This is a genomic window from Leisingera sp. M527, assembly GCF_025141525.1.
Lineage (GTDB): Bacteria > Pseudomonadota > Alphaproteobacteria > Rhodobacterales > Rhodobacteraceae > Leisingera.
The window spans coordinates 1,442,706-1,552,747 of sequence record NZ_CP081037.1; the positions used below are offsets into that span (position 1 = coordinate 1,442,706).

The following is a 110,042-nucleotide window of genomic DNA, read 5'->3' on the forward strand; positions in this document are numbered from 1 at the left end:
CGGAGGCGGTGGTATCGACGCAGACGTGGCGTTCAGCCAGGACGCGGGCGCGGTCGGGCTTGCCGGGGATCAGCGGGATGATCGGACCGTCGCGCTTGGCCAGCCACTGCTCTATCTCGCGGCCTGTCGCCTCGTCGCCCCACCACAGCACGCCCGCAATGCCCTGGATCGCCTCCAGCCGGTGCAGGTCGAACATGCCATGCGCCTCAATCGCGGTGCCGCCGAGGCTGATCACTTCCTTGGCCTGTTCCGCCGCAGCCTCGGGGCCCGGTCCCATGCACAACAGCGGCGGGCGGGCCGAGACGGTCAGGCGGTTCGATTCCCCGGTCGGGCCGGGCAGGGAGGTGGTCACGGCGCGCGCAGGCACGCCGCTTTCCCCGGGCAGTTCGGCAAAGGTGGTCTCCCACACTGCGTTGCTTTGCTGACGGTCCGGCGCGCAGAAACGGCTGAGGTAATAGGGGCCGCCGGCCTTGGGGCCGGTGCCCGACAGACCCTCGCCACCGAATGGCTGGCTGCCGACAATGGCGCCGATCTGGTTGCGGTTCACATAGATGTTGCCCGCATGGACCCGGTCGCAGACATGCTGCACCCTGTCGTCGATCCGGGTGTGCAGCCCGAAGGTCAGCCCGTAACCGGTTGCATTGATGTCGGAAATCACCTGATCCAACTGCTGGGATTTAAACCGCACAACATGCAGAACGGGGCCAAAGATCTCTTCTTCCAGCGCGCTGATGCCGGGGATTGCGATCATTGTGGGGGCCACAAAGGTGCCGCCTTGCGGCGCGCGCATTTCCTTCAGGACGCGGCCCTCAGCGCGGGCCTTGGCGACATGGGCCAGGATGCCTGCGCGGGCGCCTTCGTCAATCACCGGTCCGCTGTCAGTCGACAGATGCCAGGGATCATCCAGATGCAGGCAATCCATCGCGCCTTTCAGCATTTTCAGCACGGTGTCGGCGATGTCCTCCTGCAGGTATAGGCAGCGCAGCGCCGAGCAGCGCTGGCCGGCCGACTGAAAGGCGCTTTCGATCACAGCCTGCACGGTCTGTTCCGGCAGCGCGGTGGAGTCGACGATCATCGCGTTCAGACCGCCGGTTTCCGCAATCAGCGGCGCGCCGGGCTGCAGGTTGTCGGCCATCGCCTTGCGGATACGCATCGCTGTTGCGGTAGAGCCGGTGAAGGCGACGCCATTGACCCGCGGGTCCGATGTGATGGCGGCACCAACCACGCTGCCGCGGCCCGGCACCAGCTGCATGGCTGCGCGCGGCACGCCTGCCTCATGCATCAGCTGTACGGCGCGGTGGGCGATCAGCGGGGTCTGGTCGGCGGGTTTGGCCAATACGGCGTTGCCTGCGGCAAGTGCTGCCGCAACCTGTCCGGTGAAGATCGCCAGCGGGAAGTTCCAGGGCGAGATGCAGGTGAAAATGCCCGCAGGCGGCGCGTCAGAAATGCGGGACGCATAATAGCGCAGAAAATCCACCGCCTCGCGCAGTTCGGCCACAGCATCGGGGATGGTTTTGCCGGCTTCGCGGGCGAGGATGGCAAACAGCTCGCCGAAGTTTTCCTCATAGAGGTCGGCAGCCTTGTTCAGGATCGCGGTGCGTTCCGCAGCCGGAGCATCCCAAGGGTCGGCCAGCGCCAGCGCCAGCTCGACATCCTCGGGGCTGCATTGGCTGACGGTGCCGGTTACGCTCAGGTCGGCGGGGTTGGTCACATCCTTGGCAGTCTCGGGGCGGGCATCGCCTGCCAGCAGCGGCCCGGCCTGCCACCGGTGCGTGCGCCAGGGCGCGCGGGCTTCTTCAATAGCGGCCAGCGTCGGCGCGTGGCCCAGGTCGAAGCCTTTGGAATTCGGGCGCTCGGGCGCGTAGAGCTCAGGCCCGGTCGGGATCTTGCGGCTGATATCGGCAACTGCCGCGAAGGGGTCCGCAGCGACAATATCCGGCGAGACATTCTCGTCCACGATCTGGTTCACAAATGAGCTGTTGGCGCCGTTTTCCAGCAGGCGGCGCACCAGATAGGCCAGCAAATCGCGGTGGGCGCCAACCGGCGCATAAATCCGGCAGTTGGTCTTGTTCTGCTCCAGCACCATCTGGTGCAGGGTTTCACCCATGCCGTGCAGGCGCTGGAATTCGTATGTTGCGCTGTCCTTGTCCGCAGCCATATGCAGGATCGCCGAGACAGTATGCGCATTATGGGTGGCGAACTGCGGGTAAATCCGGTCCGTCATCCCCAGCAGTTTGCGCGCGTTGGAGATATAAGAGACATCGGTCAGCGCCTTGTTGGTGAACACCGGGAACCCATCGACGCCTTCGACTTGCGCCAGTTTGATCTCGGTATCCCAATAAGCGCCTTTGACCAGCCGCACCATAAAGCGGCGGTCGTAAGTCTCAGCCATTTCATGCAGCGCGTCGATGGCCAGCCCGGTGCGCGGGCCATAGGCCTGCACCACCACGCCAAACCCGTCCCAGCCGGCCAAAGAGGGGTCCGAGACCACGGCGCCGATTACCTCCAGCGACAGCGACAGACGGTCGGCCTCCTCGGCGTCGATGTTAAGGCCCATTTTCGCCGCCTTAGCCAGCAGTGCCAGCGCCTTCAGCCGCGGCACCAGATGCTCCATCACGCTGCTTTCCTGCGCCAGCTCGTAGCGCGGGTGCAGAGCAGAGAGTTTCACCGAAATGCCGGGGTTCTTGCGGATGTCGTCGCTGTTGCAGGCAGCGGCAATGGCCGAGATCGCCTTGGAATAGGACAGGTGATAGCGAGCTGCGTCAGCCTCGGTCCGGGCGGCCTCGCCCAGCATGTCGTAGGAGTAAGTGTAACCTTTGGCTTCCATCCCAGCTGCCCGGTCCATCGCGCTTTCGATGGTTTCACCCAGCACGAACTGGCGGCCCATCTCCTTCATCGCACGGCTGACGGCGGTGCGGATCACCGGCTCGCCCAGACGCTTGATGGCGCCGCGCAGGGCACCGATGGGGCTGCGTTCCTCGTCCAGCACCTTGCCGGTCAGCATCAAGGCCCAGGTCGAGGCATTGACCAGCGAAGAGGTGGACTTGCCCAGATGCTTGCCCCAGTCGGAGGGCGCAATCTTGTCCTCGATCAGCGCATCAATGGTGTCGGCATCCGGCACCCGCAGCAGCGCCTCAGCGAGGCACATCAGCGCGACCCCTTCATCGGTCGACAGCCCGTATTCGGCAAGGAACACCTCCATAAGGCCCGGCGCCGAATGGCCGCGGATATCGCGCACGAGGGCAGCAGCACTGGAACAGATCCGGGCGCGGTCGGTGTCAGACAGGGCCGCCTGGACAATCAGCTGGTCACGCACCGCGGTTTGGTCGGCATAGGTGCCGGCATCGATCCGGTGGCGCAGTTTTGGTTGGGTGGTCATGCGGGGAACTCCACAAAAGGGTGTGCAGGGCTTTTGCTTAGGATACACCCTTTCTTGCGGGACAATCGCCTGAAAATGGGGGATACACAGGCGAAAGCGGGAAAAATACGAAAGGTAGAAGTGCAAATGAACTTTCCTGACCTGGATCGGTTCGACCGGGCGATTCTGAATGTGCTGAGTGAGGACGGCCGGATCTCCATTGCCGATCTGGCCCGCAAAATCGGTCTGTCGAAAACACCCACCCAGACCCGGCTCAGGCGGCTGGAGGCGGAGGGGATCATTACCGGCTACCGCGCCCTGGTGGATCCGATCCGGCTGGGTCTGGATCACGTCGCCTTTGTCGAGGTAAAACTGGACGACACCCGCGAGGCGGCGCTGGTCAAGTTCAACGCGGCGGTGGCGAAACTGCCGGAGATCGAACAGGCCTATATGATGGCGTCGCATTTCGACTACCTGCTGAAGGTGCGGACCCGTTCGATGACCGATTACCGGGCGGTGCTGGGTGAAAAGATTTCCTCGCTGCCGCATGTCGCCTCAACCTCGACCTATGTGGCGATGGAAGCGATAAAGGAAGACGGCGCACTGGCGCCTTTGTGAGGCAGAAGGAATACGCGCACGCGCAGTTGACTTGATTGAATGCCGAAATATGCCAGCATAGGCTCATGCTCTATGTATTGTTTCGCACACCGCCACGCTTTACTGGATTTGCTGCCGTCTTCGCCGCATTAACTATGGCCGCGCCTGTGCAGGCGTCCGATTGCCCGGCGGCGCCAGACCACAGCGCCCGGCTGGACGGCTTGCTGTTCGAGGTGCAGAAGGCCGCCACCGAAGATCAGGCGCGTGAAATTGCCAACCGGATGTGGGAGTTCTGGGCCGATGCGCCGGATGCGCAGGCCCAGGCGATGCTTGACCGCGGGATGACAAGGCGCACGTCCTTTGATTTTCTGGGGGCTTTGGAGGATCTCGATCAGCTGATCGCCTACTGCCCGGACTATGCCGAGGGCTACAACCAGCGCGCCTTTGTGCACTACCTGCGCCGGGATTTTGCCGCCGCCCTTCGTGATCTGGACCGGGCGCTGCATCTGTCGCCCCGCCATATTGCCGCGATGAGCGGACGGGCGCTGTCGCTTTACGGCCTGTCGCGCCTGGAGGAGGCGCGGGCAGCTTTGGCCGAGGCGCTGGCGTTGAACCCCTGGCTGCCAGAGCGTTATCTGGCTGACCCGGGCGGGCCATTGGCACCTGCAGGAGCGGGGGATACGGAATTGTAGCGGCGCCCGCACCGCGGGAAAAATTCCAGCAAAACGCTGAAAACCGATTGTCCGCATGAATTCAGAAGGCTAGACCTGCTGCAAAGGCGCCGCTTGGCAGCGCCTTGTGCGGACGTGGTGGAATGGTAGACACCGGAGACTTAAAATCTCCTGGCCTTATGGCCGTGCGGGTTCGAGTCCCGCCGTCCGCACCATTTTACATTCAGACGTAAAAAATCCCAAAAAATCAAATATTACAGACGCTTGCGGAGTTCGAAAACCGTTTTGGCGGTCGTAGGCCATGGGTGCTTTGAATGCGGTTTTGAGGATGGTTTTCTTCACTGCTAGTGGCCCGTTATCGTACATATTCCAAGGGACTGACAGGAAGTTACGCAATAGTTCGAAAATGCGCACCCGGACGCCTGCTGCTCATTGCTCTGCGAAACATCGCAAACATTCTGGCAGACAGCGCCAAGTTCAGGATCGGCAGAGGATCGCACGGTCATGCTCCCGATACACAAGCCGGGCAGGTGACGGCACTGCAAAATACGCAATGTCCCAAGCAGGGCCGGGGTGCTTGCAGCACAGCCCGGCATCCCCTGTTAACAAGATACTCTTTACAACGAAACGGCCCCGGGAACCGGAGCATGACCGTGTATTAACGATATCTTTACTTGGACTGTTTATCCATTCAGGTTTTCCTGACCTTAGGTAAACCTGTGCCGGGCAGCGGCAATTCGGCCATTGACGCGCCGCTGCGGCGGGAACAGTCTCGGCGCATGACCACAGCCCTGAATATCTCCCGCATTCCCCGCCCCTTTGATCCCGGCCTTGGCGCCGAGGCGCGCAGCCTGGTGCCGGAACTGTCCGGCGCGTTTGCTGAACTGGTGGCAGGCGCCTGCGGCTCCAGCCCGTATCTTAAGGAGCTGACCGCGCGCGAGGCGGCCTGGCTGCCGCAGGCGCTGCAGGATCCTGACGCCGCGCTGGCAGCGGTCTTTGCAGACTGCCGGGCGCTAGAGGCGGCACAGCTGAAACCGGGCCTGCGCCAGGCCAAACGGCGGCTGGCACTGCTGACGGCGCTTTGCGACCTCAGCGGCGGCTGGAGCCTGGAACAGGTGACCGGGGCGCTGACGGACTTCGGGGCGCTTTGTGCGGATGTGGCTATCAAGGCGGAAATCGCCAATCTGATCCGCCGCAAGAAACTGCCGGGCCTGACAGAGGATGATGTGGAAACCGCAGGCGGGCTTACCATTCTGGCGATGGGTAAAATGGGCGCGCATGAGCTGAACTACAGCTCCGATATCGACCTGATTTGCCTGTTCGATGAAACCCGGTTCGACCCGGATGACTTCTTTGAGGCGCGCCAGGGCATGGTGCGCGCAACCAAGAACATGTGCGCCGCCCTCAGCGACCGCACCGGCGACGGCTATGTGTTCCGCACCGACCTGCGGCTGCGCCCGGATCCGGCGGTCACCCCTGTCTGCCTGGCGATGGAAGCGGCCGAGCGCTACTATGAAAGCCTGGGCCGCACCTGGGAGCGCGCCGCCTACATCAAGGCACGCCCCTGTGCGGGCGACATTGCGGCGGGAGAGCGGTTCCTGACCACCCTGCGCCCCTTTATCTGGCGCCGTCACCTGGATTTCGCCGCCATCCAGGACGCCCATGACATCCGCCTGCGCATCCGCGAGAACAAGGGTACCGGCGGCGCCCTGCATGTGCCGGGCCACGACATGAAACTGGGCCGCGGCGGTATCCGCGAGATCGAGTTTTTCACCCAGACCCGCCAGCTGATCGCTGGCGGGCGCGACGAGAGCCTGCGCCTGCGCGGCACCGTCGAGGGGCTGGCCGCCCTTGCAGACAAGGGCTGGGTGCCGCCGGGCACCGCGGAAACCCTGTCGGCCCATTACTGCGCCCACCGCGAGGTTGAGCACCGCATTCAGATGGTGCATGACGCGCAGACCCACCAGATGCCCAAATCCGAGGACGGCATTGCCCGTATCGCCTGCCTGATGGACCGCGATCCGGCGGAGCTGACGGCACAAATCAGGGACCGGCTGACCGAAGTGCATGAGCTGACCGAGGGGTTCTTCTCGCCCGGCGGCACGCCAGCCGCAGCTGGCACCGCAGAGGACACCGCCAAGCTGGACGGCGCCATCATCGCCCGCTGGCCGACCTATCCGGCGCTGCGTTCTTCCCGCGGGGCGCGGATATTTGAGCGGCTGAAACCGGAGCTGCTGTCGCGCGTTGCCAAAACCGCCAAACCGGCCGAGACCCTGGTGGCGCTGGACGGTTTCCTGTCCGGGCTGCCGGCCGGGGTGCAGCTGTTCTCGCTGTTCGGCGCCAACCCGCAGCTGATCGATCTGCTGGTGGATATCGCCGGCACTTCGCGCGAGCTGGCCAGTTTCCTGTCCCGCAATTCCGGGGTGTTTGATGCGGTGATCGGCGGCTCCTTCTTTGATCCCTGGCCGGGGGCAGAGCAGCTGCGGGCGGAACTGAAAAAACGGCTGGCGCAGGAAGGCGACTATGAGGCCCGGCTGGATGCCACCCGCCGCTGGTGTAAGGAATGGCATTTCCGCATCGGCGTGCACCACTTGCGCGGGCTGACAGACGGCCATCAGGCGGGTGTCCAATACGCCGAACTGGCCGAGGTGGTGATTGCCGGCCTCGCTCCGGAAGTGGTGGCGCAGTTTTCCCGCAAACACGGCCCGCCGCCAGGGCGCGGCGCGGCGGTTCTGGCGATGGGGTCGCTGGGGGCAGGGCAGATCAATTCGCAATCCGACCTCGACATGATCGTGATCTATGACCCGGGCGATGCGGAGATGTCCGAAGGCAAGCGCCCGCTGGCCACGCGGCCCTATTTCGCCCGGCTGACCCAGGCCTTTGTCACTGCGCTTTCAGCCCCGATGGCGCAGGGCAAGCTTTACGAGGTCGACATGCGCCTGCGGCCTTCGGGCAACCAGGGGCCGGTGGCGGTCAGCCTGGCCGGTTTTACCAATTACCAGCAGAACGAGGCCTGGGTGTGGGAGCATCTGGCGCTGACCCGGGCGCGGGTGGTTGCGGGCGAGGCCGTCCTTGCCGCCGAAATCGAAACCTTCCGCGCGGCTTTCCTGGCCCAGCCGCGGAACCTGGCCAAGGTGCTGCAGGAGGTCTCGGAAATGCGCGTGCGGCTGGCCGCCGCCAAGGCGCCGTCAGGCCTGTGGGACGCCAAAAACGGCGCCGGCCGGATGATGGATATCGAGCTTTTGTCTCAAGCCGGCGCGCTTACTTCCGACTCGGTGGCGCGCGATGTGGCTTCCGGCCTGCTGGGGGCTGTCGCTGCCGGATGGCTGAATGACGCGGATGCAGAATACCTGACCGCCAGTTACCGGCTATTCTGGTCGGTGCAAAGTGCCGCGCGGCTGCTTTCCGGCAAAGCCATCGAGGCGGAGACGATCGGGGAGGGCGGTGCGCAGTTCCTCTGCCGCACCACCGGTTATGCCCGGCTGGATGCGCTGGAGCAGGAGCTGCAGACCCGTTACAAACGCTGTGCGGCGCTGATTGCAGAGGCCTTGGAAAGGGATGGGGCGGATGAAGGGCAGCACTGAACAGGACCCGCGCGGTCTGATCTATGAATCCTACCGGATCGACGGCATTACCAGCGCGCAATGCCGCAGCATTTTCTTTGACTGGGCGTTGGGCATGGACGCGGCCCGCGACAGCCGGGAAGACATCGGCGCATTGCTGGAGATGTACGGCAGCGCAGATCCGGACCATCCGATGACCGCAGTGCTGCGCGACGGGCTGGAAGGCAGCGCCACACCGCGCCGCCGCGGCGGCTGGCGATCGCGGGAACGCTGACGGCAGCATCCGGACGGGCCGGGGCAAAAGTTACCGGCCCGTCAGTGTTATTGGTCCGTCAACATTCGTTAATTTTTCGCTAAATTGGACGTAAATTGTCCCAATTCTGCCCCGATTGACCCGCATCTTGCTGTTGAACCCGCCAACCGGACCCTGACCTGGCGGCTGAAAAACGGTAAGGAGCAGAGCCATGAACATCTTCCGCAGCCTCGCATTCGTCTCCCTCGGGCTGATGGTGTCCGCCTGCGCCTCGGTGGACGTGCCGTCGCGCAACCTGCCGTTCGAGCCGGTGCCCGACGCGGCGGTGAACGTGCCCGACGGCTATGAATCCTTGCCGCAGGTGGATCCGGTGCCAGCCTTGCGGGTCAGCCGCGTTACCGTCGATGTGCCGCGCAGCCTCTCCGTTTCCGAGGCCAACAGCTATTTGCCCAAAGGCGATATTGTCTGGCGCGAGGATCCTTACGGCGACCGCCACGCCCAGGTGCAAAAAATCGTGCAGCGCGCCATGGAGGCCGGCAGCACCGGCATGGGCGGCGCAATCAAGGCCGACTTGCATATCGAACTGCAGCGCTTTCACGCCCTGACCCAAAAGGCCCGCTACACCACCGGCGGCATTCACGCCATCACCTTCAAGATGCGGCTCACCGATCCGGCCACGGGTGCCCTGCTGCGCCCGGAAAAAACCATCGAGGCCGATCTCAAGGCCTTTGGCGGCGCCCGCGCCCTGGAAGCCATGTCGCGCGGCCAGACTCAGAAAGTGCGCATCACCGGCCACTTAGCCAATGTGGTCCGCCAGGAGCTGACCAAACCCGGCAGCTACCGGAACCCGCGTCTGGGGCTGCTGCAGGCGCTGCAATAAAGCCAAGGCGCAGCGGCAAAGTTCTGCGGGAAGGGGCCATGCGGCCCCTTTTCCTGTTCCGGGCTTACGGCTATGAGGGACCCATGACAGCCTCCTCAGATGCGCATCAGCGCCCCCGCGTGAAAATGAAACCCAAATCCAACGCCCGCGCCATCCGGCACGGGTTTCCTTGGGTTTATGCCAACGAACTGGTGACCGACCGCCGCACCCGCAAACTGGCGCCCGGCACCTTGGCGGTGCTGGAGGATGAGGCGCAGAACCCGCTGGGGCTGGTGTCGGTGAACCCGGACAGCAAGATCATTGCCCGGATGCTCGACCGCGATCCGGAAGCGCAGATTGATCAGGCCTGGTTCGCTGCCCGCCTGTCCCGCGCACTGGAGATGCGCGAACGCTTGTACGGCGCGCCCTTCTACCGGTTGGTCCATGCCGAATCCGACGGGCTGCCCGGCGTGGTCATCGACCGGTTCGGCGCCGTTTGCGTGGTCCAGCCCAACGCCGCCTGGGCCGAGATGCATTTGGACATGCTCACCGCAGCGCTGGCGGATGTGACCGGCGCAGAAGTGATCCTGAAAAACGCCGCTGGCCGCACCCGTACCCTGGAAGGGCTGGACGATCAGAACCAGACCCTGCTGGGCGAAACGCCCGCCGCACCTGTGCCGGTGCAGATGAACGGCGCCACCTATATGGCCGACCTCACCGGCGGCCAGAAAACCGGGCTGTTCTTCGATCAGCGCGAAAACCACGCTTTTGCCGCCCGCCTCACCGGGCAGGGCGCCAAGGTACTGGATGTGTTCTCCCACGTCGGCGGCTTTGGCCTGGCGATGCTGGCAGGGGGGGCCGCGCACGCCACCTGCGTCGACGGCTCTGCCGCCGCACTTGAGCTGGCGGCCCGGGGCGCCGAAGCCAGCGGCCACAAGGACAGGTTCACCGCCCGCCAGGGCGATGCGTTCGACGTGCTGGACGCGCTGCAGAAGGAAGGCGAAAGCTTCGACGCCGTTATCTGCGACCCGCCTGCCTTTGCGCCATCGAAACAGGCACTGGAGGCGGGCTTGCGGGCCTATGAACGCATTGCCAAACTGGCCGCCCCGCTGGTCAAACCCGGTGGTTATCTCGGCCTGTGCTCCTGCTCGCACGCGGCGGATCTCGCCAAATTCCGCAACGCCTCTGCCCGCGGCATCGGCAGATCCGGCCGCCGCAGCACGCTGATCCACACCGGCTATGCCGGCCCCGACCACCCGCAGCTGCCGCAGCTGGCCGAAAGCGGCTACCTTAAGGCTGTCTTTTTCCGGCTGGACTGACGGGGATGAAGCTGCTCCTGGACACTTGCGTGCTTTACCCGACGGTGATGCGGGAGATGCTGCTGGGCGCGGCCAGGCTGGGGCATTTCACCCCGCTCTGGTCTGCGCGCATTCTGGGAGAGTGGGAGCGCGCCGCGCTGAAACTCGGCTCTGAAGGCGCAGCGCAGGCCAAGGCCGAGACTGCTCTGGCCCGCGCCAACTGGCCCAGGGCCGAAGTGCCCGCATCTCCGGGCGTTGAATCCCGCCTCTGGCTGCCGGACAGCGCCGACATCCATGTGCTGGCCGCCGCCATCGCCGGCCACGCCGACGCAATTGTTACCCTCAACAACAAGGACTTCCCCCGTCACACCCTGGCCGAGGAAGGCTTGGAGCGCATAGGCGCGGACGAACTTCTCTACCGCTTCTGGCTGCAGGACAGCGCGGGCATGGAGACCCTCGGCGCCGAGGTGCTGGCAGAGGCCAACCGCCTCTCCGGCGGCAGCTGGGAGATCCGCCCGCTTTTGAAAAAGGCGCGGCTGCCGCGTCTCGCCAAGGCCTTGTCTTCTTCTTTGTGAAAATACTCCGGGGAGTTTGAGGGGCCGGCCCCTCAAGGCCGCAACGCTCTCAGCCCTTGGCCCATTTCGCTTCAAGCCGCTCCAGCGCGGCGATGCGTTCTTCGGTTTTCGGGTGGCTCATCAGCCAGGCCGGCGCCATGCCCGCGCGCGCCTGGGTCAGCTCTTCCAGTTTGGTGAACAGGCTTTTCTGCGGCGCCAGGCCAATGCCAGCCTTGGTCAGCAATGCGGCGGCATATTCATCTGCCTCATACTCATCGCCGCGTGACAGCCGCGCTGCGATCAAACCGGTCAGCACCCCGGCTATCCACGGACCGATAAAGGGAATGTAGCGGCCCAGGATCATCATCAGCGCCGTGCGCAGGGCGTTCTGACCGGAGAAATCAATCATCCGTTTCTTCGCATGCCCCAGCGCGACATGGCCCAGCTCATGGGCGATCACCGAGGCCAGCTCCTCGGCGCTGACCTCGCCGCTTTGATACTTGCGGTAGAACCCGCGGGTGATGAAGATCCGCCCGTCCGGCGCCGCCAGCCCGTTGACCGGATCGACCTCATAGATATGCACCGGAATGCGGGCAACCTCCAGCGCCGCCGCCAGCCGGTCGGTCAGCCCTTTCAGCCGCGCATCCGCCAGCTCGGTTGAGCGCTGGTCCAGCTCACGGTGGGTGCGCCAGATCGAAATCCGGTACATCACCAGGCCGTAAGCGACGGCCAGCAAAATGGGCAAAAGGCGCAGCATGCTTCAGATATGGGGGCTGACCCTGCCAGGCTCAAGCGGTTTCTGCATGTTCCGCTGCCGCCCATCCGCTTTCCTGCGGCAGGCTGTCCTGGCCCGACGGCCAGCCGCTGGCCGTGACCGCGTCCTGCAGCGCGGCATAGCAGTCCGGATCAATTCCAGGTCCCGACAGCTTGTCCATGATTGCATAGGCCTCCTCCAGCGGCAGCGCTGCACGATAGGGCCGGTCCGCCGTCAGCGCGTCAAAGATATCGGCCACCGCCAAAATCCGCATCTCCTGGCTCAGCTGGCCGGCGTCCAGACCGTAAGGGTAGCCTTTGCCATCCAGCCGCTCGTGATGCGCCGCGCTCACATCCGCCAGCCCGCGAAAGGCGAAAATCCGGCTCAGCACCTGATGGCCCAGCACCGGATGCTGTTTCATTCGGGCAATTTCCGCCTCGGTCATCTTGCCCGGCTTGTCCAGAATAGTGTTCGGGATCCCCAGCTTGCCAATGTCGTGCAGCAGCGCCCCCCGCACCATCCAGCGCCGCCGTTCCGGGGTATAGCCCAGCTGGTCGCAAATCATGCCGGTATAGCGCGCAACCCGCCGCGAATGGCCGTGGGTGAACGGGCTTTTGGCGTCGATCACCAATGAAAACGCCTCGCTGATTTCATCCAGGTAATCCTCATCCACCGGATGAATGTGCCGGGCCTGCGGGGTGGCAAGCACTTCTGCTTCCAGCCCGGGGTCCCACAGATCCGGCAAAAAGCGCGGCCGGCGGATCACCGAGGTGAAGACCGGCACCAGATCCGGATCGAACCATGTGCCCGCACGCCGCTCTAGCTCGGCTGCGGCGCCCTCGATCCCCCGCTCGGCGGCAAAGACATCCACCACCTGCGCCATCAGCGCAATGCGCGAGAACAGCGGGATTGCATCGCCCGCCAGGCCCTGCGGCAGGCCGCCGCCGTCCCAATGCTCATCCAGGCCGGCGATGCCTTCGGCCACAGCTTCGGAAAACCGCATCTGCCGGGCAATTGCCGCACCCCGGTTGCAGCGGGTGTCGATCATCTCTGCGGCAATGCTGCTGTTCCTAGCCAGCACCTGTTTCAGGGTCTTCAGCCGGATCCAGGCCGCGGCGCCGCTGGCCGTGTTGCGCCACAGGAACCCCAGCCCCTGGCGCAGGCCGTTCACTGTTTTGAAATCGCGTTTAAAGGACAGATCGTCGGTCTTGTACAGCTGGCAGATGCGGGCGGCATTGGAACTGCAGCCCAGATCCTTCATCAGCAAGGTGAAATAAAGGTCGGAGCGCGCCTGAGGCGCCATCCTCAGCTCTGCGGCCACCTGCATGCCGATCCAGCAGCAGCGCAGGCAATGCCCCTTGGGCTGGCCTTCGGTCATGTCCAGCGCATGGCTGAGCGCGCCAAGAAGCTCCCCCAGCCGCAAGGTTTCCTGAGAGGCGGCACCGGAAAGGTGCGAATTCGGATTTAAGATAGTCATGGGCCTTCTGCGCGATAGATGCGGAAGGCCCATGACACCACGGGCAGGCTTAACCTGCCCTTACCCCGGCGCGGGCGGGTTGGGGAATTCGCGCCGGAATTTATTAAAACTGCCGGGACATGCACTGCCCCGCCGGGCTAGTTCAGTTCATGCCCAGCTTGCCGGGAAACTCGATGTTGATCTCCAGGCTCGACAGCTCATCGCCGCGTTCCATGCGGATGTCGATCGCTTCGTCGCCGATCTGCATATGGCGGCGGATCACTTCCAGGATGTCGCGCTGCAATTGCGGCAGGCAGTCGGGGCGGACACCGCCGCTGCTGCTGCGTTCATGGGCCAGCAGGATCTGCAGCCGTTCCTTGGCAGTGCTGGCCGAGGCTTTGCGGGGGCGGAGGGAAAAACCAAACATGCCCTACACCGCCCGTCCGAACAGCCGCTGCAGCAGGCCGGGGCGCCGGTCGGCGGCGATCCGCATCTCAATCTGCTCGCCGATCAGCCGGCCCACCGCGTCCTCATAGGCGGTGGCCGCCGCAGAAGGGTCATCCAGCACCACCGGAACGCCGAGATTGGAGGCCCGCAGCACTGCCTTGCTTTCAGGGATGATCCCCAAAAGCGGCTCTGCCAGGACCTCCAGCACATCCTCCACCGTCATCATTTCACCGTTGCTGATGCGGGATTTGTCGTGACGGGTAATCAGCACATGCGCCTTGATTGGCTCCGCACCGGCCTTGCCCGCCCGGTCGGTGATGCTGTTCAACAGGCCCAGCACCCGGTCGCTGTCGCGCACCGAGGACACTTCGGGGTTGGTCACCACAATCGCCTCATCGGCAAAATGCATCGCCATCTGGGCGCCGCGTTCAATGCCCGCAGGGCTGTCGCAGATGATATAGTCGAACTCCTGACGCAGCTCTTCCAGCACCTTCTGGACGCCATCCTTGGTCAGCGCGTCCTTGTCGCGGGTCTGCGAGGTCGGCAGCACCGACAGCGTCTCAAGACGCCGGTCGCGGATCAGCGCCTGCTTCAGCTTGGCGTCGCCCTGAATGACATTGATAAAGTCGAACACCACCCGGCGTTCACAGCCCATGATCATGTCCAGGTTGCGCAACCCGACGTCGAAATCGATCACCACCGTCTTGTGGCCGCGCCGCGCCAGCTCGGCGCCGACGGCAGCGGAGGTGGTGGTCTTGCCAACGCCGCCCTTGCCCGAGGTGACCACAATCACCTTGCCCAGCGGCTCTTCCAGTTTCAGGTCCTTGCTCATCGTTCTGCCTTCCTTATCCCTGCGCTCATCCCAGGGGCTCCACACAAAGCCGTCCGTCCTGCAGGAACACCTGCACAGGGCGGTTCAACAGCTCCGGTTCCAAATTTTCGCTTGTCCTGTACAGCCCGGCGACTGCCAGCAGCTCGGCGTCCAGGCTGTTGCAGAAGATCCGCGCCGCCTCGTCACCCTCGGCGCCAGCCATGGCGCGGCCCCGCAGGCGGCCATAGACATGAATGCTGCCGCGTGCAATCAGCTCGGCGCCGGAACTGACCGGCCCGACCACCACCAGATCGCCGCCCTCGGCCACAACCGTCTGGCCGGACCGTACCGGCTGGGTGATCAGCCGGTTCTGCGGCGGACGCAATTTCTTGGGCAATTCCCGCCGGGTACCGGGCCGGGCCGGGCCTTCGGTGTTCAGCGGTGCATCCTTGCCGCTGGCAATGGTGATCAGCCCGGCATCTTCGGCGGCAGCGGTTTGCGAGGGCGAGGCGTTCTGCACCCCGAACACCGCCAGGCCGCGGCTGCGCAGGCTGTCGGCCAGTGCGCGCAGCTCAGCCGGGCGGGTCAGCCCCGGAGCCTGGGCCAGATCCAGGATCAGCGGCGCACCGTCAAAGAAATGCGGACTCCAGCGCAGTTGCGCGTCAAGCGCCGCATAAAACGCCTTGTCCAGCGGGCCGTCTTCGGGGCGCAGCGCAACGGCGGTGAAATACCGCCCGCGGATCTGAAACGGCTTTATGGCGGCGGCGGGGGCACCGCCACGGGGAGGGATGTCTTGATGCGGCACGCTCACGCGAGGCTCCTGCTCGGGGATTGCGGCCTTTGTATTGCCGCTTGTTCTTTTGCTTATGGATAGCGGTTGCGGGGCGGCCCGTTCAACCGGTGCAAGCCCGCCTCGGCGGACATGCGCCGGATGCCGATTTCAGCGGCGGAATTCCGCGGGAAGACTGCCTCAGGTTGTGCAAAAAAGGATTGCTGTCCGCGCTGCCGGGGCAGGAGGCATTGCCCAGCCGCCATCCAGAACCAGCGGCGGCGGCACAGCGCCGCGGGGGCGCAATCAACAGTGCCGGAGTAACGTCGCACCAGCTGCAGCCTCTGCGGCGTATTTGCCAGTGGTGCCTTCCGGCTTGGCATGGTTTGAATAGGCTGCCAGGTTTCACATTTGACCGGCGGTATTGATTTTATTAAGAAATTGGAGAATTGCGATGCAGTGGACTTTACTTGCGGCGTCAGCGCTGGCGGCCCTGTGGATGGGTGTTCACGCTTGTATCGGGGGCCGGGAATGTGCGGTGCCGCTGGCACAGGACCGGCAGCTGCCGGATGTCGTGCGCGAAACCACCTTGTTCTGCTGGCATCTGGTGACCGGCTACCTGGGCCTGATGGCTCTGTTCCTGTTTCTCGGCGCCCGCGGCTCGGCTGACATGGCGCTGGCGGGAACAGCTCTGGCGGCGGTGACTGCGGCGATCGGAATTGTGGTGCCGCCGCTGCGCCGCACTGGCTATGGGCTGCTGCCGCAAGGCTGGCTGTTCGTGCCGGTCGCGGCTTTGGGCGGCTGGGGGCTTTGGGGCGTCTAGCAGCGGAAATGCGCAGATTGGCGACGCAAAGCGAGGCTCCCGCCCGTCCGGCCTGCATCTGAAATGCCGGCCTCCCGGTTGGGCCCGGCGCCGGACCTTAAGGTCCGGCGCGCATCCTGCCTTGGCAGGATGCCATGCCCAAGGCTGCCAAGGGGTGCTGGCGCCAGCCGGCGCATCTGCAGGCGCGGGAGGGCCGCTGAGTATTGCGGTGCCCGGCCGGTCTGGCCGGCTGCAAGGAAGAAAAGCCTAGCGCGACAGCTCGCGCATGCCGCGTTCCAGCCCGTCCAGCGTCATCGGCACCATGGCGCCTTCGAAAATCTCCCGGATCATGCCGATCGAATGGGTGTAGTCCCAGTATTTCTCCGGCACCGGGTTGATCCACAGGTTCGCGCCCCAGGCGTCGCGCGCGCGTTGCAGCCAGACCTGGCCCGCTTCCTCGTTCCAATGCTCATTGGCACCGCCGGCATAGGCGATCTCATAAGGCGACATCGAGGCGTCACCAACAAAGATGCATTTATAGTCCGGCCCGTATGTGCGCAGCACTTCATGGGTCGGGGTCTTCTCCCCCCAGCGCCGCCGGTTGTCGCGCCACACGCCCTCATACAGGCAATTGTGGAAGTAATAGTATTCCAGATGCTTGAACTCGGTCCGCGCGGCTGAGAACAGCTCCTCCACCACCTTGATATGCGGATCCATCGAGCCGCCCACGTCCAGAAACAGCAGGACCTTCACCGCATTGTGCCGCTCGGGGCGGGTCTTTACATCCAGATAGCCGTGTTCGGCAGTGGAGCGGATTGTGCGGTCCAGATCCAGTTCTTCATGCGCGCCCTGGCGGACCCAGCGGCGCAGCCGTTTCAGGGCGACCTTGATGTTGCGGGTGCCAAGCTCCACATCGCCATCCAGGTTCTTGAACTCGCGCTTGTCCCAGACCTTGACCGCGCGCTGGTGACGGCTTTCCTTCTGGCCGATGCGCACGCCCTCAGGATTGTAGCCATAAGCGCCAAAGGGCGAAGTGCCCGCGGTGCCGATCCACTTGTTGCCGCCCTGATGGCGGCCCTGTTGCTCCTTCAGCCGCTCCTGCAGCGTCTCCATCAATTTCTCAAAGCCGCCCAAAGCCTCAATCTCGGCTTTCTCCTCTGCGCTCAGATGTTTTTCCGCCATCTTGCGCAGCCAGTCTTCGGGGATATCGACGGCTTCCATCACGGCCTCGGCCGGAATGGCCTCCAGCCCTTTGAATGTGGCGGCAAAGGCGCGGTCGAACTTGTCGATGTTGCGCTCGTCTTTCACCATCGCTGCACGGGCGAGGAAGTAGAACGCCTCGATATCATAGGTCGCCAGCCCCGCCTTCATGCCTTCAAGGAAGGTCAGATATTCCCGCAGGCTGACAGGAATCGCCGCCTTGCGCAGGTTTTCAAAGAAGGGCTGGAACATGGCAGGGCCTTTGCTGAGCAGTTACGCCAGCACCCGGTGGGTCAGGATGGTTGCCAGCAGGCCGATCATACCAAATACGATGGCATAGACAGCCCCGTATTGCAGCATGTCCAGGGTATTGCCGCCACGTTTGCGGGCCTTCATTGCGCCAATAAGGGCGCCCAGCACCAAGCCGGCAATTACGATCATGGTCTTATCCGTCTGTTGTCTCGTGTTGCAGGATCAGGGGGCCGAGGGGCGCAGCGCGGCAATTTCTTCGAGCCGGGCCTCGACCACCCAATCCGGGCCAAACCCGTAGCGCGCCCATCCCAGGCTGTCCAGCCTGACCCGGCGCGCCTCCACCGCGCGGCCCTGCAACTCCAGCGCTTCGGCCTGCAGCATCAGCAGCGTCGACAGCAGGGCGGCGTTCTCATGTTCGGCCGCGGCTGCCACAGCAGGGGTCAGCCGCGCCAGCGCGGCGCCCCCGTTGCCGGTGGCAATCTCATAGGCCGCCAGCTGCACTGCCAGCTTGGCCTGGTGCATCCGGGTGCCGGGCAGGCCTTGCAGATATGTCTGCGCAGTCAGGAAATGCTGCAATGCCAGCTCGGGTTCGCGGACATGCAGCATCCGGCCCAATGTGTAATGGCTCAAGGCCCGGCGGTGGTCCTGCCAGCCCAGATCGCGGGCAATTGCCGCGGCCGTGTTGGCGGCGCGCAGCCGGTCCCGCAGCGAGGCTTGCGGCCCCAGCGCCTGCTCATAGGCTGCGACCCAGGCGCGCGGGGTTTCGGGCAGCCACTGTGCCGCTGTGCGCGCGCCGCGCGGGTTCAGCCGTGCCAGCACCGCAGGCAGCCGCGCGGCGACCTCGGCCCGGCTCATGCCGGTATGCAGCTCGGGCGCATAGGTGGCGCGCAGGATCAGCATGTCAAAGCCGGTCAGCACTGCGTGGATATTGTCGTCATTGAAGATCGAATCCGGCAGCCGGTACAGATCATTCAGCGGACCAAGCGCCTGCGCCAGCTCCTCGTGCAGGCAATCGCGGACTTCTTGCGGGCTGACGTCATTGGGGATGAATACCGCCAGCTTCTCGCGGCTGCGCAGCAGCGACCAATTGGTGCGCGGGCTGCGCCGGTTGCGCCGGTATTCACGCAGCGACGAGACATTGGGCACCACGAAACAGGCGGCCTTGGGCAAGGCCCGGCGGATCTCGGCGCGGGAAACCGATTGGATGGTGATACTGGCCTCGCCGCCGGACACCCGGCGGACCGGGACCCCGGCCTCGGTCTGCAGCCGGGCCAGCAGCGCGCTTATATCGCGGTTGAAACCCGGGGCAGGCGTGCCGGTCACCCGCAGGGTGATCGGGGTCTCGAACCGGGTGAACTGGGGCAGGGTGCTGCCGCCTTCCAGCCGGAAGTGCAGATCCAGAAAATCCCGCGCGATATCGGCGTTGGAGCGCTGCGGCGGCTGCGCGCGGCCGGCGGTGAATACCTTGACCGGCGGCAGTGCAACCGGTGCGGCTGCGGCGCGGGTCGGCGCCGTGGTCCGCCCGTCGGGGGCAGCGCAGGCGGCCAGCACAGCCACAGCAAGCCCGGCCACTGCGCCCCGCAAAACGCGCAGGCCGGCAGGCCTGGCGGCGGGCTGCCAAACCAGGCGGCGGACAGAGATGTGTGAAACCGGGGCAGCGTCAGCGGGCACTCGGGGCGTCTCCTATCAGCCCGGGCTGTGCTGCCCGGTTCTGTTTCCTCTGATAGGGGAATGCGGCAGCAATTTGAAGCGAAACAGGCAGCCGCCAGGCAATGCGCCTGCCTGTTCCGGCCTCAAGGCCGATCAGCGCCGCCCGCGCGCCATAAAGGCCAGCCGTTCAAACAGGTGCACGTCCTGCTCGTTCTTCAGCAGCGCCCCGTGCAGTTTGGGCAGCGCATCGGCGCCGTCACGGGCGATGTCCTCAGGGCTCAGATCCTCGGCCAGCAGCAGCTTCAGCCAGTCGATCACCTCGGAGGTCGAGGGTTTCTTCTTCAAGCCTTGCGTCTCGCGGATCTCGTAGAACTGGGTCAGCGCGGCGGTCAGCAGGCTGTCCTTGATGCCGGGATGATGCACCTCGACGATCTTCTTCATCGTTTCAGCATCCGGAAAGCGGATGTAGTGAAAGAAGCAGCGCCGCAAAAAGGCGTCCGGCAGCTCTTTTTCATTGTTCGAGGTGATGATCATGACGGGCCGGTGCTTGGCCTTGACCATCTCGCCGGTCTCGTAGACGTGGAACTCCATCTTGTCGAGCTCCTGCAACAGGTCGTTCGGAAACTCGATGTCGGCCTTGTCGATCTCGTCGATCAGCAGCACGACCTTCTCGCCCGCTTCAAAGGCTTCCCACAGCTTGCCCTTCTTGATGTAGTTTTTCACATCATTCACGCGCGCATCGCCCAGCTGGCTGTCGCGCAACCGGCTGACGGCGTCATATTCATACAGGCCTTGCTGGGCGCGGGTGGTGGACTTCACGTTCCACTCGATCATCCGCAGCCCCAGGGCGCTGGCAACCTGTTTTGCCAGCTCGGTCTTGCCGGTGCCCGGCTCGCCCTTGACCAGCAGCGGACGCTCCAGCGTTACCGCCGCATTCACCGCAACTTTCAAATCATCTGTTGCGACATATTCTTTAGTGCCCTGAAATTGCATATCTTTCCTGTTCCAGTCATGATCGGTGCCGCGGCGCCAAGTTGTTATCACGGTTTTAACCAAACGGCGCCACTATTGTGTAGTGACATTCCCTTCCGATGGGGATAAACGCTGCGGCAGAGGGGGAGCCAAAATGTTCAGGTGCAAATTATGACCAGCATTATGGGCCAGACCGAAGGAGCCGAAATGAAGCAAGAAGTGTTTCTGCCGGACGACTACCGACCGGCTGAAGATGAGCCGTTCATGAACGACCGGCAGCTTGAGTATTTCCGACGCAAACTATTGGAATGGAAACAGGATCTGCTGTCCGACAGCCGCGATACCATCGAAGGGCTGCAGGACAACACCCGCAACATCCCGGATGTTGCCGACCGTGCCAGCGAAGAGACCGACCGCGCGCTGGAGCTGCGCACCCGTGACCGCCAGCGCAAGCTGGTCGCCAAGATCGACTCGGCCCTGCGCCGCATCGACGAGGGTGAATTCGGCTACTGCGAAGTGACCGGCGATGCGATCTCGCTGAAACGCCTGGATGCACGTCCGATCGCAACCATGAGCCTTGAGGCCCAGGAACGCCACGAGCGCCGCGAAAAAGTCCACCGCGACGATTAACCGCCGCCATTGGCAGCGAAAACGCGCGAATTCATGACGCCGGGGCCTTTTGCTCCGGCGTTTTTTGTTTCATTGGGTGCAGGCGGAGAATCTGCGGGAGCCCATGGAACTCAAAGGCCTGAAAATAACCGTCATCGGCGCCGGGATCGGCGGCTTGACCGCAGCTCTGGCGCTGCGCCGCTTTGGCGCATCCGTCACTGTGCTGGAGCAGGCCGAGGCGATCTCCGAAGTGGGGGCAGGCCTGCAGATCACTCCCAATGGCGTGGCTGTGCTGAAGGCGCTGGGGCTGGCCGATGATCTGGCCTGGTGCTCGCAGCGCGCCCGCGCCGTGGTGCTGCGCGGCCACCGGCGCGGCAATCAGGTGCTGCGGCTGGATCTTGATGAATATTCAGCGGGGCATCCGTACTACTTTGTCCACCGCTCCGACCTGGTCGGCATTCTCGCCGGTGCCGCTCGCCGCGACGGTGTGCAGGTGCGGCTGCTGCAACGGGCGGACCGGGTCGAACCGGGCCTGCAGCCTGTCGTCCACCTCAGCAATGGCGCGCAATGCGGCGGCGATCTGGTGGTGGGCGCTGATGGGCTGCACTCGAAAGCCCGGGTGGCGCTGAACGGCGAACGAACGCCCTTTTTCACCGGCCAGGTGGCCTGGCGCGCCACTGTGCCCAACCATCTGAACCTGCCCGCCGAGGCGCAGGTGTTCATGGGGCCGGGGCGGCATCTGGTGGCTTACCCCTTGCGCGATGGCAGTCTGATGAACCTGGTTGCGGTGCAGGAACGCCGCGCCTGGGCCGACGAGGGCTGGCATTTCAAGGATGATCCCGCCAACCTGCGCGCCGCCTTTTCCGGTTTCGGCGGCCCTGCCGCGGCGCTGCTGGAAGCGGTGGAGGATGTATTGCTGTGGGGCCTGTTCCGCCACCCGGTCGCGGCCAGCTGGCACGGCGAAAACACCGCGATCCTGGGCGATGCGGCACATCCGACGCTGCCCTTCATGGCGCAGGGCGCGAATCTGGCGCTGGAGGATGCCTGGGTGCTGGCCCGTTCCCTGCAGGAAGCGCCGGATATCGCGCGCGGCTTGGCCGTGTACCAGTCCCGCCGCCGCGAGCGGGCCGAGAAGGTAGTGCAGGCGGCGGGCAAAAACGCCTGGAAATACCACTTGCGCGCGCCGCTCAGCTGGCCTGCGCATCAGGTGCTGAAGCTGGGCGGCCGCTTTGCACCCGGCAAGATGGTTAGCCAGTTCGATTGGATCTACCACCACGACGTCACCGCCTGAGACAGGGCCGGCGGGCGGCTCCCGCCCCTTTTCGGGTTCATCTGAAATGAACTCGAAAGCGTTGGGCCGGGCGCCGCGCTGATGCGCGGCGCGGGCGGCACTCTGTGTCAGATGTCCAGATCCACCCAGACCGGCACGTGGTCCGAGGGTTTTTCCCGCCCGCGCACATCCTTGTCGATCTGGCAATCGCGCAAGAGGTCGGCGGCCTGCGGCGTCAGCAGGAAATGGTCGATACGGATGCCGTCGTCGCGGTTCCACGCACCAGCCTGGTAATCCCAGAAGGAATAATGCCCCGGCCCCTGGTGCCGGGCGCGGAAGGCTTCGGTGAACCCAAGGTTGACGATCCGCTGAAACGCGGCGCGGCTTTCGGGCCGGTGCAGCGCGTCCTCCAGCCAGGCTTCGGGGCGCTTGGCATCCTCGGCCTGCGGGATGATGTTGTAGTCACCGGCCATCAGCGCGGGCATTTCCTCCGCCAGCAACGCTTCGGCGCGCGCCTTCAGCCGTTCCATCCAGGCAAGTTTATAGGCATATTTGCCGCCCGCCACCGGGCTGCCGTCCGCCTCCAGCTCAACCGGGTTGCCATTGGGAAGGTACAGGCCGCAGATGCGGATCGCCTGCTTGCCGACCACCGTGGCCTCGATCCAGCGGGCCTGTTCGTCGCTGTCATCGCCGGGCAGGCCGCGGCGCACGTCCTCCAGCGGCAGCTTTGACAGGATTGCCACCCCGTTAAAGCTCTTCTGGCCGTGGGTCTCGACGTTATAGCCGCGCTCTTCCAGCATTTCGCGCGGAAACGCCTCATCGACTGATTTGATCTCTTGCAGCACCGCCACGTCGGGCTGGGCTTCATCCAGCCAGTCCGGCAGCGCCTGCGCCCGGGCCTTGATGCCATTGATATTGAATGTGGCGATTTTCATGGCTTGCCTCCGGCACAGATTGCTTTATCCGAGGCCGATCTATCGCTGAATCAGCGTCGCGGGGCAAGCCCGAAGCACGATTCGGGAATCACTTGCGCAGCCGCGAATCATGGCTGTTTTGCACAGGTGAAAAGTACCCCTCAGGTTGAGTTTCTTTATTTTGCAATAATATACGTGTGAATAACGCGGTGAATAAGCTGTGGATGAATTGAAATAATTGAAATTGCGCAAAAAATAGCGAGTTGAAGTTAATGTAATCCGCACTAGAAAATACAATGTGAAATTGCATTTTCTATTTGCGCTGCGCGGTGTCCGTGCCAGCGTTGTGGAGCCTTTTGTCCTTAATGAATGGGGTTCCAAATGACTGCTCAGCACAAAATCCAGACCATCCACGCAGCCCGTCAAACTGCAGGCGCCAGCCTGTTCGAGGGTGATGGGGCAGAGATGTTCTCCTCTGGTTCGGCACCTGAATGTTCCGCGGACCTGACTGCGGGTGAGGGTGTTTCGTTGTTTTCTTCCGGGTCAATGCCGCAGGCCGCGCAAAGCTGGGCTGGCGGGGAAACCGGGTTGTTCTCCAGCGGTTCAGCGCCTGCGGCCCGCAGCGAAACAGCAGCTGGCGACCTGGTGGAGATGTTCTCTTCCGGCTCCGCTCCTGTTGCTCAAAGCGATGCCGCCGCAGGTGATCTGGTGCAAATGTTTTCCTCAGGGTCAGCGCCTGCGGATCAGTCAGAGATTGCGTCCGGGGATTTGACAGAAATGTTCTCTTCCGGTTCTGCTCCTGCGGCGGCACATGAAACCGCGGCAGGGGATCTGACGGAAATGTTCTCCTCCGGCTCGGCGCCAGCTGCGCAGGCCGAAACAGGTGCCGGCGATCTGACGGAGATGTTTTCTTCCGGTTCAGCCCCGGCCGCCGCGGCCAAGACGGGCGCGGGCGAGGGGACGCATCTGTTCTCTTCCGGTTCTGCCCCCGCAACGGCGGCACGGACCAGCGCGGGCGATGCCACCCGGCTGTTCTCCTCGGGCAGCTGATCCGGGCAGGGCCGGCTTCCTGCCCGGCTCCTGTCCCTGGGCGGCCCCGCAGCCGGGGCCGCCGATACCGCGCCGCATCTATCCGAACGAGGTTCCCATGGCCCAGATCATCCCGTTTTTCTCTCCTGCCGCCCGCCAGTCCCGGGCCTGTGCGCAAGAGACGCTGATTGCCGGTTTCGCAACGCACCGGCGCAGCCAGGAGGACGTTTTCTGGCTCAAGGAGAACGCCGAGCTGCTGAACATTCTGGAATGCACCGGGGCGGATGTTGCCGCTGACGCCCTGCAGCCCTTGCAGCAATTTTACGATGGTGCGGCGCGTCATATCAGTTTTTTCCGTCAGTATTACCGCTTTATCCTGTCGATCTGTCTGGACCTGGAGGATCTGGGCCTGCCGGGGCAGACCGGGGCGCAACTGGCAGGCTGGGTGTCCATGCAGGGGCTGGCGCAGGCCGAGCTGTCCGATTTGCAGCGCGCCGAGGCCCGGCGGCTGCTGGCGCGGCGCGGGATAGACCTGATCGACGACGGGCTGGACGACCGGCTGCGCGGTTTCATTTCGAACCCGCAGACCTTTGCCATTCCCAACAAGAAAGCAGCTTACGAGCTGACCCATATTGTTTTCTATCTCTCTGAATACGGCCGCCGCGATCCGGACCTGCCAGAGGCGGCGCTCACCAGTCTGGAATTTGCCGGTCTGGTGGCCTTTTTGGATCAGAATGCCGACCTGCTGGCAGAGATCTGCATCGCGTTGCGGTTTGCCGGCCAGCAGCCGCCTGCGGCCTGGGAGGCGTGGCTTGACCGGCAGGTTTCGGCCTATATGCTCGCTAAAGGAGAATTTTATGGACATCAGGATGCGTATCACGAGTATTTTGTGGTCAACTGGCTCATGCTGATGTCCGGGCGTCCGGCCTTTCGGCAGGCAGTCCCGATGGGCGGGGTGCATGTGTCGGCGCAGCAGGGAGGGAGCATTTTGAGGAGCCTGTCAGAAGCGGTTTTCGACGCCGGGATGGCGCGCAACAGCTGGAGCGCAGTGAAAGCGCGCGCCGAGGCTGTACTGAGCGAGGAGGAGCACGGGCTGCTCACCGCGGCAGAGCGCAGCTGTGCAAGGTTCGCAGGATTTTTCGAAGGCTTCGCCCGGGCGGGCAGCGCGGGGGCCGCGTGATGGGCGGCACCCGCAATCAGGCCTTGGGCGGTGCGCTGCTGGTGGTGGCCTATACCGGGTTGATCGCCTCGGCTGACGGGATCACCAAATTGCTGGCGGGCCAGTATGCGGTGGCGCAGCTTTATGCGCTGTCCGGCGCGATGGTGGTGGGGTTCTGCCTGCTGGCGGACCGGCTGCCGGCGCAGCGCGGCGGCTTCCGCACCCGCTGCCCGCGGGCGATGACGCTCAGGTCAGTGGCGACGCTGATCGCTGCGGTCTGTTTCTTCTATGCTTTCCGGCTGCTGCCCTTTGCCGAAGTGTTTGTCTTTATCGGCCTGATGCCGCTGCTGGCCGGCGCCATGTCGGGTCTGGTTTTGAAAGAGCCAGTGCGCCCGGCGGCCTGGATTGCGCTGGCTGCGGGATTTTGCGGCGTGTTGTTCCTGCTGCCGCATGGCAACGCGGACGCGCATGCATCCTGGGGCCATTTCGTGGCCTTTGGGGCCGTGCTTTCCGGCACGTTTTCCATGACCATGGCACGGTTTATCGGCCGTTATGAAAGCAACGCGCTGGCGCAGGTGTTCTATCCTAACCTGACGCTGTGCGGCGCAATGCTGTTGGCGCTGCCGTTTGTATGGGTGCCGATGCCGCTTGCTGATGTGGGGTGGGCTGCGGCCTATGCCTTCTTGTTGTTCGGCGCGCGCTGGCTGCTGGTGGTGGCGTTGCGGCTCATGGCTTCTTATGCGGTGACGCCGCTGATGAACCTGCAGTTCATCTGGATGGCGGTTATCGGTTCAGTCTTCTTTGGCGAGTTTCCGCCGGCCACCACCTATATCGGCGGCGCCATTGTGATTGCGTCCGGTCTGTATCTGGTCTGGGATCAGTTTGCCCCGGCCTTGCCGAGGCTGCGCGGCCAGGGACGGCTGCAGACCGATCCTTAGCGCCGGGTCAGCGTTGCGTCTGAGAAGTTGCGCCCGGCAAACGGGCGAAGGGCCCGCCCCTTGAGATGAGGGCGGGCGCTGCCTTGCCTGGCGGCAAGGCGGGATCATGATGCGCGGTGCCGGCTGGACGCCGGGTCACATCGAAAACGAGGTGCCGCAGCCGCAGCTGGAGGTGGCGTTGGGGTTCTCAATGGTGAAGCGGGCGCCGATCAGCTCCTCGGTGAAATCGATCACTGCGTTTTCCAGGAAGGGCAGGGAGACCGTGTCGACGACGACTTTTTCGCCCTGGCCCTCAAGCACCAGATCTTCGGGTTTCGCCTCGTCCAGCGCGATCTCGTACTGAAAGCCCGAGCAGCCGCCGCCTTCGACCGCGACGCGCAGCGCCTGGCCCTGGTCCGCGGCGCCGATCTCGGCCAGCCGGGCAAAGGCGCGGTCAGTGACTTTCGGGGGCAGGTTCATCAGGTTTCTCCACAGCGTTAGTTGCAGCGCAAGGCTTTATATATGAAGGTGCAATTCAAGCGGCAAGATTTGCTGGAGAAAAGATTTAATATGCATGCGCCTTATGCCACGTCACCGGACCGCAGCCGCGGCCGGCAGGTGACCGAGGAGGAAAGCTCCTTCCGATCGCCTTTTCAGCGCGACCGTGACCGGATCATCCACGCCAGCGCGTTCCGCAGGTTGAAACATAAGACCCAGGTGTTTGTCGAACATGAGGGCGACAATTACCGCACGCGGCTGACCCATTCGATCGAGGTAGGGCAGGTCGGCCGGACAATCGCCGGCGCCTTGGGGCTGAACCAGGAGCTGACCGAGGCGGTGGCGCTGGCGCATGATCTGGGCCACACGCCGTTCGGCCACACCGGTGAGGATGCGCTGCACAGGCTGATGGCGCCCTACGGCGGGTTTGATCATAACGCCCAGGCGATCCGTATTGTGACCTGTCTGGAGCGCCATTACGCCGAGTTCGACGGCTTGAACCTCACCTGGGAAACCCTTGAAGCGATTGCAAAACACAATGGTCCGGTGGTGGGGGAACTGCCCTGGGCGCTGGCGGAATGCAACGCGGCAGTGGATCTGGAGCTGCACACCCACGCAAGCGCCGAGGCGCAGGTGGCGGCGCTGGCGGATGACATCGCCTATAACAATCACGATCTGCACGATGCGCTGCGGGCCGGGCTGTTCGGCGATGATGATCTGGCCCGGCTGCCGTTGCTGGACAAGGCGTATGGCGCGGTGGACCGGCTGTATCCGGGACTGGACCCGAACCGCCGCCGGCACGAGGCGCTGCGGCGTTTTTTCGGGGTCATGGTCGGCGATGTGATCGGCACAGCCCGGATGCTGCTGGCGGAATCTGCTGTGCAGAGTGTCGAAGATGTGCGGGCGCTGGATTATCCGGTGGTGCAGTTCTCGCCGGAACTTTGGGCTGGGCTGAAGGACATCCGCGCCTTCCTGTTTGCCCGCATGTATCGCGCGCCTTCGGTGATGGAGAAACGCGCCAAGGTCGCCAAGGTGGTGGAGGCACTGTTTCCGTACTTTCTGGACAATCCGCAGGACATGCCGGAGCGCTGGCACGCCGATATTGCGGCTGCACAGGGACGCACCGCGCTGGCGCGGAATGTATCGGATTACATCGCCGGCATGACCGACCGCTTCGCCCTGCAGCAGCATGAGCGGCTGATCGGGGTGAAGGTCGAGGTCTGAGGGCTTCACCTTGTGTTCCTTGGGGGCTGTCTTGTCTGTTGCGGCCCTTTCCTTGTGTCGTTCCTGTGTGCCATGAAATAGGCAGAGTAGGGATGGCGGCGCCGCCACGATAGGCAGAGGGGAGGGCCGGAACGCCAGCGCGCCCAGGGTCCGGTCAAATGCTTCGTTAGTCAGACGCCCCTGCACCTTTTGCGGAGGTGGTCCTGGGGGGGGGCTGGTCTCCAGTGCGCACGGGGTGCCAGACCCGCGCCAAGGGCTGCAGCGGGAGTGACTTTCGCATAGTCAGGTTAAGGCGGCGCAAGCGGGGCATGCGGTGCCGCCGGCCGCTGCGCAACGGGTGAGTGCGGCTTGTTTTCGAGGACGTGTTCACGTAATGTTCCTGTCAGGTTGTTGATAGGAAGGATTGCAGGAATGATTGAGGGAAGCTGTTGCTGCGGCGCGGTGAAGTTTGAGCTGCTGGCGCAGCCGTCGCTGATGGGCACCTGCCATTGCTCGCGCTGCCGCAAGGCGGGGGCCAGCGCCATTGTGTTTGTGAAGAAGGAAGACCTGCGCTGGATTGCCGGCAAGGAGGAGGTGGCGCTGTATCAGCCTGCGCCACCCTATAAATACGGCCGTTGCTTCTGCCGGATCTGCGGCAGCTCGCTGGGCGAGATCCTGTCGCAGGACGCCAGTTTTCCGATCGCCGCAAACGCGCTGGACGGGGCGCTGGAGGCGACGAACAGTTTTCATGAGTTCGTGGGCGAGAAACCGGGCTGGTATGCGATTTGCGACGATGCGAAGCAGTCGGAGGGGCATCCGGCATAGGTGCGGCAGGTCTTCAGGCCGGGCCGCCTGCGGTCCGGTCTGTGCCCGGCCTCCCCCGCGGGACGGCGCATTTGCACCCGCCCGAGGCCGGGCGCGGACCTGCTGTTGTGTGTTCGGGGTGCGGAATGCTCTCAGTCAGGTTCCCGAATTGGCCGTAAGCCGTGCTATGATCTGGCCCTATGATGCTGCGGGGCGTTGGCGTTATCCGCGAAAGGAGCAGCAAGGGGGAAAGCCATGGCACGCTGGACCGTCACATTCACGGACAAGCCCGAAATGGACCGGGTGCGCGGCGACAAGAAACGGCGCGAGGCGCATATCGCCTTTGTGCGGTCCAGGTCCGGGCTGCAGATCGGCGGTGCGCTGGCGATGCGGCCGATGCAGGATTTCCCAGGCGCGATCTGGAATGTGGAGGCGGAGACCCGCCAGGATGTGGAACGGCTGATCTTGCAGGATCCTTATTACGTGGCCTCATTGCGCACCTACAAGATCACTGAATGGGGCACCGCCTCGGCCATTCAGGGAATGCTGTCATGACCGTGCCCCGGGAAACCCGCAAGACCGCGCCGGCGCTGACCCGCTGGGCGGTGATGTTCCGTGATGCGCCGGCGATGATGGATGTACGCGCCAGCGAAGCCCGGCGCGATGCCCATGTGGCCTATGTCAAGGATCACCCGGAGCTGCGGATCGGCGGCGGGCTGAAGCCGGACGCCGATGGCGATTTCTGCGGTGCACTGTGGATTGTCGAGGCCGAGGACCGGATTGAGGTGGAGCACCTGATCCATGGCGATCCGTTTTATGTGCCTGCTTTCCGGTCTTATGAGATCTTCACCTGGGGCAAGATCCTGGAAGACCAGACCGCAACCCTGTGAGGCCGGCGCGGTGGATGGTGGCGCAATTTTCTTGAGTAAGAAAATTGGCCGGAAAATTTGAATTTTCCGATGCGCTGCGCCTGGTGGCCCTGGCAGCACCTGCAATCCTGTTGACCCTGCCTTTGGCCCCCGGTATCCGCAGAGCTGAACATATGGGACGCCAGATATGAACCTCTTTACCGATATCCGCTCGCTTGTGATTGACAGTCTGACCGCGATGACCGCGGACGGCGCGCTGCCCGAGGGGCTTGATTTTGCCAATGTGGCGGTGGAGCCGCCGCGCGATGCCGCCCATGGCGACATGGCGACCAATGCGGCGATGGTGCTGGCTAAGCCCGCCAGGATGAAGCCGCGCGACATTGCCGAAGCACTGGCCGCCAGGCTGGCCGCGGATGCGCGGGTGACCTCGGCTGAGGTCGCAGGCCCCGGCTTTTTGAACCTGCGCCTTGCGCCCGGCATCTGGCAGAACCTTCTGAAATCGGTCCTGGACGCAGGAACTGATTTCGGCCGCTCGAGCCTGGGTGCGGGCAAGCGGGTGAACGTGGAATATGTCTCGGCCAACCCGACCGGTCCGCTGCACGTGGGCCATACCCGCGGCGCGGTGTTCGGCGATGCACTGGCCTCGCTTTTGGCTTATGCCGGCTATGACGTTACCCGCGAATACTACATCAACGACGGCGGCGGCCAGGTCGATGTGCTGGCGCGGTCTGTCTACCTGCGCTACCTGGAAGCGCACGGGCAGGACGTGGCGTTTGCCGACGGCACCTATCCGGGTGATTACCTGAAGCCGGTAGGGCAGGCGCTGAAAGACAAGGCGGGTGATGCTTATGTCGGTAAGGGCGAGGACGTCTGGCTGGCGGATGTGCGGGAGTTCTCCACCGAGGCAATGATGGTGCTGATCCGCGAGGATCTGGCCCAGCTTGGCATCGAAATGGATGTGTTCTATTCGGAAAAATCCCTCTATGGCACCGGCAAGATCGAGGCGGCGCTGGAGGCGCTGCAATCCAAGGGGCTGATCTATCAAGGCGTGCTGGAGCCGCCCAAGGGCAAGAAGCCCGACGATTGGGAACCGCGCGAGCAGACCCTGTTCAAATCCACCGATCACGGCGACGACGTCGACCGGGCGGTGAAGAAATCAGATGGCGCCTGGACCTATTTCGCACCGGACATTGCCTATCACTATGACAAGGTCGAGCGCGGCTTTGATGAGCTGATCGACATTTTCGGCGCCGACCACGGCGGCTATGTCAAACGGATGAAGGCGGCCGTGTCGGCGCTGTCGGACGGACGGGTGCCGCTGGATATCAAGCTGTGCCAGCTGGTCAAGCTGTTCAAGGACGGTCAGGAATTCAAGATGTCCAAGCGGGCAGGGACCTTTGTCACCCTGCGCGATGTTGTCGATGCGGTGGGTGCGGATGTGACCCGTTTCATGCTGCTGACCCGCAAGAACGATCAGGGCTTTGACTTTGACCTTGATAAGGCGCTGGAGCAGTCCAAGGATAATCCGGTGTTTTATGTGCAATACGCCAACGCGCGGATCTGCTCGACCCTGCGCAAGGCGGCGGAGCAGAATATTGCTGCCGATGATGCCACGCTGAACGCTGCAGATCTGAGCCTGATTGCCGACCCGGCGCAGCTGGCAGTGGTCAAGAAGCTGGCCGAATGGCCGCGCCAGGTGGAAATCGCCGCCCGCAGCAATGAACCGCACCGGGTGGCCTTCTATCTCTATGATCTCGCGTCTGAGTTGCACGGGCTGTACCATCTGGGCAAATCGAACGAAGGTTTACGATTTGTTAAGGAGAGCAGCCAATCGGCAACACATGCGAATTTGGCGCTGGCCCGGGCCGTTTCCGTTGTCATTTCCGCAGGTCTTGGTATTCTTGGCGTGAAACCGGCAGAAGAGATGCGATAACCAATGGGGCGCCAGCCCCTGCGGGCATAAATCGCGCAGTCCGCCGGACTGAGGCAGTTCAAGAGACCCAGCGGCAGCGCAGCCCATGCGCCGCCAAACCGGGCAGTGAGGCGGAAAATGGCGTATTTTGCGCAGGCGGGCCAAGGCCGCGCCTATGCACAAGGCAGCGGTCACGAACAGGACACTGCCCCGGAAAGCACATACACACAGCAGTATTCCGGTCAGCAATATGCCGGCCAGAACTCCGGCGGCCAGAACTCCGGAGGTCAGCACTATTCCGGGCCAGGGGCCGAGCCGAATTACGGATATGAAGACCCCGCCTATGGCTATCAGCCCGAAGGGCAGGGCCATGGCCCCCAGGACTATGCCGTTTTTGCTGCTCCTGCCGGGCTGCGGGCGCGATTCTCGAAATCGCTGAGCATTCTGGGGGCAGTTGCGTCGATTGCGCTGGTCGCCGGGGTGGGCTTTTGGGGCTACAAGCTGGTGATGCGGGATGTCAGCGGTGTACCAGTGGTGCGCGCAGCCGAAGGACCAATGCGCGAACAGCCTGTGCTGCCGGGCGGCTCTCAGGCGGATCATCAGGGGCTGGCTGTCAATGCGGTTGCCGCCAGCGGCAGCGCTGAAGCTCCTGCCGACCGGCTGACCCTGGCGCCGGCCGCCATTGAGCTGACCGAAGATGACAAACCGCTGCCCGAGCTGGCCGCCGAGGCCGCGCCGGCAGCTGCCGTGCCTGCGGCCCCGGTTGAACCCGGCGTTCCTGCAGCGCCCGGCGTCAGCGAAGAGGCCGTGGCCTCGTTCCAGAATGGCGACATCGATGCGCTGGTTGCCGAATTGGCGCGTGAGGCTGAGCCGCTTTCCGCCGCGGTACCCGCGTCGGCGCAGGCCCCTGCCATCGTGCAGCCGGAACCGCTGCAGCCGGCGCTTGCCGCGGCAGTCCCGTCGCCTGCAATTCTGAATGCGCCGGGGGTCAAGGTCTCGCTGCGGCCATCGGCCCGGCCCACACGGTTCAGCCCGGCTCCGGCCGCAGCCGCACCGGCAGCACGTGCCGGGACTGTTGATGTGGATCCGGCAACCCTTGCGGCAGGCACAAGGCTGGCGCAGCTTGGCGCCTATGAAAGCCCGGAGGTGGCGCGCGCCGAATGGGACCGCATCCATGCCCGTTTCGCGGACTATCTTGAGGGCAAGCAGCGGGTGATTCAGCGCGCCGAAAGCGGCGGGCGGACTTTCTACCGGCTGCGGGCGATGGGCTTTGCCGGCCTGTCGGACGCCCGCCGGTTCTGCTCGGCGCTGGTGGCTGGCAATGCCGACTGCATTCCGGTAACCACACGGTAACGAACCGCCCGGCCGTCAGGCCGGGCAGCGCCCGACGCGCCCAGTCAAACCGGAGGTTTGCCTGCGGCAAAACGGCGGGCGCTTTGCACTCACCCCGGGCCGGGCGCTGCCCTCCCGCATTTCAAGGGGCGATAGGACCGCATGACTTACGGAGCCACCATCCTTGACGCCGAGGGCCTGCGCCTGAGCGCGGACGAAAAGGCGTTTTTCCGCGATGCCGATCCGTTCGGCTTTATCCTGTTTGCCCGCAACCTGGAAGATGTCGAACAGATCCAGGCGCTGTGCGGCGATTTCCGCGAGGCGGTGGGCCGCAATGCCCCGATCACCATCGACCAGGAGGGCGGCCGGGTGCAGCGGCTGCGCAAACCGCTGGCGCGCAATTGGCTGCCGCCGCTGGAGCATGTGCAACTGGCGGGCGAGGACGCCGTGCGGGCAATGTACCTGCGCTATAGGCTGATTGCCCATGAGCTGTATACGCTGGGCATTGATAGCAACTGTGCGCCGATTGCCGATGTCGCCTGCATGGAAACCCATGAGTTTCTGAAGAACCGCTGCTATGGCACCAGCGCCGCAACGGTTGTCCGGATTGCCCGTGCCGTGGCCACCGCGCATCTTGATGGCGGCGTGCTGCCGGTGCTGAAGCATATCCCCGGCCATGGCCGCGCCGCTGCGGACAGCCATCTGGACCTGCCGCATGTGGCGAGCCACCCCGACGTGCTGGAGCAAAGCGACTTTGCCGCGTTCCAGGCACTGAACGGCCTGCCGCTGGGGATGACCGCGCATCTGGTCTATGACGCCTATGACGACCGCCCCGCCACCATCTCGCCGGTGATGATGCGGCTGATCCGCGAACGCATCGGGTTTGACGGGCTGGTGATGACCGACGACATCTCGATGAAGGCTCTGCAGGGCTCGCTGGCGGACAATGCCCGCGCTTCGATCGCGGCAGGCTGCGATGTTGTGCTTTTGTGCAATGCCTCGCTGGAGGAACGGATCGCGGTGGCTGAGGCCGCAGGGGCCATGACAGCGGCGGCGCAGACCCGCGCAGAACGCGCTTTGGCGGCCCGCCGCCCGCCTGCCGCCCTTGACATTCTGAGCGCTGAAAGAGAACTTGCCGCCCTCATGGGCGGGCAGGTTTATGGCTGAGCAGACACTTTTTTCAGACGCGGACACGACGGTAGAGGAGCGGCTGGCAGCCGAGGCCCTGATCGTGGATGTGGACGGGTTCGAAGGCCCGCTTGACCTGCTCTTGACCCTGTCGCGCACCCAGAAAGTGGACCTGCGCAAGATCTCGGTGCTGGAGTTGGCCAAGCAGTATCTGACCTTTGTCAACAAGGCCAAGGAATTGCGGATTGAGCTGGCCGCGGATTACCTGGTGATGGCGGCCTGGCTGGCGTTTCTGAAATCCCGCCTGCTGCTGCCGCCCGACCCGGCGGAAGACGGGCCGTCGGGCGAGGAGCTGGCGGCACATCTGGCGTTCCAGCTCGAGCGCTTGCAGGCGATGCGCGATGCCTCCGCCCGGCTGCTGGCCCGCGACCGGCTGGGCCGCGACTTCTTTGCCCGCGGCGAGGAAGAAAGCGTCGCCCGGATCAAGACCGTCACCTATACTGCCAACCTCCTGGATCTGATGCAGGCCTATGCCCGCATCCGCACCAAGGAGGATTTCCGCCCCTTTGTGATGGACCGGGAGTCGGTCTTTACGATGGAAGAAGCCCTGGAGCGGATGCGCCAGCTGTTGGGGTTTACCGGCGGTTGGACCGATCTGATCAGCTATCTGCCGGACGGCTGGCACAGCGATCCGGTCAAGCGCCGCTCGGCCACTGCCTCCACCTTTGCTGCGTCTTTGCAGCTGGTGAAAGAAGGCAGGCTTGAGCTGCGCCAGAGTGAGATTTTTGCGCCGATCCAGCTGCGCAGCCTGAACGAGGATACCTGATGGAAGACCAGCTTATGGACAGCCACGGCGCTCCCGTCCGCGAAGAGAGCGACACGCTGTTTGATGCGCCGCCGATGGCGGAGCAGGAGCGGATGGTCGAGGCGGTGCTGTTTGCCAGCGCTGAGCCTGTTACCTTACGCGATCTGGAAGGCCGGATGCCGCATGGCTGCAACCCGCGCGAGGCGGTGGAGCATCTGCGCAAGCGCTACGAGGGGCGCGGCGTGCGGGTGGTGCGTCTGGGCGATGCCTGGGCGATCCGCACAGCACCCGATCTGGGCTTTCTGATGCAGAAGGAAACCACCGAGCTGCGCAAGCTGAGCCGCGCCGCGATTGAGACTTTGGCGATTGTTGCCTATCACCAGCCGGTCACCCGCACCGAGATCGAAGAGATCCGCGGCGTGTCGGTGTCGCGCGGCACCATTGACCAGCTGATGGAGATGGACTGGATCCGCCTGGGCCGCCGCCGGATGACGCCGGGCCGCCCGGTGACCTTTGTGGTGACGCCGGTCTTCCTGGATCACTTCGGCCTGGAAAGTGCCCGCGACCTGCCGGGATTGAAAGAGCTGCGCGCCGCGGGCCTGCTGGAGAACCGGCCGCCGCCGGGGGCCTTTGCGATGGGCCAGGGGGGCGACGACGACGACGAGGAACCGGAAGAACAGGCGGAACTGTTCGAAGAGTGACGCCTCAGGGCGCGGTTTACGCAATCGTGTCTGCCGGTGTCTTGTCCCGGCGGTGTTTAGCGGTGTTCTGCGCCCCGGAATTGTCTTAATTTGCCCTTAAGATCGCGGGCAGTCAGAAAGCGGGGCCAAGGCTATGACATTGAATTCGATCATCAACATGGTGCTGCGGCGGCTGGTCAGCCGCGCAGTCAATGCGGGCGTTAATGCCGGCATCAGCGCGGTTGCCAAACGCGGCAAGGGTCAGCCGCGCAGCGCACCGCCCGCGCAGCAGGCGGGCAGTTCGCGCATTCCGCCGGTCAAGCCGGGGCGCCGTCAGGGCTGACCCGTTTGCGCCTCAGGCCCAAGGATTCGAGCGCAGCGCAGGCTGACAGCAGGGCGGAGACGGCTAAGCAGCCCGCCAGTCCCCAGCCGGCATAGGCCGCAGCGCCGCAAAAGGGGGCTGCGAAGACGCACAGGTAGGTCACGGTGCTGAACAGCCCCATGATGGCGCCGCGCTGCTGCGGATCCAGCTGTGTCACCCGCGCCACCACTAGGTTCAGCGCCAGATGCTGGCAGATCCCCCACAGCACCGCGAGGCCCAGCAGCAGCATGTATTGGTCCGCCCAGACCATCATCAGCAAATAGCTGGCAGTGACGCCCAGAAACACCGGCGGCGTCGCCCGCGCCAGGCCCAGCCGGTCCAGCAGCGGATCCAGTAGCACCGCCAGGCCAAAGCCGATGCCGTAGAACAGCGGCAGCAGGCCCGCCTGGGTGGTGCTGTGCCCCAGTGCTTGGGCGATATGGGCACCAGTGAAGAAATAGCTGCTGTAAAAGCCCAGCATCAGCAGCGCAGTGGCCAGCAACCCGCCTGTGATGCCCGGCACCCGCAGCGCGGTCAGCGGCGAGGTTGCCTGGCCGCTGGGGCTGCCTGCCCCGCGCAAGGCGCGCGCCGCGCCCCACAACACAAGCGCCACGCCTGACAGGGCGCCATAGACCGCCCGCCAGCCTGCCAGATCGGTGGCCCAGGCGCTGACGCTGACGCCCAGCACCATCGACACCGTCCAACCCGCCAGCACATAGCCCAGCACCTGTGCCTCGCGTCCTTTGGGGGCAATCACCATCGCCAGCGTATAGATCGAGGGCAGGGCGGCGCCCGCTGCCAGCCCGCACACCGCCTGCGCCGCCATCAGCCACCAGACATCCGCTGCTGCGGCACTGGCCGCCAGCCCAGCGGCTAGCAGCATGAGGGCTGCGCGCAGCAGCCGCCCGGCGCCGATGCGGTCTGCCATTGGCGCCAGCAGCAGCGCCGCCGCGGCAACCCCGAGGCCATAGGCGCTGGCGGCCCGCATCACCTCTGTTGTGCTGGCCTCCAGGGTTTCACTGACAGCCGTCACCACCGGCGACAGCAGCAGGGAGTTTGCACCAATCACGCCAATTGCGCTCATCAGGATCAGAATCGGGGTTCGCATGGGTTTACCTTGAAAAATGTTCAGATAACTTTGCTATGTGCTGAATGACGTTCTGTGAAGGGCAGCTGGATATGGCAACGGAAATAACAGATGGGGTTCGGAAGAATACGGGGCCGGCCCGGGTTCTGGACGCGTTGGACCGAAGAATATTAGGCGCGCTGAGCGTCGATGCGACGCTGTCTTATACAGCCATCGGGCAGGTTGTGGGGTTGTCAGCGCCCGCGGTGCATGAGCGGGTCAAGCGGCTGCGCGCCTCTGGCGCGATTGAGGCAACCATTGCGCGGCTGGACGGCGCTGCAGTGGGCAAGCCGCTGTTGGCCTTTATCCATGTGGACACCGAGGGCTGGGGCGTGACCACGGATCTTTTGGCGCTGCAAGAGATGCCGGAGCTGGAGGAGGTGCACAGCTCTGCCGGGGATACCAACCTGATTCTCAAGGTGCGGGTGGCCTCCCCCAAAGCGCTGGAGGGGCTGCTGGCGCGGATTTACGAGGTCGGCTGTGTGCGGGCCACCCGCACCTATACGGTGCTGTCGACGCATCTGGACCGGCCGGTGCAGGCGGGCACGACGAAGGAACTGGCGGACGGCGGGCCGGTGAAGTAACCACCCGGCTTTTGGGCCGGGTGCTGCCCTATTTGCTATCAGGCAGGCGTCTTGAAGTGCTTTGACAGCTTCAGCCCCTGGCCCTGGTAATTCGAGGCAATCCCGGCGCCATAAAGCTGCTCGGGCACCTCGGCCATCTTCTCATAGACCAGACGTCCCACCACCTGGCCGTGCTCCAGCACAAACGGCGCCTCGTGGCAGCGCACCTCCAGAACCCCGCGCGAGCCGGTGCCGCCGGCCGCGTCATGGCCGAATCCAGGATCGAAGAAGCCCGCGTAATGCACCCGGAATTCACCCACCATCGCCAGATAGGGCGCCATCTCGGCGGCAAAGGCGGGCGGGATATGCACCGCTTCGCGACTGACCAGAATGTAAAAGGCACCAGGATCCAGAATGATGCGGCCCTCCTTGGTGCGCACTTCCTCCCAGTATTCCTGCGGGTCGTATTCGCCGATCCGGTCCAGGTCGATCACGCCGGTATGCGGCTTGGCGCGGTAGCCGACCAGATCACTGCCGGGCAATTTCAGATCAACCGAAAAGCCCAGGCCATCCTCAATCACCGCGTCGCTGTCAACCAGCGGCGAGCCTGCGTGCAGCATTTTCAGCTCGGCATCGCTGAGGACTGCCTGGCCGGTGCGGAACCGGATCTGGTTGAGACGCATGCCGGGCCGTACCAGCACCGAAAAGGACCGGGGACAGATCTCGGCATAAAGCGGGCCGGTGTAGCCGGGTTTGATGCGGTCAAACTCCTCGCCGCCGTCGGTGATGGTGCGGGTCAGAAGATCCAGCCGCCCGGTGGAGCTTTTGGCATTGGCCACCGCAGAGACATCCTTTGGCAGCGCCAGGCTTTCCATCAAGGGCACCACATAGACGCAGCCTTTTTCCAGCACCGCGCCGCCCTCAAGGCTGATCCGGTGCATCTCAAACTCGGTCAGACGGTCGGAAACGCTGCGGCCCTGGCCGGTCAGAAACGAGGCACGCACCCGGTAAGCCACGTTGCCCAGGCGCAGGTCCAGGCTGGCGGGCTGCACCTGGCCTTCGACCAGCGGGGTGCTGACGGCGATTTCGCCGTGATCCAGCATCTTTTCAATGGTTTGGCTGGGCAATACGCCTGTCATGTCCTGTCCCCCTCAGTGCCGGCTTTGCGGCGATGCTGGCCGAATTGGCCGCGCTGCGCAATCGGCAAAGCCCTGCGCTGGATACGAAAACGCCCGGGTGCGTGAACACCCGGGCGTTTTTCATATGGTCGGGCTAGCAGGACTCGAACCTGCGACCTTCCGTCCCCCAGACGGACGCGCTACCAGGCTGCGCCATAGCCCGTTGAGGAGCCTTCTAACCGTTTTGGCGGCAGGGGCAAGAGGGGGCGGCAATATTTTTCGCGCCGCCGCAAAGAAAGTCAGCAGAGGAAAGCAGTTGCAGGGCAGGCCAGCTGCGGCAGCCGTTTCCCGGGACGGGCGACGGGCTGGACTTCGGTTCAGTGGCTGCTTGCAGTAAGGACCCGCAGTTCTTCCGCGCAGGCGGCAATTTCACCCAATACATGCGGCGGCAAGCTGCGGATGGCGGCGAGATGCGCCAGAACACCCGGTTGCGGCACCGGAGGCCGGGCTGGAGGCTGGACTGGCGGCTGGGCTGGCGCGCCGGGCGCCGTGGTTTCCGTTGCAGCCTCTTGAGGTGCCGGCGATTCCGTTTCTGCCGGTCCGTCCTGGGGCGCTTCGGCCGCAGGGTCGAAGCCGGAGGAGAATTCCAGCGCATCCACTTGCCGGGCGGCCTCGTCCAGATCATGCGGCGGGAAAGACATCGCGGGATCCGCTTCTGAAGCAGGCGCGGCGGCGGCCTCGGGCGGGGCCAAGCCGAAGTCCAGCGGCTCTTCCGGCTGCAGGCCTGCGGCGGCCACCAGCGTGTCCTCGGCAGGCTCCGGATCCGCTGGCGGGGCGTCCGCTGCAAAAGCTGCTGGTTCTTCTGCGGGCGCCGGTGTCTGGCTGGAAACGGAGCCTTCCACCGGGACCGGCTGTTCTGCCGGCGCGGCCCCGGCCGCCGATTCGGACCTGGCTTCGGGCGCTTGTTCTGCAACCGGCTCTGCGGCTTGTTCCGGTTCCGCCGCTGCGGCTGGTTCGTCCAGCGGTGCGGCGGAGGGATCAGAGGCAGGCTCTGCCATTGGCGCCGGCGTGCTGTCTGATTCTTCCGGGACTGCGGGCTGTTCCGGAACGGGTTCCGGATTCGCAGCCGCATCGGCTTCCCAAACAAATTCTTGCGGCTCTTCGATTGCCGCTTCGGGGGGCAGACCCGGCACTGCGGCTGGGATATCCGTGGCGGCGGGCTGCGCCTCCTCGGCCTCTGGCGCTGCGGTGCCCGGATCAAGTGCCGCGGCTTCGCGTGCAGGCGGTGCCGCCTCTGGCTCTGCCGGCGGCTGCTCCAGAGGCAGGTCCGTGGCCTTGGTTGCCGGTTGGTCCCCGGCCGGGCCGGAGGCAGCTGGGAGGTCTGCGGAATCCGCACCGGCTTGCGGCGGCTCCGCTGCGGCAGGATCGTCTGCAAGGCTGTCCATCACTGGCGCAGCCGGCTCTGCCTTGGCGTCAGTGGCGGAAATCTCAACCGCAGCAGCAGGCGCGGGGTCTTCAATCACCGGCGTGGCGGCGGGGCGGTCCTGTACGGGTGCTTCCGGTGCCGTGGCGGCGGCGGCGGGCTGATCGACTGAGGACGCCGCGCTGTTCGCATCGGCTGAGACATCCTTAGCAGTCTCAGCGGCGGGCAGATCCAGCGATACAGCAGAGTCAGGCGCATCAGTACCGGGCAAAGCGGCAGAGGCTTCGGGCTCCGAGGCGCCGGTAACGGGCAGGTCTGCAGGGACTTTTGCCACGGGGGATTCGCCGGGGCCGGTTGTTGGCTGTTCTGTGCCGGTCTCTGCACCGTTGTCAGCGGCGGGCGGCTCCGGGTCCGTCTGATTTTGCGGCTTGGGGGCGGATTCGGGGCTGGATACAGGGCCGGTTTCGGAGGCAGATTCCGGGCCGCTGTCCGGCAGCGCGCCGGTTTCAGCCGTGGCTGCATCAGCTGCCGCCGTGGGCGGGAAGCCGACCACATTGCTGCCCGGGTCAGGATCCTGCGCGGCTGCGTCAAGGCTCAGCTCCAGCGAACTTTGCCAATCATCGCCAAGCTTATCGGCCGGCGGCACGGCTTCGGGGCGCTCTGCGGCTGAGCCGTCAAGCGAATGGGAAAAGCCGGACACATGCGCCGCGCCATGCTCGCGCAGCAGCGCCTGCACCTCCTTGATCGGCAGCCCGTCGTCATGCAGCAGTTTCTTGATGCCGCCCAGAAGCAGCATATCCGCAGGCCGGTAATAGCGCCGCCCGCCGGCACGCTTTACAGGTTTGAGCTGGGTGAACTTGCTCTCCCAGAAGCGCAGGACATGGGCCTGCACGCCCAGCCATTCCGCAACTTCGCTAATGGTGCGGAACGCGTCCGGTGATTTCGACATGGCCTATTGGTCCCGTTATTTACGGTTGCCGTCTGCCACGCGGTCTTTCATCAGGTGGGAGGGCCGGAAGGTCAGCACGCGCCGCGGCTGAATCGGCACTTCTTCGCCGGTTTTCGGGTTGCGCCCGACCCTGGCTGATTTGTCCCGCACGCTGAATGTGCCGAACGAGGAAATCTTCACCTGTTCACCGCGCACCAGGGCATCCGACATGTATTGCAGCATGCTTTCCACCAGCTGCGCGCTTTCGTTGCGCGACAGGCCGACTTCCCGGAAAACTGCTTCACTCAAATCCATTCGTGTAAGTGTTTTTTCGCCCATACCATTCCCCGTTGTTTGCCAAAGCATAGGGCGCGGGGAATTTCCCTGTCAATATCAATGAATTGCGCGGGGTGTTTCGGGCGGAAATTAAGACTGCAGGGTTACCAGCGCACCACAACGGCACCCCAGGCGAGGCCGCCGCCGATGGCTTCGGTCACAATCAGATCGCCTTCCTTGATCTGGCCGCGCTCTTTGCCGACGGACAGGGCCAGCGGAATGGAGGCGGCAGAGGTGTTGCCGTGATCCTGCACGGTTACCACCACGTTGTCCATGCTGAGGCCCATTTTCTTGGCCGTGCCCTGGATGATGCGGATATTGGCCTGATGCGGCACGATCCAATCCACATCCGCGGCCGCCAGCCCGGCCTTGTCCAGTGCGGTGTTCGCGGTAGAGGCGAGTTTTTCCACTGCGTGGCGGAACACCTGGTTGCCCTGCATCCGCAGATGGCCGGTCGACTGGGTGGAGACGCCGCCGTCCACATACAAGAGATCCTTGTAGCGGCCGTCCGAGTTGAGGTCGGTCGACAGGATGCCGCGGTCCCTGTTGGTGCCGGGCTGCTCCTGACCTTCCAGCAGCAGCGCGCCGGCGCCGTCGCCGAACAGCACACAGGTGCCGCGGTCGGTCCAGTCCATGATCCGGCTGAAGGTCTCGGCGCCGATCACCAGCACCCGCTCTGCCTGGCCCGAGGCGATCAGCGCGTTGGCATTGCTCAGCGCATAGACAAAGCCGGCGCAGACCGCCTGCACGTCAAAGGCAAAGCCTTTTGTCATGCCCAGCTTGGACTGCACCATGGTGGCGGCGGAGGGAAAGGTGAGGTCGGCGGTGGAGGTTGCCACGATGATGGCGTCCACATCTTCAGCCGTCAGCCCTGCGTCTGCCAAAGCGCGTTCCGCTGCCTTGGCGGCCATATCCGATGTGGTCTCACCCTCGGCGGCGAAATGGCGGCGTTCGATGCCAGACCGGCTGCGGATCCAGTCGTCCGTGGTATCCAGCGTGGCTTCGAATTCCGCGTTTTCAACCACCCGTTCGGGGAGATAGTGTCCTGTGCCAACAACTACCGCGCGTCGCGTCATTCGATTGCCTGCCTATTTTAATCTTTTTCGGTGGCCGCCCGCGTCTCGCGGGGGGCAGTATCATCTTGGGTATGCGCACCGGCAGATGCAACCCGTGCTGCCAGCTTTTCGGCGAATCCATGCTCTGCCAGCCGGAACGCCAGCTTGACCGCAGCGGAAACCCCCATGGCATCGGCGCCGCCGTGGGATTTCACCACAGTGCCATTGAGCCCCAGGAACACGCCGCCGTTGACCCGGCGCGGATCCATCCGTTTGGACAGTCTTTTCAAAGAGGTCATCGCCAGAACGGCGGCAATCTTGGACAAAAACGAGTATTCAAAGGCTTCCCGCAAGGCGGTGCGTATCACCCGCGCGGTGCCTTCGCCGGTCTTGATCGCCACATTTCCGGTAAAGCCGTCGGTGACGATCACATCTGCGGTATCACCTGGAATATCGCTGCCTTCGACAAAGCCGGTGAATTCATAATTCGCCTGTGCGGCGTTCTCCGCAATCAGCGCATGGGCCTCTTTCAGCACGGCACTGCCCTTGTGCTCTTCGGTGCCCACGTTCAGCAGACCGACGCGCGGGCAGGCAATGTCCATGGAATTGCGCACGTAGGAGGTGCCCATCAGCGCATATTGCAGCAGATCCTCGGCGTCCGCCTTCACGTCGGCGCCGACATCCAGCATCACGTTGAAGCCCTGCGGATTCAGCGACGGCCACAGGATGGCAATGGCGGGGCGGTTAACGCCCGGCAGCTTGCGCAGACGCAGCATCGACAGCGCCATCAGCGCGCCGGTGTTGCCGCAGGATACAGCGCCGCCCGCTTCGCCGTTCTTGACCGCATCCAGCGCCGACCACATCGAGGTGCCCTTGCCGTTGCGCATCACCTGGGAGGGTTTGTCCTCCATGGTGACAACGTCGCGGACATCGCGAATCTCAACCCGGCCCTCAAGGATGCGTTTTTTGGCGACCAGCGGTTTCAGCTGTTCGGCGGGGCCGTGAAGGATGAAGCCGATATCGGGATTCTTATCTGCCGACATAGCGATACCGGCCACCACAACAGCGGGGCCGGCGTCTCCGCCCATGGCGTCAACAGAAATGGTGATGCGGCCGGCTTTTGCCTGATTTTGATCGGGTTTACCCGTCATGCGAAAGCCTGCCTGGCATCAAATCCTGTCCGTGGCTTATGCCGCGTCTTCGTCGATCTCGATCTCGTCAGCCGCTGCGACGATTTCTTTGTCGTCGTAATGGCCGCAGGAGGGGCATACGTGGTGCGGGCGCTTCAGCTCGCCGCAGTTGCCGCATTCGTTCGGGTTTGCAGCAACCAGTGCATCGTGCGCGCGGCGGTTGTTGCGGCGCGATTTGGATACTTTATTCTGTTGGACGGCCATGTCTCAACCTTTGTCTTTTGGGCCTTGGGGCCATCCCCGCGGCGCGATTGCGTTCTGTTCGATCAGTCTGACGTGCGTTTAGGCGCCTGCCCAAGCATTGTCCAACCAAAAATTCCGATGAGCGCGCGAAAATACTGCGAATCTCCGGCGGCGCAAGGTGTTTTTTAGGGCAGCTTTGCCGCCGGTTCCAGATGCAATTTCCGCAAGCGCGGAAATTCCGGCTTAGTCCTCATCTTTCAGCAGCCCGCGCAGCGCGCCAAGACCGGCAAAGGGGCGGGCATCTTCGTCGCGCATCGGCGCTGTGCCGGGCTTGGTATAGACCGCTTCGCCCAGCTCAGCGCCGTCTTTGCGCGGATAGACGGGGATATGCAGCGCCAGGGCCTCGGCCATCACGGCGCCCGGATCAATATGGCTGCCAAGCGGTTCGGTGCTGTCATCTTCGGGCATTTCCGCCTCGTCTTCGTCCGGAATCTCCATGCGGGACAGGTAGGTGAGGCGGACGGTCTCCTCAATCCGCGTGGTCACCGGCTCAAGCGTGACCACGCAATCCTGCACTACGGTTGCCCCCAAAGATCCGGTCAGCTGCCAGTCGCGTTTGCCAAGCGCCTTGATCTCGCCGGTGAAGCGCAGCTTACGCAGGGTGTTCACCCTCAGCTCAGCCGCCAATGCGGCCAGATCTGCTTTATCCGGGATAATTTCAAAGGCGGTCGGGGCGTTTTGCGGCAGATCCGCCACCCGCAGTGCGGTGCTGTCAGACATAATCGGGGACTTTCGTTTCTTGAACCGGAAGCGGTCATTAGGTAATCGGGTTCAAAGACGTATTCAAGCCGCGCATTGCGGCATAAGGCCGGGGGGCAGTCATGGTTGCTAAGGCATTTCACTTTAAGTCCGTTATTCGCGGGGCGGTTTTTGCCGCGGCGGGGCTGGCACTGGCGGCCTGTTCGTCGGTTTACCGCAAGCACGGGTATGTGCCCACGCCGGACCAGCTGGCCGAAGTGGTGCCGGGGATCGACACCCGGGATTCGGTGGCCGAAAGCGTCGGCATCCCGTCCTCGACCGGGGTGCTGAACGACAGCGGTTATTATTACGTCGCGACCCGGTTCCGCCACTATGGCGCCGCAGCCCCGAAACCGGTGGCGCGCGATCTGGTTGCGATCAGCTTTGACACCGCCGGGGTGGTGCAGGGGATTGAGCGGTTCAGCCTGGAAGACGGCAAAGTGGTGCCGTTGGAACGCCGTGTGACCAGTTCCAGCGTGCAGGACAACACGTTCCTGCGCCAGCTGTTGGGCAGCCTGGGCAACTTCGGTCCCGATCAGTTCCTGCAGGACCAGTAAGGCTGGGGGCTGCCGGTCCAGCGGGCTTCACCGGGCTGTCACAGCGCTTATGTTAAGGGCTGAGCCGGAGAAGGGGGAGGCCGTGATGGCAGCGGAGCAGGGCGTGCTTTTGCACAAGGGATGTTACCGCGCCCGCCTGGCGGCGGGGCCGGCCGATGTGGCAGCGGCGCAGGCGCTGCGCGCGCTGTGTTTTTGTACCGGCGGCACCGATTGCGACGCTTATGATGCGGCCTGCGCGCATGTGCTGGTGGAGGAGGTGCGGACCGGTGCTCTGGTCTGCTGCTTCCGGCTGCTGGTGCTGGAAAGCGGAGCGGACTTGCCGCGCAGCTATTCGGCGCAGTTCTATGATTTGCAGGGATTGCAGGCGTTCCAGGGCCGAATGGCGGAGCTGGGCCGGTTTTGCGTCCATCCGGATCAGCAGGATGCAGATATTCTGCGCGTTGCCTGGGGCGCGGTGACCGTCTTTGTCGATGCCCGGGGTGTGCAAATGCTGTTTGGCTGCTCGTCCTTTGCCGGTAACTCTACGGCAGAATATCTGGACGCTTTTGCGCTGCTGAAGCACCGGCATCTGGCACCGCTTTGCTGGCGGCCGCAGGTGAAGGCGCCGGATGTGTTCCGATTTGCTGCGAGGCTGCGGCGGAAGCCGGATGCGAAAAAGGCGCTGCTGCATATGCCGCCGTTGCTGCGGACCTATCTGCTGATGGGTGGCTGGGTCAGCGATCATGCGGTGGTCGATGCCTGTATGAACACGCTGCATGTGTTCACCGGGCTGGAGATCAGGGCCATTCCGGCTGCCCGCAAGCGGCTGCTCAGGGCGGTGGCCGGGTGAATTTGAGTATTTTTGAAAAGATGAAGAAGCGGCGTTGACGCGATTCTGCCGCCGGGGTAGCTGGCTGGCATGGCACGTATTCCTCTTTTGCAGATGTCCGGTATTTCCCTCACCTTTGGGGGCGATCCGGTTTTTTCCGATCTCGATCTGGTGGTTCAGCCCGGCGACCGCGTTGCCCTGGTTGGCCGCAACGGGTCGGGGAAATCCACGCTGATGAAGGTGATGGCGGGGATTGTTGAGGCGGATAAGGGCGCGATTGTGGTGCCGCCGGGTAAATCGGTGGGCTACATGGAGCAGGATCCGCAGATGACGGGTTTTGCAACCTTGGGCGATTTTGCCGCCAGCGCGCTGGATCCCGGTGAGATGTACAAGGTGGAGCGCGCGGGCGAAGGGTTGAAGTTCGATCCGGCGCGTCCCGTTGAAACCGCATCCGGCGGTGAACGGCGCCGGGCAGCGCTGGCCAAGCTGATGGCCGAGGCGCCGGATCTGATGCTGCTGGACGAGCCGACCAACCACCTGGATATCGAGGCGATCACCTGGCTGGAGAACGAGCTGAAGGCGACCCGCGCGGGTTTTGTGCTGATCAGCCACGACCGGGCGTTTTTGCGGGCGCTGACGAAGGCGACGCTGTGGGTGGACCGCGGTGAGGTGCGCCGGCAGGAAAAGGGGTTTGAGGCGTTTGAAGCCTGGCGTGACAAGCTGTGGGAGGAAGAAGACCAGCAGCGGCACAAGCTGAACCGGCTGATCAAATCCGAAAGCCGCTGGGCGGTGGAGGGGATTTCCGCCCGCCGCAAGCGCAACATGGGCCGGGTGCGGGCGCTGCAGGATCTGAAATCCGAACGCAGCAGCCAGATCAAGCGCCAGGGCGCGGCTGAGATGGCGTTGGATTCGGGGCCGAAATCGGGCCGCAAAGTGATTGAGGCCGAGGGGCTGGGCAAGGCCTTTGGCGGCAAGCAGATCGTGCAGGAATTCTCGCTGAAGGTGCAGCGCGGCGACCGGGTGGCTTTTGTCGGACCCAATGGCGCAGGCAAGACCACGCTGTTGAAGATGCTGCTGGGGCTGGAACAGCCGGATACGGGGGCGGTGAAGCTGGGCACCAATCTGGAGCTGGCGCTGTTTGATCAGACGCGGGATCAATTGGATGGCAATGCGACGCTGTGGGAGAATCTGACCGCGGATCCCCTGCTGGGGGTTTCCGGCAAGGCGGATCAGGTGATGGTGCGCGGGCAGCCGAAACATGTAGTGGGCTATCTGAAGGAGTTTCTGTTTGATGAAGCCCAGGCACGTGCCCCGGTGCGGTCCTTGTCGGGCGGCGAGAAGGCGCGGCTGCTGTTGGCGCGGCTGATGGCGCGGTCCTCGAATCTGCTGGTTTTGGACGAACCGACCAACGACCTGGATGTGGAGACGCTGGACCTCTTGCAGGAGCTGCTCGATAACTACGACGGCACCGTGCTGCTGGTGAGCCACGACCGGGATTTTCTGGACCGGGTGGCGACCACCACCATTGCGATGGAAGGCGACGGCAAGGCCACGGCATACGCCGGCGGATGGAGCGACTACCTGGCGCAGCGCGGGCCGCTGGAGGTTGCGGACAAGTCTGAGAAGGTGAAGATTGCGAAGCCGAAGCCCAAGCAGGAAAGCCAGCCCAAGGACGGGCTGAGCTTTAAGGAAAAGCACCGGCTGGAGGCGCTGCCGGGAGAGATTGAGCGGCTGGAAGCGGAGATTGGCAAACTGCAGGAATTGATGGCGGATCCAGCGCTGTTCACCCGCGAGCCGGTCAAGTTCAAGAAAGCGACCGAGGCGCTGGTGGAGCGGCAGGAAAAGCTGGCGGCGGCTGAGGAAGAATGGCTGCTGCTGGAAGAAAAAGCCGAGGGCTGAGACCACTGTTTCAGTTAGGACAGTAAGGCTGACCAAATGTTTCGCACGCGAAACATTTGGTCAAAGATCCTGCCATAATACTTTGGAATTCATCAGGAAATATGAAGCGCGGGTTAAGGCGGCGGGCGCTGCTTTAACCGTCTGACGACCGGCTTGATTACAGGCGCCGGGGGCGGGCGGGGTTGCCTGTCACCGTTTCGCCTGCAGCCACATCCCTGGTCACTACTGCCCCGGCACCGACGATGGCGCCATCGCCGATGGTGACGCCCGGCAGGAGGATTGCACCGCCGCCGATCCAGACGTCCGTGCCCAGGGTAACGGGGCGGGCGATCTCCAGCCCTTGCGCCCGCAATGCCCTGTCCTTGTGGTGCTGGGCGCAGTAGATCTGCACATTCGGCCCCAGCATGGCGCCGTCGCCGATGATAACCGGCGCGGTGTCCAGAATGGTGCAGCCGGCGTTCAGATAGACGTTGCAGCCCAGGGTGATGTTGATGCCATAGGCGCAATGAAACGGCGCCTCAACCAGGCAGTTTTCGCCGTGGGCCGCAAAGAGCGCGGCCAGCGGAGGGCTGAGGTTTTCTGACGAATCCGGAAGTGCAGCGTTGTGCTGGTGCACCGCAATCCGGGCCTGATGGCGCAACGCCGAGAGTTCGCCGTCCAGGCAACAGTACCATTCGCCTGCCTGCATTTTCTGCCGTTCGGTCTTGCTCATCGAAGCCTCCTGACCGGCGAGTGAAGATCGGGAGGCTGGGATTGTCAAATGTCGGGGTGGCTCCCGCGCCCGCAGGTGTTTGGCTGCGCCAAGCACCTTTGTGCGGCCTTGGGCCAGGCATTGCTGCGCAATGCAGAAGTTTTTGCTGAGATGCGCTTCAGGGGCAAGTTTGCCCTGAAGGCGCGATTTCGAGTGTTTGACCTGCTGAGGCCGCGTCAAGGGTGAACGGCGCAAGCGCCGCCGCTTGCGCGGCCCTTAACCCGGCCTCAGCAGCTGGGCGTCAGCGCATGCGCAGCGCGCCGTCGATGCGGATGACTTCTCCGTTGAGGTAGCCCATCTCGACGATGAAGCCTGCAAGGCGGCCGTATTCGCGCGGGTCGCCCAGGCGGGCGGGGTTCGGAACGTCGGCGGCCAGCTGCTGCTGCACTTCCTCTGGCAGGCCTGCCAGCATCGGGGTCATGAAGATGCCGGGCGCGATGGTCATCACCCGGATGCCGGAGGAGGCCAGATCACGTGCCATCGGCAGGCACATGCCCGCGACCCCGCCCTTGGAGGCGGCATAGGCGGCCTGGCCCTTTTGGCCGTCAAAGGCTGCGATGGATGCTGTGTTGATGATCACGCCGCGGGCGCCGTCAGCGTCAGGAGTGTTCTTGGCGATTTCCACAGCAGCGAGGCGCGCCACGTTGAAGGTGCCGACCAGATTGATGTCGATGGTGCGCTTGTAGGCGTCCAGCGGATGCGCGCCGTCCTTGCCGACGGTCTTGGCACCGATGGCGATGCCGGCGCAGTTCACACAAGCGGTGATCTTGCCCATCTTCCCGGCCGCGTGGGCGATGGCGGCGGAGACTGATTCTTCGCTGGTGACGTCGGTTTGGGCGAAATGCCCGCCGATCTCTTGCGCCACCATGGCGCCGCGGTCGGCGTCGCGGTCCAGGATAGTGACCTGGGCGCCTTGGTCGGCAAAGTAGCGGGCGGTGGCCTCGCCCAGGCCCGAGGCGGCGCCGGTGACAATGGCAGCGGTGTCTGCAAGTTTCATGAACGGGGCTCCTCCCGGTTATCTGAACGTGTGTTCATATAATGGAGGCGGCCTGCATCTGTCCAGCGGGACGGGACGTCGCGGAGCGGTCAGGCGCCCATTTGCTGCCGGTCCAGCAGCGCCAGGGGACGTAAGAGGCGGCCCAACGGCGGCCAAAGGCCCCAGGTTCCGCCCAGGCGGTGCGCCTTGGCGCCGGTGCCGAGTTTGAACCGGGCAAGCCCAGCGGCGCGGCTTGTGTCGATCAGGCCAAGGTCGAGGCGGCAGATGCCCTTGGTGGCAAGCCAGCATGCGGCCTCCCACATCAGCAGGGGATGGGCGCTGAGCTGTTTGCCGCGCGCGGTGGTATGGGCGATGTGGTAGGTGGCGCTGCTGCCATGGGTGAGGATCAGGATGGCGGCGACCGGGTCTTTGCCCTCGAATGCCTGGAACAGTTTGGCCTGGCCCTTGTTTTCACGCGCATAGGCAAGGGTGAGGGCGATGGGCCAGCTGCGGTAGCCGCGGGCGGATTGCTGTTTGGCATCGGCTGCAAACAGCCAGTGGCGCGGGTCGTGCGGCAGGTTCTGGCGGGTGAGTCGCAGGCCCTGGGATTCGCCGTGGTTCAACCGGTTGCGCCATTTCTGGTGCAGGGCTTCGCGGCGCTGCTCCGGATCTTCGGTCAGATCCCAAAGCGCAGCATGCGCAGGGGTGACAAGCGGTACTGCACCAAGGCGGGCGAGCTGCGGGGCCGGTGTTTCCGGCGACAGGATCAGAGGGGTGCGGCCCAGGCCGCGCCTGCGCAAGGCTGGCATCAGGGGGGCGGGGTTGCTCAGATCCGCCCGGTTCACCATCGCCAGGCGCAGCCCGCCGGGCAGGCGGCGGTGCAGGACCAGCAGGTTCTGTGCGTCTTCCAGTATCAGCGGGTCCTGTCCGCAGGCCATCAGCGCACGGGCAAACTCCGGCGATTGCTGGAGCGCGCGGAGCTGCGGGCGGGTGGTTGCCGCTGCGGGCATATCGGGATCGGGGGCGCTGTCGAACATGGGGCCATTAACGCGCTGGAAACCTAAATCATGGTTAACTTTCCGCATGAAGCAAACAAAACTGATCATGGGGCAGGCGGCTGCCGCCCCGCGGATGACCAAGGCAGCGGCACTGCTGATTGCCATCGGGCTGTCGGTGCCGGTGTTTCTGGGGCTGACGCTGCTGGAAGCGCTGGCATTCTAGGCAGGAATTACTGCTGAGAGGCGTTTAAGGGCAGGTTTGCCCTCAAGGCGCCTGTTTGAGTTTACCCTGGCCATCCCCGCCTCAAGGGTAAACCGTGCTGCGCACGGCGGCTGCGCCGTCCTTGACCCGGCGCTGGCCTGTATTGGCGTGTGTCTCAAAGGAAGCGCGACCGCGCCGCGCGGCTGCGCGGCGCTATGCCCAACCATGACGGCCCATCTAGGATGGGGCCGGAATGGGCGGGAGGGCTTGCTGCAAAAGAAAGCTGCAAAAGAGAAAGGGGAGCGCGGCGGCTCCCCTTTACTGTGTTACTTCCGGCCTGTTCAGCCGTCCAGCCGCACCAGCGCGTGGCGCTTTTTGCCGGCGCTCAGTTTGATTGGCGAGGACAGCGCGCCTGCGTCGATCATCAGGCCGGCATCGGTCAGCGGCTGGTCGTCGATTTTGGCACCGTTCTCGGAAATCAGCCGTTTGGCGTCCTTGCCGGATTTGGCGAGGCCGGATTTCACGATCAGCTGCACAATGGAAATCCCGTCACCCAGATCCGCCGGAGTGAGCGACAGGGTCGGGAGGTCGTCGCCCACTCCGCCCTTCTCAAACACTTCGCGGGCGGTGGCTTCGGCCGCAGCGGCGGCCCCGGCACCGTGCAGCAGCGTGGTCACCTCATTCGCCAGGATCACCTTGGCGGCGTTGACCTCGGACCCTGCCAGCGCGCCCAGGCGCTCGCACTCATCAACCGGCAGCTCGGTATAAAGCTTCAGGAAGCGGCCCACGTCGGCGTCGGTGGTGTTGCGCCAGAATTGCCAGAACTCGTATGGGCTGCGCATTTCGGCATTCAGCCAGACCGCGCCGTCTTGCGATTTGCCCATCTTCTTGCCGTCCGATGTGGTCAGCAGCGGCGAGGTGAGGCCATAGACCTCATGCTCGATGGTGCGGCGGGTGAGGTCGATACCATTGACGATATTGCCCCATTGATCAGAGCCGCCCATCTGCAGGATGCAGCCGTAGCGGTTGTTAAGCTCCATGAAGTCATAGGCCTGCAGGATCATGTAGTTGAATTCGAGGAACGACAGAGATTGCTCGCGGTCGAGGCGCGATTTCACGCTTTCAAACGCCAGCATCCGGTTCACCGAGAAGTGGCGGCCGATGTCGCGCAGGAATTCCAGATAGTTCAGACCGTCCAGCCATTCGGCGTTGTTCAGCATCAGCGCCTTGTTCGGCGCATCGCTGTCATAGTCGATGTAGGCTGAGAACACCTTTTTGATGCCCGCGATATTGTCGTCGATCTGCGCCTCGGTCAGCAACGGGCGTTCATCGGCGCGAAAAGAGGGGTCACCCACCTTGGTGGTGCCGCCGCCCATCAGGGTGATCGGCTGGTGGCCGGTCTTCTGGAACCAGCGCAGCATCATGATCTGGATCAGCGAGCCGACATGCAATGACTTCGCAGTCGCATCAAAGCCGATATAGGCCGGGCGCACACCGCTGATCAGGGCGTCATCCAGCCCCTGATAATCGGTGCAGTCCGCGAGGAACCCGCGTTCCATCATGACTGCGACGAAATCCGATTTCGGTGTGTAGGTCATAACATGCCTCGGTCTATGAATTTGCACCATGCCCTATAAATCGCATTGATGCCGGTTGGAACCTGTTTTCCCGGCAATTTAAGCGTTGTAGAGTCAGGCGCAAGCGGGCGGAACGGCCCGGAGCCATAAGGACGGGGGTAGGCCATGAGCAGGGCCATAGCAAAAACAGGCCCGGTGCGGGCGCTGGGAGCGATGAGCGGCACATCGCTGGACGGGGTGGATGCCGCCGTGGTGGTGACCGATGGCGCGTGCATTCACGGATTTGGCGAGAGCAGTTACCGCGAGTACACCGAAGCCGAGCGCAGCGTGCTGCGGGCGGGGCTGGGCAAATGGACCGGGCCGGAGGTTGAAGCGGCTGCCGGGGTTTGCGATGCGGCCCATGCGGCGGCGCTGGCAGAGTTCGAGGACGTGGAGATCATCGGCTTTCACGGCCAGACCCTGGCCCATGCGCCGCGGCTGCAGGGTACGCTGCAGGTGGGCGATGGGGCGGCTCTGGCCGAACGTCTTGGCAAGCCGGTGGTCTGGGATTTCCGCTCTGACGATGTGTCGATGGGCGGAGAGGGCGCGCCGCTGGCGCCGTTCTTTCACTTTGCCTGCGCCAAATACATCGGCGCCGAACGGCCGCTGTGTTTCCTGAACCTGGGCGGGGTTGGCAATCTTACCTATGTGGATCCGCGGTTTGAGCGGGCCGAGGAACCCGGCGCGCTGCTGGCGTTTGACACCGGCCCGGCCAATGCGCCGGTCAATGATCTGGTGCAGGAGCGGCTGGGCATTCCCTGGGACGCCGATGGCAAGGTGGCGCGCTCCGGCACCGTGGAGACCGGTGCTTTGGAGCTGTTTCTGGCCGAGCCTTACTTTGCAAGAATGCCGCCCAAGTCACTGGATAGGAACGATTTTGACGAGATGGTCGGGTTGGTGAAGGAGTTGAATGACTCGGACGCCGCGGCGACCTTGATCGCCATGTGCGCAGCCTCGGTGGCGCAGGGGATGGAGCATTGCCCGGAGCCGCCGGAGGTGGTGCTGGTCACTGGCGGCGGGCGGCGCAACCCGGTGCTGATGCAGATGCTGCGGGTGTCGCTGGACTGTGCGGTGAAACCTGTCGAGGACGCAGGCCTGGACGGCGACATGCTGGAGGCGCAGGCCTTTGCCCATCTGGCGGTGCGGGTGGCGCGGGGGATGGCGACATCCTGCCCCGGCACCACTGGTGTGCGCGCCTGCGTCGGCGGCGGGGTGGTGAGCGTGCCGGGGGCGTAAGATAGAGACGCGGGGACAAGAAACTTCGAAGTTTCTTGTCAAATTTCTTTGAAGAAATTTGTGCGGCCTTTGACGGCCGGTCAGTGGGAAATCTGCCGGAGGTAGTCTGATGTGAACTCCGCATACCCGCCCGAAGCCGACTTCAGGTGCGCCTGTGTGATGGCATGGAAAGCGGGCAGCTGGTAGAAAGGCACATTCGGAAAAGCATGATGCTCGGCATGATAAGGCATGTTCCAGGCCAGTAAGCGTACCAACCGGTTGGTGAAGGTGGTGCGGGAGTTCTCCAGCATGTTGGCAACTGGCGGGCAGAGCCCGTGTTCTGCCAACAGATAGGCGCGCAGGAACGGCTGGCCGATCAGCAGCGGCACAAGCCACAACCGCAAAACCAGTGGTGACACCAGCAGGGTCAGCAGGGCGGCTGTGTAGACGATTAACAGCACCCGCGCCTCCAGCCGCATGTGGGCGTGGCGGCGTTCCGGCAGGTACGGCGCATCAATGGTGCCAAAGGCGTTGCGCCAGAGGGTCCCCGCCATACCGCGCCAATAGCCCCAGCCGCTGAGGTATTTCAGCCATTGGGGAAGGGTCTCCGGGCGCGGTCCTTGTTCCAGCTCGGGGTCGCGTTCGGGGTCGTTGGTGAACTTGTGATGCGCCAGGTGAAAGTAGCGGAACCAAACAAAAGGCAGCGCCATGGCCAGGGCGCAGACATGGCCTGCGGCCTCGTTCAGCCACTTGCTGCGGAACGGGGTCTGGTGGGTGCATTCGTGGCTGAGGGTGAACAGGAAGACCAGCAGCACCCCCTGCGGCAGCAGCAGAAGCGGCCAGAAGGGCACTTGCAGCACAAGGCCCGTGGTGCAGACAGCCAATGCGGCAAGGTACAGCGCAAGATGCTGCAGTCCCGCAGCATCGGAACGGGTGGTCAAGGACGCTTTGGTCTCCGGCGGCAGCGACTTGATAAGGGTGGTGTGGTCCATAGGTGCAGGCATATGGACAGTTTTGTCCAGTCTTCTGATTCGCTGCAAGAGACGGGGTCAGCCACGCGGGATGTCAAAGCCAGGCGCAGCAAGTTCGAATCCTTCGAACTGGAACCCGGGCGAGACGGTGCAGCTTACCAATGTGCAGTCCCCGGTTGTGCGGGCCGCCTGCCAGTGACCTTTGGGCACGATCTGCTGCGGCGCGCCTTTGGTCAGATCAGGGGTCAGTATGTGGTCTTGTGCCGGGCCTTCCCTTGTCTCCGCCACCGACAGCACTAGCGGTGCGCCGGCGTGGAAAAGCCAGATCTCCGTTGCATCGACCCGGTGCCAATGGCTGTTTTCGCCGTCCTTTAAAAGAAAGTAAATACAGGTGCCTGCGGGGCGGCCTTCATTCCCGGCCCGCCAGGTTTCCCGGTACCATCCGCCCTCGGGGTGCCGCTGCAAGCCCAAATGTTCGATGATCTGATCTGCCGTCACTGCAGGCTCTCCCTTTTGGCGCTGGTAAATCTGTATACCAAGCATATGTTTGGGCTATGGCATTCACGTTCCCCTTTGATAACACATATGCTGCCCTGCCGGGGCAGTTCTACTCCAAACTGGCGCCGCAGGCGGTGAAGACGCCGAGGCTGATTGCCTTCAACGAGGATCTGGCCCGGGTGATGGGCATAAGCCCGGGTGAGGCGGCAGAGATGGCGGCGGTCTTTGGTGGCAACAAAGTGCCGGAGGGGGCGGACCCGCTGGCGCAGCTTTATTCCGGGCACCAGTTCGGCACTTATAATCCGCAGCTTGGAGATGGGCGGGCAATCCTGCTGGGCGAGACGGTGGGAACCGACGGTAAGCGCCGGGATATCCAGCTGAAAGGCTCCGGGCGCACGCCCTATTCCCGCAGCGGCGATGGCCGTGCCTGGCTGGGCCCGGTGCTGCGGGAATTTGTGGTGAGCGAGGCGATGCATGCGCTTGGCATCCCAACCACGCGCGCGCTGGCGGCGGTTGAGACGGGCGAGACTGTCTGGCGCGAGGGCGGTTTGCCCGGTGCGGTGCTGACCCGGGTGGCCTCCAGCCATTTGCGGGTGGGGACGTTTCAGATCTTCGCGGCGCGCGGCGACAAACACAGCCTTCGGCAGCTTACGGACTATGCGATTGCCCGTCATTACCCAACTGCGGATGGTCCCATGGGCCTGCTGCGTGCGGTGCGCGATGCGCAGGCCAAGCTGATTGCGGCCTGGATGGGCGTGGGCTTTATCCACGGGGTGATGAATACTGACAATTCCGCGATCTCGGGCGAGACAATCGATTATGGCCCTTGCGCCTTCATGGATGCCTACCATCCGCACACCGTGTTCTCGTCAATCGACCGCGGGCGGCGTTATGCCTATGCCAACCAGCCCAATATTGCAGTGTGGAACCTGGCGCAGCTGGCCACCGCGCTGATCCAGCAGCTGGACGACCCGCAGGCAAGCGTCGAAGAGGCGACCGAAATCGTTCATGCGATGCCGCAGCTGACCGAGGACGCCTGGCTGACCCGGTTCCGGGACAAACTGGGGATCACCTCGGCGCAGGAAAATGATCTTGAGCTGGTCACGGGCCTGTTGGAGCGGATGGCGGAAAACCAAAGCGATTTCACCAACAGTTTCAGGGCGCTGGCGGCGGGCACGGCGCGCGATCAATTCACCGATCCGGCGGCATATGACAGCTGGGCCGAAGGCTGGCAGGCGCGGCTGGCGGATGAGCCGGACCCGCAAGCGGTGATGCGGGCCGCCAACCCGGCCTTCATCCCGCGCAACCACCGCATCGAAGAGATGATCGCGGGCGCCGTGGCGGGAGACTATGCGCTGTTTCACCGGCTGAACGCAGTTCTGGCCAGCCCTTATGCGGACCAGCCGGAACACACAGACCTGCAGCGCCCGCCAGCGCCGGAGGAAGTGGTGCAGGCGACTTTCTGCGGAACCTGATCTGCTTCTTTCTGGTTTCAAATACTCCCGGGGGTGAATTGAGCCGCAGGCTCAAGAGGGGGCGGGCAGCCCCCGGCCACGCCTGCGGCGGGATGACGGTTGTGTTTCAGATGTGTCCTGCGCCAAACTCCGGACAAGCCTGGAGGCACCGGATGCCCAATCAACCGCCGCAGGATACGCTGCGGGTTGCCACATACAATATTCAGAAATGTATCGGCCTGGACTTGCGCCGCCGGCCTGAGCGCATCTTGCAGGTGATCGCCGGACTGGCTGCGGACGTGGTGGTGCTGCAGGAGGCCGACAAGCGCCTGCCGCCGCGGCCCGCGGCGCTGCCGCATTTTCTGGTCGCGGAAACCGGCTGGCAGGCGGCGGACCTGGGCGGCGCGGGATCCCTGGGCTGGCACGGCAATGCGGTGCTGTTCCGGAATGGCGCGCAGTTGCAGGCCAAAGGCCATATCGTTTTGCCGGGGCTGGAGCCGCGCGGCGCGGTCTGGGTTCAGCTGAAGACGGTTTTGGGGCCGGTGCGGGTGATTGGCGCGCATCTGGGGCTGACGGGACGGGCGCGGCGTGAACAGATGCGTGCCTTGGCCCATGCGGCAAAGCGCGAGGACAGCGCGGTGGTGCTGGCGGGGGATTTCAATGAGTGGTCGCGGGGGGCGGTGCTGGAGCATATCACTCCGGCGCTGACTTTCCTGCCGCCCAAGGCGAGCTTTCCGGCGCTGCGGCCCCTGGGGGCACTGGATCGGATTGCGTATTGCAAGCGGTTGAAAGCCGTTGCGCATGGGGTGCATGGGGCACGGCCTGCGCATATTGCCTCGGACCATTTGCCGGTCTGGGCGGATTTGCAGGCGGTGTGAAGCGGGAGCGCTCCCGCGCCCGCAGGTGCGTCAGGCTGTGCCTGAAGCCCCTTGGCGGCCTTGGGCCGGGCGTTGCTGCGCAACGCAAGGAGGGGGCGGATGTTTGCAGCCGGAACTGTCCCCCGGACAGTTTCCTGCAGGTTTCTGCTGCAGGGAACTGCTTCAGGGGCAGAGTTTGCCCCTGAAGATGGCTGTTTGAGTGTGGCGGATGCTTTGCTGTTCCGGGGCAAGGATGAACAGCGCTGACGCGCTGCGGCAGTACCGTCCTTGACCCGGAGCTGCGCGGGCAGGCTTAGCGCGCGCGCTGTTTTTGGCCGCCGCGCTGGCCGTTGCTTGCGCCCTGGGGCTTGCCTTGGCCACCCGAGCCACCGCCGCCGCGGCGGCGCTGGCCGCCGGGTTTGCCGCCGCCGAAACCGCCGCCGCCGCGGCGTGCGCCAGGACGGCCGCCGGGTTTACCAGCCGCCGCCGGATCCGGCAAAGCCTCCCAGGCGCGGCCCGAGGCGACAGGGATGGTGGTTTTCATCACCTTCTGGATCGCCTTCAGTTCTTCCATTTCATCCGGCGAGCAAAATGCAATCGCAGCGCCATCCTTGCCTGCGCGCGCGGTGCGGCCAATGCGGTGCACATAGGCGTCCGGCACATTGGGCAGCTCGTAGTTGTAGACGTGTTTCACGTCCGGGATGTCCAACCCGCGGGCGGCCACATCGGTGGCGACCAGAACCTTGATGTCGCCGGACTTAAAGGCGGCAAGGGCGCGCTCGCGCTGGCCCTGGGATTTGTTGCCGTGAATAGCCGCGGCGGCAAAGCCTGCTTTGTCCAGCACTTTCATCAGCTTTTCCATGCCGTGTTTGGTGCGGCCGAAGACCAGTGCGCGCTCGTCCTTGTGGTCGGCAAGCAGCTCTTTCAGCAGGCTTAGCTTTTCCGCCTTGGCGATGAAATGCACCGACTGGGTGACCTTGTCGGCGGCTTTGCCCGGAGGCGAGACTTCGATGCGGACCGGGCTTTGCAAGTAGGAGTTGGCGATCTCGTTCATCTGCTTGGGCATGGTGGCCGAGAACAGCATGGTCTGGCGTTCGGCCGGCAGCAGGGCCGCGATCTTGCGCAGGGTGTGGATAAAGCCGAGGTCGAGCATCTGGTCGGCCTCGTCCAGCACCAGGAAGTCGCAGGAACCCAGATCCAGCGCGCCGCGGTCGAGGATGTCGATAAGGCGGCCAGGAGTGGCGACCAGGATGTCGGTGCCCTTGGCAATGCGGGAGATCTGCGGGTTGATGGACACGCCGCCGACAACCAGGCCGACCTTCATCGGGGTGTTTTCGGTCAGGCCCTTAAGGGTCGCGGCGATCTGGTTGGCCAATTCGCGGGTCGGCGCCAGCACCAGGCCGCGAACGGTGTTGGCGGCGGGCTTGCGGCCGTATTGCATCATCTGCGCAATCAGCGGCACGCCAAAGGCGGCGGTCTTGCCGGTGCCGGTCTGGGCCAGGCCCAGCACGTCCTGACCGTTCAAGGCATGCGGAATAGCGCGGGCCTGGATCGGGGTGGGATCATTGAGGCCCAGGTCCTGGAGCCGGGTGAGGAGCTTTTCAGGAAGCCCCATGGTCGAAAATTCAGTCACGTATCGTCCTTTCACAGCCCTGCGTCAGCACGGGCCGGATCCGCTGCAAAACAGCGGTTTCTTGCGGGGCAGGGACCTCGGGCGCGCGCTGGCCGGATGCCAGGCCGCTGGCCTCTGCAATCCCCACGCGTGATTTTGGGAATGTCGGCATATCACTTGACCCCGGGTGTCTTGTCACGCACATGCGGTGCGGCCGGTTTTGGTCTCTGCTCACGCGGCAGGGAGGGATGCCTGGGCGTCAAATGGCTGTGGATAAGCGCATTGTCAACCGTTGATGCCGGCGAAAAGCCTGTTTTCGGCGCAGATTGCATCCGCTAAAGAGGAAAGCCAGAAAACCGCGAGGACCTTCGATGCCAAAGCCGATTATCGCCCGTTGCGAAGCCAAGGGGCTGCGCATGACCGGCCAGCGCCGGGTGATTGCCCAGGTGCTGCAGGACAGCGGCGATCACCCGGATGTAGAGGAGCTGTATGCCCGCGCCAGTGCGATGGATGCGGCGATCTCTATTGCGACCGTCTATCGCACGGTGAAGCTGTTCGAGGAGGCGGGCATTCTGGAGCGGCTGGAGTTCGGCGACGGGCGCGCGCGTTATGAAGATGCCGAGCGGGATCACCACGACCATCTGATCGATATGAACACCGGCGAGGTGATTGAGTTCTGCGACCCCGAGATCGAGGAGCTGCAGGAGCGGATCGCCCGCAAGCTGGGCTATGAGCTGCGCGGGCATAAGCTGGAGCTGTACGGGGTGCCGCGCAAGGCGGAGTAGCACCTGTCCGGCCCCCATTGTTTTCTGCAGAATTCCGGTTGCGCCGGTAGTCTTGGCCGCACGGCGCATCACGGAAATTGATATGTGTGCTCACGTCTTGTCATGATACCGGGTCGGAAACGGAGTTGCCTGCGCCGGGGCGCTGATGTTCTTTGCCCGGATGGCCCGGCGCACTGCCGGACCGGGATACAGGACGCGCGCTTATGAACAACCTGCATGGTATTCTGCTGGTCATTGCTTCGATGGGTTTTTTCACGCTTGAAGACATGTTCATCAAGAGTCTGTCGGGCACCCTGCCGGTGGGCCAGATCCTGATATTCCTGGGGCTGGGCAGCGGGCTTGTCTTTGCCGTCATGGCCAAGATGCAAGGGCACCGGCTGATGGCGGCGCGGGCCTGGCGCAAAAAACCGGTGATGCGGGCTGCCATGGAAGCGGTGTCGGCTATGGGGTTTGCCTCGGCTTTGGCGCTGGTGGATATCTCGACCGTGGCCGCGGTGTTTCAGGCAACGCCTTTGGTGATCACCATGGGCGCGGCGCTGTTTCTGAAAGAGGACGTGGGCTGGCGGCGCTGGCTGGCGATCTGCGTGGGCTTTACTGGTGTTCTGCTGATTATCCGGCCCGGATTGGACGGGTTTGAACCGGCCGCACTGCTGGTTGTGGTGGCAGTGCTGGGGGTCGCGGCGCGCGATCTGATGACCCGCACAATGGACGCCGGGGTGCCATCAACAGTATTGAGTTTTCAGGCGTTTATGGCAGTCATCCCGGCTGGCGCTCTGCTGCTGATTTTCACGCCGGGCGATGCGCAGGCGCTGGCGGGTAGCGAGTGGATGATGATGGCCGGCGGTGTGCTGTTCGGGGTGCTGGGCTATTACGGCATCGTGACGGCGATGCGGGTTGGCGATGCCTCGGCGGTGACGCCGTTCCGCTATACAAGGCTGCTGTTTTCGATCCTTGCAGGCGTTATTGTCTTTGGCGAGCGCCCCGATACGCTGACCCTGGCAGGGTCGGCGCTGATTATCGCATCCGGTCTTTATACCTTTGTCCGGGAGCAGCGGCTGGCCCGGCGGGCGCGGCGCGCGGCTGCTGCTGCTGCTGCGGCCTGAGGTCTCAGGCCGGCAGCACGGCGTGCAATTGTTCAACCCTGTTGGCGCAAACAGCGCAATGTTAGCCCTAAACCGCCGCTTTTACGCGTGTTAGCGATAACGTGACCGGTTTACATTTCCGTCGCGGCTGGTATGACGCTGGCAACAGAACGCGCCGCTTTCAGGCCAAACCAAGGATGGACAGATGAGCACCATTATCGACATTCACGCCCGTGAGATTCTCGACAGCCGGGGCAACCCGACGGTTGAGGTCGACGTGATCCTGGAAGACGGCACCATGGGCCGTGCTGCAGTGCCCTCGGGTGCCTCGACCGGCGCCTATGAGGCGGTGGAAAAACGCGACGGCGACAAATCCCGTTACATGGGCAAGGGTGTGCTGGAAGCGGTTGCGGCAGTGAACGGCGAGATCGCTGAAGAGCTGGTCGGCTTTGACGCCTGTGAGCAGGTCGCCGTGGACATGGCGATGATTGAGCTGGACGGCACCGAGAACAAAGCCCGCCTGGGCGCCAACGCGATCCTGGGCGTGTCGATGGCGGTGGCCAAGGCGGCAGCCGATTTCACCACCCAGCCGCTGTACCGCTATATCGGCGGCACCTCGGCGCGGGTGCTGCCGGTGCCGATGATGAATATCATCAACGGCGGCGAGCATGCCGACAACCCGATCGACATTCAGGAATTCATGATCATGCCGGTGGCTGCGGAGAACATCCGCGACGCGGTGCGCATGGGGTCCGAAGTGTTTCACACCCTGAAGAAAGAGCTGTCAGCGGCGGGCCTTTCGACCGGGATCGGCGACGAGGGCGGCTTTGCCCCCAACATCGCCTCTACCCGCGAAGCGCTGGATTTTGTTCTGAAATCCATCGAAAAGGCGGGTTACAAGCCGGGCGAGGAAATCCACCTGGCGCTCGATTGTGCAGCGACCGAGTACTACAAGGATGGCAAATACGTGCTGTCCGGCGAGGGCAAGACCCTGTCGTCGGAGGAAAACGTGGCCTATCTGGCGGCGCTGGTGAACGACTATCCGATCATCTCGATCGAGGACGGAATGGGCGAAGATGACTGGGACGGCTGGAAGGCCCTGACCCAGGAGATCGGCGATAAGGTGCAGCTGGTGGGCGACGATCTGTTCGTGACCAACCCGGCGCGCCTGGCCGAGGGCATCGAGCGCGGCTGCGCCAACTCGATGCTGGTGAAAGTGAACCAGATCGGCACCCTGACTGAGACCCTGAAAGCGGTCGATATGGCCCACCGCGCGCGCTACACCAACGTGATGTCGCACCGCTCGGGCGAGACCGAGGACGCGACCATCGCCGACCTGGCGGTTGCCACCAACTGCGGCCAGATCAAGACCGGCTCGCTGGCGCGCTCTGACCGGCTCGCCAAGTACAACCAGCTGATCCGCATCGAGGAAATGCTGGGTGAAGTGGCCGAATACGCAGGCCGTTCGATCCTGAAGCGCTGATTTCTGCTGCTTGATCATTGTTTGCGCTCCGGCAAGGCCGGAGCGCAGCTGCCCCCGGTTCCCAATGGCCGGGGGTTTTCTTTGAAGACTACAGGATCTGCAGATGAAACTTCCTGTCCTCGCAGCGCTGTTTACGCTGACCTTTGCCGCGGCAGCCGCTGCCGCCCCCGGTGCTGAGGAAACCTGCAAGGCCCTTGCCGCGCGCACCCAGGGGGAAGGGCCAAGCATGAACCTGTGCACCTGCACCTACAAGCTGGCCGATGAAGTCATGGACGACGATATCAAGGCGCTGCTGTTTCAGTCCTGGAACGACGGGATCGACCGTCAGGAAGAGGCGGATGCCCTTAGACCGCGCGGGCGCGCCAGCAAGCAGTTCAGGAAACTGGAACGGGCAGTCAGAAAGAAATGCGCTCCGTTTTGAGGAACATGCGGTGACGGATCAAATGAAGGAACCCTGCCTGGAAAACCGTTTCCAGGACCGCCACGCGGACCTGCTGCTGAGGTCTTTTGCGCAAGCGACAGGCCGCGATTTACTGGACAGCGTGAATGCCGAAACGTTGTACCGTGCGCCGTTTGCGGTGCTGTCGCACAACACTGCCGCCGACCCGGTCCTGACCTATGGCAATCTGGCGGCGCAGAGCTTGTGGGAAATGGGCTGGGAGCAGCTGACAGCCATGCCGTCGCGGCTGACGGCGGAGCCGGCCCATCGGGGCCAGCGGGACGCGATGTTCGCTGAGATGCGCGCAAAGGGCTTTATCAGCAATTACACAGGCGTGCGGATCAGTGCGCTGGGGCGGCGGTTCGAGATCCACAATGCCATCATCTGGCCCTTGCTGGGGGCGGATGGGGGTAAACTGGGTGAGGCGGCGACATTCCGCGATTTTGCTTTTCTCTAGCTCCGCCCGCAGGCAGGGCAGGATGCAGAAGGTGATCGTAAAACAGGGCCCGCGGTTGTGTGGCCCGGTTCACAGACGGGCTTTCACGGACATGTTACCTTAGTCTTACGCGGTCCGGGTGTTACCGCGGGAGAGGAGAGACCAGCATGCCAAATCAAGGTTTTCGCAAATTGGCAATTCCAGCGGGTCTTTCAGTACTGCCAGGGTGCAGCAGCCCGGAATACTCCCCGCTTGGCGGGGACGCCGCTGCACCGCCGGATCCGGTCAGAAGTATGAGTGCAACGGCCGGTTTCATGAACCATCCGGGAATTTAGGACCGGATGGCTGGCGCTCTGGCCGGGGGGCAGAGCGTCAGAACCAAGGGGTGAGCGGCGGCACATCTTAGTCCGCCGCGGTGCATGAGGTTCCATCACCGCGCGAACTGGCACATTGTTTTGCCTGGCTGTTTTGAATTGCCACCGTGCCTGCCGCAGCTCCAACTGCCATTTCGGCAGCGATAGAACAGGCTCTTTGGGGGGAGAGCTGGCCAAAAGGCGCAGCATGACAGCTGTGCCTTTTGGCTTACATCTCCTTGGTCATCAGTATGTAGCTGTCGCGCGGCTTAAACCGGGTGCGCAGATAGAGCCGCTGGGCGGTCTCGTTTTCGCGGTCGACCTCCAGATGCAGGGCACGCAATCCAGCCGTGGCCAGGGTTTTCGGCAGTTCGGTCAGCACCTCGGTGGCAATGCCGCGGCCGCGCACGGCGGGGCGGATGTACAGCTCATCCACAAAGCCGTCCATGCCGCCGAATTCCACCGACCAGCCAAAGGTGACGACGATGTAACCGATCGGCGCGCGAGTCGGGCCGATCAGGTAGACCGCGCCGTAAGGATGCCCGTTCAGCAGCGGCTCAACCCCGGCACGGCGGTGGTCTTCGGTGGTGCCTAGACCGGATTCTGCGTGGAAGGCGGCAACCAGAGACAGCACCCGGTCCAGGTGTTCAGGTTTGGCTAGATGCAGGGCGGCGCTCATAGTCGGGCGAGCCTTTCGGTCAGGAGTTTGAAGAAACCGTCCGCATCAGCGTCGCCGATGAACAGGGCGTTGGGTTTTCGGCCGGTGACGCCCCACCAATCGGCGACGGTCATGCCAAGGGTGAGTTCGGAGCTGGTCTCGATCTCGACGTTCACATGACGGCCGGAGAACAGGCCGGGCTGCAACAGCCAGGCGATGACGCAGGGGTCATGCAGCGGGCCGCCGTCTGAGCCGTATTTTTCCACATCAAAGCGTTCGAAGAAATCGAGCATGTCTGCAGTGAAATGGCCGACGCGGGTGTCCAGCGCGCGGATCGCCGCGGTGCGGGGTTTGGTGGCCAGCACCTTATGCGTCACATCCAGCGGCATCACGGTGATCGGCGCGCCGGATCTGAACAGGATTTCAGCGGCTTCCGGGTCGACGTATATGTTGAATTCAGCCGCCGGGGTTATGTTGCCGACCTCGAAATAGGCGCCGCCCATCATCACCACTTCCTGCACCCGTTCGATGATGTCGGGCGCCCGGTTGAAGGCGGCGGCAATGTTAGTGAGCGGCCCCAGCGTGCAGAGGGTGACAGTGCCCGCAGGTTCCCGGCGCAGGGTGTCGATTATGAAATCGACGCCGTGCCCTGTGGCCAGCGGTATGTCCGGCTCCCACAGCTTTGGCCCGTCGAGGCCGGTTTGGCCGTGCACATGTTCGGCGGTGATCAGCGGCCGGCAAAGCGGCGCTTTGCTGCCGGCATAGACCGGCACATGCGTCTTGCCTGCAGCTTCGCAGACAATTCGGGCGTTCTTGCTGGTCAGCGCAAGCGGCACATTGCCTGCGACGCAGGTGATGCCAATCAGATCCAGATCTTCGGGGCTGGCCAGCGCCAGCAGGATGGCCACTGCATCATCCTGTCCCGGATCGGTGTCGATGATGATTTTTCTCGGTGCCATGGCACTCTCCGCTGGTGGTGAGCCATGAGACTACGCGCAGTTTTGCCGGGATTGAACCGCTGCCGCACCGGCCTTGCAATTTTCCGGGCATTTTCTGCGACGGAAGTTTGCTGCTGCGGCGTTTGCTTTCTATGGTGGCTTGACGCAGCGTCAGTCGGGGCGGGATGGTCCCGGATGCGCAGCGGTTTTTTGAAGCCCGGAGACGGGCGGTATTGGTTCTGCGGTGTTTTGCCGGAAGACATATTTTTGATTTTCATGAGGAATAAGAAACATGAGCAATGATCCCAAAGTTGTCGGCGACATCCTGAAGGACAAGAAAATGACCGCTTCTTACATGGATTACTGCAAGCGGCGTTACTGTCTGAATGAGTTCATGTTCACGCAGAACAAAGGCAATCCGGAATCGCTGTGGGTCCGCTACATGGATCAGAAAAAGGGCAAGGAGCCGGTCAATATCACATCGAAGACCTACAATGCGGCCAAGGTGCTGGCGGAAAAGGGAGACTTTAAGAGCGGCGATTGGAAGAAGATCATCGAGACCGGCAAGAAAGAAGTCGTCCTGATGCTGAACAAGGATGTGATGGGCTTCACCGGTAGCGATGAATACAAGAAATATGTCGCCGAAAACCGGATGGGCGACCCCAAAAAGGCGGCCAAGCTGCTGGGCATCACCGATGTAAAAAAGCTGAAGGATGTAATGGTCAATATCGCAGTTGGCGACAAGAAGACCGGCGAGAAGCTGTGGAAAGATCTGATGAAGAAGGAAAAGATCATCCAGGACTTCAAAACCATCATGGCCAACCTGAAAAAGGCTGGCCTGGCCTGATGCCTTTGGCTGCCCGGCGGCTGCGCCGCCGGGATTTGAGTATTTGGAGAAAGATGAATGAAAGATGCGCGCTCAGGCGCGTTCATCTGCCTTGACCGCGTCCCAGAGGGCGTCCATTTCGGCCAGATCGCTGTCTTCGGGGCGTTTGCCGCGGGCGGCGAGTTTGGCCTCGACGCCTTCGAACCGGCGGGTGAATTTGGCGTTGGCGGCGCGCAGGGCGGCTTCGGGTTCAACCCCCAGATGGCGGCCCAGATTGGCCATCACAAACATCAGATCGCCGAATTCTTCTTCGACTTCGGTCTGGGTGAGGGTGTCGCGGGCCTCGACCAGTTCGGCGCATTCCTCGGTGATCTTGGCGATGACATTGTCGGCAGAGGGCCAGTCAAAGCCGACGCGCGCGGCACGTTTTTGCAGCTTGTAGGCGCGCAAGAGGGCGGGCAGGCCAACGGCGACACCGTCCAATGTGCCGGTTTCGGCCTTGTCTGCGCGTTCTGCTGCCTTAATCGCTTCCCAGTCGCGGGTTTGCTGGTCAGCTGATTTCTCGCGGCTCTCATCCCCGAACACATGCGGGTGGCGCGAGACCATCTTGTCCGACATGGTCCGGACCACGTCCTGGAAGGTGAAATGGCCCGCCTCCTGCGCCATCTGGGCGTGGAAGACGGATTGGAACAGCAGGTCACCCAGTTCTCCCTTCAGTTCATCCCAGGCTCCGCGGTCGATGGCGTCGGCAACTTCATACGCTTCTTCAATGGTATAGGGGGCGATGCTGGCAAAATTCTGTTCGATGTCCCAGGGGCAGCCGGTTTTGGGGTCGCGCAGGCGCGCCATGATTTCAAGCAGGCGTTCGATGCCAGCGGTCTCATCGTGAATCAGGTCTGTTTGGGGCATTGCGGCGGCTCTTGTTCCAGTGTCTGATGCATCAATCCCGAGTCTGCTGCAGGAGTCCACCCCAATGCCCGTTGTGAACCGTATTGCCGATTACGCCGAGGAGATGAAGGCCTGGCGGCGGCGTCTGCATCAGATTCCCGAGCTGGCGCTGGACCTGCCCAAGACCGCTGCCTTTGTGGCGGAGCGGTTGCGGGAAATCGGGGTTGATGAGCTGCATGAGGGCATCGCGCAGACCGGCATGGTGGCGATCATCAACGGGCGTGGGGATGGTCCGACCATCGGCTTGCGGGCTGATATGGACGCATTGCCGATCCCGGAGGAGACCGGGGTTGATTACGCCTCGGGTCATGCGGGCAATATGCATGCCTGCGGCCATGACGGGCATACCGCCATGCTGCTGGGGGCGGCGAAATACTTGGCGGAGACGCGTAACTTCAAGGGCCGGGCGGCGCTGATCTTTCAACCCGCCGAGGAGGCAATTGGCGGCGCGCGCATCATGGTCGAAGAAGGCATCATGGAGCGGTTTGAGATTGGCGAGGTCTATGCGCTGCACAATGCGCCGGGGCTGCCGGCTGGGCATTTTCTGACCACGCCCGGGGCGCTGATGGCGGCGGTGGATACGTTTCACATTCACATTCAGGGGCAGGGCGGCCATGGCGCGATGCCGCATGAAACCCGTGATCCGGTGATGGCGGCCTGCGGTATGGCGCAGGCGATCCAGACAATCGTGTCGCGGAACCATCACACGCTGGAGGATCTGGTGGTCTCGGTTACTCAGATCCATACCGGCACTGTCGATAATGTGATTCCGGATACCGCCTATATCAACGGCACCGTACGCACCTTTAACCCGGAGGTGCAGCAGATGGTGATGCGGCGGATGAAGGAAATCGTGGCAGGGCAGGCAGTCAGTTACGGCGTTGAGGCCGAACTGGACTATGAGATCGGTTATCCGGCCACATTCAACGATGCGGAGAAAACCGCATTTGCCGTGGACGTTGCCAAGGAGATCGCGGGCGAGGGCAATGTGGTGCCTGATGGCGGCCGCGAGATGGGGGCAGAGGATTTTTCCTATATGCTGCAAGCGCGGCCCGGCTCCTATCTGTTCCTGGGGCAGGGTGAAAGCGCCGGGCTGCATCACCCGAAGTATGATTTTAACGACCAGATTGCGCCGGTTGGAGCGTCGTTCTTTGCCCGCCTGGTGGAGCGGGCGCAGCCGGTGGGCGGGTAAGGGCCTGCGCAGATGACAGGGGCCTGCAAAGCGGGTATTTGATCAAAAGCTGAAGCCGCAGAACAGGGACGCAATGCCATGGCACTGGAAGACGCAAAACATATGATCGATCACGCCTTCACCCGCGAGGACATGAAGGGGTTGAGTTTCGAGATCACCTTTGGCGGGGCGATGTCTTTCCTGCGCCGTAAATACACCAAGGACCTGACCGGTGTGGATATTGCTGTCACCGGCGTGCCGTTTGACCAGGCGGTGACCAACCGCCCGGGCACGCGGCTGGGGCCGCGGGCGATCCGCGAGGCGTCCTGCTTGCAAAGCCCGGACGAACCTTATGGCTGGCCGCATAAACCGCTGAGCACGCTGGCGATTGCGGATTACGGCGACCTGGCATTTGATCATGCCAATGTACCGGGATTTCCGGCGGCGCTGACGGAGCATATCCGGGGTATCCTGGCGCAGGATACGGCCTCGGTCGTGCTGGGCGGGGATCACTATATCAGTTTTCCGATCCTGAAAGCCTATGCCGAGAAATACGGGCCGATCTCGCTGCTGCAATTTGATGCCCATACCGACACCTGGCCGGATGACAACATGGACCGGGTGGACCATGGCACCATGTTCTATAAGGCTGTGAAGATGGGGATCGTGGACCCGGCGACCTCGGTCCAGGTGGGGATCCGCACCACCAATGATGACACCCTGGGCGTCAATATCATCGATGCATCCACCGTGCATGAGATCGGCCCGGTGGAAACCGCCAAGCGGATCAAGACGATCCTGGGTGACCGCCCGACCTATCTGACATTTGACATCGACTGCCTGGACCCGGCTTATGCACCCGGCACCGGCACGCCGGTCTGGGGCGGGCTGACCTCGGCGCAAGCGGCGCGCATCCTGCGCGAGATTGCCGGCATCAATATCAAGGGCGGTGACGTGGTCGAGGTCTCTCCCCCCTTTGACACAACCGGCGCAACTGCTATTGCCGGGGCACATGTGGCGACGGAAATCATCTGCCTACTGGGCTGGAACATGAGAGACAATGACTGACTTCAATCAACCGATCAGCGGCAATGACCTGGCCCGGTTCTCCGGGCCGAACACGTTTATGCGGCTGCCGCAGGCAACCTCTCTGGAGGGCCTGGATGTGGCCGTGCTGGGGGTGCCGATGGACATTGGCACCTCCTGGCGGTCGGGCACAAGGTTCGGCCCCAAGCAGATCCGGGCCGAAAGCGCGATGCTGCGGCCCTATAACATGGCCACGGGTGCTGCACCCTTTGACAGTCTGAACATTGGCGATATCGGCGATCTGGCGATCAACACGTTTTCGCTGCCGGAATCGCTGCGCATTATTCAGGAAAGCTATGAGGCGATCCTGTCCGGCGCGGTGATCCCGGTGGCAATGGGCGGCGATCATTCGATCACCCTGCCGATCCTGCGCGCGATTGCCAAGAAATACGGCCCCGTGGCGCTGGTGCATGTGGATGCCCATGCGGATGTGAACGACGAGATGTTCGGTGAGCGCGAGACCCATGGCACCGTGTTCCGCCGCGCCTTTGAAGAAGGGCTGATTGTCCCTGACAAGACTTATCAGATCGGTATCCGCGGCACGGGTTACGCCGCCAGCGATTTTACCGAGGCGCAGAGCTGGGGTTTTCAGCATTTTCCCGCGCAGGAATTGTGGGGGCGGCAGCTGCATCAGATGGGTGCGGAAATTCGCCGCGATATCGGCAATAGGCCGGTCTATGTGTCTTATGATATCGATAGTCTGGACCCGGCTTATGCACCGGGCACCGGCACGCCGGAAATCGGCGGGCTGACCACGCCGCAGGCGCTGGAGCTGATCCGGTCGCTGAAGGGGGTGAACATCGTCGGCTGCGACCTGGTGGAGGTGTCGCCGCCGTATGATCCCTCGGGCAACACGGCTTTGGTGGGTGCCAATCTGCTCTATGAGCTGCTGTGCGTGCTGCCGGGGGTGACGACAAAATAAGCGGTCCGGCCTGCACGTCAGGCCGGGGGAGGGCCGCAAAGGGAGGAGGCAAGGGTTGACCTTGAAACCGCAATGAGGCGGCTGATGCTGTTTGCCTGGCTGGTATTGGCGGCAGGCATTGCTGTCTTGGGCTTTGTCCGGCTGGCGCCAAGCGATCCGCTGGATTGGAACACTCAGCCGGAGTTCACCGAAGACAAGGAGTTCCGCGGCGGCGTGTTCCGGGTGGTGCGCTCGGGGCCGGACGGGCTGGAGCGGTTCCACCGCATTGCCAGCCACGCCCCGCGCACCAGCGTGCTGGCGGGCGGACCGGATGACGGCATGGTGACCTATATCACCCGCACCCAGGTGCTGGGGTTTCCGGATTATACCACTGCCGCGCAGGACGGGGATCTGCTGAAGGTCTATGCCCGGCTGCGGTTCGGGCGGTCGGATCTGGGTGCCAACAAAGAGCGGATCAACACCTGGCTGGCGGAGATGGCGGAGGATCCGCAGGCCGCTGCCGCCGGAGAGTAACACCCAGGGTGTTCTCCCGCCTGTTCGCGGGCTTTTGGGTAAAGCCCCTCGCAGTTGGGCCGGGCGCCGCGCTTTGCGCGGCGCGGGCTCTGCCGCCTTGGGCGGCAGAGCCATTGTATTGCTGAGAAGCGCTTCAGGCGCAGGCCTGCGCCTGAAGACGCCATTTCGATTGTATTTGTTGCTGTCGCGTCAAGGGCAGGCCGCGCTGGCGCGTGGTGGCTGCGCCACCCTTGACCCTGCAGGGTGTTTGTTGGGAGTGGTTCGTAGCATCTTCCAAAGCAGATGTTATTCGCATGCGCAGACCTAAAGCGCTGTTATTATTAAATAAGGAGAATATTTCGTGGCCTCAAATATTTCTAAGCCTGTTCTGTACCTTGCCTGTTGTGCGCTGCTCGCGGCCTGCGGCGGCGCGCCTGCCAGCAATGAATTGCGTTTCGACAAGGATGGAAATGGCCGCTTCAGCGGCAGTGCCGGTGCCGGTTGGACAGCACAAGAGATCAGAACACACGTCTCTGGCCAGATATGCGGTAAAGGAACTGTTGCAGAATTCAATGTGAGGGTTTTGCCAACTGCACCGGACTACAAGATTTTCTCCGGCTCTTGCGCATCCGGAGGGGATGGCTTCCCAGTCGCAGGCGTGGGGCAAGATTACATCGTCACCGCGCCGGCGGCGCCGGTAGTGACGCTGGCGGGTAAGAGTTCAGCTTGGGACGGCTCCACCCCGTTTGTGGATTGATGGCGCAGGCATCCCTTCCGCGTGCCACGCGGCGGGAACTGAGCGTGGGGGCGGTCATAAGATCCTCTGCCGTGAACTCAACAAAAATGACTTGTCGCGCTATTACTTGATCATGCGTGGCTGCGGCCAGGGTGAAGGTACGCGAATGCCCGGGCGGCACAGTTCAATGAAGGCGTCTTTGCCGGACATCTGCATTCACCTTGCAGCGGCAGCGGAACAGCCGACGGGCGGATCAGAGCTGCGGCAGCTCCGATGGTACATCAGACGCCCCGGCTAACTCTCCCAGGGACGCCGACAGGCAGCTGTTTTGCACCTCGCGCCACATCGGCACGTTCAGCGACATTTGGCATTGGGCCATGAACATGCGGCCGTCTACCTGCAGGCAGCGCAGCTCTCCCAGCTCGACACGCGAACCGGACTTATCCGTGCAGTAGCAGTCGATGGTCTTGCCGCCTGGTCCGGTCACATCAGCCCAGGCACTGCCGGAGGCAGCCATTAGAATGGAAACGACAAGGGCACTGGCATGTTTCATGGCTCTAGCATATCACAGAGGCAAGAATTGGCCAAAACATGAACAAGAATAGGCGCGCCCATGGTCCCCGAAGAGCGGCTGGAACAGATCCTGCAGCGGTTTCAGTATCTTGAAGCCGCAATGGCGGATGGTGCCGGGGGCGGGGATATTGCGGCGCTGGCCAAGGAATATTCCGGCCTGCGCCCGGTGGCGGAACAGATCAGCGCCTACCGTAAACTGCTGAGCGACCTGGAGGAGGCCGAGCTGATGCTGGCCGATCCGGACATGAAGGATCTGGCGGAGGAAGAGATCCCTGCGCTGAAGGATGCGATCCCCGAAGCTGAGCAGGCGCTGCAGCTGGCCTTGCTGCCCAAGGACGCCGCTGATGGCCGCCCTGCGATGCTGGAAATCCGGCCCGGCACCGGCGGTGACGAGGCGGCGCTGTTTGCCGGCGATCTGCTGCGGATGTACCAGCGCTATGCCGAAGGCCAAGGCTGGAAAGTCGAGATCATTGAGGAACAGGCGACTGAGCTGGGCGGCATCAAGGAAGTGGTGGCGCACATCAAGGGCGAGAATGTCTTTGCCCGGCTGAAGTATGAATCCGGTGTGCACCGGGTGCAGCGGGTGCCAACCACAGAAAGCGGAGGGCGCATTCATACCTCGGCTGCCACCGTGGCGGTGCTGCCGGAGGCCGAGGATGTGGACATTCATATTGACCCGAATGACATACGGATCGACACCATGCGGGCCTCGGGTGCGGGCGGGCAGCATGTGAACACCACCGACTCGGCTGTCCGTATCACCCACCTGCCGACCGGGCTGATCGTGACGTCGTCAGAGAAATCCCAGCACCGAAACCGCGAAATTGCCATGCAGGTGCTGAAAACCCGGCTCTATGATCTGGAACGGCAGCGGATCGACAATGAGCGGTCTGCGGACCGGGCAAGCCAGGTGGGCTCGGGCGACCGGTCGGAACGCATCCGCACCTATAATTTTCCGCAAGGGCGGATGACCGATCACCGCATCAACCTGACGCTTTACAAGCTGGATCAGGTGATGGGCGGCGATCTGGACGAGATTGTCGATGCGCTGACTGCAGACAATCAGGCGCGGCTTCTGGCCGAGATGGGGCAGTGAGCATGGCAGAGACCGCGGCACAGGCGATGGCAGCAGCGGCGTCCCGGCTGCGCGCAGCCGGGGTTCAGGACCCGGCGCGGGATGCGCGGGTGCTGCTGGCCCATGCGGCGCGTATCGAAGCCAGCCGGGTGACGCTGATCGCGCCCGAGGAGCTGGCGCAGGACGTGGCAGAACGGTATGAGCAGCTGATTTCGCTTAGGGCGGTGCGGGTGCCGGTCTCGCATCTGATCGGCGAGCGGGAATTCTATGGCCGCCGTTTCAAAGTGTCGCGTGATGTTCTGGATCCGCGCCCCGAAACAGAGACCCTGATTGAGGCCGCGCTGGCAGAACCATACGCGCGGGTGCTGGACTTAGGCGTCGGCTCGGGCTGTATTCTGGTGACACTGCTGGCCGAGCGGCAGGAGGCCACCGGCCTGGGGGTGGATATCAGCGAGGCGGCCTGCCTGCAGGCCAGCGCCAATGCCGTTTTGCACCGGGTTGAAGCGCGGGCGGATATTCAGCAATCGGACTGGTTTGAGAGTGTCGAGGGGACGTTCGATCTGATCGTATCCAACCCGCCCTATATTGCGCTGGACGAGATGGACGGGCTGTCTGCGGAGGTTCGGGGGCATGAACCTGGCATCGCACTGACAGATGGCGGCGACGGGCTGGGCGCCTACCGGAGGATAGCTGCGCAGGCTGCGGCGCATTTGCCGCCGGGCGGGCGGGTGCTGTTGGAAATCGGCCCGACGCAAGGGCAGGCGGTCGGCGCGCTGCTGGAAATGGCAGGGTTTAGCGGCATTTCTGTGCTGCCGGATTTGGACGGCCGGGACCGGGTGGTGCGGGCGCATTCCGGCGCAAAACACCGTTTTTAACGCGAAGATTCACAATTTCGGAAGAAAAATCAAAGAAAACACTGTTGTGCCCCTTGTCTGGGGCTTCGTAACATGGTTACTCAAGAGGAGCCGCTTCAGGAGAACGCTTTCCAAGCCTTCCCGCGGCATCAAGCCCAAAAAAGCTAATGATCCGGCGCTAAGACGCGTAGAACAGGGTCTACGGCGCATTAACTCAAGGCTTACGCTAGGCATATGAGATCGTCAAAATCACGTTCACGTTCCAAGTCGAACAACCGGAATCGCCCGAATGGCGTCAATGTTGTCAACCGGGTGTTCGACAGCTCCGGTCCCGAAGGCAAGGTGCGCGGAACCCCGCAGCAGATCATTGACAAATACAATCAGCTGGCGCGGGACGCGCAGCTGAGCAATGACCGGGTTGCGGCAGAGAATTTCCAGCAGCATGCAGAGCATTATCTGCGGCTGCTTAACGAAGCACAGCGCGAAATCGATGCGCGCCGCGATGAGCAGGAGCGGCAGAACCGCGAACGCCAGGCCGAGCGCGACCGCGAACGCACCGAGCGGCTGGAACGCCAGGAGCGGGAAGCTGCGGCTGCCGCTGCGGCAGCCCCCGCAGCTGCAGCGCCCGCGGCCGATCCGGCAGCGGCCCCGCAGCCCGAGGTGATCGACCCGCGCGGCGAAAATGGCAATGGCGGCGACAGCGGCCTGGTGGAAACACCGGAAAGCCAGTCGGCAGCATCTGCTGAAGCGCCGGCTGAAGCACCCGCCAAAAAGGCTCCGGCCCGCAAGCCCCGCCCGCGCAAACCCGCGGTCAAGGCTGACGATGCGCCTGCAGCAAGTGAAGGCGGCGAGGCACCGGCGCCGAAGAAACCCGGCCGTCCGCGCGCCAAGCCCAAGCCCAAGCCGAAGGCCGAAGAAGGCCCGGCAGAGGCGGCTGAGTAATCAGCGCCGGACCCGGCAATCAAAAAGACCCCCGGCGCTGACCGCCCGGGGGTCTTTTTACGTTTTCTGTTCAGGCCGCTGGCCTCCGGTCGCGAAGCTGCGGGTCAGGCGCTGTGTCCCGGCACCCGCAGATAGCGCCGGACAGCTTCGGGGAAGCCCAGCATCAGCGCATCGGCGGTCAGAGCGTGGCGGCTACACGGGTAGGCGGCTGAATTGACGTTCACGGACAGAACTGTTGGGCAGGGCGAAATGGAATGGGGTGTGGGAAGGACCGGCTGCAATCGCTGAGAAGGAATGAGGTTTCAGGCCTTGGCCAGCTCTCGGGCAAGCGCACAGAAGGCCTCAAGACTTACCTGCTCGGCACGTTCGGTGGGCGGGATGCCGGCAGCGTTGAGGTGATCCTCGATTGCCGGTGAGACGCCCTTGAGCGAGGAGCGCAGCATTTTGCGGCGCTGATTGAAGGCCGTGGCCACGACACGCGACAGGATGGCTGCATCTGCCGGGAAGCGCGGTTCGGGCAGGGCATCCAGATGCACCACGGCACTGGAGACTTTGGGCGGCGGGGTGAAGGCGCCGGGCGGCAGCGACAGCACAATGCGTGCATCGGCCCGCCATTGCGCCAGGATTGCCAGCCGGCCATAGGCCTTGGAGCCGGGCAGGGCCACGATACGCTCGGCCACCTCGCGCTGGAACATCAGGGTGAGGCTCTGCCAGAACGGCGGCCATTCCTTGGGTGTCAGCCAGCGCACCAGCAGTTCGGTGCCGACGTTATAAGGCAGGTTGGCGGCGATGCGGATCGGCGGGGTCAGATACGCCAGCGGGTCGATCTCCAGCGCGTCGCCGTTGATAACGTCAAACCGGCCCGGATAGGCATCTGCGATCTCCTGCAATGCGGGCAGGCAGCGGCTGTCTTTCTCTACTGCCAGCACCCGCCGGGCGCCTTCGGCCAGCAGCCCGCGTGTTAACCCGCCGGGGCCGGGGCCGATTTCCAGCACATCACAGCCCGTCAGATCGCCGGCCTGGCGGGCGATCTTGGCGGTGAGGTTCAGGTCCAGCAGGAAATTCTGGCCCAGTGATTTGCGCGCCGACAATTGATGCGTTGCGATCACTTCACGCAGGGGAGGAAGGCTATCGATAGCGCTCATATCATCTGTACCTTGGGACATGGCGCGGGCGGCGCGCCAGAAATTTCATACCTGCGGCGGGGATATTTGCCGTCCGGGGAAGAATCAAGGGCTGGCAGCCATCCGCTGCGCCAGCTTCAGGGCTTCGATCAGGCTGGTTGGGTTGGCTTGGCCGGTGCCTGCGATGTCAAAGGCGGTGCCGTGATCGGGCGAGGTGCGGATGAAGGGCAGGCCCAAGGTTACATTGACGCCGCGGTCGAAATCCAGCGTCTTGATCGGGATCAGCGCCTGGTCGTGATACATGCAGACCGCTGCGTCGTAGCGGGCGCGGGCGGCAGCATGAAACAGTGTGTCCGCAGGGTGCGGACCGGTGACATTCAGGCCTTCCGATTGCATCTGCCGGATCAGGACGTTGATCCAAGCCAGTTCCTCATGGCCCATGGCGCCGCCTTCGCCTGCATGCGGGTTGAGCCCGGCGACAGCAATGCAGGGCGCTGCGATGCCGAACTGACCGCTAAGGCCGGCTGCGGTGATCTCGATGGTTTCGCGCAGCAGTTCCGGGGTCAGGGCTTTGGGGACGTCGGACAGGGCGATATGGATGGTGGCGGGCACAACCCGCAGCTGCTCGCTGGCCAGCATCATCACAACCCGCTCCCGGCCGGCAAGGGACGCCAGGAACTCGGTGTGGCCGGGATAGGCAAAGCCGGCGCCATCAATCAGCGCCTTTTTGTGGATCGGGGCGGTGCAGACAGCGGCGGCTTTGCCGGTCTGGACCAACTGGACTGCGGTCTCAATGGACCGGATGACGCCAGCGGCGTTGGCCGGGTCGGCAGTGCCCTTGACTGCGCTGCCGCCGAAGGCGAGAGGCAGTACCGGGAAGCTGTCTGCGCAGGAAGCCGCGGCTTCGGCGGGGGCGGAGATTTCCTGGACCGGGGTGCCCGCAGGCAGGTGGCGCGGGTCGCCGATCCAGAAAAACGGGCAAGAGCTGCGCAGTGCGTTCCAAGCCTTGACGGCGATTTCCGGGCCGATGCCTGCGGGTTCGCCGCAGCTGAGGGCAATCGGCCCGGGCTGGCTCATTTGATGTCGATCCGGGCGTCGGCGCGCAGCTGTTCAAGGTAGCTGCCGGCCAGCGAGGCCATCCGCTGTGCCGTCAGCGCATTGGCCACGGTCTCGCGCGAGCTGTCCTCACCCAGGTCGGCAGTGCGGCCGCAGAGCATCAGCACCATCAGTGTCTGGCCGTTGTTGCGGGTCAGCGCGGTGGAGGTTTCATTCGGGTCCAGCTTGGCCAGTTCCAGCGCGATGTCGCGGGGGATCTCTGACGGCTGAAGGCTTTGCACATCCAGCACCGACGGATCCTGACCCTGGGCCAGCCCATAGAAATCATCGCAGGTGTCGACGCTGTCCACCACCTTTTGCGCCGCGGCAAGCCCTTCTGGCGTGCGGCCGCCGGGCACATGATAGGCGGCATATTCGATTGCGGTGTAGCGCGGTGCTGCGCCCTCAACCTCGCGCACGCCGCGCATCTGGAACAGGGCCACAGCACTTTGCAGCGGCAGCGGTTCGGAAATCTCGCCGGGTTTCAGCGCCAGCGCAACTTCTTGCAGCTGTGGCGGCAGCTGGGTCAGCGGCATCCAGGGCAGGCGTCCGCCCTCGTTGCGGCTGGCGGCAGCAGAATACTGGGTCGCGGCAGCTGAGAAACTGTCGTAGCCTTTCAGCCGGGCGACCTGTTCGATCAGCTCTTCGACCTGTGCTGCGTTCTGTTCGTTGATCGGAACGATGAATTCGCTGAGCAGAACCTGGACGCTGCCAGTGCCGGCCGAGCCCATGGCGCGGTCAATCTCCTCCGGAGTGGGGCGGGCGCGCGACAGGAAGCGGGCGCGGGTGTATTCCCGCCAGCCCAGCCCGACCTTGGTGAAATCACGCAGGGTTTGCGGCTCCACGCCATTTTGCTGCAGTGCGGTCAGGAAGTCGTTCAGCGACAGGTTGGCGCGTGCGGCCAGTTCTTCCATGCCGGCGGTGATGTCTTCTTCGGCCAGTTCGATCCCGGCCTGCTCCAGCTCAGCCAGTTTGAGCCGGTCGTTGATCAGCTCTTCGCGGGCGGTGGCCAGAGGATCGCCGGGCACCCGCAGCGCCGATTGGAAGCGGGCGCGCTGTTCCAGCTCATAGCGGGTGATGACCTCGTCATTCACGGTGATGGCCGGGGCGAACAGGTTTTGTGCCCCCGCCGGCAGGCCGGTCCAGGAAAGCCCCGCAGCCAGCGCCAGCGCTGTTGCTGATTTTAGAACACGGGAAAAGAAAGGAGCCGGGAACCGGAAATTCACGTCTTGCTGCATGACCGCCTGTACTGTTTGCTGCCGCTCTTTACGGAAAATCCGCTGAGCGAGATGGTAAAGCCGAAATCGGTTGTCGGCTCAACACTTGTTGTTGAGGTATAGCGGCGGTTGACTGAAAGGTCGACCGTCACGCATTCGTTGCTGTAGGCCAAGCCAAGGCCTGCGCGGGTGGCGCGGGCGCCGGAAATATCATAGCGCAGCCGGGCGCCGGCGGACCAGCTGGGGTTGATGTCATAGCTGCCGTCGACCCACAGCTCCGAGCTTTCCTCGGCCCGGTCTTCATCCGGGTCGGTGCCGAGCCACAGATAGGTGCCGGACAGGCTGGAGCGTTCGGTGCGCCAGTCGCCGCGCAGTTCAGCCTTGGAGAAGTTCAATGAACCGTTCAGCAAACCGCGGGTGGAGAGGGCCAGCCCGTCGCCGAATTTGATCTGGCCCGCCAGCAGGAAATCCGAGGAGGTGCCGCTGAGGCCGGAGCTTTTGGTGAACCGGTCATCGCCGTCGCTGCGCAGCACCTGGCCGACGGTGGCATAGGCCTGCCAGCCGGTGGGTGCATAACGCGCCCAGTTGGCGCCGTAGACAAGGGTCAGGCCGTCCTCGCGGGCGTCGGTGGAAGGAAACCGCGACAGCGACAACAGATTGCCCTGGTCAAACTCGACAAAGCGGCTTTCTTCGGTGACCACGCTGCCGCCGCCCTCGTCGCGCCAGCCCAGCTGCAGGATCGGTTCCAGGTACTGGGTGGCGCCGCCAGCCTCGCGGCGGCTCATCGGCAGGCGCAGGGTCAGCGCGGTGCGCGGGGTCAGGCGGGTGACCTCCTCATTGAAGAAACTGTCGTCATAAGCACGGAAGGCATCTGCTGCGGCGCCGAGTTCCCATTCCGCCAGGATACCATAGCCCAGGCGCCAGCTGCGGCGCCAGTCGATGTCGGCAGTGAGCCGCGCAAGATCACGACCGTTGCTGTCAGTGGCTGTGCCGTCGATGCTGGAGCTGCGGCGGTGGCCATGGCCCTGCAGGGTCAGCCGCAGCTCGCCGCCGGTGAGGGCGGGATGGTGGCGGGTCTGATAGAAGGCTTCGGCGATTCCGGACGGAATGTTTGCCTGTTCTTCGCTGGTCCGCAGGGTTTTGTAATGTGTCAGGGACGCGCGGAACAGGCTGTCGCGTTTGGCCCGGGACAGCACCGCCTCGGAACGCAGACGGTCCAGTTCCGGCAGGCCGTAGTCTTCGAGATAGGCGTCGTCCGAGACCGCTTTGACGTCAAAGGTGAAGCGGAAATCCCGCGGCAGATCGAACTGGCCTTCGCCAAAGATGTAGCCGCGGTCTTCGCCGGAAAACAGGTCGTCGCGGGTGTAGGCGCCGTTGAATTCGATCCTGCCGCGGCGGAAGGCCTGGCGGTAGCGGACGTCCAGCGTCTGGGTGCTGGACGAGATATAGGGCGCCAGTGTCAGGTCGCGGTGCGGGCCGAGTGTGAAGAAATAGGGCGCCTTGACCCCGGTGCCGAGGTTCGACGTGGAGCGTATCGAGGGCACCAGAAATCCGCTGGCCCGCTCCAGTGAAGGATCAGGCAGGCGGATCGCCGGAAAATAGAACACCGGCACGTCGAGCACCCGCAGCTGGGCGCTTTCGAAATAGAGCTGGCGTGCCTGCTGGTCGTGGGTCACCCGCTCCGCCCGGATCTGCCAGAGCGGCGGGCGCCCATCCTCGCAGACGTGGCAGGAGGTGACGGCGGTCTTGTAAAGCTGTGTATAGCGGCCGCTGACCCGGGTCATTTGCAGCGAGGCCAGCTGCAGCTGCTGCTGGAACACCATGCGGGCGCCTGTCAGCAACCCGTTGCGCAGGTCTCTGTCCAGCTCGGCAGCAGTGGCCAGTATGGTGATGTCGCCTTGCTGGTCGATGCGGATCGGGCCTTCGATCTGCAGGGTGCCGGTGGTCTGATCAAACGTGATCTTTTGCGCGCGCAGCCGGATATCGCCCTGAAACGCCTCGACGTTGCCTTCGGCCACCAGGGTGCGGTCAGGGGTGATGAAGACCTGATCTGCAACCAGCATCGCGGGCTGCGCCGGATCAGGCAGCGCCGCGGTCTGCGCCTGCGGCGCCGGGGCTGTCAGGGCGAGCCAGGGCAGCACAGCCGAAAGAAGCAGTGCGCGGCGCAATTTACCCGTCTTCGGCATGGAGAAGCAGTCCCAAAGTCAAAAGTATCGCGGCGGCGGGCGGCGCCCAGGCGGCCAGGGCCACCGGGATTTGCCCGTTCTCGCCAAGGATTTGCGCGAAATTGCGGATGAAATAAAGCCCGAATCCCAAAAGAACCGCCATCAGCACCGCCAGCCCGGTGCCGCCAAAACGCGCGTGCCGCATGGTGAAGGAGGCGCCGACCAGAACCATGGCGATCAGAAACAGGGGGCGGGCCAGTTCTGCCTGATAGCGGACCTCGTAGCGTTTGGTGGTAAAACCCGCGGCAGACAATTCGCGGATGGTCGAGGGCAGATCGTAGATCGAGATGCCGCTGGCGGTGCCCAGGGTATCGCGGATCCGGTCGGTGGTCAGTGTTGTGGGCAGCTGCAGCTCGTCATGCCGGGCGGCGTTGGAATCGGGGTTGATGCCGGCGGCCAGCGGCCAGGATTTGGCGTTGGACAGGATCCAGTTGCTGCCGTCCAGCCGGGCGCTGTCGGCAATGATGCGGCGCACCAGGCCGCCGGCACTGGTGTAGGCGTGGATCGAGACGTCAAGCAACGTGATATCCGCAGCGTCGCCGCTGTAGCCCTTGGCGTGGATGACCGACTGGCCCCTGGCACCGCCCTGGCGCAGCCACAGGCCTTCGCCGGACAGCGACAGCGCCGACGGCCCGCCATTATGATAGGTCTCGGACAGATCCTGATAGCGGTTGGCTGTGGCTGACGCGATCGGGTTCAGCATGGTGACCGCCAGGGCGCCGATTGCCGCCGCCACCAGCACCGGTGCCGCCAGCGCGCGAATGCCGGAGCGGCCGATGGCGCGGGTCACCACCAGTTCGCTGCTGCGGGCGAGGCCGACAAACAGCACGATGGTCGACAGGATCATGATCAGAGGCAGAAACTCGCTGAGGGCGGCCGGAACGTTCAGGAGGGTCAGGCCAACCAGTTGCGCCAGGCTTAGGTCGATCGCCTCGAAACGGCGGACCTGTTCGTTCAGATCGATCAGCACCACCAGCGTCATCAGCACGGCAACAATCACCAGGAACCACTGCAGAAAGCGCCGGGCATAGTAAAGATCAAGCTTCATGCGGGCGCCTCCGCCCGGGTCCGTTTGGGCCGGGCTGACAGAACCATAAAGATCAGCGCCACCAAAAGCCCCAGCAAGGTCGGCAGGTAAATCAGCGGCCACAGGCTGGGGTTTTGCAGAACCGGTTCCGAGACAACCCCGCGCAAGCCCTCGACAAAGATCAGCACAACAAAGGCCAGGAAAGCCTGCCGCCACACGCCGAACCGCGAGAACGTTCCCAGCATCAGCGCGGAAAACCCGATCAGGGCGACGGCCACACAGACCAGGGCACGGGCAAAGCGCAGGTGCAGCTCTTCGGCCTGGGCGCCTGCGGAGTAGCCATCGCTGCGGGTGACGGCCTGGGTGCTGGTCATCAGCTCCAAGCTTGGGATCGCACGGATGTTGCGCGCCGGGTTTTCCGTTTTCCGGGCCAGTGCGCTGATATCATATGAGAAATCTGAGAAGAACGTGGTCGAAAGCCGTTGCGTCTGATTATCCAGCCGCTGCGCCATGCCTTCCACCATGATCAGATGCGCGCTGCCTCCGTCGCGCACAAGAAAGGCGCGGGCACCGGTATAAGTCACCGTCGTCGCCGGGTCGCGGCGGTCAGACAGGAAGACGTCGTTCAAGGTGCCGTCCGGGTCGATCTGGCGGATATAGAAGGTAACACCGTCTGCCGGGTGCAGGAAATCGCCCTCGCTCAGCAGTTTAGCGGTGATGTTGCGGGAGACTTCGCTTTCACGCACCTCCAGCTGGCTGATCGAGGCGGGCAGCAGGTAGTGGGTCAGTGCCGACATCATCAGTGCCGTGATGACCCCGAATGCGAGGGCCGGCCGCGCCATCTGCCAGGGGCTGGTGCCGGTGGCGCGCAGCACTGTCAGCTCGCTTTCGCTGTTCAGCCGGTTGGTGACCCAGACCGAAGCGCCAAAGGCGGCAATCGGCAGCACCATGCGGATGAGGTTCGGCAGGGTGAGCGCGGTGAACTCAAGGAACACCAAGGCCGACTGCCCATTGCCGATCAGCCGGTCAAACAGCACAACTGCCCGGTTGACCCAGAACACGGCCACCAGAATCAGCGCAAAGAAGCCGAAGAAGAGCAGATATTGTGACAGCACGTATCTGTCGTAGCGTGACACCCGATCCCCCCAGACCATTGTGATTTTGCGCGACATTAGTGGATTTGCCGGGCGGGGAAAACTGCATTCTCGCAAGGCGCCTCATTCGGCGGCAGATCGCGGCCGCCGCGGGCGCAAAGGCGGGTCTGGCCAAGCGCCCCTGCGCAGGATACCTCTTATGCCAAGAACCATATGAAACCAGCAGGAGCGCGCGAGAATGAGCAGCCTAACCCCGATCCGTTTTGCCGAATACGACCCCAAGGCACTGTCGGAAATGACCGGCCGCGTGGCGGTGATGGTCACGCCCGAGGGCAGCTTGGATCAGGCCGCGCGCACCGCCAACCGGCTGAGCAAGGGCGCAATTGCCCGGCTGGTCGAATCGGACGGCTTCAAGAAGGCCAAGGCGGGGGATGTGATTTCCCTGGGCTGGCCCGCAGGCATGCAGGCCGAGGCACTGGATGTGCTGGTTCTGCCGCGCAAGCTGACTCCGGCAGAGGCACGCCAGGCGGGCGCAAAACTGGCCAAGACGGCTGCGGGCAAGCGGCTGACGGTGATGGCCGGCAGCATGAACAAGGCTGCTGACCTCACCATGGGGCTGGCGTTGCGCGACTATGGCTTTGATGACCATAAGACCCCCGCCGAAGACAAGCCCGAGGGCGAGGTGGTGATCGCTTCCAAGATGCCGTCCGATCTGGAGGCCGCCTGCGCGCCGTTGCTGGCAGTGGCAGAGGGCGTTCACATGACCCGGGATTTGGTCAATGAGCCAGCCAATGTGCTGACCACCACGGAATTCGCCCGCCGTATCGAAGAGATGAAGCAGATCGGCCTTGAGGTTGAGGTCCTGGAAGAGGCGGACCTGGAAAAGCTTGGCATGCGCACGCTGCTGTGTGTTGGCCAAGGTTCTGACAGCCCGTCCAAAGTGGCGGTGATGCAATGGAAAGGCGGCGCCAAGGGTGCAGCCCCGCTGGCGCTGGTCGGCAAGGGTGTGGTGTTTGACACCGGCGGTATCTCCCTGAAGCCTGCGGGCGGCATGGAAGACATGACCATGGACATGGGCGGCGCAGGCGTTGTGGCCGGCACGATGAAGGCCCTGGCACTGCGCAAAGCTAAGGCCAATGTGGTCGGGCTGGTCGGCCTTGTGGAAAACATGCCCTCGGGCAATGCCACCCGTCCTGGCGATGTGGTGAAATCGATGAAAGGCGACACGGTCGAGATTATCAACACCGACGCCGAGGGCCGTCTGGTTCTGTGTGATGTGCTTTGGTACGCGCAGGAGCGGTTCAAACCTGCAGGTATTATCGATCTGGCGACCTTGACCGGCGCAATCATTATCGGCCTAGGGCATGAGAACGCTGGCGTGTTCTCCAATGATGACGATCTGTGCAATGCCTTCCTCAAGGCCGCGCGCTCCGAGGACGAAGGTGCCTGGCGGATGCCCTTGGGCAAGGCCTATGACGATCAGTTGAAATCGCGCATTGCCGATATGAAAAACGTCGGCGGGCGCCCGGCGGGTTCCATCACCGCGGCGCAGTTCCTGGCAAGGTTCATTAAGGACGGTATGCCCTGGATCCATCTGGACATTGCCGGCGTTGCCTCGGTCAAGGCGGAAACGGACTATGCGCCCAAAGGCGCCACCGGCTGGGGCGTGATGGCACTGAACCGTCTTGTCGCGGATAAGTTCGAGGCGGAATAAACACTTATGGGCGCTGCCTATTTCTATCATCTGACGCGCAGGCCGCTGGAGGAGACCTTGCCGGTTCTTCTGGATAAGGCGCGCGGGGCGGGCTGGCGCATTGCGGTGCGCGGGCGTGACCCCGAGCGCATGGCCTGGCTGGATGACCGGTTGTGGCTGGGGCCGGAGGAAAGCTTCCTGCCCCATGGCCTGGCCGGCGGCCCCCATGACGCGCTGCAGCCGGTTCTGCTGACCGCAGGGCCGGAGGCGGCCAATACCCCGGACTGTGTGATGGCGGTGGATGGCGCCGCGGTCAGCGCGGATGAGGTTCAGACGCTGAGCCGTGTCTGTATTCTGTTCGACGGCACCGATCCGCAAGCTGTGCAACAGGCCCGCAGCCAGTGGAAATCCCTGACAGATGCCGGCTGTTCCGCCCAATACTGGTCCGAAGAGGGCGGGCGTTGGGAGAAGAAGGCCGAGAAATAGGCCGGGAAACCGGCCTGTCAGCCCGCGGTATCGGCGGGATTTTGCCAATTTTGTTCAGATTTGTTTCAGCTTGGCAGGAAATGCTCGCGCAAAAGGCGCTGCCGCAGTAATCCTCCCGGTCAAAAGATCAGAACAAAAGACCAGGACACTGGGGGACAGATGAAAATATCACATGCGTTCCGTCGGGCGCGGCTGCTGCCGTTTGTTGGGGTGGGGCTGCTGTTCCTTGCCAATTGCGGTGATATTCAAGGCAGATCGGTGGCCCGCGCCGAGGCCGAGGCCGCGCGTCTGGAGTACGCGGTTCAGGAAGTCCAGTCTTTGCAATCCAGAGGGAGCCGTGTCTGGTGCGTGCCCTTTGCCCGCAATGCCAGCGGGATTGAGATTTTCGGCAATGCCAAAACCTGGTGGGCACAGGCCAAAGGACAGTTCAGCCGCGGCCAGCAGCCGCAAACAGGCGCGGTGATGGCGTTCCGGGCGACCCGCTCCAATCCGCTGGGGCATGTGGCAGTGGTCTCCAAGGTAGAGGATTCGCGCCGGATCCGGATCAATCACGCCAACTGGCGCCGCAACAAGGTGTCGCTGGGCATGGCGGTGATTGACGTGTCTGCAGCAAACGACTGGTCTGCCGTTCGCTTGGAAAGCAATCCGGGGGCCTACGGGCGGGTCTATCCGATCAACGGCTTCATTCTGCCGGTTCCGGACAAAGGGTGATCGCAGGGCAGCGGCGCTGCCCCTCTAGCCCAAAGGAAGAAAAGTGCCTTGGCTTCTTTCTGGTCCTAAATACCCCTGCCGGAGGCCTGCGCCGCCAGGCGCATGATCAGCGGGTCAGCACCAATGCGCCATTGCGGATTTCGATGCTGGACCAACGCTGCAGGTAACCCATTCCCAAGAGGGATTGCTCCAGCTCGCCCTGGTTCACCCACACGCGCACATCCGTGTCGGTGATGCCGCCCAGCGACATTTCTTCGATCCAGACCGAGGCCGTGCGCACCTCGCCATTGGCGGTGCGGGCGCGGCCGAGATACGCAAGGCTTCCGGTATCGATGCCGGCACGCTCTGCATCGCGCGCGTTCAGCACAACTTCGCTGGCGCCGGTGTCGACCAGGAACGGGACAGCAGCGCCGTTCACCTCAAGGGTCAGATAGTAATGCCCGTCCGGTGCGCGCGGCACTTCGACCCGTCCGGCCTCCACCGCGACGCTTTGCTGCGGGCGCACGGTTTGGCGGATATCCTCCCACAGCCCGTAAGAGGCGATCACACCAAGGAAGATAAAGCCCCAAACCGCAAACATCTGCAGTGTCTTGCCGATGGATTGGCGGTTTTGCACAAACACCCAGGAACCCACTGCAACCAGCAGAACAACCAGATAGATAACCCGCCCGATCTCAAACTCGCCCATCTGCGCACCTCCTGAATATAATGTAGGCGGGCCGGGGCGTTATGCTAGCCTGCAAATCCAAATGCGCGCAGCCCGTCGAGCACGAACTGCACGGAAAGCGCCGCCAGCAGCATGCCCAGAAGGCGGGTCACAACGGTGATGCCGGTCTTGCCCAGCAAGCGTTCGAACAGGCCGGAGAACAGACACATCACCAACAGGATCGCCAGCACCGCAACCACCACGCCCATCACCATGGCAAAGCCGGCGATGCCGGGCTGCTGCCCCGCCAGCAGGATGACAGTGGCGATGGATCCGGGGCCCGCAATCAGCGGGATCGCCAGCGGGAAGATGGACGGATCATCAAAATCATCCTCTTCGCTGCGGTCTTCGCGCCGCTTGTTGCGGCGTTCAAACAGCATATCAAGCGCAGTGAGGAACAACAGCACGCCCCCGGCAATGCGGAAGGCAGCCATGGAAATGCCTGCAAAGCCAAGCACCGCCTCGCCAAGTGCCGCAAACAGCGCAAGCAGAATTGCTGCGGTGATGGTCGAACGCAGGGCAATCGCACGCCGCTGTGCGGGTGTCATGCCCTGTGTCAGCGCCAGAAAGATCGGTGTCAGGCCGATCGGGTCAACAATGACAAACAGCGTGACAAATGAGGTGATCAGAAAGGCCGTGTCGATCATTGCGCCTCTGCTTTTTCCAGTTTCTCCACCGCTTTCAGCCACAGCTCCTCGGCGCGGTCCTGGGCTTCCATCACTTCGGCATATTTGCGCTGCCAGACAATGGCTTCGTCTTTGCGCCCATCGTCATAAAGGGCAGGATCCGCCAGTTTCTTGGCCAGCTTGTCGCGCATTTCGCTGACCTTCTCCAGGCGCGCCTCACCTTTGCGCACCTCGGCGCGCAGGGCCTGAATGGCGTCGCGGCTGGGGCGCTTGGGTTTTTCGGCCTTGGCCTTGGATTTGCCTGCGGGTTTGTCGCGCGTCAGCAGCAGATCGCGGTAGGCCGGAAGGTCGCCCTCAAACGGTTTCACCGTGCCGCCGGACACCAGCCACAGCCGGTCTGCGACCAGGCTAAGCAGGTGCATATCGTGGCTGACCAGAATGACCGCGCCGGAATAGGCGGTCAGCGCTTCGACCAGCGCCTCGCGGCTTTCAATATCCAGGTGGTTGGTCGGCTCATCGAGGATCAGCAGATGCGGGGCGGGCAGGGTGGCCAGCAGCAGCGACAGCCGCGCCTTTTGCCCGCCGGAGAGACGGCCGACCTCGGTATCAGCCTGATCCGACCCCAGGCCGAAGCCGGCCAGCCGGGCGCGCAGCCGGGCCTGGCCTTCGTTCGGGCGTTCGCGCTGAAGATGCTGCAGCGGGGTTTCGTCAATGTGCAGCTCATCCACCTGATGCTGGGCAAAGAAGCCGATCCGCAGCTTGCCGGACTGGGTCATCTTGCCGGCCATCACATCCAGACGGCCCGACAGCATTTTGGACAGGGTGGATTTACCCTCGCCGTTCTTGCCAAGCAGCGCGATGCGGTCGTCCTGATCAATACGCAGATCCAGACGGCTGAGGATCGCAGTGCCGTCATAGCCGACCGAGGCGCCCTCGGTTGCGATGATCGGCGGCGACAGCTCCTCAGGTTCGGGGAAAGTGAAAACGGTGCGTGCGGCGTCTTCGGGCGCGCGGATGGTTTCCATCTTCTCCAGCATCTTGACCCGGCTTTGCGCCTGCTTGGCCTTGCTGGCCTTGGCTTTGAACCGGTCCACAAAGGCCTGCAGATGGGCGCGGCGGGCGTCCTGTTTCTTGGCCTGGGCGGCCTGATTGGCCCGGTTGGCCGCGCGCTGGCGGGCAAACTGGTCATAGTTGCCGGAGTAATAGGTCAGGCCCAGCTCTTCGAGATGCAGAATGCCGTTCACCGAGCGGTTCAGCAGCTCACGGTCGTGGCTGATGATGATCACCGTATGCGGATATTTCACCAGATAGGCTTCGAGCCACAGCGCGCCTTCAAGATCCAGATAGTTGGTTGGTTCGTCCAGCAGCAAGAGGTCGGGCTGTGAAAACAGCACCGCCGCCAGGGCCACCCGCATCCGCCAGCCACCCGAATAGTCGGAGCAGGGGCGTTGCTGGGCGGCAAAATCAAACCCGAGACCTTTGAGGATGGCAGCGGCGCGTGCTTCGGCCGACCATGCGTCGATATCTGAAAGCCGGGTTTGAATTTCGGCAATCCGTCCGGGATCCTGCGCGGTCTCGGACTCGGCCATCAATTCGGCGCGTTCAGTGTCCGCAGCAAGCACCGTATCGATCAGCGACACGTTTGAAGATGGCGCTTCCTGGGCAATGCCGCCGATCCGCGCTTTGCTGGGCAGGGAAATGGCGCCGGATTCCAGCGACAGCTCATTGCGGATCAGCCGGAACAGCGTGGTTTTGCCGGTGCCGTTGCGGCCGACCAATCCAACCTTGTGGCCAGTGGGGATCGTGGCGCTGGCGCCATCGAACAAAAGACGGCCTTCGACCGCATAGGATATATCGCTGATACGTAACATGGGCCTTGCACTGCGGTACTGTCTGGCCCTTGTCAATGGGGCAGGCCATGTGCGGGCGCCGGACGCAGCTGGCTGTGGCCGGCTTATTGCAGATGCGCGGCAAGACCGGCATAGGTTCAGGAGGCACATCCAACCGGCTGCGCGCCGCCTTTGCTGCTGTGTCAAAGCTGCGCAATCCCCTCTTTATCCTGTCACAGAGCCATGCTATCGGGGCGGCAATTCGTAACGGGCCGGGCATGATGTCCGGCTTTTCAGCACAGGAGTCTGCCCCATGGCACTGGAACGCACTTTCTCGATCATCAAGCCCGACGCAACCCGCCGCAACCTGACCGGCGCAATCAACGCCAAATTCGAAGAAGCCGGCCTGCGCGTTGTGGCGCAAAAGCGCATTCACCTGACCCAGGCGCAGGCAGGCGAGTTCTACAAAGTGCACGCTGAGCGTCCCTTCTACGGTGAGTTGTGCGAATTCATGGCGTCCGCTCCGATCGTTGCGCAGGTTCTGGAAGGCGAAAACGCCATTGCCAAAAACCGTGAAGTCATGGGCGCCACCAACCCGGCAGACGCCGCGGCCGGCACCATCCGCGCCGAATTTGCTGAATCTGTTGGCGAAAACTCCGTGCACGGTTCCGACGCACCGGAAACCGCGGCTGTTGAGATCGCTTACTTCTTCTCCGGCCTCGAGCTGGTCGGCTAAGCCGCAGGCTTAGCGATGACTGAAGGCCGCGCCGGGCAACTGGCGCGGTTTTTTTATGAGTCAGAGAAAGCGGTTTTAAGCCCGCTGTGCTGCCGGTTGCGCGGTCTGGGGGGACGTTTCCGCGTGGCGAAGCGGCTGAAGACTGCCAAGTCCTTCGGCGCGATCAGGTTGGAAAAGCCGCGCCGCGCAAGACGTTTTGCCAAAGGCTCATCCGGCGCGGCTGATTGTTCCAGGTGGCGGCGCAGCAGGGCGACGTTGCGGGTATTGGCCTTCCAGCCAATGTCAAAAAGATCGCCGGCCAGCGGGATCGTGCCAACAAGCGCATCAATACCGATGTTGGCGGCCATGCGCACCAGCGTTCCCTTTGAAGCACCCATGCGATGGCCCGAGAGTAGGATATAGCCCGCAGGCAGCAGCGCCACCGCGTCGCCCACGCCCGGGATGAGACCCAGAATGCTGTCCCAGCCGATCCGCGTTCCGATCAAGGGAATGCGGAATGCGCGGTCCATGCGGTGTGCCAGGCGCTGCAATGATTGCAGGCGGTGTTCGTGATGCGCTGTGTCAGGCATGTTCAGGCGTCTTTGCGATAATCCAGACAGCGTGCACGATGCCCGGAATATAGCCGAGGATCGTCAGCAGGATATTCAGCCAGAAATGCTTGCCCAGGCCGACCTGCAAGAATACGCCAAGCGGCGGCAGGATGACTGCAAAAATAATCCGGATCAGGTCCATCAAGGATCTCCTTTGGTTAGTGCCCTGTTGATGACCCAACCCCCGGATACCCCATTTGGTTCCATCCAGCTATTTGCGCGCGACAACGCCGATCATGTCCAAGGTTGCCTCGAAAGCTGCTTGATGGGTATCAAAGCTGTTGGCCTTGATCTCATCAAAGCGCTGGCGAAGCTCTTCTTTTTCCTTGCCCTTGCAATCATTCCAAGGCCGCCCCTGCAGCGCCATCACCAGCACGTAGTAGCCGATGAAATGCGGCCGGGTACCGGTTTTCAGCAGTTTGGCATAGGCCGCATCAGCGCCGATGGCACGCAGATCCTCGGCCGAAGAAATTCCGGCCCGTTGGCAGGCGTCCTCATACGCGGGGCCAAGGTTTCGGATGGAAGAAATCGGTGTGTTCATGTTTTGTTTCTAGCGGCTCCTTGCGCCGATGTCACGCTGCAATCCTGCCTTTTCGCGAATTGTGCGGCGGCGTCCTGACGCTGGGTTTCTTGCCGCAATGGCGGATTGACAGTCGCATTTCCTGCGGAAACGCTGACCGGAAAGGCCAGTGGGAGGGTGTCAGATGGGCAGTGGACAGCAAGTATCTGTGAATATTAAGGAGTTTAACCTGGCGAACCCGCCGGAGGGGTTCCTGGAGGATCCCTTTCCCTTTTACGATGCCTTGCTGCGCGAGGCGCCGGTGCTGCCGCAGCCGGATGGGTCGCTGCTGGTCTGCCGCCATGCCGATCTGGACAGGGTCTACCGGGACACCACGCTGTTTTCCTCGGACAAGAAGAAAGCTTTTGCGCCAAAATTCGGCGCGGGGTCGCCGTTGTTTGAACATCACACCACCTCCTTGGTGTTTTCCGATCCGCCGCTGCACACGCGGGTGCGCAGGATCATGACCTCGGCGCTGACTCCGCGGGCAATTGCCCGGATGGAGCCGGGGCTGGTTGAGACGGTTGACCGCTTGCTGGACAGAATGGCGGGCGCAGCCAATGTGGACCTGATCGAGGATTTTGCCGCCTCCATTCCAATCCAGATTATCGGCAACCTGCTGGATGTGCCGATGGCGGAGCGGGCGCCGCTGCGTGACTGGTCTCTGGCTATCCTGGGGGCGCTGGAGCCTGCGCTGAATGCTGATCAATTGGCCGCAGGGCACCAGGCGGTGGAGGAGTTCAAGGCCTACCTGCAGGATTTGATCGCCCGGCGGCGGGCCAAACCAGGGGACATTGAGACCGACGTGCTGACACGGCTGATCAACGGCGAGGGGGCGGATGGCGCCCTCAGCGAGGTTGAGCTGATCCAGAATTGTATCTTTATCCTGAATGCAGGTCACGAGACGACCACCAACCTGATCGGCAACGGGCTGGCGCTGCTGAATGACCATCCGGACGAAAAGCTCCGGCTGCTGCAGCAGCCGGAGCTGATCAAGCCTGCCATCGAGGAGGTTCTGCGTGTCCGGTCGCCCAATCAGCTGGGCAACCGGGAAACCACAGCGGATGTGGAATTCGGCGGAATGAAAGTCTCTGCGGGGACCAACTTGCATCTGCTGATCGGGGCGGCGAACCGCGATCCGGAGGTGTTTGAAAAGCCCGGTGTCTTTGATGTGTCCCGGACGCCGAACCGGCATCTGGCCTTTGCCGGCGGGCCGCATGTCTGCGTTGGGCTGACGCTGGCACGGCTGGAGGGGAGGATTGCCATTGAACGCCTGCTGCACCGTTTCCCTGGCTATCGCCTGCTGACTGGCCGGGTGCCGGGCGGGCGAATCCGCTTTCGCGGCTATGCGGCGCTGCCGGCGGAAATGGAGTGAAAAAGGGTCAACAGGGGCGCTGTCAGGCTGGCCGGCTCAGAACAGTCCGGCCTCCTTGGCGGTCAGGGCGGCCTGGGTCCGGTTCTTGGCCTCCAGCTTGCGGCAAAGCGTGCGCACGTGCAGTTTGATCGTCACTTCCTGCAACTCCAGCTCGCGGGCGATTTCCTTGTTCGACAAGCCGCGGCACAATCCGTTCAGCACTTCCAATTCGCGCGGGCTGAGTTTTTCAGCCAGCGGATGGGTGCTGGCCGAGGCGTCTTCGCGCATCAGATTGACGGGCACGTAGATCTCTCCCGCGCTCATGAAGCGCACGGCATTCAGCAGGGACTGCGCGCCCATGGTCTTGGGGATGAACCCGATGGCGCCGGCATCCAGGGCCTCCTGCGCGGTGCGGGCGGGCGCGCTGCCGGACAGAATGGCCACGCCCTTGCCGCCATTGGCCTCAAGCGCCTTGGTCAGGCCGTCGAGCCCCATCATGCCGGGCATGTTGAAGTCAAGCAGCACAAGGTCGTAGGGGCCCTGTTCGCAAATCTGCGAGATCGCACCAGGCAGATCCGTCGCCAAAGCGACCTCAGCACCGCCCTCGGATTTGAGGTAGGCGGAGATTGTTTCGCGGACCATATCATGATCGTCTGCCAGCAAAATGCGCATGTAGCCACTAGACCTGTTCTTTATTTCCCGGTCCCAGTCTACAGCGACAAGGGTTTCAAAACTGTCAACCTTGGATTGCGGGCTGGTCTGGGATGTGAACATCTGCTGCTGATCCTTTGCGTGTGCTGGAAATTTTATTGATATTACGACGTTCTGACGGTCTCCGGTAAGCCAACATTAGGGTGTTGGCGCTACTCTGGCGGTTGTGCACCCTATACGAAAGGTCATGAACCTATCCTCAGGTGCCGGTTTTCGGGGCGAGCGGATATGCCATGCTTTGCCCAGTTGTTGTGGAGACTGCCTTAAAAGAGGAGTGCTGGAATGAGTGGGTTGATTTCGCAGGTCGCGGCCTTGGCTTCGCTTGCAGTCATGGCTTGTGCAGCCGCAGGTATTGCGGATGAGGCGCAACCGGTGCTGCTGTCGGTGGGCGTGGAGGGCGCGGCGGAACCTGCGGTGCAATACACGATCGAGGATCTGCGTGCGCTGGCTCCGGTCACCTTTGAGACGGAGACCATCTGGACCACCGGGCCGCAGCAATTCACCGGCGTGCCGCTGGCTGTTCTGGTGGGGCGGATGGATGTCAGCAGCGGGCGGCTTGTAGCTTATGCGGTGAATGACTATGCGGTGGAAATCCCTGTTGCGGATGCGGTTGAAGGCGGCCCGATTGTTGCCTTTGAGCGCAACGGTGCGGAAATGTCCCTGCGCAACAAGGGGCCGCTATGGGTGGTGTACCCTTATGACAGCAACCCGGCTTACCGCACCGAAGAAGTCTTTTCGCGCAGTATTTGGCAACTGGACCGGATCGTAATTCAGCCGTGAATGGCGGGCAGGGAGCAGTCAGGTGATGCTGCGCGGATTTCCAACGATGCCGCGCTGGGTATTGGCGCTGGTGCTGGCGATTGCGGCGGCGCTGGCAGCGCAGTCTGTGCGGCTGGGGCATCAGGTGCTGCAGCAACTGGGCGGGCTGTCGACCGCGGCAACCGACAATATGCAATGGAACCTGTCCCAGGCCGAAGTTGAGCATCTCAAGCTGGAGGCGGCGGTCCTGACGGCCAGCGCGCCCGGGGATCTGCGCCGGCTGCGGCGTCAGTTCGATATCTACTACAGCCGGATTGCCACCTTCCGCGAAAGCCCGCTGTTTGAAGATTTGCGCCAAAGCCCGGCAGGTGCAGCCCTGCTGCAGCAGATGCAGGACCGGCTGGACCGCATGGCGGCGGTTGTTGACAGTGGCAGCCGGCCGTTGCTGGGCAGCCTGCCGGAGCTTGCCGCCGAACTGGTGCAAAACAGCGGTGATGTGCGTGAACTTGCATTGTTTGGTGTCGTGCTGCAGGTGGAGGATTCCAAGGATAAGCGGCTGAAACTGTTCACCATCCTGGCGCGTCTGGGCTGGGTGGTGCTGGCCCTGGTGCTGGCGCTGGCGCTGGCGGCGCTGCTGCTTGGGCGGCTCTACCGTAAAGGCCGCAGGCTGGCAGTGGAGCGCAGCCGCTCTGCCGCGCGGATGGAGGCGATGATTGCCTCCTCGCTGGATGCGATCCTGGTGGTCGGTGCGGACGGCAGTATTCTTGCCTTCAACGGGGCGGCGGAGTCGGTGTTCGGCTACAGCAAGGCTGAGGCCATGGGCCAGCAGATGGTCAGCCTGATTGTGCCGGACCACCTGCAAGAGGCGCATCAGGCCGGCATGAAACGGTTTCTGCAAACCGGTGAGGCGCAGGTGGCCGGCAAAGGCCGGCTGCAGCTGGAAGCGCGGCGCAAGTCCGGCGAATTGTTCCCGGTCGAGCTGTCGGTTTCGGTCAGCCAATCGGGAAATGAACTGGTCTTTGTCGGCTTCCTGCGCGACATCTCCGAGCGGATCGCTGCGGAAGAAGAATTGCGGCGGGCGCGGGACGACGCACTGGCCGGCGAGCGCGCCAAGCAAAACCTGCTGACGGTGATGAGCCACGAGATGCGCACCCCGCTGACCGGGGTTCTGGGGGCCATCGACCTGATCGAGGGAACCGAACCGACACCGGAGCAGCGCCGCTACTTGCAGGCGATGCGGGTTTCGGGCGGCTTGCTGCTGCAGCATGTGAATGACGTGCTGGAGCTGTCGCGGCTGGAGGCCGGCGCCGATACAGAGAAACGGCGGATCTTTGATCTGGAGGAGCTTATCAGCGGTCTGGTGGAAAGCCAGCAGGCCAGCGCCAAGGGCAGGGGGATCGATCTGTCGCTGCACTGCAGCCTTGGCGGCAAGCCGGTGGTGGCCGGGCGGCCGCGCGCCGTGCAGCAGGTGCTTTTGAACCTGATTGGCAACGCTTTGAAGTTCACCAGCGATGGCGCGGTGAGCGTGGATGTGATGCGGCTGCCGGACGGGGAGACGGTGGAATTCCATGTCGCGGACACCGGCCAAGGCATCGCGCCCGGCGACCTTGACCGGATTTTCGAAGATTTCATCACTCTGGATTCCAGCTATGGCCGCGGCAGCGAGGGCACGGGGCTGGGACTGGCAATCACCAAGCGCCTGGTGCAGGCCATGAGCGGCACGATTGCCTGCGAAAGCGAGCTGGGTGAAGGCAGCCTGTTCACCATCTCACTGGTGTTACCGGCGGCCAAGGCGCCGCCGCGCCAAGCAGCACGGGACAGACCCTGCCGGAACGGCGCCTGCCGTCTGCTGATCGCCGAGGACAACGACATCAACCGCGAGCTTCTAGCCACGATGCTGCGCCAGGAGGGGCATCAGGTGACGGCTGTGCCAGGTGGTGCCGAGGCTGTACAGGCGGCAGAAGGGGGGCGGTTCGATCTGATTCTGATGGACATCAGCATGCCGCAGGTGGACGGGATCGAGGCACTGCGCCGGATCCGCGCCCAGCAGCTGGCCGAGGGCACCGACATTGTGGCGCTCACCGCACATGCCGCCGCGGAGGACCACGCCCGCATTCTGGATGCCGGGTTTGCCGAAGTTCTGACCAAACCGGCCAATAAGGCTGAACTGGCTGAAGTGATAGACCGCCGGGCAGGCAGCGGGGTCAAGGTGCTGCCCGGAATGCAGTCGGACATCCACCAGTTTTTTGAAGCCCTTGGGCAAGACCGGGCACGCAGCTTTCTGGCTTCCTTTTGCGAGGAGGTAAATCAGCTCCAGGACGGGCTGCAGGGTTGCGCGGTTCTCGACGATGGCCAGCGCAAGGAGGCGCACCGGCTGGCAGGGTCGGCGGCAGTTCTGGGCCTGTCCGGCCTGCGCGCGGCGATGCTTGCGATCGAGACGGCGGAAGAAGGGGGGAAGCCTCCGGTTGCGCTATTCCAGCAGGCCTGGGCCAGCGCAGCACTGGTTCTGGCCCCGCATTTGCACGTGTAAACCGGTTTACGTGCCAGCGGCTGATGGGGCGGAATCCGCCGGATGTACCGCACCCGGTCCGATTTGATCCGGAAGATAGATTGGGATCCGCTTTTGCGGTGTTCTTTTTTCGGCCCTTGGCAGCGATTGGAAGGCCGGTTTGTTACGGCGGATAGAGGTTGTTTTTAAAGCATGTTTGACAAGGCTCCGGCCGCATTTGGAGTGACGCTCTATTGTTCTGTGCAACCGGCCGGATACTTTTCCCATTGACAAAAAAAATTGCGCTTTAGTTTAGAAGGTGGCTGCCAGGAGCGGGGTGTTGTTTCCGGTGGCCAAGAATGGGGAAAACACGCTGCCTTGGGGACAGACTGAGCCGCAAATGGCCGAGAAAAACAACTTTCATTGCGCAGTAAGAGCCGCAGCCGGTTTCGTTTGAAGCCGGTTCCCGTGGATCGTCTGTATTGTGAATTGAGGTTTCCGAGGCCAGGAAGCCGGGCTGAACCCTGGGGCGTTTTTTGTAACGAGTTGCGCCTGATCGGGGGAAGTGAAAGTGACCTATAGCTACCGGAATTACGAATGGACTGCATTTACCGAAGCAGATCTTTTGGATCAAGGAGGAAATGGATCCAGCTTTGGGTACGGTGACACCTTCAGCATGCCGGCAAGTGCCACGGTATGCCTGTCCACAAAAGACAACGACTATTTTTTGTCGGGTGACTATTACAGAAACGAGCGCGCGGATGACAGGTACGGCCAAAACGCTTATGTCGATGGTGAACCGGCAGGCGGGAAGATGTATGCCGAAAGCTATCACGTCCTGAAAGGCTCGGACGGCAATACCTACTATCTGATCGAAATCGAGATCGAAGGCCATGACGCCCCGGGTGAGGGCGAAGACTATTTCACCTTTTACAATGATGTTCCCCCGGCCGGGGTTGAATTGACAGTGGTCAAGACCTGCGGCGTCAAAGGCAACTGGGTTGACTACAAATGCCTTGGCGCGGGTGACAAGATTGAAACGGGATCCATTTCGGGAACCGTTTTTTGCGATTTGGATTGCGACGGCATTAACGGGGAGGTGGCCACCATCCCAGGTTGCGATTACACGATCGAAGCCGAGAATATGCACAAGAGCGGCTTTAAGACGGTGGACGGTAACCAGGCGTCCGGCGGTGAGCTTGTCAAGCTGGCTTATGCAGGCTGCTACGGCACGCTGTGCACCACCTTTGACGGCAAAACCGGTGTCTATGACGTAAAGATACGCGTGCAGGATGAAAACGACGGCCAAAGCACGATCAAGCTGAAAGTGGATGGTCAGTTGGTCGAAGCAATCCGGCTGGATGCCGATTCAGACGGCGGCGGGTCGAATGATGGCGGCTTTTCAACCTATGTCATCAAGGATGTTGCCATCAGCAATGGGGAAGACATCACCATCAAGACCAAGGGCGATGGCTACGAATATGTGCGCATCGATAACATCGTTCTCGAAGGCCAGGACCAGCAGGAAATGGTCTCGGAGCCGGGCAAGGCTGATGTCACGATCAAGCTGCTTGATGCCGGCGGCATGGTTGTTGCCACAACGACCACCGATGCCGAAGGGAACTACCGGTTCGACGGCATCGAACCCGGTGATTACAAGATCATGGGTGTGGCGCCTGACGGCACCGAATTCACCATTCAGGACGCCGGTTCGGACGACGCGGTCGATTCAGATGTTGATGAAAACGGCATGTCGGGCGTGATCACTGTCGGGGCAAACACGGAATCTGATATCGACCTTGGTGTTGTCGACCCCCAGCCGGGTTCGCTCTCGGGCCGGTATTTCGAGGATACCGATGGCAGTGACACCGACAATGGCGAACCAGGCGTGGCCGGCGCAGAAGTCACTTTGACCAACCTTGATACGGGCGAGGTTTTCACCACAAGCACAGACGGTGACGGGCTTTATTCGTTCACCGACCTGGAGCCGGGTTCTTATGAAGTCTTCTTTGCCGAGATCGACGGCTTTGGATTCGTTGCTCAGGACCAGGGGGGCGACGATACAGTCGACTCTGATGTAAATATGTCCGGCAAGGTTGAGATTATTGAAATCCGAAAAGGCGAAACTATCGAAGACATCGACGCTGGCATCCGGCCCTGCGGACGCATTGACGGCCAGTCGCGTGTTAATGATGTGCTTATCGGCTGCGATACCGACGACAGCATCCGTGCGTTTTCTGGCGACGATTGGGTCGATGCGCGTGGCGGCAACGACACCATCGACCTTGCCGGTGGCAATGATACCGCCATCGGAGGCGCAGGCAATGATACGATTGACGGCGGCCTTGATTTCGACATTGCAGTCTTCAGCGGTGCGGCCGCGGACTACTCGGTCGCACTGAATACGCAAGACGGAAGCTCGCTCACAGTGACGGGGCCGGATGGTGAAGACCTGTTGATTGATATGGAGCTGCTGCGGTTTGACGATCAGGACGTTTTAGTTTCGTCCTTGCTCCTCTCGGCCAGTGATGACGCGGCTGATTTGCCAGCGCTGAACGGCAGCGTGAGTGTTGATGTGCTGGCCAATGACAATCCAGGTCAGGCCCCCGGCACGCCAGTTGTCATGTCCGTTACCGACGGGCAGTTTGGCACGGCGTCAGTCGAGCCGGACGGTCAGATCACCTACACCGCCACTGCGGAAGCAACCGGTGGATTTGACGTTGTGAGCTATACCGTTGTTGACAGCCAGGGCCGGATGGCGACGGCTGAACTTCTGCTGGGTGATATTGCGGCTCCGGATGCATCGGCGCCGGGTGCTGTGGTGCTGGGCGACGGGGGCGAAACCTTTGAGGGCTCAGGCCTGGATGACGTCATAATCGGCGGCAGCGGCAATGATTCCATCACGGGCCGGGGTGGCAATGATGGCATCGACGGTGCAGGCGGCAATGACACTGTCCTGGGATCGGCCGGTGACGATACAATCATTGGCGGTGAAGGCGATGACGATCTGTCGGGCAATCTTGGTAATGATCTCATTTCCGGCGGCAGCGGCAATGACGAGATTTCCGGCAGCGGAGATAACGACCAGATCCTGGGCGGCGATGGCGACGACGACATCAGCGCCAATCCAGGCGATGATTTCATTTTCGCGGGCGCCGGCAATGACACGATCGACGGCAATGCCGGAAGCGAAATGATTTTTGCAGGCCAGGGTGATGATGAAATCAATCGTATCGGTGAGGGCGCGGATATGGCCTTTGGCGGTGATGGCGATGACGTTTTTGTCTGGCGCGACTTCCAGGCGGATGGCGTGCGCGATCTGATCGACGGGCAGTCAGGTATCGATACGCTTGAGGTGCAGGTGGCTGCTGCGGACTTTGCTGCGATGCAAGTGGAAGTTGACGCTTATCTGATGTCGCTGGCTGCAAATGCAGATGACACCAATGGTGTCGCCTCAAGCTACAGCTTCTCAACAATTGCGTTGGATATCGCAAATATTGAAAATATCGACCTTACTTTCGCGTAGGGGCTTGATCAAAAATGAGGCGCGGCAATAAATCCTTGCCGCGCTTCAGGCTTCAAAAAACACCTATACCGTTTGGTATACGCAGCCGCGGCGAGAGTAATTGCAAAAGCGGCCCCCGCAGATTTCAGCCATGTCCGAAGTCACCACTCCAAAAGCGGGCGTCACCTGGGCAGGGCTGATTGCTGGCCGGATCGTGCTTTTGCAATCAGGCCGCCGCATCTGAAGCGTTCATCCGCTTGCGCCAGGGGGGCAGAAAGCGATACGTTTTTCTTTCAGGGCGGCTGACAGGTGCTCGGTATCTTTGGCAAGCGGCCGGTCCTCGCGCAGCGCGGGCGAGATCTTTCGGACCTGATTGCTCATACCAGCAAGAAACCCGCCGCAATTGCCGCTGCCTTTGCGAAGCTCTATCGCTTGGCAGGCAATCAGCAATTCAATCGACGTCAGGTGAAAGACATTGTCAGCGATCCTGTCCAGCGCGCTGACGGCGGCTGGGGAACCTGTCAGGCAATCCTCCACTCCATTTGCATTCACGCTGGGCCAAACCGGCACCGATTGGGCGGCATGCGCGATGTCGGCCACCAGGGATTCGGCTACCTTCATGACCGAGGCGAACCCGTTGGATGCGCTGTCCGACATTGCCAGAAAACTGGGCAAACCGCTGAATTCGGGGTTCAGAAGTTTGGCGGCGCGGGCAAGCTGTGCCATTGCCAACGGGACAAATGACCGGCTTAGGGTTTCGGTGGCACTGGTAATCTCGGATGTGAAATAGGCGCCGCAAGACACCATTTTCTCGTGTTCGGCCAGGGCAACCGGATTGTCGCTGGCGCTGCTGATCTCGATTTGCACGCAGCCCATGGCCCGGTCCAGAGCAGTTTTGGCCGTGCCATGGATCTGCGCAACATTGCGGAACGACAGCGGATCCTGCAGGCGCCGGGCCTGGCCGGATTCCAACAGCGCACTGCCAGCCAGCCGGTTGCGCAGGCCCGCTGCTGCCTTTAGATGGCCGGGGTGGGGCTTGATGGACAAAATGGTTTCGTCCAAAGGGCCGGTATTCGCCCGGAACCCTTCCATCGACATCGCGGCAGAAGTCTGCACCGCTTCAAAGGCGGTTGCGGCTTTGGACACGGTCAGCGCGGCCCTGGCGGCAGTTGCACAGGAGTGGTTGGCCAGCGCCAGCCCGTCGCGCGGCGCTAGCTTTAAGGGCGTAATCCCATGTGCCTGCATCAATTCGGCGCTGGGGCAGATGCTGCCGTCGCTGCCATACATCTCGCCTTCGCCGATCAGTGCAAGCCCGGTTGCGGCATTCAGCACCAGATCCGCCGCACCGATTGACCCCACAGAACCAGTCACCGGGACAAGACCCGCATTCAAGCAGGTGGCGATATGCCGGGCGACCTCGGGCCGGGCTGCACTGTACCCGCCAAGCATCGTGTTCAGCCGGACGATCAACCCTGCCCGCACCACTTCGGGCGCAGCTAATGTCCCGATGGCATGGGCACGCCCCCGCAGCGTCTGCAGTGAAAAATCGGCGAGTGCGTCTGCGCCTAGTACCTCGGTCGCCCGCGCGCCCAATCCGGTTGTCACACCGTAAACCGGGATTTTTCCTGCGATGGCCCGCGCGACCAGCGCATGTGTCCGGCTCATTCTGGCAAGCCCTTCCGGAGCGAGGTCCAGCTGCCAGTTCCCATGCGCGGCCCTGTCAAGATCCTCAACCGTCAGCGACGCGCCATCCAGTCTTAGCGTTTTCATGTCAGGCATCCCGGTACAGCAGGTTTTGAACGATCCCCAGCTCTCTGGCGCGCTCCAATATCTTTGCCCCAAGGGCGATATCGCTTGTGGACATGCCGCGGTGCCAGAACAGAATGGTTTCGCTGTCCGCTTCGCGTCCCGGCTTCACTCCTGCGGCGATTTCGCCGATCTCGGCATAAAACGTCTCTTCGCTGACCAGCCCTGCATCGATATGCGGTCTCAGCGCCCCCAGATGCCCGGCGCGCATCTGCCCCAGATCATCCATGACAAGCTTGTCAAAACCCTCGATAAAATCCAGCGGCAGGGTGCTCATGGTTCCGTAAGGCACCACAAAGGCACCCGGCTTGACCCAGGCCCGGTTAAACATCGGGGCAGGGGTGCTGAGCCGCGTTGCCTCGACCAGAATATCAGCGCCCTCCAGGCAGCTTTGCCAGCTTGTGGTCACGGTCACGTCTTTCCCCAGATCCTGGCGCAGCCGTTCGGCAAAGGCCTCCCTGCTTTCGGGGCGCCGCGAATGGATGCGGATTTCCTCGAAATCGAACAGATGATCCAGCAGCCGCACATTCCAGTAGGAAGTGCCGCGCGCCCCGACATGGCCCAGGATCTTCGGGGTCTTCGGCCCCAGCCATTTGGCGCCCAGGGCCGTCAGCGCACCGGTGCGCATATCGGTAATGCCTGCGGCGTCGATCACGGCGCGCGGTGCCCCGGTTCTGGGGCAAAACAGGTTCAAAAGCGCCAGCTCGGACGGCAGGCCCTGTTTGTAATTGTCGACGTAATCCCCCACGATCTTGACGCCTGCATAGTCCAGCGGCGCCACATATCCGCGCAGCACATTGAAGTGCCCGTTGAACGCCGGATCCGGCGTCAGATGCATCCGCGGCTCAATGACGGTTTTGTTCCGGCCGGCTGCAACCAAAGTCTGCTCAACCGCATCCAGTATGTCGTCATTGCTAAGCGCCACCCGGTCCACTTCCGGCTGTCCCAGGTATTCGATCTCCATGCGCGCCATGTCCGTCACTCCCGTTTTTGGGGCATGATGGCGTTTGTGCGATGTCTTTACAGACCGAAAAATGTGAGGCTGGCCTAAGTTTTTCTGATTCAGAAAGGGCCGCTTCCATGCTCCTTCCTCCATTGAATGCACTCAAAGCATTCGAGGCTGCGGTGCGTTTGGGCGGGTTCACGCCAGCGGCGTCCGAACTCGGCGTGTCGCCTGCCGCAGTCAGCATGCAGGTCAAGAATGCCGAGGCGTTTCTTGGGAAAACGCTGTTTCACCGGTTGAATAACCGTCTGCTGCTGACCGATGCCGGGCGGACCTATTACCCGGCAATTTCCGAAGCATTGACGGCCATATCGACGGCCACGGAGAATCTCATTGAAACTGAGGCCCGCTCTGGCCTTGCGGTCAGCACAATCCAGTCTTTGGCAGAAAACTGGGTCGCCCCCGCCATTTCACGCTTTCGGGAGGCGTTCCCCGGCACCGGGATCGAGCTGCGGATCGAAGCTGACCCGGTCGACCTGCTGAATACGCGTACCGATCTTAGGGTAACCTATGAGAGCCATCTTTATCCGCAGCACACCCAGCTGCCATTGTTCAAAGATGTGGCCCATCCGTTTTGCACGCAAGCGTTTTACGACAGTCATGTAGCAGGATCCGGGATTGCCGCAGTGCCGGACGCTTTGCTGATACATACTGATTGGGGAGAGCAGTATGCGTCGCATCCGACCTGGGCAAACTGGTTCCGGGCCGCTGGCCTGGCCAGAAATCCGAACATGCGCAAAGGCCTGCGTGTCGGCGGCGCTGCGGTTGCCCTGGAGCTTGCCAGACAGGGGGCAGGCATTGCATTGGTGCCAAAGATGCTGGCGGAGGCCAAGCATCCAGCCAGTCTTGGCGTCGTGGTTGGTGAACCTGGCCTGCCGCTTCCGTACGCCTATTTTGCCATCGTGCCGCAGTCTGCTGCTCATCAAACCGGTGCGGCTGAGAAGAGCCCGCCGCTGCAGGCGTTTCTGGAGGAATTGATTCCGAAGGATGCACCTGAAGATATGCACTAGCCGTTCTGCAGGCATCAGTCTTGCGCGTGCAATTTTGGGGCCTGTCCGGCGGCTGGTTAGAGGTTGGCGGGCCTTGGAGGACTTGCGGTTCTTCCCGGCAAAAACGGCCCCTCAAGCGGGGGCGAAAAAAGTTGTTCAAAACCGCAAATTACCTCTGGACGTCTATTGGAGTTATTTCTATACCGCATCTCGTATTCCGGCGTAGCTCAGCGGTAGAGCAGTTGACTGTTAATCAATTGGTCGTAGGTTCGATCCCTACCGCCGGAGCCATAAAAAGCCCTTAAGTCTTTGACTTGAGGGCTTTTTTGGTTCTGGCTCGCAAAGCCATACTGCCGTGATCTTCTCATTGTTGCCGCATTGAACCTTGCGCATTGATTGCTTCCTGAGCGTATACTCAGCCCGCAGCATCAGGACGCCTGCCGCATTCGTGAAGTCCGGTCGGACAACGGCCGTGAGGTCCAGGCGAAATTCCACTGGCATGCCAAGGATCCCGGCAGCGGACATGCTTGCATCAGGCGTGGAACTGCGCATCTGGGCGGGAGCGATTTTAGAGCTTCCACAGACCGCATGGCGCGCACAAAGGAAAGTCGCCCTACGAAGTCCTCAGGGACCGGCTATCATAGTTCCGCTGGTGTCCCGCCAGGGCGTCTAAATTGCACTGAGTGCCCGACTCTCGCAGGCGGTGCAAATAACGGGTGTTTCAAGGGGTGGTGCAACAGTATAAGACCCTCAAGGTAAAGTGTCTTATCGTCTATTTCCAACACATTGCATATGTGTGTTGGCTCCGGCGGTAGGGATCGAACCTACGACCAATTGATTAACAGTCAACTGCTCTACCGCTGAGCTACGCCGGAACGGTCCGTGCCGTATAGCGCCCTCGGGATCAGGCGTCCAGAGGGCGCGAGAGACTTTTTTGAAAAAAATCAACCGCCGCGCTGTTCGAATACGGCGGTGGCGGAAAGGACGCCTTGCGGCGCGGCCAACTTGCGACCGGTGAGGTCAACAAGGTGAGCGAAAACGTTGCGCTCAGCAGCCTTTAGCAAAGCCGGCGGGGTCTCGGTATAGATATGTCGGGCTAAGGCGGCTGCGCTGGCCGGCGCAGTTAGAAGCGCGTCGAGAATTGCGGCCTCGCGGGATTCGCGGTGGGCGGTCAGCCAGTCGAGCCGTCCGGCGGGATCAAAGATCGGGGCGCCGTGGCCTGGGTGGAAAATACGCCAGTTGCGCTGGCGCAGGCGGCGGCAGGAGGCCATGAAATCCGTCAGGTCGCCATCCGGCGGCGACACCAGCGAACTGGCCCAGCCCATCACGTGGTCGGCAGTGAAGCAGGCATCATTCCAAGCCAGTGCAATGTGATTGCCAAGGTGGCCGGGCGTGTGGATGACCTCCAGTTCCCAGCCGTCACCGCGGATGAAAGCGCCGTCACCGACGGTGATGTCTGGGGAAAACGCTGTGTCGATGCCCTCGCCGCCGCCGGCCAGCCCGTCGGCGGCCAGCTGGCGCATGACTGCGCTGCGCCCGGCTGCGGGCCCGCCAAAGGCATAGACCGGCGCACCGGTTGCCTGGGCCAGCGCCCGGGCCAGCGGCGAATGGTCCAGGTGGCTGTGGGTCACGATGATATGGGTAATCTTTTGGCCCGGCTGCACAGCGGCCAGGATCGCGGCAAGATGCGGTTCGGACTCCGGCCCCGGATCAATGACGGCCAGGCCGCCGGTGCCGATCACATAGGTATTGGTGCCGCGATAGGTCATCGGCGAAGGATTCGGTGCCAGAATGCGGCGCAGGCCCGGCTCCAGCTCCTCGGCCAGGCCCGCCTGCGGGTTGAATTCATCCGGTACCTGCATGGTTTTGCTCCGCTGCTGTTTTCCTGGCCGGTGCGCGCCTGGATCGTCTTTCCTCTTTTCCAACCGCCCTATAGGCTTAGCCCATGTTCTTCAAATGGCTCAAACGATATATGCCGCGCAGTCTTTACGCCCGTGCGGCATTGATCCTGGTGGTGCCCATTGTGGCGCTGCAGATTGTGGTGTCGGTCGTGTTCATCAAACGCGATCTGGAGGATGTGACCGTGCAGATGACGGCCACCATTCAGCGCGAGTTCGAGTTGCTGCGCCAGGTGGCGGACAGCGCCCCGGATCAGGAGGCCGCATTGGCGCAGATGGGGCCGCTGCTGCAGCCGCTGAAAATGCAGGCACGGTTTCTGCCGCCCGGTGCGCCGCTGCCGGAGGATCAGTTCAGCCTGATTGAGTTTTCCGGCCGGGTGGTGCGCGAAGAGCTGGAAAAGACGTTTCCGGGGTTTTTAGCGGCGCGGTTTCCGGCGGACCGCACGGTGCAGGTCTATTTCGGCTCGGCGCATGGGCTGATGGAACTCAGCTTTGACCGCCGCCGGGTAACTGCCGCAGCACCGCACCAGCTGATTGTCACCATGCTGCTGTTCGGCTTTCTGATGATGCTGATTTCCTTCCTTTACATGCGCAATCAGCTGCGCCCGATCAAGCGGCTGGCCAATGCGGCCGAGGCGTTCGGGCGCGGCCGGGCGGTGCCCTATTCGCCGGCCGGCGCGCTGGAGGTGCGGGCGGCCGGCAGTGCTTTTTTGGATATGCGGGCCCGGCTGGAGCGCCAGATCGAGCAGCGCACGCTGATGCTGTCGGGGGTTAGCCATGATCTGCGCACGCCGCTGACGCGGATGAAGCTGGAACTGGCGATGCTGGACGAGGAGGACGCCGCACCGATGCTGCGCGACGTGGATGAAATGCAGGCGCTGCTGGATGCATTCCTGGATTTCTCCCGCGGGGCTGCAGTCAGCGAACCGGAGCCGGTGGACCCGCAAGAGCTGGTCCGTACCATCATCAGCGATTGGCAGCGCCAGGAAAAACAGGTGACGCTGGGCGGGATGTCCGGCGCAGGGGAGGTGATGCTGCGCCGCCAGCCGATGCGGCGGGCGGTGGAGAACCTGATATCCAATGCCGTGCGCTATGGCTCCCAAGCGCGGGTTTCTGTGGCGATGACCGAGCGCTCCATGCGGATCCGGGTCGAAGATGACGGCCCCGGCATTCCAGCCAGCCAGCGCGGCGATGCCATCCGCCCGTTTACCCGGCTGGATCCGGCCCGTAACCAGGACCGCGGGTCTGGTGTTGGCCTGGGGCTGGCGATTGTGGCGGACATTGCACGTGCTCATGGCGGCACCTTGCGGCTGGGCGAAAGCACGGATCTGGGCGGGCTGAAGGCTGACATCGTAATCGCGCGCTGACCGCTAATCCGCACTGGCCGCTGCACTGGCCGCCGAACGGGGCGGGCGCCTGAATGCGATCAGGTGTTGCGTAGCGGCGGCCTGCAGCGCACGCCCGCTTTGCCCAATCTTCTTTCTTTGCAGCTATCAATCGGGCCCCGGGCAGCTTGTCCGGGAAAGAAACACTGTTGGGAGAGCTCTCATGCCTCAGATTGATCCGTTTTCCAACCACCGCCGCGGGCTGGAAAGCCCTGCTACTCATCACATGGTGATCACGCCGCAGGACGGCACCGACCTGCCGGTCCGGCCGCGGGTGCTGCGGGTGCTGGCCTCGGGGGATCTGGTGCTGCGCGATGAGGCGGGCACAATCATCACCTACGCGGTTACCGCCGGTGAAACCATCGGGTTTTCCGCAGCGGGTATTGAAGCGACGGGTACGACCGCATCCGTGGCTGGGTGGTACTGATGCTGGGGCTGGGGCATTCCGCCACCAGGCTGACCGGTCCGGCGGCTGCACTGCACCCGTTTACGCCCGCTGCCCTGTTTGATGCACCCGGCGCGCTTGGCGGCTACTGGGATCCGTCCAGCACCGGCGGGATGTTTCAGGATATCAAAGGCCGGGTGCCGGTGGCCGGTCCCGGCGATCCGGTGGCGCTGATACTGGATGGCGCACAGGGTGTAATGGCCGCCGCGGGCGCCGGGCAGCTGGCGCAGCGCCTCAGCGGACAGGGGACGGAGCTGTTCGCGGCTCCGTTCTCCACCACCAGGAATTTCGCGGACAACGGCGACGGCAGCTTTACCTGCACCGGTGATGGTTCCGGCACGTCCTATGCCTACAAGGATGGGGCCGGGATCACGGTGGGGGACTGGTATTTCGTGTCTTACGAAGTCTTTGGCTTTCTGTCGGGGGGCTTCCGCGCCCGGGTGGGGACCAGCGCAGATGATACAGGGATTGGCCCCTGGCAAGTCGCCAATGGCACGGTTGAGGTTCTGCTGCGCGGCGACGGTTCCGGCGGCAACTTCTGGATCGAGGGCACACCCGCGACCCAAGGATCGGTGCGCAATGTTTCAGTGCGCAATGTCCCTGGCCTCCATGCGCTGCAGGAGGGAGGGGACAGCTTCAGGCCGCTGCTGATGCAGGAGCCGGTCAGCGGTGCCTGGTATCTGTCAAACGACCTGGTTGACGATCGTTTGACAGTGCCGCTGCCGGATCTGGGAGCGCAGGCCACAGAATGGCGCGCTGATGAAACCGGTGTGGTGATCAGCGGCGGTCTGACCATCGCCGCGGGGCTGCGGGATTTGCCGGCCAGCCAGAAGCTTTACGCTTATGGTGTGGTCAACAGGGCGCTGACAGCAGTGGAAACCGCAGGCCTGACTGCCTGGCTCAATTGCAAACGCGGGGTGTGACCGTGGGCGAGGCTGGAGGGGCAATACCTTGCCAGGGCTGGTCCGGACAGGCTGCTTGCGGCCCGCTGTCTTCAGCGGCCCGCAAGCGTGCTGCCAGGTTCAGGCAAGTTCCTTGGACAGTGCGGTGAAACCCTGTTCTATTGCCGAGGCGGCCTTGATCAGGTTTTCCCCGCCCGATGCGATGCTGGTCACTGCGGTTGTAAGGCCCAGGCTGCCGATCCAGATTGCCCATTTGGTCCAGACCGGATCCTTGTGGCGCAGGGCATCAACGGCCTTTTGTGCATTGTCGCGGAATTTTTCGGCCGGTTTGATGCTGACGTGATAAGCCTCGATATCCTTGATCAGCTTGGCCGTGGCCTTGCGGGCCGCTTCCATGGCGGCAAACAGCCCGTCGAGCTTTTTGCTTTTGTAGTTGCGGTCCTTGGCCATTTTGCCCAGCTTCTTCTCGATCTCCTTGTCGAGCTTGCCCTGCTTATCCAGCAGCTTGTTCAGCTCCTTGCCGAGGCCCGCAATCTCCAGATCGATGTTCTTGAGTTTGGCCTTGTAAGTCTCCAGATGCTTATCCACCCGGTTGAAGCCCGCGGTTTCGATCATCAGGAAGTCGGCCAGGAATTCCTTGCCGATCTCCTTGGCCTTCACCTTGGCCTTGGACTGTTTTTCGTAAGCGGACACCAGCTGTTTCAGCGCCTTTTCCAGCTCGCCATGGATCTTGACGATGTCAGATGTCACCTTTTGCACCGCGCGCGCCACCGAGACGATGCTTTGCGCAATGCCGTAAATGCTGGCGGCAATCGACACGCCGCCGGTCACCGCACCTGCCGCCAATGACGCCGTGCTGCCGATGGCGCAGGCGCTGCCCAGAACAATCGCGCTGACCACTTTGATCCGGTATTTCTTGCGGTCTTTGTTGGCCTGCTTCCACTTGTCGAAATGTTTTGTCGCGACCTGCTCAATCGACTTTTCGTATTTGGCAAAGATCTTTTTGATGTCTGCGTCCAGCTCCTTGCATTCCTTATCAGTCAGCGGCAGCACCGAACCCAGATCGTTTGCCTGGCTGACGCGCAGGCTGCATTCGGCCAGAAGCTTTTTGTATTCCTTGGTGGCGTCATCATAAAGCTTGGCGACAAAACGGGCGTCGGTATCCAGTTCGGCGGCCACTTTCTTGTCGACTTCCACGGTGGCGGCAAAATTCATATTGCCGAGCTGAACAAACTTCGGCTTCACCGCCTTGGTCACCTCGTTCTTGACGTCTGCCTTGATGATTGTGAGTTTTTCGGTTGCCATTGCGCTCTCTCGTGCCTCTACAGGTCTAGTGGCCGGATGGATGCCCTAAAACAGCTTGGAAACACAACGAAACGAATAAAACCGGCCTGCTCATTGGCCACTTTAGCCATCTGGCGGTTAGAAAAAAGCAAAAGCTTCCTGCCAGACCGGGGATTGGAATGGCATCGGCCGTTTCCGGACGCAAATCGGTGGATCGGGAAGGGTCGAAACAGCGCAGCCGAACCGGAGGCAGGGCGGGGAGGGTGGTAGGCCCGGCAGGATTCGAACCTGCAACCAAAGCGTTATGAGCGCTCTGCTCTAACCGTTGAGCTACAGGCCCGCCATGGTTTCGTGGTTAGGAAATGGGACGGGCGAGGTCAAGCGGTGATTGCAGGGCGCATCGGTGAATTTGCCGTGCGGGGCCGGTGCAGTGCCTCCAGCCGCGCCACCGTGCTCTCGATGGTCAGGTCCCGGCGCCGGTCCGGGGTGCGGCGGGAGGGATAGACGGCAAAGACTTCTTTGAGCGGCGCCTCATAGCCGGGCAACACCAGTTCGTATTCACCGGAGGCAAGCTGCGCCTCGATCATGAAGCGGGGCGCGCGGGTAAAACCGGTACCGCTGCTGACGGCCCGCATGATCAGATCCGGGTCATCGGCGGTAAAGCCGACCTGCACCGGCGCCGGAAACTCCTGCCTGCCGCGGCGCAACGGGAAGAAACCGCGGGTCTGGTCCTCGTGGTGCTGGATGAATTTGAGCCGCTGCAGGTCTTCCGGTTTCTGCGGGCGGGTTTCGCGGTCCAGATATTCCGGTGTGGCAAACAGCACCGTTTCCAAGGTCGAGATCTTGCGTCCGAACCCGTCGGTATCCCCCAGCCGCCCGGTGCGGATCGCCAGATCGTAGCCTTCGCGCACCACGTCGACCAGCCGGTCCTCGAGCCGCATGACGATATTCAGGTCGGGGTGCTGCTGGTTCAGCTCCAGCAGCATCGGCCCGATCACGCTGCGGCCCAGGAAAGAATTCACGCTGACGCGGAAGGTGCCCGATACACTGCCCTCCAGCGCGTCCAGCTCTGCCGTCATCCGGTTGTAGCCGGACAGCAGCGTCTG

Annotated in this window: 106 protein-coding genes, 5 tRNA genes and 1 pseudogene (2 of these 112 cut by a window edge); 60 read left to right on the forward strand and 52 right to left on the reverse strand. The window is 62.9% G+C overall.

What is annotated here, in order from left to right; genetic code table 11:
• Window positions 1-3,379, reverse strand: the 5' portion of a protein-coding gene (gene putA, locus K3555_RS07225) for a bifunctional proline dehydrogenase/L-glutamate gamma-semialdehyde dehydrogenase PutA (protein ID WP_260007954.1). The gene continues 35 nt to the left of window position 1, outside the view; only the first 3,379 of its 3,414 coding nucleotides appear in the window; it begins with the start codon at window positions 3,377-3,379; its stop codon lies beyond the left edge, outside the window.
• A gap of 126 nt (window positions 3,380-3,505) precedes the next feature.
• On the opposite strand from putA, the gene K3555_RS07230 reads away from it, so the two are divergent.
• The 8 genes from K3555_RS07230 (at window position 3,506) to K3555_RS07265 (ending at window position 11,174) form a co-directional block, all read left to right on the forward strand.
• Entirely contained in the window at window positions 3,506-3,976 is a 471-nt protein-coding gene (locus tag K3555_RS07230) for an Lrp/AsnC family transcriptional regulator (protein ID WP_260007955.1), read from the forward strand.
• A gap of 65 nt (window positions 3,977-4,041) precedes the next feature.
• Complete coding sequence (locus K3555_RS07235) at window positions 4,042-4,647, forward strand: tetratricopeptide repeat protein (RefSeq protein WP_409201678.1); 606 nt, start codon at window positions 4,042-4,044, stop codon at window positions 4,645-4,647.
• Between the two features lie 108 nt (window positions 4,648-4,755).
• Window positions 4,756-4,841, forward strand: a tRNA-Leu gene (locus K3555_RS07240).
• Between the two features lie 564 nt (window positions 4,842-5,405).
• The gene (locus tag K3555_RS07245; RefSeq protein ID WP_260007957.1) at window positions 5,406-8,210 is read left to right on the forward strand and encodes a bifunctional [glutamine synthetase] adenylyltransferase/[glutamine synthetase]-adenylyl-L-tyrosine phosphorylase; all 2,805 of its coding nucleotides are present in this window, start codon (window positions 5,406-5,408) and stop codon (window positions 8,208-8,210) included.
• On the forward strand, window positions 8,194-8,463 hold the full coding sequence (locus tag K3555_RS07250) for a hypothetical protein (RefSeq protein WP_259998415.1): 270 nt from the start codon (window positions 8,194-8,196) through the stop codon (window positions 8,461-8,463). The genes K3555_RS07245 and K3555_RS07250 overlap by 17 nt, the downstream gene beginning before the upstream one ends.
• Before the next feature lie 190 nt (window positions 8,464-8,653).
• Window positions 8,654-9,322, forward strand: coding sequence for a DUF6778 family protein (locus tag K3555_RS07255; protein WP_260007958.1), 669 nt, complete (start codon window positions 8,654-8,656; stop codon window positions 9,320-9,322).
• Between the two features lie 83 nt (window positions 9,323-9,405).
• Window positions 9,406-10,620: an RSP_2647 family RNA methyltransferase gene (locus tag K3555_RS07260; protein WP_260007959.1), complete on the forward strand. Its 1,215-nt coding sequence runs from the start codon at window positions 9,406-9,408 to the stop codon at window positions 10,618-10,620.
• Between the two features lie 5 nt (window positions 10,621-10,625).
• Complete coding sequence (locus tag K3555_RS07265; RefSeq protein ID WP_260007960.1) at window positions 10,626-11,174, forward strand: RSP_2648 family PIN domain-containing protein; 549 nt, start codon at window positions 10,626-10,628, stop codon at window positions 11,172-11,174.
• A gap of 49 nt (window positions 11,175-11,223) precedes the next feature.
• Here the strand turns inward: K3555_RS07265 and K3555_RS07270 are convergent, their stop codons facing one another.
• From K3555_RS07270 to minC, 5 genes are all read right to left on the reverse strand, one after another.
• Window positions 11,224-11,910: a M48 family metallopeptidase gene (locus K3555_RS07270; protein ID WP_259991502.1), complete on the reverse strand. Its 687-nt coding sequence runs from the start codon at window positions 11,908-11,910 to the stop codon at window positions 11,224-11,226.
• A gap of 31 nt (window positions 11,911-11,941) precedes the next feature.
• Complete coding sequence (locus K3555_RS07275; protein WP_260007961.1) at window positions 11,942-13,384, reverse strand: HD-GYP domain-containing protein; 1,443 nt, start codon at window positions 13,382-13,384, stop codon at window positions 11,942-11,944.
• Window positions 13,385-13,526: 142 nt separating this feature from the next.
• Entirely contained in the window at window positions 13,527-13,790 is a 264-nt protein-coding gene (minE, locus tag K3555_RS07280) for a cell division topological specificity factor MinE (RefSeq protein ID WP_259991506.1), read from the reverse strand.
• Between the two features lie 3 nt (window positions 13,791-13,793).
• Complete coding sequence (gene minD, locus K3555_RS07285; protein ID WP_205877415.1) at window positions 13,794-14,612, reverse strand: septum site-determining protein MinD; 819 nt, start codon at window positions 14,610-14,612, stop codon at window positions 13,794-13,796.
• A 55-nt stretch (window positions 14,613-14,667) separates the two neighbouring features.
• A complete protein-coding gene (gene minC, locus K3555_RS07290) occupies window positions 14,668-15,432 on the reverse strand; it encodes a septum site-determining protein MinC (RefSeq protein WP_260007962.1) in 765 nt (254 codons plus the stop codon).
• Between the two features lie 412 nt (window positions 15,433-15,844).
• On the opposite strand from minC, the gene K3555_RS07295 reads away from it, so the two are divergent.
• Window positions 15,845-16,213, forward strand: a complete 369-nt coding sequence (locus K3555_RS07295; protein WP_259991512.1) for a hypothetical protein — start codon at window positions 15,845-15,847, stop codon at window positions 16,211-16,213.
• A gap of 246 nt (window positions 16,214-16,459) precedes the next feature.
• Here K3555_RS07295 and K3555_RS07300 read toward each other — a convergent pair whose 3' ends face one another.
• The 4 genes from K3555_RS07300 to K3555_RS07315 form a co-directional block, all read right to left on the reverse strand.
• Window positions 16,460-17,644 carry a VWA domain-containing protein gene (locus K3555_RS07300; protein ID WP_260007963.1) on the reverse strand — a complete coding sequence of 395 codons (1,185 nt, stop codon included), beginning with the start codon at window positions 17,642-17,644 and terminating at the stop codon, window positions 16,460-16,462.
• Between the two features lie 21 nt (window positions 17,645-17,665).
• Window positions 17,666-17,833 (reverse strand): hypothetical protein, encoded by a 168-nt coding sequence (locus K3555_RS07305; RefSeq protein WP_260007965.1) that lies wholly within the window; start codon window positions 17,831-17,833, stop codon window positions 17,666-17,668.
• Window positions 17,834-17,866: 33 nt separating this feature from the next.
• A complete protein-coding gene (locus tag K3555_RS07310; protein WP_260007966.1) occupies window positions 17,867-19,315 on the reverse strand; it encodes a DUF2927 domain-containing protein in 1,449 nt (482 codons plus the stop codon).
• Window positions 19,316-19,447: 132 nt separating this feature from the next.
• Entirely contained in the window at window positions 19,448-20,287 is an 840-nt protein-coding gene (locus K3555_RS07315; RefSeq protein WP_129371227.1) for a MoxR family ATPase, read from the reverse strand.
• Between the two features lie 186 nt (window positions 20,288-20,473).
• On the opposite strand from K3555_RS07315, the gene dksA reads away from it, so the two are divergent.
• Together dksA and K3555_RS07325 are read left to right on the forward strand one after the other, a co-directional pair.
• Window positions 20,474-20,896, forward strand: a complete 423-nt coding sequence (dksA, locus tag K3555_RS07320) for an RNA polymerase-binding protein DksA (protein WP_259992589.1) — start codon at window positions 20,474-20,476, stop codon at window positions 20,894-20,896.
• Between the two features lie 103 nt (window positions 20,897-20,999).
• Complete coding sequence (locus K3555_RS07325; protein ID WP_260007968.1) at window positions 21,000-22,166, forward strand: FAD-dependent monooxygenase; 1,167 nt, start codon at window positions 21,000-21,002, stop codon at window positions 22,164-22,166.
• 107 nt (window positions 22,167-22,273) lie between these two features.
• Here K3555_RS07325 and xth read toward each other — a convergent pair whose 3' ends face one another.
• A complete protein-coding gene (gene xth / locus K3555_RS07330) occupies window positions 22,274-23,080 on the reverse strand; it encodes an exodeoxyribonuclease III (RefSeq protein WP_259998445.1) in 807 nt (268 codons plus the stop codon).
• A gap of 360 nt (window positions 23,081-23,440) precedes the next feature.
• Here xth and K3555_RS07335 point away from each other — a divergent pair, with 360 nt between their 5' ends.
• The 3 genes from K3555_RS07335 to K3555_RS07345 all read left to right on the forward strand — a co-directional run bounded on the left by K3555_RS07335 (window position 23,441) and on the right by K3555_RS07345 (window position 26,185).
• Window positions 23,441-24,109, forward strand: a complete 669-nt coding sequence (locus tag K3555_RS07335; protein ID WP_260007969.1) for a DUF6749 family protein — start codon at window positions 23,441-23,443, stop codon at window positions 24,107-24,109.
• 97 nt (window positions 24,110-24,206) lie between these two features.
• Window positions 24,207-25,268 carry a DUF6902 family protein gene (locus K3555_RS07340; protein WP_260007970.1) on the forward strand — a complete coding sequence of 354 codons (1,062 nt, stop codon included), beginning with the start codon at window positions 24,207-24,209 and terminating at the stop codon, window positions 25,266-25,268.
• The gene (locus K3555_RS07345; protein WP_260007971.1) at window positions 25,268-26,185 is read left to right on the forward strand and encodes a DMT family transporter; all 918 of its coding nucleotides are present in this window, start codon (window positions 25,268-25,270) and stop codon (window positions 26,183-26,185) included. Before K3555_RS07340 ends, K3555_RS07345 begins: the two co-directional genes overlap by 1 nt.
• Before the next feature lie 135 nt (window positions 26,186-26,320).
• Here the strand turns inward: K3555_RS07345 and K3555_RS07350 are convergent, their stop codons facing one another.
• The gene (locus K3555_RS07350) at window positions 26,321-26,644 is read right to left on the reverse strand and encodes an iron-sulfur cluster assembly accessory protein (RefSeq protein ID WP_134830090.1); all 324 of its coding nucleotides are present in this window, start codon (window positions 26,642-26,644) and stop codon (window positions 26,321-26,323) included.
• A 90-nt stretch (window positions 26,645-26,734) separates the two neighbouring features.
• On the opposite strand from K3555_RS07350, the gene K3555_RS07355 reads away from it, so the two are divergent.
• The 10 genes from K3555_RS07355 (at window position 26,735) to K3555_RS07400 (ending at window position 35,738) form a co-directional block, all read left to right on the forward strand.
• Window positions 26,735-27,886, forward strand: coding sequence for a deoxyguanosinetriphosphate triphosphohydrolase (locus K3555_RS07355; RefSeq protein ID WP_260007973.1), 1,152 nt, complete (start codon window positions 26,735-26,737; stop codon window positions 27,884-27,886).
• A gap of 411 nt (window positions 27,887-28,297) precedes the next feature.
• Window positions 28,298-28,690: a GFA family protein gene (locus tag K3555_RS07360; protein WP_260007975.1), complete on the forward strand. Its 393-nt coding sequence runs from the start codon at window positions 28,298-28,300 to the stop codon at window positions 28,688-28,690.
• 234 nt (window positions 28,691-28,924) lie between these two features.
• Entirely contained in the window at window positions 28,925-29,224 is a 300-nt protein-coding gene (locus tag K3555_RS07365) for a YciI family protein (protein WP_129371218.1), read from the forward strand.
• Entirely contained in the window at window positions 29,221-29,559 is a 339-nt protein-coding gene (locus K3555_RS07370) for a YciI family protein (protein WP_260007977.1), read from the forward strand. Before K3555_RS07365 ends, K3555_RS07370 begins: the two co-directional genes overlap by 4 nt.
• A 166-nt stretch (window positions 29,560-29,725) precedes the next feature.
• Window positions 29,726-31,471, forward strand: coding sequence for an arginine--tRNA ligase (gene argS / locus K3555_RS07375; RefSeq protein WP_260007978.1), 1,746 nt, complete (start codon window positions 29,726-29,728; stop codon window positions 31,469-31,471).
• 117 nt (window positions 31,472-31,588) lie between these two features.
• Complete coding sequence (locus K3555_RS07380; RefSeq protein WP_260007980.1) at window positions 31,589-32,803, forward strand: SPOR domain-containing protein; 1,215 nt, start codon at window positions 31,589-31,591, stop codon at window positions 32,801-32,803.
• 141 nt (window positions 32,804-32,944) lie between these two features.
• Entirely contained in the window at window positions 32,945-33,949 is a 1,005-nt protein-coding gene (gene nagZ, locus K3555_RS07385; RefSeq protein WP_260007981.1) for a beta-N-acetylhexosaminidase, read from the forward strand.
• The gene (locus K3555_RS07390) at window positions 33,942-34,736 is read left to right on the forward strand and encodes a ScpA family protein (RefSeq protein WP_259991543.1); all 795 of its coding nucleotides are present in this window, start codon (window positions 33,942-33,944) and stop codon (window positions 34,734-34,736) included. The genes nagZ and K3555_RS07390 overlap by 8 nt, the downstream gene beginning before the upstream one ends.
• Window positions 34,736-35,416 carry an SMC-Scp complex subunit ScpB gene (gene scpB, locus K3555_RS07395; RefSeq protein WP_259991545.1) on the forward strand — a complete coding sequence of 227 codons (681 nt, stop codon included), beginning with the start codon at window positions 34,736-34,738 and terminating at the stop codon, window positions 35,414-35,416. The genes K3555_RS07390 and scpB overlap by 1 nt, the downstream gene beginning before the upstream one ends.
• Window positions 35,417-35,549: 133 nt before the next feature.
• The gene (locus tag K3555_RS07400) at window positions 35,550-35,738 is read left to right on the forward strand and encodes a hypothetical protein (RefSeq protein ID WP_129371212.1); all 189 of its coding nucleotides are present in this window, start codon (window positions 35,550-35,552) and stop codon (window positions 35,736-35,738) included.
• On the opposite strand, the gene K3555_RS07405 is transcribed toward K3555_RS07400, so the two are convergent.
• Entirely contained in the window at window positions 35,713-36,864 is a 1,152-nt protein-coding gene (locus K3555_RS07405; RefSeq protein WP_260007982.1) for an MFS transporter, read from the reverse strand. The genes K3555_RS07400 and K3555_RS07405 overlap by 26 nt on opposite strands.
• A 71-nt stretch (window positions 36,865-36,935) precedes the next feature.
• Between K3555_RS07405 and K3555_RS07410 the strand changes: the two genes are divergently transcribed.
• Window positions 36,936-37,466 carry an Lrp/AsnC family transcriptional regulator gene (locus K3555_RS07410; protein WP_260007984.1) on the forward strand — a complete coding sequence of 177 codons (531 nt, stop codon included), beginning with the start codon at window positions 36,936-36,938 and terminating at the stop codon, window positions 37,464-37,466.
• A 38-nt stretch (window positions 37,467-37,504) separates the two neighbouring features.
• On the opposite strand, the gene K3555_RS07415 is transcribed toward K3555_RS07410, so the two are convergent.
• From K3555_RS07415 to K3555_RS07450, 8 genes are all read right to left on the reverse strand, one after another.
• Window positions 37,505-38,584, reverse strand: a complete 1,080-nt coding sequence (locus tag K3555_RS07415; protein ID WP_260007985.1) for a 2'-deoxycytidine 5'-triphosphate deaminase — start codon at window positions 38,582-38,584, stop codon at window positions 37,505-37,507.
• Between the two features lie 125 nt (window positions 38,585-38,709).
• Window positions 38,710-38,786: transfer RNA gene (locus K3555_RS07420), tRNA-Pro, on the reverse strand.
• Between the two features lie 154 nt (window positions 38,787-38,940).
• A complete protein-coding gene (locus K3555_RS07425) occupies window positions 38,941-40,935 on the reverse strand; it encodes a MerR family transcriptional regulator (RefSeq protein WP_260007987.1) in 1,995 nt (664 codons plus the stop codon).
• Window positions 40,936-40,950: 15 nt separating this feature from the next.
• The gene (gene ihfA, locus K3555_RS07430; protein WP_024090431.1) at window positions 40,951-41,253 is read right to left on the reverse strand and encodes an integration host factor subunit alpha; all 303 of its coding nucleotides are present in this window, start codon (window positions 41,251-41,253) and stop codon (window positions 40,951-40,953) included.
• 101 nt (window positions 41,254-41,354) lie between these two features.
• Window positions 41,355-42,326 carry a beta-ketoacyl-ACP synthase III gene (locus tag K3555_RS07435; RefSeq protein WP_259991557.1) on the reverse strand — a complete coding sequence of 324 codons (972 nt, stop codon included), beginning with the start codon at window positions 42,324-42,326 and terminating at the stop codon, window positions 41,355-41,357.
• 17 nt (window positions 42,327-42,343) lie between these two features.
• The gene (gene plsX, locus K3555_RS07440; RefSeq protein WP_260007988.1) at window positions 42,344-43,456 is read right to left on the reverse strand and encodes a phosphate acyltransferase PlsX; all 1,113 of its coding nucleotides are present in this window, start codon (window positions 43,454-43,456) and stop codon (window positions 42,344-42,346) included.
• Between the two features lie 36 nt (window positions 43,457-43,492).
• The gene (rpmF, locus tag K3555_RS07445) at window positions 43,493-43,699 is read right to left on the reverse strand and encodes a 50S ribosomal protein L32 (protein ID WP_008558107.1); all 207 of its coding nucleotides are present in this window, start codon (window positions 43,697-43,699) and stop codon (window positions 43,493-43,495) included.
• Between the two features lie 222 nt (window positions 43,700-43,921).
• Window positions 43,922-44,458, reverse strand: coding sequence for a DUF177 domain-containing protein (locus K3555_RS07450; RefSeq protein WP_260007989.1), 537 nt, complete (start codon window positions 44,456-44,458; stop codon window positions 43,922-43,924).
• A gap of 101 nt (window positions 44,459-44,559) precedes the next feature.
• Here K3555_RS07450 and K3555_RS07455 point away from each other — a divergent pair, with 101 nt between their 5' ends.
• The 3 genes from K3555_RS07455 (at window position 44,560) to K3555_RS07465 (ending at window position 47,740) form a co-directional block, all read left to right on the forward strand.
• Window positions 44,560-45,033 carry an outer membrane protein assembly factor BamE gene (locus K3555_RS07455; RefSeq protein WP_259998478.1) on the forward strand — a complete coding sequence of 158 codons (474 nt, stop codon included), beginning with the start codon at window positions 44,560-44,562 and terminating at the stop codon, window positions 45,031-45,033.
• Between the two features lie 85 nt (window positions 45,034-45,118).
• Window positions 45,119-45,862: a GNAT family N-acetyltransferase gene (locus K3555_RS07460; protein ID WP_260007990.1), complete on the forward strand. Its 744-nt coding sequence runs from the start codon at window positions 45,119-45,121 to the stop codon at window positions 45,860-45,862.
• A gap of 93 nt (window positions 45,863-45,955) precedes the next feature.
• Complete coding sequence (locus K3555_RS07465; RefSeq protein ID WP_259999571.1) at window positions 45,956-47,740, forward strand: ABC-F family ATP-binding cassette domain-containing protein; 1,785 nt, start codon at window positions 45,956-45,958, stop codon at window positions 47,738-47,740.
• Window positions 47,741-47,897: 157 nt separating this feature from the next.
• On the opposite strand, the gene K3555_RS07470 is transcribed toward K3555_RS07465, so the two are convergent.
• The 3 genes from K3555_RS07470 to K3555_RS07480 all read right to left on the reverse strand — a co-directional run bounded on the left by K3555_RS07470 (window position 47,898) and on the right by K3555_RS07480 (window position 50,504).
• On the reverse strand, window positions 47,898-48,452 hold the full coding sequence (locus tag K3555_RS07470) for a sugar O-acetyltransferase (RefSeq protein WP_260007991.1): 555 nt from the start codon (window positions 48,450-48,452) through the stop codon (window positions 47,898-47,900).
• Between the two features lie 280 nt (window positions 48,453-48,732).
• Entirely contained in the window at window positions 48,733-49,488 is a 756-nt protein-coding gene (locus tag K3555_RS07475) for an SDR family NAD(P)-dependent oxidoreductase (protein ID WP_260007992.1), read from the reverse strand.
• 89 nt (window positions 49,489-49,577) lie between these two features.
• Window positions 49,578-50,504, reverse strand: a complete 927-nt coding sequence (locus K3555_RS07480) for a GNAT family N-acetyltransferase (protein ID WP_259998485.1) — start codon at window positions 50,502-50,504, stop codon at window positions 49,578-49,580.
• A gap of 46 nt (window positions 50,505-50,550) precedes the next feature.
• On the opposite strand from K3555_RS07480, the gene K3555_RS07485 reads away from it, so the two are divergent.
• Window positions 50,551-50,688 carry a hypothetical protein gene (locus K3555_RS07485; protein WP_260007993.1) on the forward strand — a complete coding sequence of 46 codons (138 nt, stop codon included), beginning with the start codon at window positions 50,551-50,553 and terminating at the stop codon, window positions 50,686-50,688.
• 320 nt (window positions 50,689-51,008) lie between these two features.
• Here the strand turns inward: K3555_RS07485 and tyrS are convergent, their stop codons facing one another.
• Window positions 51,009-52,265 (reverse strand): tyrosine--tRNA ligase, encoded by a 1,257-nt coding sequence (gene tyrS, locus K3555_RS07490; protein WP_260007994.1) that lies wholly within the window; start codon window positions 52,263-52,265, stop codon window positions 51,009-51,011.
• A gap of 144 nt (window positions 52,266-52,409) precedes the next feature.
• Between tyrS and K3555_RS07495 the strand changes: the two genes are divergently transcribed.
• Entirely contained in the window at window positions 52,410-53,519 is a 1,110-nt protein-coding gene (locus tag K3555_RS07495) for an anhydro-N-acetylmuramic acid kinase (RefSeq protein ID WP_260007995.1), read from the forward strand.
• A gap of 80 nt (window positions 53,520-53,599) precedes the next feature.
• Here the strand turns inward: K3555_RS07495 and K3555_RS07500 are convergent, their stop codons facing one another.
• The gene (locus K3555_RS07500; RefSeq protein WP_260007996.1) at window positions 53,600-54,502 is read right to left on the reverse strand and encodes a fatty acid desaturase; all 903 of its coding nucleotides are present in this window, start codon (window positions 54,500-54,502) and stop codon (window positions 53,600-53,602) included.
• A 45-nt stretch (window positions 54,503-54,547) separates the two neighbouring features.
• Window positions 54,548-54,967, reverse strand: coding sequence for a cupin domain-containing protein (locus tag K3555_RS07505; protein ID WP_260007997.1), 420 nt, complete (start codon window positions 54,965-54,967; stop codon window positions 54,548-54,550).
• Window positions 54,968-55,023: 56 nt separating this feature from the next.
• Between K3555_RS07505 and K3555_RS07510 the strand changes: the two genes are divergently transcribed.
• Together K3555_RS07510 and K3555_RS07515 are read left to right on the forward strand one after the other, a co-directional pair.
• Complete coding sequence (locus K3555_RS07510) at window positions 55,024-56,442, forward strand: YdiU family protein (protein WP_260007998.1); 1,419 nt, start codon at window positions 55,024-55,026, stop codon at window positions 56,440-56,442.
• A gap of 152 nt (window positions 56,443-56,594) precedes the next feature.
• Window positions 56,595-57,299, forward strand: coding sequence for an endonuclease/exonuclease/phosphatase family protein (locus tag K3555_RS07515; RefSeq protein ID WP_259991585.1), 705 nt, complete (start codon window positions 56,595-56,597; stop codon window positions 57,297-57,299).
• A 292-nt stretch (window positions 57,300-57,591) separates the two neighbouring features.
• Here K3555_RS07515 and K3555_RS07520 read toward each other — a convergent pair whose 3' ends face one another.
• A complete protein-coding gene (locus K3555_RS07520) occupies window positions 57,592-58,911 on the reverse strand; it encodes a DEAD/DEAH box helicase (RefSeq protein WP_237454670.1) in 1,320 nt (439 codons plus the stop codon).
• A gap of 350 nt (window positions 58,912-59,261) precedes the next feature.
• On the opposite strand from K3555_RS07520, the gene K3555_RS07525 reads away from it, so the two are divergent.
• The 5 genes from K3555_RS07525 (at window position 59,262) to K3555_RS07545 (ending at window position 63,136) form a co-directional block, all read left to right on the forward strand.
• Entirely contained in the window at window positions 59,262-59,675 is a 414-nt protein-coding gene (locus tag K3555_RS07525) for a Fur family transcriptional regulator (protein WP_129371195.1), read from the forward strand.
• 203 nt (window positions 59,676-59,878) lie between these two features.
• On the forward strand, window positions 59,879-60,778 hold the full coding sequence (locus K3555_RS07530) for a DMT family transporter (RefSeq protein WP_260007999.1): 900 nt from the start codon (window positions 59,879-59,881) through the stop codon (window positions 60,776-60,778).
• 184 nt (window positions 60,779-60,962) lie between these two features.
• Complete coding sequence (gene eno / locus K3555_RS07535) at window positions 60,963-62,240, forward strand: phosphopyruvate hydratase (protein WP_259991592.1); 1,278 nt, start codon at window positions 60,963-60,965, stop codon at window positions 62,238-62,240.
• Window positions 62,241-62,343: 103 nt separating this feature from the next.
• Complete coding sequence (locus K3555_RS07540) at window positions 62,344-62,661, forward strand: hypothetical protein (RefSeq protein ID WP_260008000.1); 318 nt, start codon at window positions 62,344-62,346, stop codon at window positions 62,659-62,661.
• Window positions 62,662-62,671: 10 nt separating this feature from the next.
• Entirely contained in the window at window positions 62,672-63,136 is a 465-nt protein-coding gene (locus K3555_RS07545) for an MEKHLA domain-containing protein (protein ID WP_260008001.1), read from the forward strand.
• A 561-nt stretch (window positions 63,137-63,697) separates the two neighbouring features.
• Here the strand turns inward: K3555_RS07545 and K3555_RS07550 are convergent.
• Both K3555_RS07550 and K3555_RS07555 read right to left on the reverse strand, forming a co-directional pair.
• Entirely contained in the window at window positions 63,698-64,147 is a 450-nt protein-coding gene (locus tag K3555_RS07550) for an N-acetyltransferase (RefSeq protein ID WP_260008002.1), read from the reverse strand.
• Window positions 64,144-65,085: a nucleoside hydrolase gene (locus tag K3555_RS07555; protein WP_260008003.1), complete on the reverse strand. Its 942-nt coding sequence runs from the start codon at window positions 65,083-65,085 to the stop codon at window positions 64,144-64,146. The genes K3555_RS07550 and K3555_RS07555 overlap by 4 nt, the downstream gene beginning before the upstream one ends.
• 271 nt (window positions 65,086-65,356) lie before the next feature.
• Between K3555_RS07555 and K3555_RS07560 the strand changes: the two genes are divergently transcribed.
• Window positions 65,357-65,911, forward strand: coding sequence for a hypothetical protein (locus K3555_RS07560; protein ID WP_260008004.1), 555 nt, complete (start codon window positions 65,357-65,359; stop codon window positions 65,909-65,911).
• Window positions 65,912-65,983: 72 nt separating this feature from the next.
• On the opposite strand, the gene mazG is transcribed toward K3555_RS07560, so the two are convergent.
• Window positions 65,984-66,799, reverse strand: coding sequence for a nucleoside triphosphate pyrophosphohydrolase (gene mazG / locus K3555_RS07565; protein WP_260008005.1), 816 nt, complete (start codon window positions 66,797-66,799; stop codon window positions 65,984-65,986).
• A gap of 64 nt (window positions 66,800-66,863) precedes the next feature.
• Between mazG and K3555_RS07570 the strand changes: the two genes are divergently transcribed.
• From K3555_RS07570 to K3555_RS07590, 5 genes are all read left to right on the forward strand, one after another.
• Complete coding sequence (locus tag K3555_RS07570) at window positions 66,864-68,030, forward strand: M20 aminoacylase family protein (RefSeq protein WP_260008007.1); 1,167 nt, start codon at window positions 66,864-66,866, stop codon at window positions 68,028-68,030.
• Between the two features lie 78 nt (window positions 68,031-68,108).
• Complete coding sequence (gene speB / locus K3555_RS07575) at window positions 68,109-69,077, forward strand: agmatinase (RefSeq protein ID WP_260008008.1); 969 nt, start codon at window positions 68,109-68,111, stop codon at window positions 69,075-69,077.
• The gene (speB, locus tag K3555_RS07580; protein WP_260008009.1) at window positions 69,070-70,017 is read left to right on the forward strand and encodes an agmatinase; all 948 of its coding nucleotides are present in this window, start codon (window positions 69,070-69,072) and stop codon (window positions 70,015-70,017) included. The genes speB (K3555_RS07575) and speB (K3555_RS07580) overlap by 8 nt, the downstream gene beginning before the upstream one ends.
• Before the next feature lie 72 nt (window positions 70,018-70,089).
• Window positions 70,090-70,530: a DUF1499 domain-containing protein gene (locus K3555_RS07585; RefSeq protein WP_259991611.1), complete on the forward strand. Its 441-nt coding sequence runs from the start codon at window positions 70,090-70,092 to the stop codon at window positions 70,528-70,530.
• A gap of 340 nt (window positions 70,531-70,870) precedes the next feature.
• On the forward strand, window positions 70,871-71,266 hold the full coding sequence (locus K3555_RS07590; protein WP_260008010.1) for a hypothetical protein: 396 nt from the start codon (window positions 70,871-70,873) through the stop codon (window positions 71,264-71,266).
• 232 nt (window positions 71,267-71,498) lie between these two features.
• Here K3555_RS07590 and K3555_RS07595 read toward each other — a convergent pair whose 3' ends face one another.
• Complete coding sequence (locus tag K3555_RS07595; RefSeq protein WP_260008011.1) at window positions 71,499-71,798, reverse strand: hypothetical protein; 300 nt, start codon at window positions 71,796-71,798, stop codon at window positions 71,499-71,501.
• 60 nt (window positions 71,799-71,858) lie between these two features.
• Between K3555_RS07595 and prfA the strand changes: the two genes are divergently transcribed.
• From prfA to K3555_RS07610, 3 genes are all read left to right on the forward strand, one after another.
• Window positions 71,859-72,914, forward strand: coding sequence for a peptide chain release factor 1 (gene prfA / locus K3555_RS07600; RefSeq protein WP_260008012.1), 1,056 nt, complete (start codon window positions 71,859-71,861; stop codon window positions 72,912-72,914).
• Between the two features lie 2 nt (window positions 72,915-72,916).
• A complete protein-coding gene (gene prmC, locus K3555_RS07605) occupies window positions 72,917-73,768 on the forward strand; it encodes a peptide chain release factor N(5)-glutamine methyltransferase (protein ID WP_260008014.1) in 852 nt (283 codons plus the stop codon).
• Window positions 73,769-73,981: 213 nt separating this feature from the next.
• A complete protein-coding gene (locus K3555_RS07610) occupies window positions 73,982-74,689 on the forward strand; it encodes a DUF4167 domain-containing protein (protein ID WP_260008015.1) in 708 nt (235 codons plus the stop codon).
• 302 nt (window positions 74,690-74,991) lie between these two features.
• Here K3555_RS07610 and rsmA read toward each other — a convergent pair whose 3' ends face one another.
• From rsmA to lptF, 6 genes are all read right to left on the reverse strand, one after another.
• Window positions 74,992-75,834 carry a 16S rRNA (adenine(1518)-N(6)/adenine(1519)-N(6))-dimethyltransferase RsmA gene (rsmA, locus tag K3555_RS07615; protein WP_260008016.1) on the reverse strand — a complete coding sequence of 281 codons (843 nt, stop codon included), beginning with the start codon at window positions 75,832-75,834 and terminating at the stop codon, window positions 74,992-74,994.
• A gap of 84 nt (window positions 75,835-75,918) precedes the next feature.
• A complete protein-coding gene (gene pdxA / locus K3555_RS07620) occupies window positions 75,919-76,890 on the reverse strand; it encodes a 4-hydroxythreonine-4-phosphate dehydrogenase PdxA (protein WP_260008018.1) in 972 nt (323 codons plus the stop codon).
• Window positions 76,887-78,146, reverse strand: coding sequence for a peptidylprolyl isomerase (locus tag K3555_RS07625; protein ID WP_260008019.1), 1,260 nt, complete (start codon window positions 78,144-78,146; stop codon window positions 76,887-76,889). The genes pdxA and K3555_RS07625 overlap by 4 nt, the downstream gene beginning before the upstream one ends.
• On the reverse strand, window positions 78,131-80,311 hold the full coding sequence (locus K3555_RS07630) for an LPS-assembly protein LptD (protein WP_260008020.1): 2,181 nt from the start codon (window positions 80,309-80,311) through the stop codon (window positions 78,131-78,133). The genes K3555_RS07625 and K3555_RS07630 overlap by 16 nt, the downstream gene beginning before the upstream one ends.
• Window positions 80,295-81,398 (reverse strand): LPS export ABC transporter permease LptG, encoded by a 1,104-nt coding sequence (gene lptG, locus K3555_RS07635; protein ID WP_259991630.1) that lies wholly within the window; start codon window positions 81,396-81,398, stop codon window positions 80,295-80,297. Before lptG ends, K3555_RS07630 begins: the two co-directional genes overlap by 17 nt.
• Window positions 81,395-82,513, reverse strand: coding sequence for an LPS export ABC transporter permease LptF (gene lptF / locus K3555_RS07640; protein WP_260008509.1), 1,119 nt, complete (start codon window positions 82,511-82,513; stop codon window positions 81,395-81,397). The genes lptG and lptF overlap by 4 nt, the downstream gene beginning before the upstream one ends.
• A 196-nt stretch (window positions 82,514-82,709) precedes the next feature.
• Between lptF and K3555_RS07645 the strand changes: the two genes are divergently transcribed.
• The 3 genes from K3555_RS07645 to K3555_RS07655 all read left to right on the forward strand — a co-directional run bounded on the left by K3555_RS07645 (window position 82,710) and on the right by K3555_RS07655 (window position 85,361).
• Window positions 82,710-84,185, forward strand: coding sequence for a leucyl aminopeptidase (locus tag K3555_RS07645; RefSeq protein WP_260008021.1), 1,476 nt, complete (start codon window positions 82,710-82,712; stop codon window positions 84,183-84,185).
• 6 nt (window positions 84,186-84,191) lie between these two features.
• Window positions 84,192-84,650 (forward strand): DNA polymerase III subunit chi, encoded by a 459-nt coding sequence (locus tag K3555_RS07650; RefSeq protein WP_260008023.1) that lies wholly within the window; start codon window positions 84,192-84,194, stop codon window positions 84,648-84,650.
• 159 nt (window positions 84,651-84,809) lie between these two features.
• Window positions 84,810-85,361: a CHAP domain-containing protein gene (locus K3555_RS07655; protein ID WP_260008025.1), complete on the forward strand. Its 552-nt coding sequence runs from the start codon at window positions 84,810-84,812 to the stop codon at window positions 85,359-85,361.
• A gap of 106 nt (window positions 85,362-85,467) precedes the next feature.
• On the opposite strand, the gene K3555_RS07660 is transcribed toward K3555_RS07655, so the two are convergent.
• From K3555_RS07660 to K3555_RS07670, 3 genes are read right to left on the reverse strand one after another with little or no spacing between them, the layout of a single operon-like run.
• Entirely contained in the window at window positions 85,468-86,049 is a 582-nt protein-coding gene (locus K3555_RS07660; RefSeq protein WP_129371171.1) for a TIGR02281 family clan AA aspartic protease, read from the reverse strand.
• 44 nt (window positions 86,050-86,093) lie between these two features.
• A complete protein-coding gene (locus tag K3555_RS07665) occupies window positions 86,094-86,714 on the reverse strand; it encodes a MarC family protein (protein WP_259991639.1) in 621 nt (206 codons plus the stop codon).
• Complete coding sequence (locus K3555_RS07670) at window positions 86,711-88,564, reverse strand: ABC-F family ATP-binding cassette domain-containing protein (protein ID WP_259998545.1); 1,854 nt, start codon at window positions 88,562-88,564, stop codon at window positions 86,711-86,713. The genes K3555_RS07665 and K3555_RS07670 overlap by 4 nt, the downstream gene beginning before the upstream one ends.
• Before the next feature lie 271 nt (window positions 88,565-88,835).
• On the opposite strand from K3555_RS07670, the gene ndk reads away from it, so the two are divergent.
• Window positions 88,836-89,258, forward strand: coding sequence for a nucleoside-diphosphate kinase (gene ndk / locus K3555_RS07675; RefSeq protein ID WP_027258644.1), 423 nt, complete (start codon window positions 88,836-88,838; stop codon window positions 89,256-89,258).
• A 53-nt stretch (window positions 89,259-89,311) separates the two neighbouring features.
• Here the strand turns inward: ndk and K3555_RS07680 are convergent, their stop codons facing one another.
• The 3 genes from K3555_RS07680 to K3555_RS07690 form a co-directional block, all read right to left on the reverse strand.
• Window positions 89,312-89,827 (reverse strand): DUF4112 domain-containing protein, encoded by a 516-nt coding sequence (locus K3555_RS07680; protein WP_260008026.1) that lies wholly within the window; start codon window positions 89,825-89,827, stop codon window positions 89,312-89,314.
• Entirely contained in the window at window positions 89,820-89,990 is a 171-nt protein-coding gene (locus K3555_RS07685; protein ID WP_129371167.1) for a YqaE/Pmp3 family membrane protein, read from the reverse strand. Before K3555_RS07685 ends, K3555_RS07680 begins: the two co-directional genes overlap by 8 nt.
• Before the next feature lie 69 nt (window positions 89,991-90,059).
• Window positions 90,060-90,389 carry a TfoX/Sxy family protein gene (locus tag K3555_RS07690; protein ID WP_260008027.1) on the reverse strand — a complete coding sequence of 110 codons (330 nt, stop codon included), beginning with the start codon at window positions 90,387-90,389 and terminating at the stop codon, window positions 90,060-90,062.
• 163 nt (window positions 90,390-90,552) lie between these two features.
• Here K3555_RS07690 and K3555_RS07695 point away from each other — a divergent pair, with 163 nt between their 5' ends.
• Window positions 90,553-91,782, forward strand: coding sequence for a cytochrome P450 (locus K3555_RS07695; RefSeq protein ID WP_260008028.1), 1,230 nt, complete (start codon window positions 90,553-90,555; stop codon window positions 91,780-91,782).
• Window positions 91,783-91,818: 36 nt separating this feature from the next.
• On the opposite strand, the gene K3555_RS07700 is transcribed toward K3555_RS07695, so the two are convergent.
• Entirely contained in the window at window positions 91,819-92,433 is a 615-nt protein-coding gene (locus K3555_RS07700) for a response regulator transcription factor (RefSeq protein WP_260008511.1), read from the reverse strand.
• Window positions 92,434-92,754: 321 nt separating this feature from the next.
• On the opposite strand from K3555_RS07700, the gene K3555_RS07705 reads away from it, so the two are divergent.
• From K3555_RS07705 to K3555_RS07715, 3 genes are all read left to right on the forward strand, one after another.
• Entirely contained in the window at window positions 92,755-93,252 is a 498-nt protein-coding gene (locus tag K3555_RS07705; RefSeq protein ID WP_260008030.1) for a molybdopterin-dependent oxidoreductase, read from the forward strand.
• Window positions 93,253-93,277: 25 nt separating this feature from the next.
• Window positions 93,278-95,761 (forward strand): PAS domain-containing hybrid sensor histidine kinase/response regulator, encoded by a 2,484-nt coding sequence (locus K3555_RS07710; RefSeq protein WP_260008031.1) that lies wholly within the window; start codon window positions 93,278-93,280, stop codon window positions 95,759-95,761.
• Between the two features lie 529 nt (window positions 95,762-96,290).
• Window positions 96,291-99,245 (forward strand): SdrD B-like domain-containing protein, encoded by a 2,955-nt coding sequence (locus K3555_RS07715; RefSeq protein WP_260008032.1) that lies wholly within the window; start codon window positions 96,291-96,293, stop codon window positions 99,243-99,245.
• 228 nt (window positions 99,246-99,473) lie between these two features.
• Here K3555_RS07715 and K3555_RS07720 read toward each other — a convergent pair whose 3' ends face one another.
• Both K3555_RS07720 and K3555_RS07725 read right to left on the reverse strand, forming a co-directional pair.
• Entirely contained in the window at window positions 99,474-100,994 is a 1,521-nt protein-coding gene (locus tag K3555_RS07720; protein WP_260008033.1) for an aromatic amino acid ammonia-lyase, read from the reverse strand.
• A 1-nt stretch (window position 100,995) separates the two neighbouring features.
• Complete coding sequence (locus K3555_RS07725; protein WP_259998563.1) at window positions 100,996-102,003, reverse strand: ornithine cyclodeaminase family protein; 1,008 nt, start codon at window positions 102,001-102,003, stop codon at window positions 100,996-100,998.
• A gap of 107 nt (window positions 102,004-102,110) precedes the next feature.
• Here K3555_RS07725 and K3555_RS07730 point away from each other — a divergent pair, with 107 nt between their 5' ends.
• The 3 genes and pseudogenes from K3555_RS07730 to K3555_RS07740 all read left to right on the forward strand — a co-directional run.
• A complete protein-coding gene (locus tag K3555_RS07730; protein ID WP_260008034.1) occupies window positions 102,111-103,043 on the forward strand; it encodes a LysR substrate-binding domain-containing protein in 933 nt (310 codons plus the stop codon).
• Between the two features lie 195 nt (window positions 103,044-103,238).
• Window positions 103,239-103,313, forward strand: a tRNA-Asn gene (locus tag K3555_RS07735).
• Window positions 103,314-103,463: 150 nt separating this feature from the next.
• Window positions 103,464-103,666, forward strand: a pseudogene (locus K3555_RS07740) (IS481 family transposase); the annotation flags it as partial.
• A gap of 156 nt (window positions 103,667-103,822) precedes the next feature.
• Here K3555_RS07740 and K3555_RS07745 read toward each other — a convergent pair.
• Together K3555_RS07745 and K3555_RS07750 are read right to left on the reverse strand one after the other, a co-directional pair.
• Window positions 103,823-103,897 (reverse strand) — tRNA-Asn (locus tag K3555_RS07745).
• A gap of 69 nt (window positions 103,898-103,966) precedes the next feature.
• Complete coding sequence (locus K3555_RS07750) at window positions 103,967-104,884, reverse strand: MBL fold metallo-hydrolase (RefSeq protein WP_260008036.1); 918 nt, start codon at window positions 104,882-104,884, stop codon at window positions 103,967-103,969.
• Between the two features lie 83 nt (window positions 104,885-104,967).
• Between K3555_RS07750 and K3555_RS07755 the strand changes: the two genes are divergently transcribed.
• The 3 genes from K3555_RS07755 (at window position 104,968) to K3555_RS07765 (ending at window position 107,673) form a co-directional block, all read left to right on the forward strand.
• Window positions 104,968-106,287: an ATP-binding protein gene (locus tag K3555_RS07755; RefSeq protein ID WP_259991666.1), complete on the forward strand. Its 1,320-nt coding sequence runs from the start codon at window positions 104,968-104,970 to the stop codon at window positions 106,285-106,287.
• Window positions 106,288-106,468: 181 nt separating this feature from the next.
• Complete coding sequence (locus K3555_RS07760) at window positions 106,469-106,732, forward strand: hypothetical protein (RefSeq protein WP_259991668.1); 264 nt, start codon at window positions 106,469-106,471, stop codon at window positions 106,730-106,732.
• Window positions 106,732-107,673, forward strand: coding sequence for a hypothetical protein (locus K3555_RS07765; protein WP_260008037.1), 942 nt, complete (start codon window positions 106,732-106,734; stop codon window positions 107,671-107,673). The genes K3555_RS07760 and K3555_RS07765 overlap by 1 nt, the downstream gene beginning before the upstream one ends.
• A gap of 99 nt (window positions 107,674-107,772) precedes the next feature.
• Here the strand turns inward: K3555_RS07765 and K3555_RS07770 are convergent, their stop codons facing one another.
• The 3 genes from K3555_RS07770 to K3555_RS07780 form a co-directional block, all read right to left on the reverse strand.
• Complete coding sequence (locus tag K3555_RS07770) at window positions 107,773-108,957, reverse strand: hypothetical protein (protein WP_259998581.1); 1,185 nt, start codon at window positions 108,955-108,957, stop codon at window positions 107,773-107,775.
• A 243-nt stretch (window positions 108,958-109,200) separates the two neighbouring features.
• A tRNA-Ile gene (locus K3555_RS07775) sits at window positions 109,201-109,276 on the reverse strand.
• A 37-nt stretch (window positions 109,277-109,313) separates the two neighbouring features.
• Window positions 109,314-110,042, reverse strand: partial view of a LysR family transcriptional regulator gene (locus K3555_RS07780; RefSeq protein ID WP_260008038.1) — the 3' portion only. Its footprint extends 207 nt past the window's final position; only the last 729 of its 936 coding nucleotides appear in the window; its start codon lies off the right edge, out of view — the gene reads right to left on this strand; the stop codon is at window positions 109,314-109,316.

What these genes read in the sequence shown, in the direction of transcription:
- K3555_RS07230 (WP_260007955.1), top strand. Translation starts at nt 3,506, where the DNA reads ATGAACTTTCCTGACCTGGATCGGTTCGACCGGGCGATTCTGAATGTG.
- K3555_RS07235 (WP_409201678.1), top strand. Translation starts at nt 4,042, where the DNA reads ATGCTCTATGTATTGTTTCGCACACCGCCACGCTTTACTGGATTTGCT.
- K3555_RS07245 (WP_260007957.1), top strand. Translation starts at nt 5,406, where the DNA reads ATGACCACAGCCCTGAATATCTCCCGCATTCCCCGCCCCTTTGATCCC.
- K3555_RS07250 (WP_259998415.1), top strand. Translation starts at nt 8,194, where the DNA reads ATGAAGGGCAGCACTGAACAGGACCCGCGCGGTCTGATCTATGAATCC.
- K3555_RS07255 (WP_260007958.1), top strand. Translation starts at nt 8,654, where the DNA reads ATGAACATCTTCCGCAGCCTCGCATTCGTCTCCCTCGGGCTGATGGTG.
- K3555_RS07260 (WP_260007959.1), top strand. Translation starts at nt 9,406, where the DNA reads ATGACAGCCTCCTCAGATGCGCATCAGCGCCCCCGCGTGAAAATGAAA.
- K3555_RS07265 (WP_260007960.1), top strand. Translation starts at nt 10,626, where the DNA reads ATGAAGCTGCTCCTGGACACTTGCGTGCTTTACCCGACGGTGATGCGG.
- K3555_RS07270 (WP_259991502.1), bottom strand. Translation starts at nt 11,910, where the DNA reads ATGCTGCGCCTTTTGCCCATTTTGCTGGCCGTCGCTTACGGCCTGGTG.
- K3555_RS07275 (WP_260007961.1), bottom strand. Translation starts at nt 13,384, where the DNA reads ATGACTATCTTAAATCCGAATTCGCACCTTTCCGGTGCCGCCTCTCAG.
- minE (WP_259991506.1), bottom strand. Translation starts at nt 13,790, where the DNA reads ATGTTTGGTTTTTCCCTCCGCCCCCGCAAAGCCTCGGCCAGCACTGCC.
- K3555_RS07295 (WP_259991512.1), top strand. Translation starts at nt 15,845, where the DNA reads ATGCAGTGGACTTTACTTGCGGCGTCAGCGCTGGCGGCCCTGTGGATG.
- K3555_RS07300 (WP_260007963.1), bottom strand. Translation starts at nt 17,644, where the DNA reads ATGTTCCAGCCCTTCTTTGAAAACCTGCGCAAGGCGGCGATTCCTGTC.
- K3555_RS07305 (WP_260007965.1), bottom strand. Translation starts at nt 17,833, where the DNA reads ATGATCGTAATTGCCGGCTTGGTGCTGGGCGCCCTTATTGGCGCAATG.
- K3555_RS07315 (WP_129371227.1), bottom strand. Translation starts at nt 20,287, where the DNA reads ATGCAATTTCAGGGCACTAAAGAATATGTCGCAACAGATGATTTGAAA.
- dksA (WP_259992589.1), top strand. Translation starts at nt 20,474, where the DNA reads ATGAAGCAAGAAGTGTTTCTGCCGGACGACTACCGACCGGCTGAAGAT.
- K3555_RS07325 (WP_260007968.1), top strand. Translation starts at nt 21,000, where the DNA reads ATGGAACTCAAAGGCCTGAAAATAACCGTCATCGGCGCCGGGATCGGC.
- xth (WP_259998445.1), bottom strand. Translation starts at nt 23,080, where the DNA reads ATGAAAATCGCCACATTCAATATCAATGGCATCAAGGCCCGGGCGCAG.
- K3555_RS07335 (WP_260007969.1), top strand. Translation starts at nt 23,441, where the DNA reads ATGACTGCTCAGCACAAAATCCAGACCATCCACGCAGCCCGTCAAACT.
- K3555_RS07340 (WP_260007970.1), top strand. Translation starts at nt 24,207, where the DNA reads ATGGCCCAGATCATCCCGTTTTTCTCTCCTGCCGCCCGCCAGTCCCGG.
- K3555_RS07345 (WP_260007971.1), top strand. Translation starts at nt 25,268, where the DNA reads ATGGGCGGCACCCGCAATCAGGCCTTGGGCGGTGCGCTGCTGGTGGTG.
- K3555_RS07350 (WP_134830090.1), bottom strand. Translation starts at nt 26,644, where the DNA reads ATGAACCTGCCCCCGAAAGTCACTGACCGCGCCTTTGCCCGGCTGGCC.
- K3555_RS07355 (WP_260007973.1), top strand. Translation starts at nt 26,735, where the DNA reads ATGCATGCGCCTTATGCCACGTCACCGGACCGCAGCCGCGGCCGGCAG.
- K3555_RS07360 (WP_260007975.1), top strand. Translation starts at nt 28,298, where the DNA reads ATGATTGAGGGAAGCTGTTGCTGCGGCGCGGTGAAGTTTGAGCTGCTG.
- K3555_RS07365 (WP_129371218.1), top strand. Translation starts at nt 28,925, where the DNA reads ATGGCACGCTGGACCGTCACATTCACGGACAAGCCCGAAATGGACCGG.
- K3555_RS07370 (WP_260007977.1), top strand. Translation starts at nt 29,221, where the DNA reads ATGACCGTGCCCCGGGAAACCCGCAAGACCGCGCCGGCGCTGACCCGC.
- argS (WP_260007978.1), top strand. Translation starts at nt 29,726, where the DNA reads ATGAACCTCTTTACCGATATCCGCTCGCTTGTGATTGACAGTCTGACC.
- K3555_RS07380 (WP_260007980.1), top strand. Translation starts at nt 31,589, where the DNA reads ATGGCGTATTTTGCGCAGGCGGGCCAAGGCCGCGCCTATGCACAAGGC.
- nagZ (WP_260007981.1), top strand. Translation starts at nt 32,945, where the DNA reads ATGACTTACGGAGCCACCATCCTTGACGCCGAGGGCCTGCGCCTGAGC.
- K3555_RS07390 (WP_259991543.1), top strand. Translation starts at nt 33,942, where the DNA reads ATGGCTGAGCAGACACTTTTTTCAGACGCGGACACGACGGTAGAGGAG.
- scpB (WP_259991545.1), top strand. Translation starts at nt 34,736, where the DNA reads ATGGAAGACCAGCTTATGGACAGCCACGGCGCTCCCGTCCGCGAAGAG.
- K3555_RS07400 (WP_129371212.1), top strand. Translation starts at nt 35,550, where the DNA reads ATGACATTGAATTCGATCATCAACATGGTGCTGCGGCGGCTGGTCAGC.
- K3555_RS07405 (WP_260007982.1), bottom strand. Translation starts at nt 36,864, where the DNA reads ATGCGAACCCCGATTCTGATCCTGATGAGCGCAATTGGCGTGATTGGT.
- K3555_RS07410 (WP_260007984.1), top strand. Translation starts at nt 36,936, where the DNA reads ATGGCAACGGAAATAACAGATGGGGTTCGGAAGAATACGGGGCCGGCC.
- K3555_RS07415 (WP_260007985.1), bottom strand. Translation starts at nt 38,584, where the DNA reads ATGACAGGCGTATTGCCCAGCCAAACCATTGAAAAGATGCTGGATCAC.
- K3555_RS07425 (WP_260007987.1), bottom strand. Translation starts at nt 40,935, where the DNA reads ATGTCGAAATCACCGGACGCGTTCCGCACCATTAGCGAAGTTGCGGAA.
- ihfA (WP_024090431.1), bottom strand. Translation starts at nt 41,253, where the DNA reads ATGGGCGAAAAAACACTTACACGAATGGATTTGAGTGAAGCAGTTTTC.
- K3555_RS07435 (WP_259991557.1), bottom strand. Translation starts at nt 42,326, where the DNA reads ATGACGCGACGCGCGGTAGTTGTTGGCACAGGACACTATCTCCCCGAA.
- plsX (WP_260007988.1), bottom strand. Translation starts at nt 43,456, where the DNA reads ATGACGGGTAAACCCGATCAAAATCAGGCAAAAGCCGGCCGCATCACC.
- rpmF (WP_008558107.1), bottom strand. Translation starts at nt 43,699, where the DNA reads ATGGCCGTCCAACAGAATAAAGTATCCAAATCGCGCCGCAACAACCGC.
- K3555_RS07450 (WP_260007989.1), bottom strand. Translation starts at nt 44,458, where the DNA reads ATGTCTGACAGCACCGCACTGCGGGTGGCGGATCTGCCGCAAAACGCC.
- K3555_RS07455 (WP_259998478.1), top strand. Translation starts at nt 44,560, where the DNA reads ATGGTTGCTAAGGCATTTCACTTTAAGTCCGTTATTCGCGGGGCGGTT.
- K3555_RS07460 (WP_260007990.1), top strand. Translation starts at nt 45,119, where the DNA reads ATGGCAGCGGAGCAGGGCGTGCTTTTGCACAAGGGATGTTACCGCGCC.
- K3555_RS07465 (WP_259999571.1), top strand. Translation starts at nt 45,956, where the DNA reads ATGTCCGGTATTTCCCTCACCTTTGGGGGCGATCCGGTTTTTTCCGAT.
- K3555_RS07470 (WP_260007991.1), bottom strand. Translation starts at nt 48,452, where the DNA reads ATGAGCAAGACCGAACGGCAGAAAATGCAGGCAGGCGAATGGTACTGT.
- K3555_RS07475 (WP_260007992.1), bottom strand. Translation starts at nt 49,488, where the DNA reads ATGAAACTTGCAGACACCGCTGCCATTGTCACCGGCGCCGCCTCGGGC.
- K3555_RS07480 (WP_259998485.1), bottom strand. Translation starts at nt 50,504, where the DNA reads ATGTTCGACAGCGCCCCCGATCCCGATATGCCCGCAGCGGCAACCACC.
- K3555_RS07485 (WP_260007993.1), top strand. Translation starts at nt 50,551, where the DNA reads ATGAAGCAAACAAAACTGATCATGGGGCAGGCGGCTGCCGCCCCGCGG.
- tyrS (WP_260007994.1), bottom strand. Translation starts at nt 52,265, where the DNA reads ATGACCTACACACCGAAATCGGATTTCGTCGCAGTCATGATGGAACGC.
- K3555_RS07495 (WP_260007995.1), top strand. Translation starts at nt 52,410, where the DNA reads ATGAGCAGGGCCATAGCAAAAACAGGCCCGGTGCGGGCGCTGGGAGCG.
- K3555_RS07500 (WP_260007996.1), bottom strand. Translation starts at nt 54,502, where the DNA reads ATGCCTGCACCTATGGACCACACCACCCTTATCAAGTCGCTGCCGCCG.
- K3555_RS07510 (WP_260007998.1), top strand. Translation starts at nt 55,024, where the DNA reads ATGGCATTCACGTTCCCCTTTGATAACACATATGCTGCCCTGCCGGGG.
- K3555_RS07515 (WP_259991585.1), top strand. Translation starts at nt 56,595, where the DNA reads ATGCCCAATCAACCGCCGCAGGATACGCTGCGGGTTGCCACATACAAT.
- K3555_RS07525 (WP_129371195.1), top strand. Translation starts at nt 59,262, where the DNA reads ATGCCAAAGCCGATTATCGCCCGTTGCGAAGCCAAGGGGCTGCGCATG.
- K3555_RS07530 (WP_260007999.1), top strand. Translation starts at nt 59,879, where the DNA reads ATGAACAACCTGCATGGTATTCTGCTGGTCATTGCTTCGATGGGTTTT.
- eno (WP_259991592.1), top strand. Translation starts at nt 60,963, where the DNA reads ATGAGCACCATTATCGACATTCACGCCCGTGAGATTCTCGACAGCCGG.
- K3555_RS07540 (WP_260008000.1), top strand. Translation starts at nt 62,344, where the DNA reads ATGAAACTTCCTGTCCTCGCAGCGCTGTTTACGCTGACCTTTGCCGCG.
- K3555_RS07550 (WP_260008002.1), bottom strand. Translation starts at nt 64,147, where the DNA reads ATGAGCGCCGCCCTGCATCTAGCCAAACCTGAACACCTGGACCGGGTG.
- K3555_RS07555 (WP_260008003.1), bottom strand. Translation starts at nt 65,085, where the DNA reads ATGGCACCGAGAAAAATCATCATCGACACCGATCCGGGACAGGATGAT.
- K3555_RS07560 (WP_260008004.1), top strand. Translation starts at nt 65,357, where the DNA reads ATGAGCAATGATCCCAAAGTTGTCGGCGACATCCTGAAGGACAAGAAA.
- mazG (WP_260008005.1), bottom strand. Translation starts at nt 66,799, where the DNA reads ATGCCCCAAACAGACCTGATTCACGATGAGACCGCTGGCATCGAACGC.
- K3555_RS07570 (WP_260008007.1), top strand. Translation starts at nt 66,864, where the DNA reads ATGCCCGTTGTGAACCGTATTGCCGATTACGCCGAGGAGATGAAGGCC.
- speB (WP_260008008.1), top strand. Translation starts at nt 68,109, where the DNA reads ATGGCACTGGAAGACGCAAAACATATGATCGATCACGCCTTCACCCGC.
- speB (WP_260008009.1), top strand. Translation starts at nt 69,070, where the DNA reads ATGACTGACTTCAATCAACCGATCAGCGGCAATGACCTGGCCCGGTTC.
- K3555_RS07585 (WP_259991611.1), top strand. Translation starts at nt 70,090, where the DNA reads ATGAGGCGGCTGATGCTGTTTGCCTGGCTGGTATTGGCGGCAGGCATT.
- K3555_RS07595 (WP_260008011.1), bottom strand. Translation starts at nt 71,798, where the DNA reads ATGAAACATGCCAGTGCCCTTGTCGTTTCCATTCTAATGGCTGCCTCC.
- prfA (WP_260008012.1), top strand. Translation starts at nt 71,859, where the DNA reads ATGGTCCCCGAAGAGCGGCTGGAACAGATCCTGCAGCGGTTTCAGTAT.
- prmC (WP_260008014.1), top strand. Translation starts at nt 72,917, where the DNA reads ATGGCAGAGACCGCGGCACAGGCGATGGCAGCAGCGGCGTCCCGGCTG.
- K3555_RS07610 (WP_260008015.1), top strand. Translation starts at nt 73,982, where the DNA reads ATGAGATCGTCAAAATCACGTTCACGTTCCAAGTCGAACAACCGGAAT.
- rsmA (WP_260008016.1), bottom strand. Translation starts at nt 75,834, where the DNA reads ATGAGCGCTATCGATAGCCTTCCTCCCCTGCGTGAAGTGATCGCAACG.
- pdxA (WP_260008018.1), bottom strand. Translation starts at nt 76,890, where the DNA reads ATGAGCCAGCCCGGGCCGATTGCCCTCAGCTGCGGCGAACCCGCAGGC.
- K3555_RS07625 (WP_260008019.1), bottom strand. Translation starts at nt 78,146, where the DNA reads ATGCAGCAAGACGTGAATTTCCGGTTCCCGGCTCCTTTCTTTTCCCGT.
- K3555_RS07630 (WP_260008020.1), bottom strand. Translation starts at nt 80,311, where the DNA reads ATGCCGAAGACGGGTAAATTGCGCCGCGCACTGCTTCTTTCGGCTGTG.
- lptG (WP_259991630.1), bottom strand. Translation starts at nt 81,398, where the DNA reads ATGAAGCTTGATCTTTACTATGCCCGGCGCTTTCTGCAGTGGTTCCTG.
- K3555_RS07645 (WP_260008021.1), top strand. Translation starts at nt 82,710, where the DNA reads ATGAGCAGCCTAACCCCGATCCGTTTTGCCGAATACGACCCCAAGGCA.
- K3555_RS07650 (WP_260008023.1), top strand. Translation starts at nt 84,192, where the DNA reads ATGGGCGCTGCCTATTTCTATCATCTGACGCGCAGGCCGCTGGAGGAG.
- K3555_RS07655 (WP_260008025.1), top strand. Translation starts at nt 84,810, where the DNA reads ATGAAAATATCACATGCGTTCCGTCGGGCGCGGCTGCTGCCGTTTGTT.
- K3555_RS07660 (WP_129371171.1), bottom strand. Translation starts at nt 86,049, where the DNA reads ATGGGCGAGTTTGAGATCGGGCGGGTTATCTATCTGGTTGTTCTGCTG.
- K3555_RS07665 (WP_259991639.1), bottom strand. Translation starts at nt 86,714, where the DNA reads ATGATCGACACGGCCTTTCTGATCACCTCATTTGTCACGCTGTTTGTC.
- K3555_RS07670 (WP_259998545.1), bottom strand. Translation starts at nt 88,564, where the DNA reads ATGTTACGTATCAGCGATATATCCTATGCGGTCGAAGGCCGTCTTTTG.
- ndk (WP_027258644.1), top strand. Translation starts at nt 88,836, where the DNA reads ATGGCACTGGAACGCACTTTCTCGATCATCAAGCCCGACGCAACCCGC.
- K3555_RS07680 (WP_260008026.1), bottom strand. Translation starts at nt 89,827, where the DNA reads ATGCCTGACACAGCGCATCACGAACACCGCCTGCAATCATTGCAGCGC.
- K3555_RS07685 (WP_129371167.1), bottom strand. Translation starts at nt 89,990, where the DNA reads ATGGACCTGATCCGGATTATTTTTGCAGTCATCCTGCCGCCGCTTGGC.
- K3555_RS07690 (WP_260008027.1), bottom strand. Translation starts at nt 90,389, where the DNA reads ATGAACACACCGATTTCTTCCATCCGAAACCTTGGCCCCGCGTATGAG.
- K3555_RS07695 (WP_260008028.1), top strand. Translation starts at nt 90,553, where the DNA reads ATGGGCAGTGGACAGCAAGTATCTGTGAATATTAAGGAGTTTAACCTG.
- K3555_RS07700 (WP_260008511.1), bottom strand. Translation starts at nt 92,433, where the DNA reads ATGCGCATTTTGCTGGCAGACGATCATGATATGGTCCGCGAAACAATC.
- K3555_RS07705 (WP_260008030.1), top strand. Translation starts at nt 92,755, where the DNA reads ATGAGTGGGTTGATTTCGCAGGTCGCGGCCTTGGCTTCGCTTGCAGTC.
- K3555_RS07710 (WP_260008031.1), top strand. Translation starts at nt 93,278, where the DNA reads ATGCTGCGCGGATTTCCAACGATGCCGCGCTGGGTATTGGCGCTGGTG.
- K3555_RS07720 (WP_260008033.1), bottom strand. Translation starts at nt 100,994, where the DNA reads ATGAAAACGCTAAGACTGGATGGCGCGTCGCTGACGGTTGAGGATCTT.
- K3555_RS07725 (WP_259998563.1), bottom strand. Translation starts at nt 102,003, where the DNA reads ATGGCGCGCATGGAGATCGAATACCTGGGACAGCCGGAAGTGGACCGG.
- K3555_RS07730 (WP_260008034.1), top strand. Translation starts at nt 102,111, where the DNA reads ATGCTCCTTCCTCCATTGAATGCACTCAAAGCATTCGAGGCTGCGGTG.
- K3555_RS07750 (WP_260008036.1), bottom strand. Translation starts at nt 104,884, where the DNA reads ATGCAGGTACCGGATGAATTCAACCCGCAGGCGGGCCTGGCCGAGGAG.
- K3555_RS07755 (WP_259991666.1), top strand. Translation starts at nt 104,968, where the DNA reads ATGTTCTTCAAATGGCTCAAACGATATATGCCGCGCAGTCTTTACGCC.
- K3555_RS07760 (WP_259991668.1), top strand. Translation starts at nt 106,469, where the DNA reads ATGCCTCAGATTGATCCGTTTTCCAACCACCGCCGCGGGCTGGAAAGC.
- K3555_RS07765 (WP_260008037.1), top strand. Translation starts at nt 106,732, where the DNA reads ATGCTGGGGCTGGGGCATTCCGCCACCAGGCTGACCGGTCCGGCGGCT.
- K3555_RS07770 (WP_259998581.1), bottom strand. Translation starts at nt 108,957, where the DNA reads ATGGCAACCGAAAAACTCACAATCATCAAGGCAGACGTCAAGAACGAG.